Source organism: Streptomyces sp. NPDC058880, assembly GCF_042742535.1.
GTDB lineage: Bacteria > Actinomycetota > Actinomycetes > Streptomycetales > Streptomycetaceae > Streptomyces.
Genome location: NZ_JBHYMC010000009.1, coordinates 1 through 115343 on the forward strand (window position 1 = coordinate 1; position 115343 = coordinate 115343).

The window sequence follows — 115343 nt, forward strand, 5'->3', positions numbered from 1 at the left end:
CGTGCCGTCGCCACCAGGTACGACAAACTCGCCGTCCGCTACGAAGCGACCGTGCTGGTCGCAGCCATCAACGAATGGCTGTGACCAGCACTTTCGCAACAGGCCCTAGCCGCGATAGGTCTCCAGCAGCCTCAGCCAGATCTCGCTGACAGTCGGGAAGGCCGGTACCGCGTGCCACAGGCGCGCGATCGGGACCTCTCCTGCCACGGCGATGGTGGCGGCGTGCACCAGCTCGGCGGCGCCCGGACCGACGAAGGTAGCCCCCAGCAGGACCTCCCGGTCGAGGTCGACGACCATCCGGGCCCGGCCCCGGTAGCCGTCGGCGTACAGACCGGCCCCGGAGACCCTGCCCAGGTCGTAATCGACGGCGCGCACGCGGTGCCCCGCCTTCTCCGCCTCGGCCAGGGTCGGGCCCACCGCGGCGGCCTCCGGGTCGGTGAAGACGGCCTGCGGGAGGGCGTGCGTGTCGGCCGTGGGCGTGTGGGCGCCCCAGGGGGCGGTGTCCAGCGGGGTGCCCGCGGCGCGGGCGGCGATGGCGGCGCCCGCGATGCGGGCCTGGTACTTGCCCTGGTGGGTGAGGAGGGCCCGGTGATTGACGTCCCCTACGGCGTACAGCCAGTCGGATCCGGGCACCCGGCAGGTCTCGTCGACGCCGATCCAGCCGCCGGGCGTGAGTCCGACGGTGTCCAGCCCGATGTCCTCGGTGCGCGGCGCGCGACCCGTCGCCATCAGCACCTCGTCGCCCTCCACGACCTCGCCGCCCTCCAGCACCACCCTGACGGGCCCGGTGGAGCCGTCCCGTTCGACCGCGGCGACCGCCACGTCCGTACGGACCACCGCGCCGGCCTCGCGCAGGGCGTCGGCGACGAGCTCCCCCGCGAAGGGCTCCATCCGCGGCAGCAGCCGGGATCCGCGTACGAGGACCGTCACCTGCGATCCCAGGGCCTGCCAGGCGGTGGCCATCTCGGACGCCACCACGGAGCCGCCCACGATGACGAGCCGGCCGGGGACCTCCCGCGCCGAGGTCGCCTCCCGGCTGGTCCAGGGGCGGGCCTCGGCGATCCCCGGGAGATCGGGGACCACGGCCCGGGTGCCGGTGGCGATGACCACCGCCTGCCGGGCCGACAGCACCCGGTGCCCTCCGTCGGGGCCGGTGACGGCCACCTCGCGCACCCCGAGGAGGCGGCCGTGGCCGCGGTACACATCGGCACCGATGGAGTCGAGCCAGTCGATCTGACCCTGGTCCTTCCAGTCACCGGTCCAGTAGTCGCGGTGCGCGAAGACCGCCGCCGTGTCCAGAGGGCCCCCGACGGCCCCCGCCAGCCCCGGCACCCGGCGGGCGTCGGCCCGCGCCAGCGCCGGGCGCAGCAGGGCCTTGCTCGGGACGCAGGCCCAGTACGAGCACTCCCCGCCGACCAGCTCGCGCTCCACCAGGGCCGTGGTCAGCCCGGCGGCCCTGGTCCGGTCGACGATGTTCTCACCGGCCGGTCCCCCGCCGAGCACCACGACGTCGTACTCCAGGACTTCAGTCATGCGGACCAGTCTCACCGCTGACCGGTGGCCGCGTCACGCACTCATGCCTCCGGCGTGCCGGAGCCCTGCCCGCCGGAGTCCTGGGCGCCCGGCTGTGAGGCGGCGATCTTGGCGCGCACCTCGTCCATGTCGAGGGCGCGGGCCTGCCTGATGAGATCGGTCAGGGCCGCCTCGGGCAGCGCGCCGGGCTGCGCGAAGATCGCCACCTGATCCCGGACGATCATCAGGGTCGGGATGGAGGTGATCTGGAAGGCGCCCGCCAGCTCCTGCTGGGCCTCGGTGTCCACCTTGGCGAAGACCAGGTCGGGGTGGGCCTCCGACGCCCTCTCGTAGACCGGCGCGAACTGCAGGCACGGCCGGCACCAGCCCGCCCAGAAGTCGATCAGCACGAACGGGTTCGCGCTGACCGTCTGGTCGAAGTTCTCCTTGGTGAGCTCGACTGTAGCCACGGTGTCCAGACCTCCTGTTAGAGCCGTCTGCAGGTGGAACGAACGACCCGCCTCCGGCATTCCTCGAACCCGCCGGACGCCCTTAAAAGGGGTGCGGGGCGGGCGTGGCGCGGGCCGTGGTCCAGCGCAGTTCGGTGAAGGCGTCCAGATTGGCCTCGCCGCCGAAGCGTGCGCCGGTGCCGGAGGCGCCGACACCGCCGAACGGTGCGACCGCCTCGTCGCCCACCGTCTGGTCGTTGACGTGCGCGATGCCGGTCGGGATCCGCTCGGCCAGGTCGAGGCCCCGCCCCGCGTCGCGGGTCACGATCCCGAGGGAGAGTCCGTACGGTCCCGTCGAGGCCAGTTCCACCGCCTCGTCCTCCGTCGCGAAGGACCGTACGGGTGCGACCGGGCCGAAGACCTCCTCGGCGTAGGCGGGGGTGTCGTCGGCGACGCCCGCCAGCACGGTCGGCCGGTAGAAGAGCTCCCGGTGCGTACCGCCGGCGACGAGCTTGGCCCCCGCGGCGGTGCTGGCCTCCACGAGGGCGTGCACCCGGTCCAGCTGGGCGCGGTCGATCAGCGGGCCCAGGTGGACCTGCTCGCGGTACGGGTCCCCCACGGACAGTTCCTCGGCACGCGCGGCCAGCCGCTCGACGTACTCGTCGTGGAGCGAGGCGTGCACGAGGTGGCGGCCGGCCGTCATGCAGATCTGGCCCTGGTGGAAGAAGGAGCCCCAGGACGCCTGGGCGACGGCGGCCTCCACGTCGGCGTCACGGAGCACGACCAGGGCGGAGTTCCCGCCCAGCTCCAGGTGCGTGCGCTTGAGGTGACGTCCCGCCAGCTCGCCGACGGTGCGGCCGGCGGCCGTGGAACCGGTGAAGGACACCACCCGCACCAGTGGGTCGGCGACCACCGCGGCACCCGTCTCGGCGCCGCCGGGCAGGACGTGCAGCAGTCCGTCCGGCAGCCCCGCGGCGGTGAGGACGGCGGCCGGCGCGAGCCCGCCGCAGACGGCGGTGCGCCGGTCCGGCTTGAGCAGCACCGCGTTGCCGAGCGCCAGGGCCGGGGCGACGGAGCGGATCGCCAGGATCAGCGGGGCGTTGAACGGGGCCACGACCCCGACCACGCCGGCCGGGACCCGGCGGGTGAAGGACAGCCGGGGGGCCTCACTGGGCAGCACCTGCCCGGTCGGGCGCGAGGCCAGCGCCGCCGCTTCGTAGCACTCCTGGGCGGCGACGTGCAGCTCGAAGTCGGCCTTGCCGGGGATCGACCCGGACTCGCGCACCAGCCATTGCCGCAGCTCGTCGGCGTGGGCGGTGAAGAGGTCCCCGGCGCGGCGCAGCACGGCTGCCCGCTGCGGGTGGGAGGTGCGCGCCCAGTCGCGCTGCGCCGCCCCGGCTCGGGCGGCGGCTTCCGCCACGTCGGCGGGGGCGGCGAGGTCGAGGGTGGCGAGGGTGCGGCCGGTCGCGGGTTCGACGACCGGGGCGGCGCCTCCGGTCAGAGCGGGTCCGTCCTGCCAATGCGTCGGGTCGAGGAGCGGCATGGCGCGGGGCCTCCGGGTGGGGATGGGCGGGATGCCGGACGAGGGGGGGCGGCGGCATGCGTCATCGTGCCAGACCGGAGGCGCCAATTCTGTTCAGTTATTGGGCAGTTGAAGGTGAGGGCTGACCGGAATCGATCGACGCCCCGGTGGCCGGGGTCAGCGCTCCAGGACGAGCGCGATGCCCTGCCCGACGCCGATGCACAGGGCTGCCATGCCCGTGCCGGAGCCCGCCGCGGCCAACTGGTGTGCGACCGAGCCGGCCAGCCGGGCACCCGAGGCGCCCAGCGGGTGTCCGATCGCGATGGCGCCGCCGCGCGGGTTCACCACGGCCGGGTCCAGCTCCGGCCAGGCGGCCAGGCAGCCCAGCGCCTGCGCCGCGAAGGCCTCGTTGAGTTCGAGGACGGAGAGGTCGGGGAAGCCGCGCCCGGCCTTGCCGAGCGCGCGCTGCACGGCGTCCACCGGGCCGAGGCCGAACAGCTGGGGCTCGATCCCGGTGACGGCGGAGGCGCTGATCCGCGCGAGCGGCTCACGGCCGGTGGCGGCCAGGCCCGCCTCGTCGGTCAGCAGCAGCGCGGCCGCGCCGTCGTTGAGCGGGGAGGCGTTGCCGGCCGTGACCGTGCCCCGGCCGTCCGTCCGGAAGGCGGGCTTGAGCTTGGCCAGCGCCTCGGGCGTGGAGCCCTCGCGAATGCACTCGTCCCGTGCCAGGTCCACACCCTCGTAGGGCACGACCTCGCGGTCGTACAGGCCTGCGGCCCAGGCGGCCGCGGCCTTGCGGTGGCTCTCCAGCGCGAAAGCGTCCTGTGCCTCGCGGGTGACGGCGTACTTGTCCGCGATCAGTTCGGCGCCCTCACCGAGCGGGACGGTCCACTCGGCGGGCATCCGCGGGTTCGTCATCCGCCAGCCCAATGTGGTGGACCACATCTGCTGGTGCCCGGCGGGGAAGGCCCGTTCGGGCTTCTGGACCACCCAGGGCGCGCGGCTCATCGACTCGACACCGCCCGCGATGGCCACGGAGGCGTCGCCGAGCGCGATCGTACGGGCGGCCTGGATCACGGCCTCCAGGCCGGATCCGCAGAGCCGGTTGACGGTGACGCCGGGAACGGTGACGGGCAGGCCCGCCAGCAGGACCGCCATCCGGGCCACGTCGCGGTTGTCCTCGCCCGCCCCGTTGGCGTCCCCGAAGACGACGTCGTCGATCCGTGCCGGATCGAGGTCGGGCGTACGGTCCACCAGTGCGCGCACCACGTGGGCGGCCAGGTCGTCCGGGCGGACACCGGCGAGGGCGCCGCCGAACTTGCCGATCGGGGTGCGTACGGCGTCGACCACGTAGACGTCGCGGACGGTGCGGATGCTCATGGGGTCTCTCCTGGGCGGATCCGTACGGGCGCCGGCGCACCGGTGCCGGTGTGGGCACCGGGGCACGCCGCCGGTCACGCCCGGTGGGGCGCGCCGCCGCAGTCTCCGTCCGCAGGTCACCGCCTGTCAACGGCCACCCCGGTCACGCCCGCCCGGCCCGCGGCTCCACGGGGTCAGGTCGACTCGCGGTGGACGGCCTCGGCGGCCATCAGACCGTGCCGCTCCGTGACCTCGGACGGCTCGCGCACCGCGTGGTCGACGAGCGACGCCAGGTGGTCGCCGGTCGGCATCTCGATCCGCACCGTGCTCAGCCGGGGCCGCAGCAGCCTTCCGATGAGCAGGTCGTCGGCACCGATGACGGCCACCTCGTCGGGGACCCGCAGCCCCTCGTCCTGCAGGGCCCGCATCAGCAGCATCGCGTACTCGTCGTTGTACGCGAACGCCGCGTCCAGCCGCAGCCCCCGCCATCGGGCGGCAAGCTCCGCGGCGGACTCCTCCGAGTACGCCATCGGCACGACCTCGACCTCCGCGCCCGGCACGCCTCGGGCTCCGGCCAGGCGTGGCGCGGAGAACAGCTCCAACCCCTCCTCCCGCGGGACCACCACGCCGATCCGCCGGCGGCCCCGCTCGACCAGGTGCGCGGCGGCACGGGCGCCGACCTCCCGCTGGTCCATGACCAGCGCGTGCGCCCCGGGCACACCGGTCGGGCCCATCGTGATCACGGCGCGGGTTCCGGCCCGCTTGAGGGTGGCGACGTTGTGGGCGGAGAGCGTGATCTCACCGAGGGACATGACCGCCACCGGCCGCAGTTCCGCCCAGGCCCGGACGGCCTCGTCCCCGCTGAGCCCGAGGCTCCCGTACTGCACGACGGTGTAGTCGAGCCGGCGCAGCGCCCACTGCAGTTCGTTGAGGAAGGTGCTGTAGAGCGGGCCGACCGGCACGTTCGGGGTGGGCAGCAGCACGATCCTGGTGTGTCCGGCGCGCAGGCTGCGGGCGGCGGCGTGCGGGACGTACCCGAGCTCCTCGGCCGCCTCGCGGACCTTGCGGCGGGTGGGCTCGCTGATCCGTACGGCCTCGGCGTTGTTCAGCACGTACGAGACCGTCGCGCGCGAGACGCCCGCACGTCGGGCCACGTCGGCGCTGGTGGGAACGGGGGCCGGCAGGTCCGGCGACTTCGATGACTGAGACATTGCCGTGGCATCCTCCCAGAACGGACGGGCCCCGTTTCCACGGGATGGCCGGAAAGGCATGCCGCCCCCGTGCCCGCGCGAGCCGCCGACACGTGCCACCACCGCGTCGCGTCCCGAGCCGATGCCGCCCGCGTCGTCGCACCGGCGCCGGCGCGGATCACCAAGCGCCCCGGCTTCGGGGCGGGTTCGGCCGCATGCACCGACCGCACCGCCCGCCACGACGGCTTCGACGGGTTCGCGGCCCCTCCAGGGGGACCGGGGCCCAGCATGTCCGAGGCTCGTGCGACCATCGAGCCTGCCTTCCCGGGCGGCCGCCCGTCACCGCCCCGCCGTGGGCGTCCCACCTCAGAGCAAGGAGCTCCCCGCGCATGTCCATACCTCCGGGTCCCCCGCCGTCCCACGAGCCGTACCCGCAGCAGGGACCGTACGGACAGCCGGGACAGCCCGGACCGTACGGCGGCCCGCAGGGCTGGTATCCGCCGCAGGCACCCCAGAAGAACAACGCGCTGGCCATCGTCGCGTTCGTCATGTCCCTCGTGTGCGCCATCCCGCTGGTCCCCCTGATCCTCGGCATCGTCGCCCTCTCCCAGATCGGCAAGCGCGGTGAGAAGGGCAAGGGCTTCGCCGTGGCGGCGATCGTCATCCACGGCGCGACCATCGCGTTCTACGGGATCCTCCTGGTGCTCGGCATCTCCGGAGCGCTGGACGACGGCCCCTCGCCGAAGCGCGACACCAGCGGGCAGGTCACCGACGCGGGCTCCAGCAAGGTGAGCGACATCCGCAAGGGGGACTGCTTCAACACCGGCGGCGACTTGGCGGACTACCAGGACGAGGACGGCGGCCAGGCCTCCTTCTCGGTGCGGGTGCTGCCCTGCGACCAGCCGCACGAGGGCGAGGCGTACGCGGTCTTCAACCTCGACGACGGGGCGTACCCGGGTACGGAGAAGGTCACCGCGCTCGCCGAGGAGAAGTGCTCCGGCACGCTGCTGACGGACTACGTGGGCAAGAACCCCAAGCTCTCGGAGGAGCTGGAGATCTACTACTACTTCCCGCAGCCCGCCACCTGGGCCCTCGGTGACCGTGAGGTCACCTGCTTCCTGGGCGACACCAGCGGTGCGAGCACCGGATCGGCCCGCGCCACCGGCTCCTGACCTGCCGTCACCGACATCGGAGCCCTCCTTTCGCGCGAGGGGCCGCCACCTGGTGGCGGCCCCTCACCCTTCCGGACCTGACGGATGCCCAGACGTCCCGGCCTGCGCTCCCCAGCACATCAACGCCGCGGAACCGGATCGGCTTCGACCACGACGAGGTCGCCAACCCCGCTCGCGGCCATACCGGACGAAACCTCGCTTCGGGAAAGGTGCGCACCCGCTCTGACGGATGACGCGGCTCCCCCTCCCCGATACCGTCTCCCTACCGATCGGTAATGGGGGGAGTGGTTCACGATGTCGGAGTCCTCGGGTCCAGCCGCGGCGGCGGCGCCGGCCCAGTGCACGGAGAAGCCGGCGACGGCCGGCGGACTGGTCGAGACGGCCGCCGCGCTCGCGGAAGGACACCTCTCGGCACGGCAGTTGACCGAGCAGGTGCTGCGTCGGATCGCCGCGGCACAGCCCGAGCTCAACGCCTTCCGGACCGTGCGCGCCGAAGCCGCGCTCGCCGAAGCGGACGCGGCCGACCGCAGGCTCGCCGCCGGCGAACGGCTGCCGCTGCTGGGCGTGCCGATCGCGGTGAAGGACGACATGGACGTGGCCGGTGAGCCGACGGCGTTCGGCTGCGCCGGATCCTTCACCCCGAAGACCGCCGACAGCGAGGCGGTGCGCCGGCTGCGGGCGGCCGGGGCGGTCATCGTCGGCAAGACCCAGACGCCGGAGCTGGGCCAGTGGCCCTTCACCGAAGGCGGAGCCTTCGGTGCGACCCGCAATCCGTGGAACCGGTCCTACACGCCCGGTGGTTCCTCGGGCGGCTCGGCGGCCGCCGTGGCGGCGGGCCTGGTTCCGGCCGCGCTCGGTTCCGACGGGGCCGGGTCGGTGCGGATCCCGGCCGCCTGGACCCATCTGGTCGGGGTGAAACCGCAGCGCGGACGCATCTCCACCTGGCCGGAACCGGAGTCCTTCAACGGGCTCACGGTCAACGGCGTGCTGGCCCGCACGGTCGCGGACGCGGCACTGCTGCTGGACGCCGCGAGCGGACCGCATCCCGAGGACCTGCACCGCCCGGCGCGCATCTGCGCGGTCGAGGCGGCCCGGCGCCCCCCGCGCCGGCTGCGGATCGCCCTGTCCTTCGGCATGCCCTTCACCGCGACGCCCACGTCACTGGACCCGGAAGTGCGGTGCGCCGTGGAGCGGCTGGCCACCCGGCTGGAGTCGCTGGGCCACGAGGTGATCCCGGAGGACCCCCGCTACGGCCCGATCGGCCTGACCTTCGTACCCCGCGCGACCAGCGGCGTACGCGACTGGGCCGCGCGGATGCCGGACCCGGCGCTGCTGGATCCGCGTACGCACGGGGCCGTGCGGACGGGCCGACTGCTGGGCGGTCTGCCGCTGCGGGTCTCCCGCCGGGCGGAGGCCCTGCTGCGCAGGCGGGTCGGCGAGATCTTCGGGCGCTTCGACGTGGTCCTGACCCCGACGACGGCCACTCCCCCGCTGCGGATCGGCGCGCTGGCCGGGATGGGGGCCATGGCCACGGACCGGGCGATGATCGCCGCCTGCCCCTATGCCTGGGCGTGGAACGTCCTGGGCTGGCCCGGGGTGAACGTCCCGGCCGGGCTGACGGACGACGGGCTGCCGATGGGCGCGCAGTTCCTCGGCCCTGCGGACTCGGAACCGATGCTGCTGGGGCTGGCGGCGCAGCTGGAGGCGGCGGAGAACTGGGCGGCGCGGCGACCGGGCTGAGGCGGCACGCGGCGGGAACGGGCGGACACGGACGGGCCGGAATGCCGGGGGTGAGTCCCCGTGACACGCTGAAGGGGGGAATCCCGCCGGTTCCGACCCCGCCCGGCCGGCCCTGCCACCGGAGGAGTTCGCAATGGCCACTGACGCCGGCAGGCCGCAGACGGCCCGCACCCATCCGGACCCGTGGAACGCGGCCACGTCGGGCAGAACCGTCCTGGCGGCGGCCCTGATGATCTTCGGCGGGTTGATGGCGTTCTTCGAGGGGATCGCCGCACTCGCCAGCGACGACCTGTTCGTCGTGACCCGCCACTACGTGTTCGAGTTCAGCCTGACCGGCTGGGGCTGGGTGCACCTCATCCTGGGCATCGCCCTGATGGCGGCCGGCTGCGCCGTCCTCTTCAGCGGCGCCCTGTGGGCCCGCTATCTCGGCATCACGATCGCCGGCCTGGGCGCGTTCGCCAACTTCCTTTGGCTGCCGTACTACCCCTTGTGGGCTCTGGTCCTCATCGCGGTCAACATCCTCGTCGTCTGGGCGCTGTGCACCGGAGCGCAGCACGAGGCGAGCACGGCCTGACCTGCCCTGCCTGTCCCCGCCCGGACCGACGCGGGCCGGCAAGGCCCGGCGGCTCGGGGACGGCGGTGGCAGGAAGGCTGCGCATCGTCCAGGTGTGAGGTGTCAAGGTGGAGACGAGAACCCGAACGGACTCACGACTGGTGTGGTGGCTCACCGGCCTCACACCTCTGATCTTCGTGCTGACGCACTATCTCGCGGTCCTCCCCCATGAGTTCTCCCACTCGGTGACGGCCTGGACGCTGGGCATCAAGAACGAGCCGGGCAACATCGACTGGGGAGGGAGCAGCCTCTGGAACATCACGCTCCTCGCGCACATCGACGAGAACGTCGACTACAGCGCCGCGCTGGCCGCGGGAAAGAACACGCAGGTCGCGGTCGTGGCGTTCGCGGGCCTCGGCATCGGCAACCTGCTGCCCTACCTGCTCGTTCGCTTCGGGCTCGTGAAGCGAACCTGGCTGGCCCGACGCCCGGTCGTCCTGTACGTGCTGTTCTGGTACTTCTTCAGCAGCCTGGCGAACCTCTACGACTACGTTCCCATGCGGAACTTCGCACCCGACGGCGATGTGACGCACTTCGTCCTGGCGAGCGGAATGTCTCGGTGGTGGATCTTCGTCGTCGGCACGTGGGGCGTCATCTGGGCGATCACCGACCTCTACCGCGACATCCTGCCGTACACGCTGGGCACCTGCCGATTCGAGCCGGAGCGGATCGCCAGAGCCCTCGTCCTCGTCCTCACGGTCGGGCTCATGTTCGCCTACTTCGCCCTCCCTGCTCTGCTGGAGACGGAGCCGGTGACCCTCTTCATGGGACGGTTCTCGCTCGTGCTGATCCCCGTGATCCTCGTCGCGACGTGGCGGCGCAACGTGCTCAGCCCTCTGCCGTCCTCTGCGCTGCTGCCGACCGCCAACGACCGTCTCTCACCGGTCGAAGCCCGGCCCCGGAGCTGACATCGACACCGTTGTGTCAAGCCGGTGGTTCGCGGCGCAACCCCACGGTGAACCGGGCGCACGATCCCTCGGACGGCGCGCTTCTCGCCACAGCTGCGCACAGCGGTTCCGCCAGCGGCACGGGCGACGGATGCGGAGCGTGACCCCCCGCGGCTGTCCTTCACGCCGAGGAACCAGTAACCTCCCCGCAATGACGGCACTTTCACAGCACAGCAACGGCTACACGGAGCAACCGGGCCGCGACGGCGCCACCGCCACCACGGAGGCCGATCCGCGCGCCCTCGGGCCGGTACGGACCGAGTACGCCCCGGATCCCGACGGCGACCCCGACCCCGGCGAGATCGTGTGGACCTGGGTGCCCTTCGAGGAGAACGACGGCCGCGGCAAGGACCGGCCGGTGCTGGTCGTGGCCCGCGAGCCGGGCGGCCCGACGCTGTTCGCCGTACAGCTGTCCAGCAAGCGGCACGACCACGACCACGAGTGGGTGCCGATCGGGACGGGCCCGTGGGACAGCGCGGGTCGGGAGTCGTGGGTGGACGTCGACCGGGTGCTGCGGGTGCACGAGTCGGGGATGCGGCGGGAGGCCTGCGCGCTGGACCGGGGACGCTTCGGACTCGTGGTGAACCGGCTGCGCGAGCGCTACGGCTGGCAGTAGCCGCGGGAACGCACCGGGCCGGGACGGCGAACCGTCCCGGCTGCGCGGCACCCGCCGCCCGGCGGCCTTTCCGAACCGGCGGGCCCACGCCACGGCGGGGCCGGCGACCGCCTGGCGACCGCGGCCCGGCCGCAGCGGCTCAACGGCACAGCCGGGCCGGCGGGCTCCCGACCCGGCGGCACCCGCGGCGGCTCTGGCGGCCCGGCCGCCCGTTCCGGTGGACGCCGGGGCTCCCCGGCGTCAGGCAGCGAAGTCCGCGAAGGCCTGCTCGAAGGCTTCCCGGGTGTCCGGCTTGCGGTCCAGCACCGCGAACACCACCCGATCGAAGGTCCCCGCGAACCGGCCCGCCAGCAGCCCGCGGAAGGCCTCGGCCACCTCGGCCGGGTCATTGCGGAACACCCCGCACCCCCAGGCCCCCAGCACCAGCAGCCGGTACCCGTGCGACGCCGCCACCTCCAGGACGAGCTCCGCGCGCCGGGCCAGCGCCGCGGGGATCTCGGCGGCCCGCTCCGGCTCCTGCCGCAGGATCGTGCCCGCGTTCGGGGCGGGCGAGGTCAGGAAACCGGCCAGGAACGGCGACTCCATCAGTTCGCCCCGGTCGTCGCGGAAAACCGGCACCCCGGGCGAGTGGATCACCCGGTCGGTGTAGAAGGTGCTGACTTCCGCGCGGTGCACCTCGTAGTACTCCGCGGCCTCCAGCAGCGTCTCGTACAGGGCGGACGCACGGCACAGAGCCTCCTCCTGCGCCTTGGCCCCGCGGACGTAGCCGCCCCCGGGATTTCGGGCCGAGGCGAAGTTCAGGACCGCCACCGACGCCCCGGCCGACCCCGCCTCCGGGTCCCCAGGAGCACCCTCCGCGAGCCTACGGGCCGCGACCGTACTGCTCTCCCCCGTGACCTCGACGGCCGTCGCCAGGCCTCCACCCACCAGCCCTTCGCCTGGAATGACCTGGTTCGGTCCATATATCCTGGTTCCCGCCTTGGCGTCCGCCAGGGCGGCGGCGAGCGAAACCTGCCGCCCCGACCGCGTCCGGTAACCGCCGGACGCCAGGATTTCCGCGTTCTCCCGCGCGATCTCGCGCAATCTGCTGCTCACGCCGCCATCCTGTGCAAGCCCGTTCCCCGGCGGCAATGGGTTTTGTGCCCGGAGGAGGGGTAGACACGGGTGATGTCACGGCCGACGACAGGAGAAGAGGACCCGGTCATGCCCTTCGACCCACCCGTTCCCCCGCCCATGCCTGACACTCCCCCCTCGCCCGCGATCAGCGAGACGGAGGCGGAGCACCTGATCCACGGAATCTGCTTCAAGACCGGTCCCCCCCGCCTCATCGGCGCCGAACTCGAATGGCTGGTCCTGGACGCCGAGCGGCCGGGACTGCGCGTGACACCCGAACGGCTCCGAGCGGCTCACGCCGCGGCCCGCGCACTGGCCCTGAACTCGCGGGTGACCGTCGAACCCGGCGGCCAGCTGGAGCTCAGCTCGGCCCCCGCCACCTCCCTCACCGGCTGCGTCGGCCTCCTCCAGGACGACCTCACCGCCGTCCGGGCCGCCCTGCGGGAGCAGGGGCTCATCCTGCACGGCCTCGGTCGCGATCCCCGCCTCCCGTACCACCGGCTGCTGAACAGCCCGCGCTACGACGCGATGGAGGCCTACTTCGACCGCACCGGCCCGGCCGGCCGCACCATGATGTGCGCCTCCGCCTCCGTGCAGGTCTGCGTGGACGCCGGCCACGAGGAGCCCGGCGTGCTCGGCCACGGCCGGCGCTGGCGCCTCGCCCACCTGCTGGGCGCGGTCCTGGTGGCAGCGTTCGCCAACTCCCCCGCGCACGAAGGCCCGTATGCCGGATGGCGCTGCTCCCGGCAGGGGATCTGGAACGACCTGGACAGCCGGCGCACGCTCGCCCCGCCGCTGGAGGCGGATCCACGGGACGGCTGGGTGCGCCAGGCACTGGACACCGAGGTGATGTGCGTACGGTCGCAGGAGGGCGAGGCGTGGGGCGTCCCGCGCGGGACGACCTTCCGCGACTGGCTGCGCGCGGGCGACGGGAACCAGGCCCTGCGGGCCCCCACCGCCGAGGATCTCGACTACCACCTCACCACGCTGTTCCCGCCCGTGCGACCGCGCGGTCACATGGAGTTGCGCATGATCGACGCACAGCCCGGCGACGACGGCTGGCTGGTACCGGTGGCCGTCGTACACGCGCTGTTCGACGACCCGGAGGCCGCCGAGACCGCCTACCGGGTGACCAAGGCACTGGCCGACTCCTACGGCTCGCAGCCCGCGCCCCGCAACCCGCTGTGGCGGTCCGCCGCCCGCAACGGCCTGGCCGATCCCGAGCTGCGGGCGGCCGCCAAGACCTGCTTCCGCGCGGCCGCGGAGGCACTGCCCCGGCTCGGCGCGACCACGCACGTCCGGGACGCCGTCGGCGCCTTCAACGAACGCTTCGTGCGGCGCGGCCGATGTCCGGGTGACGAACCGCCGCAGCTGCGGCCCGAAGGGAAGGAGGACCTGAGGTGACCACCGAATCCCACCCCGGGCTGCGGGAACGGGCGGCCGCCTCACTGACGGCCGCGCGGGCCAGGACGGCGGCGCTCACTGACGCGGTGACCGACGCCGACCTGACCGCCCAGCACTCTCCCCTGATGTCGCCGCTGGTCTGGGACCTGGCGCACATCGGGAACCAGGAGGAGCTCTGGCTGCTCCGGCGGGTGGCCGGACGCGAGTCGATGCACCCGGAGATCGACCCCCTCTACGACGCTTTCGAGCATCCGCGCGCCGAGCGTCCGAAGCTGCCGCTGCTGGGGCCCGAGCAGGCCCGCCGGTACGCGGCCGAGGTGCGCGGCCGGGTCTTCGACCTGCTGGAGAGCACCCCGCTGGAGGGCAGTGCGCTGCTCGACGACGGCTTCGCCTTCGGGATGATCGCCCAGCACGAGCAGCAGCACGACGAGACCATGTTGATCACCCATCAACTCCGGCGGGGCGCACCCGTGCTGACCGCCCCTGAGCCGGACGCCCCCTACGCCCCTCCTGCCGCCGCCGAGGTCCTCATACCCGCGGGCCCCTTCACGATGGGCACGTCCGCCGAGCCCTGGGCGCTCGACAACGAACGGCCGGCACACGAGCGGGAGACCGCGGCGTTCTGGATGGACACGCTGCCGGTGACGAACGCGGCGTACCGCGCCTTCATCGCCGACGGGGGCTACCGCGAACCCCGCTGGTGGGAGGCGGCAGGCTGGGAGCAGGTCCGCCGGCACTCCATCGAGGCGCCGCTCTTCTGGTACCGGGAGGGCGGGCAGTGGCTGCGCCGCCGTTTCGGGGTGACCGAGCCCGTCCCTGATGAAGAACCGGTTCTGCACGTCAGCTGGTACGAGGCGGACGCCTACGCCCGCTGGGCGGGGCGCCGACTGCCCACCGAGACGGAATGGGAGAAGGCGGCCCGCTTCGATCCCGCGACCGGCCGCTCGGCCCGCTACCCGTGGGGCGACGGCGACCCGACCCCCGTGCACGCCAACCTGGGGCAGCGGCATCTGCGCCCGTCCCGTGCGGGCAGCTACCCGGCCGGGGCGTCCCCGCTCGGGGTGCGCCAGCTGATCGGCGACGTCTGGGAATGGACGGCGTCCGACTTCCTGCCCTATCCGGGCTTCCGCCCCTTCCCCTACCGGGAGTACTCGGAGGTGTTCTTCGGCCCGGAACACAAGGTGCTGCGGGGCGGTTCCTTCGCGGTGGACCCGGTGGCCTGCCGGGGCACCTTCCGCAACTGGGACCTGCCGGTGCGCCGGCAGATCTTCTCCGGATTCCGCACCGCGAGGGACGTCTGATGTGCCGTCATCTCGCCTATCTCGGTCCGGTGGTGGCGCTCGGGAGGCTGCTGAGCGAGCCCGAGCACTCACTGGTGCGCCAGTCCTGGGAGCCGCGCCGCCAGCAGCACGGCACGGTCAACGCCGACGGGTTCGGCATCGGCTGGTACGCCGAGGGCGACCCGGTACCCGCCCGCTACCGCCGCGCCGGGCCGATCTGGGGCGACCTGGCCCTCACCGACCTCGCCCGGGTGGTACGCAGCGGGGCCCTGCTGGCCGCCGTACGGGACGCCACCCTGGCCGGGGCCGACGGGGAGGCCGCGGCCGCCCCGTTCACGGACGGGCCGTGGCTCTTCAGCCACAACGGCGCGGTGCCCGGCTGGCCCACGTCGGCGGCCCCGGTCGCCGCGGCGCTGCCGCCCGAGGAACTGCTCCAGCTGGCGGCCCGTACGGATTCGGCGCTGGTCTGGGCCCTGGTACGGCGCCGGCTGCGGGCCGGGGACGACCTCGGCACGGCGCTCGCCGAGCCCGTGCGGGAGCTGTCCTCGGTCGCGCCCGGCTCCCGGCTGAACCTGCTGCTCACCGACGGCGCGGCGATCGCCGCGACGGCCTGGGGCGATTCGCTCTGGTATCTGGCCGATCCGGGGGCGGGGCGCACCGTGGTGGCGTCCGAGCCGTACGACGACGACTCCCGGTGGTGCGAAGTGCCCGACCGGACCCTGCTGACCGCCACCCGTTCGCGGGTCCGCCTGACCCCGCTCAAGGAGAACCGCACGTGAACAGCTTTCAGTTGACCCGGACCCTCGACGAGGACGCTGCGGAGACCGCACTGCGCGCGGACGTGCTGCAAGGGCTGACCCGTACGCCCAAGGTGCTGCCGCCCAAGTGGTTCTACGACGCGCGGGGCAGTGAGCTCTTCGAGGAGATCACCCGGCTGCCCGAGTACTACCCGACCCGTGCGGAGCGCGAGATCCTGCTGGAGCGGGCTCGGGAGATCGCCTCGGGGAGCGGCGCCCGTACCCTGGTCGAGCTGGGGTCCGGTTCCTCCGAGAAGACCCGGCACCTGATCGAGGCGATGCCCGCGCTGGAGATGTACGTACCGGTGGACGTGAGCGAGAGCGCCCTGCGGGGGGCGGCCACCGCACTGCTCGCCGACCATCCGGGGTTGCGGGTGCACGCCATGCTGGCCGATTTCACCCGTGCGCTGGAGCTGCCGGACTCCCCCGGCCCGCGGCTGGTGGTGTTCCTGGGCGGCACCATCGGAAACCTGCTGCCTCCGGAGCGGGCGGTGTTCCTGGCGTCCGTGCGGGCGATGCTGTCGCCCGGGGACGCGCTACTGATGGGCACGGACCTGGTCAAGGACGAGGCCGTGCTGGTGACGGCTTACGACGACGCCCGGGGGGTGACGGCCGAGTTCAACAAGAACGTGCTGGCGGTCATCAACCGGGAGTTGGACGCCGATTTCCACACCGCCGACTTCGAGCACGTGGCGGTGTGGAACAGGGAGCAGGAGTGGATCGAGATGCGGCTGCGGGCCCGGTCAGAGCTGACGGTGAAGGTCAGGGACCTGGATCTGGTGGTCGCCTTCGCGGAGGGTGAGGAGATCCTGACGGAGGTGTCGGCGAAGTTCCGTCAGGAGGGCGTGCGCAAGGAGCTGGCCGCGGCCGGACTGGAGCTGACCCAGTGGTGGACGGACGCGGCCGGCCGCTTCGCGCTGTCCCTGTCGGTCGCCGACGGGCCGGTGGGCCGGGCCTGATCGGGCGTGGCCGGCCGTGTCGCCTCCGGAGCACGGCCGGCCACGGCCCGCTGGGCCGCCGCAGCGAGGTCCCGCCGGTCCGTGTACCGGCCCGGCGGGATCCGCGGCAGCAGCGTGACCTCGGCCCGGATCCCGCGGGCGCGGGCGATCCGCCACAGCGAGGCGGTGAGCGGGTCGTCCCCGACGAAGGCGGGCGCGCCGGCCGGAGTGCCGTCGGCCTGGAGGTAGGCGAGATGCACGGGCTGTACGGGGACCCTCGCGTCCAATGCGGACTGGAAGGCGGCCCGGCGGAAGGGGCCCCGGGCGCGCCCGCACCAGGTGGAGCCCTCGGGGAAGACGGTGACGCGGTCGCCGGCGAGCAGCGCGCGGGTCATCGTGGTGACGGTGGCGGGCAGTGCGCGGATCCGGTCGCGCTCGATGAACAGGGTCCCGGCCCGGGCGGCGAGGCGGCCGAGAACGGGCCAGGCCCGGATGTCGCTCTTGGCCAGCATCCGGCTGGGCAGGACTGCGGCGACGAGCGGGATGTCGAGCCAGGAGATGTGGTTGGCGACGAGCAGGCGGCCGCCGCGCCGGCCCGCGCTGCCGTGCACGCTGATCCGTATGCCGAAGGCGCGCACCAGCGCGGCCGACCAGGCGCGTATCACCGCGTGCCGGGGGCCGGCCGGCAGCAGCCGGACCGGCGGGGCGCCCAGGATCCCCAGCAGGATCAGGGCCACGGCGCCGGTGAGCCGCAGCACCGCGTGCGGAAGGCTCGCGGTGCGCCCCTCGTGGCCGGCGCAGGCCTCGGGGGTGCAGGGCGAGGTGGGCAGCCAGACGCTCATGCGCCCGGGATGAGCGAACGGAAGTGCTTGAGGTAGCGCGGGTTGGTCCGGCGCAGGGAGAGCAGGACGTACAGGTCGGCGCATCCGAACCCGGCGTCGAAGGCGGGCTCGCCGCAGACCCAGGCGCCCAGGCGCAGGTAGCCGCGCAGCAGCGGTGGCAGTTCCATGCGGTCCGGGAAGGCGATGCCTTCGGGCTTCCACGGGACGTGCGGGGTGACCCGGTACTCCTCGGGTGCGGGGCTGCGGGTGAGGGCGCGCTCGCGGGTGGCCGCGGCGAGGACGCCGCCGTCGGCGAGCGGTATCGAGCAGCAGCCGGCGAGCCAGTTGTGTCCGGTGCGGTCCATGTAGTGGGCGAGACCGGCCCAGATGAGGGCGATGACGGCGCCGTTGCGGTGGTCGGGGTGCACGCAGGAGCGGCCGACCTCGACGAGGTCGGGGCGGATCGGCGCGAGCGCGGAGAGGTCGAACTCTCCCTCGGAATAGAGCCGGCCCGCGACGGCGGCGCGCTCGGGGGGCAGCAGCCGGTAGGTGCCGACGACCTGCTCGGCCTCCTCGTCGACGACGAGGAGGTGGTCGCAGTAGGCGTCGAAGGCGTCGGCGTCGAGGCCCGGCTCGGGGCCGTCGAGGCGGGCACCGAGCTCGCCTGCGAAGACCTGATGGCGCAGGCGCTGGGCGGCCCTCACCTCGTCCTCGTCGCGGGCCAGGCGAACGGTGTAGTGGGGGCCGGGGGCGGCGGCCTTGGCCGGGGCGGGCTCGGGGGCGAGGAGGGGGGAGGCGGGCGCCGTGGAGAGGGAAGGGGACAGGGGTGCGATGGTCATGGCGGCTCCTGAACCGGGCACGGAGGGCCAGGCCGGCCGGGGTGGCCTGGCTCCTCTACTTCTTCCGTGACCGGCTGGATTCGACGTGACCGCTCTGCGGCCCTCGGGTGTGCGAACGGCGAACTCGCCGGTACCACGCCCCGAGGGCGCCTGGATCAGCGGTCGGAGCTGAGGACGCGGCCGATCTCCGCGGAGGCCGTCCGGGCGGCCTGCCGGGGGTCCTGTCCGGTGAGCACGGCCGTCATGTAGGGCTTGATCGGGTTCTTCGCCTCGACCTCGGCCCAGCGGGCGGAGGTCGGGGTGGCTCTGCCCTGGGCGGCGCCGGGGGCCATGCTGGTGGCGCCCTCGTCGCCCTCGACCAGGTGCGCGAGGGTGGTCTTGTTCGGTACGTAGCTCATCGTGCGGGCCAGCGCGGTCTGCCACTTCTCGCTGACCAGGGCGGTGACCACCGCCACGGCCGCCTTCCGGTGCCCGGTCCGTTCCGGGATGATCAGGTCGGAACCGCCGGTGAAGACGGATCCGGCCCTGTCGGAGGTCTTGCCGGGGATCGGGAAGAAGCCGAGCTTGCCCTTGAGCTCGGGGTTGGCCGCCTCGATCTCGGCGGCCTGGCCGGGCGGGGCGATGATCTGCGCGACCTGGCCGCGGGCGAAGACCTGCGCCTGTGGGGGCGTCTCCTCGTCCGCGGCCTTCGGGCCGTCGCCGAGGGCCTGGAGCTGCTTGTAGAACTCCATGCCGGCCAGGGCCTTGTCGTCGTCGAGGGTGCCGACCCACTTGCCGCCCGTCTCGACGGCGAGCTCGCCGCCCTCGTCCCAGATGAAGCCGGCGAGGACGTACCAGTTCTGGCCCGCCAGGTAGATGCCCTGCTGGTCGCCCTTGTCGAGCTTCTGGGTGGCCTGGATCCACTCCTGGCGGTTCTTGGGCGGGGTTTTGATCCCGGCATTCGCGAAGAGGTCCTTGTGGTAGACGACCACACGGTTGGCGGCGTACCAGGGGACGCCGTACTGGGCGCCGTTGACGCTCCCCGGCTCGGCGAGGCCCTTGAGCCAGTCCTTGCTGCCCCACTCGCGCAGCCCTTCGAGGGTGAGTTCGGAGAGGCCGCCGGTCTCGATGTACTGCGCGACCTGGGTGTTGCCGACCTCGATCACGTCGGCGGGCTCCGTGCTCGTGCCATCCAGCACGGCGTTGACCTTGTCTCCGATGCCCGTCCACTCCTGGATCCTGACATCGAGGTCGAGGTCGGGGTGCTCCTGCTCGAAGGACGTGGTGAACGAGTCGATGAAGTCCGCCGAGGCACTGCCCTTCATCAGCCAGAGCGTCACCTTCTGCCGCCCTGCGGCCTGATCGGCCGACTGGCCGCAGCCCGTCAGGGCGGTCGCAGCCGCGAGGGCCGTGCACACGGCGAGGAAGCGCATCTTCAAGAGGGTCACCTTCTGGGGCTCGGTCTCAGATGGCTCGAAATTGGCATAGACCAATAGGCCGGTCAAGGGTCTTTCGCTCAGGATTGTTCACGCAAAGTTCGCGGAGCCGGACTTACTGGGGCACCGTAGAACCAGGCAAAAGCGACCCACTGTCGGGAGACCTCATGTCCAACCACACCTACCGGGTGACCGAGATCGTCGGCACCTCTCAAGAGGGCATCGATCAGGCCATTCGCAACGGGATCGCCCGTGCGGGCCGGACCGTACGGAACCTGGACTGGTTCGAGGTCGTCCAAATGCGCGGCCACATCGAGAACGGGGAGATCGCGCACTACCAGGTGGGACTGAAGGTCGGCTTCCGCCTCGAAGGCGACGACTGAGCCCCGTCCCCACGGGAGGCGCTGCCGGTCGGACCGGGCCGAGAGCCCCCGCATCGGCGGCCGGCCCGCGCAGCGAGCACGACCCGCGGCAGACCGCTCAGGTCCGGCCCTCGACCTGCTGGCCGGCGGTGAGCTCGGGCGCCTGTGCCGCCCAGTCGGCGACGACGACCCGGAAGCCGGCCGCCCGCGCGGCCCGGCAGACGAGTTCGTCGTCGTCGACGAGCATGCGCACCTCGCGGCCGCGCGCGATCCGTCCCAGCACCTCCAGCTTGGTCGTCCGGGCCGGCCGCCGGTCCTGGTTGCCGCGCATCCACAACCGCCCCTCGGGCAGGCCGTGCCGGGTGAGCCACTCCACCGTGTCCGCGCGGCACCGCTCGGGCCGCCCGGTCAGGTACACCACCTCGCAGTCGGCCGAGCTCCGCGCCGCCAGCGCGATCCCCCTCGCGAGCGGCGGATCGGCCGGGGCCGCACCGAAGAAGCCGGCCCAGTCCCTCGGGCGGCGCTCCAGGAAATGCTGCCGGTGGGCGGTGTCGGCCAGGGTGTTGTCGATGTCGAAGACGGCCAGCGGCGGCCGCGGAGTACTCTTCCCGCTCATCCGACCAGCCTAGTGCCGGGTCCTGCCGGCAGCAGAGCACCCGCCGGGCCGGCGCCGCCCCGGCGGGAATCCACCCGGCCCCCGGGCGTTGAGACCTATGTGATCCGAAAACTCTCGATACTCGACCGGTCGCGCACCCGCCAGGACCACCCGGCCCCGCAGGCCCTGCGCGACACCGTCGCGCTGGCCCGGGCAGCGGAGGGGCTCGGCTACCACCGCTTCTGGGTGTCGGAGCACCACAGCGTGCCCGGCGCCGCGGGCTCGGCACCGACCGTGCTGGCCGCCGCGGTCGCCGGGGCGACGGACCGGATCCGGGTCGGCACGGGCGGGGTCATGCTGCCCAACCACCAGCCCCTCGTGGTCGCGGAGCAGTTCGGCGTACTGGAATCGCTCTTCCCCGGCCGGATCGACATGGGGCTCGGCCGCTCGGTCGGCTTCACGAGCGGCATCCGGCGCGCCCTGGGCCGGGACACCGGGGACGCCGACCGCTTCGAGGAGCAGCTCTTCGAGCTCCTCGGCTGGTTCGAAGGCACCCAGCGGGCCTACCCCGGGGTGCACGCCCGCCCGGCGGAAGGGCTGCGGATACCCGCGTACGTACTGGCCACGGGTGAGGGTGCGGGGATCGCCGCCCGGGCGGGCCTGCCGCTGGTCGTGGGCGACCTGCGCGACCGCGAGCGGGTCGCCGGGATCGTGACGGCCTACCGGAAGGAGTTCCGGCCCTCCGCGCGGGCCGCGGAGCCGTACGTCGTGGTCTCGGGCGCGGTGGCCGTCGCGGCCACCACCGAGGAGGCCCGGCGCATCCTGCTCCCGGAGGCCTGGTCCACCGCGTACTCCCGCACCCGGGGCAGCTTCCCCGCACTCCGTCCGGCCGAGGAGATCGAGTCCTTGGAGATGAGCCCGAGGGAGCGGGACCTGTACGAGCGCGCCCTCGCCGGGCATATCCACGGGACGGAGGACCGGGTGGCGGCCGAGCTGTCCGAGATCGCAGAACTCACCGGGGCGGACGAGCTGCTGGTCACCACCTCGACGTACGACCGGACGGCCCTGCTGGACTCGTACACGCGCCTGGCCCGTATCGCGGGCCCCCCGGGGTGGGAATCGGGGAGCGCAGACAGCCGGACCAGCGGTGCGAGGAGCCTGTCGGGCGGAACGACACAGGGCCGGGGCGCAACCCGCTCGACTGTCTGAGGCATCCTCGACGGTGGGCGCGGCCACCCGGCCCCACTCCTGGCCTCCCCCACCCACAAGGGCCCGTAAACTGGGGCGAATGCACCAGTCCACCGAAGCCCGCACCGACCACGGCCACGACCCCTGCGTACGGGTGCGGGGGGCTCGGGAGCACAACCTGCGCGGCGTCGACGTGGACATCCCCCGCGACGCGCTGACCGTGTTCACCGGGGTGTCCGGATCCGGGAAGAGCTCGCTCGCCTTCGGCACCCTGTACGCCGAGGCCCAGCGCCGGTACTTCGAGTCCGTGGCTCCGTACGCCCGCCGCCTCATCCACCAGATCGGCGCCCCGAAGGTGGATTCCGTCACCGGGCTGCCGCCCGCGGTGTCGCTGGAGCAGCGCCGCTCCTCACCCGGCTCGCGCTCCTCGGTCGGTACGGTCACGCTGCTGTCCAACTCCCTGCGGATGCTGTTCTCCCGGGCCGGTACGTATCCGCCGGGTGCGCGGCGGCTGGACTCGGACGCGTTCTCGCCCAACACGGCCGTCGGAGCCTGCCCTTCCTGCCACGGGCTCGGCCGGATCCACCGCACCAGCGAGGAGCTGCTGGTCCCCGACCCCGGGCTGTCGATCCGCGAGGGTGCCATCGCCGCCTGGCCGGGCGCCTGGCAGGGCAAGAACCTCCGGGACATCCTGGAGACGCTCGGCCACGACGTGGACCGGCCGTGGCGGGAGCTGCCCGCGAAGGACCGCGAGTGGATCCTGTTCACCGAGGAGCAGCCGGTGGTGACCGTACACCCGGTGCGCGACGCGGACCGGATCCAACGGCCCTATCAGGGAACGTACATGAGCGCACGCCGGTACGTCCTGCGCACCTTCTCCGACAGCAGGAGCGCCACCCTGCGGGCCCGTGCCGAGACGTTCCTCGCCGACGCGCCGTGTCCGAAGTGCGAGGGGCTCCGACTGCGCCCGGAAGCCCTCGCCGTCACCTTCGCGGGGCGGACCATCGCCGAGCTCGCCGCGCTGGCGCTGACGGATCTGGACGCCCTGCTCGCCTCCGCGCCCGTGGGCGGGGAGGCGGCGCGCGTCCTCACCGACGACCTGCGTGCGCGGATCGGGCCCGTCATGGAACTCGGCCTCGGCTACCTGAGCCTGGACCGGACCGCGCCGACCCTGTCCGCGGGCGAGCTGCAGCGGCTGCGGCTGGCCACACAGCTGCGGTCGGGGCTGTTCGGCGTGGTGTACGTGCTGGACGAGCCGTCTGCCGGGCTGCATCCGGCCGACACCGAGGCCCTGCTCGGCGTACTGGACCGGTTGAAGCAGGCCGGGAACACCGTCTTCGTCGTCGAGCACCATCTGGACGTGGTGCGGCACGCGGACTGGCTGGTGGACGTGGGGCCGCTCGGCGGCGAGCGTGGCGGGCGGGTGCTGCACAGCGGGCCGCCCGCGGCCCTGGCCGGCGTGGCGGAGTCGGCGACGGCCCGGCACCTGTTCCCGGCGCAGGAGCCGGCGGAGCCCGTCCGGGAGCTGCGCAGGCCGACCGGGGAGGTGCTCCTGAGCGGGGTGGACCGGCACAACCTGCGCAATCTGGAGGTGGCCTTCCCGCTCGGGGTGTTCACCGCCGTGACCGGGGCGTCGGGTTCGGGGAAGTCCACGCTGGTGGGCCAGGCACTGGCCCGGGAGGTGGGCGGGCGGATCTCCGGGCCCGGCTTCCCCGTACGGCGGTTGGTGGAGGTGGACCAGAAGCCGATCGGCCGGACCCCCCGCTCCAACCTGGCCACGTACACCGGCCTGTTCGACGTAGTGCGGAGGCTCTTCACACAGGCCCCGGAGGCGAGGGCGCGCGGCTGGAGGGCGGGCCGGTTCTCCTTCAACGTGGCAGGCGGCCGGTGCGAGACGTGCCAGGGCGAGGGCTTCGTCTCGGTGGAACTGCTGTTCCTGCCGAGTACGTACGCCCCGTGCCCGGACTGCGGCGGGGCGCGGTACAACCCCGAGACACTGGAGGTCCGGTACGGGGGCCTGGACATCGCAGAGGTGCTGGCGCTGACGGTGGAGTCCGCCGCCCGGTTCTTCGCGGACGTCCCGGCGGCGGCGCGCAGTCTGCGGGCACTGGAGGAGATCGGGCTGGGCTACCTGCGGCTGGGGCAGCCGGCCACGGAGCTGTCGGGCGGCGAGGCGCAACGGATCAAGCTGGCGACGGAGCTCCAGCGACTGCGCCGGGACCACACGCTGTACCTGCTGGACGAGCCGACGACGGGGCTGCACCCGGCCGACGTGCGCGTGCTGCTGCGGCAGCTGCACGGACTGGTGGACGCCGGGCACTCGGTGGTGGTCGTGGAGCACGACATGGGCGTGGTGGCGGGCGCGGACTGGGTGATCGACCTGGGTCCGGGCGGCGGCGCGGACGGCGGCCGGATCATCGCCGCGGGCACGCCGGAGGAGGTGGCCGGTTCACCGGGCAGCCGGACGGCTCCGTACCTGGCCCGGGCCCTCGCGAACCGCACCGGAGCGGCCGGATAGGGGCGTGCGTGCTCCGGAGACGGCTGGGGCTCTTCATCGAACCGTACGGCTGGAGCGACTGGCTGGAGCCGCGGGGCGAGGGTCACGGTCGTGACCGTGGGCTCGGGTACGCGGACCGGCCCTGGACAGGCAGCAGTGTGCCCGACCAGCCGTTCGAGCTGCAGCACCACGCGGACGTACTCGTGGTCGGGCCGAACGGCGACCCGGTCCTCCCCTTGGATGCCGACGGGAACGAGCTGTACCGGTACCCGTGAAGCTCAGGCGTCACCGGACAGGAGCTGCTGGGGCAGTTCGCGGAAGCTCCACCGCCCCCCGCGGCGGGTGAACTGCCAGACCAGGTCGTAGCGGTCGGGCCAGGTCGCTGGAAGTCCGAGGACCTGGCCGGCGCCCAGGGCCCGCACCAGGCGGGGAATCCCGGCGTGCTCCCAGCAGACGAGTACGGGCATGGGTCCGGCCAGCGCGGCGTGCGCGAGGGCCGCTTCGGCGCCGACGGCGAACTCCGCCCGCACCGGCGTGCGCAGTGCGGTGGCCAGCGCGGACACGGTCTGCCGACACCGGGCGGGGGCTCCGCCCTTGCCGCCGGCGGCGAAGACCGCGGCGGGTCGGGGCAGCGAGGAGCCCCTGGACGGCGAGAAGAGCCGGGGCAGTTCCTCGGCCCGGCGCCAGCCCCGACCGGCCAGCGAGCCGGGGTCGTCCTCGCCGTCCTCGTCCCAGCCGGAGTCCCCGGCGTACGGCTTCTCCGCGTGCCGGATGACCATGATCACAGCGTCCTTGTGCGCGGTCTGCGGCCCAGGTGCCGGGCCGCGGGGCGCTTCCCCGTCGGAGCAGCCGGCCGCGGACAGCGGCGCAAGGGCGGCGGCCAGTACGGCTCTGCGGCGTGGTCCGGTCCTGGCGGCGGCTTCTGGCATGGAGCCACTGTGTCCCATGCCCAGGGCGCCGCCGGGGCACGGCACGGCAGCCGCCCGCCCGGTCAGCCGATCGGCGCAGGACCCCGGGCCGGCCGGGCTCCTGCGCCGTGGGGTGCGGCCGGACGGGTCAGCGGGGACCCTTGCGGACGGCCCGCAGCCACTCCTTGTTCATGGCGGCGATCGACGGGAGCGGGATGCCCTTCGGGCAGGCCGTGGCGCACTCGCCGGTGAGGGTGCACCCGCCGAAGCCCTCCTCGTCCATACGAGCCACCATGTCCAGGACGCGGGTCTCCCGCTCCGGCGAGCCCTGCGGGAGGACGTTGAGGTGGTTGACCTTGGCGGAGGTGAACAGCATCGCCGAGCCGTTGGGGCACGCCGCCACGCACGCGCCGCAGCCGATGCACTCGGCGTGCTCGAAGGCGAAGTCGGCGTCGGCCTTGGGCACTGCGGTGGCGTGGGCCTCGGGGGCCGAGCCGGTGGGAGCGGTGATGTAGCCGCCGGCTTGGATGATCCGGTCGAAGGCACCCCGGTCGACGACCAAGTCCTTGACCACGGGAAAGGCCGCGGCCCGCCAGGGCTCGACGTCGATGGTGTCGCCGTCGGCGAAGGACCGCATGTGGAGCTGGCAGGTGGTGGTGCGCTCCGGACCGTGGGCGTCGCCGTTGATGACGAGGCTGCAGGCACCGCAGATGCCCTCGCGGCAGTCGTGGTCGAAGGCGACCGGATCCTCACCGCGCAGGATGAGGTCCTCGTTGAGGGTGTCGAGCATCTCCAGGAAGGACATGTCCTCGGAGATCCCGTCGACCTCGTAGGAGGCCATGTGGCCGGGGGCGGCGGCGCCGCGCTGGCGCCAGACGCGCAGGGTGAGCTTCATGCGTAGCTCCGCTGGGTGGGGTGGACGTACTCGAAGACAAGGTCTTCCTTGTGCAGGACGGGGGCGGTGCCGGTGGCGGTGAACTCCCAGGCGGCGGCATAGCCGAAGGCCTCGTCCTGGCGGGCCGCCTCGCCGTCCGGGGTCTGGGACTCCTCGCGGAAGTGGCCTCCGCAGGATTCGGCGCGGTGGAGCGCGTCGAGGCACATCAGCTCGGCGAGTTCGAGGTAGTCGACGATGCGGTTGGCCTTCTCCAGCGACTGGTTGAACTCCTCTCCGCTCCCGGGGACCTTGATGCGGCGCCAGAACTCCTCCCGGATCTGCGGGATGCGCTCCAGCGCCTTGCGCAGGCCCTGTTCGCTACGGGCCATCCCGCAGTACTCCCACATCAGTTCACCGATCTCGCGGTGGAAGGAGTCGGGGGTGCGGTCCCCGTCGACGGCGAGGAGGTTCTCCAGCCGCTCGCGGGTCTCGCGTACGACGGCCACCGCCTCGGGGTGGGTGTCGTCGACGGCGTCGCGGTGCGGGTGACGGGCCAGGTAGTCGTTGATGGTGGAGGGGAGCACGAAATAGCCGTCGGCGAGGCCCTGCATCAGGGCGGAGGCACCGAGGCGGTTGGCGCCGTGGTCGGAGAAGTTCGCCTCGCCGACCGCGAACAGTCCGGGGACGGTGGTCTGAAGGTCGTAGTCGACCCACAGTCCGCCCATCGTGTAGTGCACGGCGGGGTAGATCCGCATGGGCACCTCATACGGGTTCTCCGCGGTGATCCGCTCGTACATCTCGAAGAGGTTGCCGTACTTCTCGGCGACCTTGTCACGGCCCATGCGGCGGATGGCGTCGGCGAAGTCGAGGTAGACGCCCTGCCCGCCGGGCCCGACGCCGCGGCCCTCGTCGCAGACGTTCTTGGCAGCCCGGGAGGCGATGTCACGGGGCACGAGGTTGCCGAACGAGGGGTAGATCCGCTCCAGGTAGTAGTCGCGCTCCGCCTCGGGGATGTCGGCGGCGGAGCGGGTGTCCCCCTTGGCCCTGGGAACCCAGATGCGGCCGTCGTTGCGCAGGGACTCGCTCATGAGGGTGAGCTTGGACTGGTGGTCGCCGGTGCGCGGGATGCAGGTGGGGTGGATCTGGGTGAAGCAGGGGTTGGCGAAGTAGGCGCCGCGCCGGTGCGCCCGCCAGACGGCGGTCGCGTTGGAGTTCATGGCGTTGGTGGAGAGGTAGAAGACGTTGCCGTAGCCACCGCTCGCCAGCACCACGGCGTCGGCGTAGTGCGTGGAGATCTCGCCGGTGATCAGGTCGCGGGCGACGATGCCGCGGGCCACTCCGTCGACGACGATCAGGTCGAGCATCTCGGTGCGGGCGTGCAGGTCGACGTTGCCGGCGGCGATCTGCCGGGAAAGTGCCTGGTAGGCGCCGAGAAGGAGCTGCTGTCCGGTCTGGCCGCGGGCGTAGAAGGTGCGGGAGACCTGGACGCCGCCGAAGGACCGGGTGTCCAGGAGGCCGCCGTACTCGCGGGCGAAGGGGACGCCCTGGGCCACGCACTGGTCGATGATCTCGACGGAGATCTGGGCGAGGCGGTGCACGTTGGACTCACGGGCGCGGAAGTCGCCGCCCTTGACGGTGTCGTAGAAGAGGCGGTGCACCGAGTCGCCGTCGTTGCGGTAATTCTTGGCGGCGTTGATGCCGCCCTGCGCGGCAATGGAGTGGGCCCGGCGCGGGGAGTCGGAGAAGCAGAACTGGACGACGCGGTAACCCTGTTCGGCGAGGGTCGCGCCGGCCGATCCGCCGGCCAGGCCGGTGCCGACGACGATCACGGTGTGCTTGCGGCGGTTGGCGGGGTTGACGAGCTTGGCCTCGAAGCGTCGCCGGTCCCAGCGGTCCGCGATGGGGCCCCCGGGGGCCTTGGTGTCGGCGATGGGCTCGCCGGTGGTGTGGTGCGCGTAGCTGCTCACGGTCAGTTCACCATTCCGGTCATGACGGCGACGGGGACGGACACGAAGCCCGCGAAGAGGACGAAGGCCAAGGTGTTCGCGAGGGTCCTCAGCATCCGCTCGCGCCGGGCCCGGCCGGCACCGAGGGTCTGGGCCGCGCTCCAGAAGCCGTGCCGGATGTGCAGGCCGAGCGCGGCCATGGCCACGATGTAGATGGTGTTCCCGTACCAGGTGGAGAAGGTGGCGAGGACGTTCTCGTACGGGTGGCCGGCCCAGGCGCGCTCGTTGACGGTGAGTGTGGTGAGGTCCAGCAGGTGCCAGACGATGAACAGGCCGAGGATGACGCCGCCCCAGCGCATGGTGCGGGTGGCGTAGCTCGCGCGGCGGCGCTTGTGGACGTACGCGACGGGGCGGGCCCTGATGTCGAGCCGGCTGAGCTGGTAGGCGGAGACGGCGTGCGCGACGACTGCGGCGAGGAGCACCACGCGGACGATCCACAGGGCCCACTCGTAGTGGAGGAAGGGCGAGCCGAGGGTGCGCAGCCAGTGGGCGTAGCCGTTGAACTCGTCCGCCCCGAAAAAGATCTTGAGGTTGCCGAGCATGTGCACGGCGAGGTACCCGAGCATGATGAGCCCGGAGACCGCCATGACGGTCTTCTTTCCGATGGTGGAGCCCCAGAACGAGGGGGCGCTCGTCCGGGTGCGCGGTGCCAGAGCCATGCCCTCGACGGTAAGGAGGCAGCCCCGGAAGGTCCAAGACATGATGTCGGTCATCTTGATAGACAGGCCCTATGCAGTTTCAGCAGCTCCTCTACTTCGTCGCCGTCGCGGAGACCCGGCATTTCACCCGGGCCGCGGAGCGGGTGCACGTGGCCCAGCCATCGCTCTCCCAGCAGATCAAGGCGCTGGAGCGGGAGCTGGGGGCCGAGCTCTTCAGCCGCGCCCGGGGCAACATCGCGCTGACGGACGCGGGTGAGACCCTGCTGCCGCTGGCGCGGCGGATCCTGGCGGACGCGGACACGGCGCGGCTGGAGGTGCAGGAACTGGCGCAGCTGCGACGGGGGCGGATCCGGCTGGGGGCCACCCCGAGCGTGTGCACGGGTTTGCTGCCGGGTGTGCTGCGGGCCTTCCACACCGCGCATCCGGGGATCGAGCTGCTGATCGAGGAGAGCGGTTCGCTCGACCTGGTACGGGAGCTGGCGCGCGGGGCTCTGGACCTGGCGCTGATCGCGCTGCCGCTACCACCCTCCGCACCGGCCCTGACGACCGTGGAGCTGCTGACGGAGGACCTGGTAGTGGTGTCTTCGACGAAGCTTCCGGCGCCCGGCGGGGGCAGGGAGCTGACCATCGCCGCGTTGCGCGACGAGCCGATGGTGATGTTCCGGCACGGCTATGACCTGCGCGAGCTCACCGTGGCGGCCTGCAGGGCGGAGGGCTTCGAGCCCACCTTCACCGTGGAGGGCGGCGAGATGGACGCGGTGTTGGGCCTCGCACGGGCGGGTCTGGGCGTGGCGGTGGTCCCGGCGATGGTGGTGGCCAACGCGGGCCCGGGCCTGCGGACCACGCCGCTGGCCGGTTCGCCGCTGCGCCGGACCATCGCACTGGCCCACCGCACCGATGTGGATCCGCCGCGCGCGGCACGCGAGCTGCAGCGCATGCTGATGGCGTGACCCTGGCGCAGACCCCGCGGCCGGGGCGGGCGGAGGCCTCGCCCGGATGTTTGCGCGCGGATCGCCTCAGGCGGGGACGTGCGGGGCGGCGGGCAGGAGCCGGTCGAGGCCGTCCGCGAGCATGCCGAAGGCGAGGTCGGCGTCGGCCACGGCGGCCGGGTGGGCCTCGTCGGCGCTCTGCCCGGCATCGAGCCGCTGCCAGTTCTCCCGCCCCAGCTCGTGGCGGACCGCCACGAGGTGGACGGCCGCCAGCCTGGCCGCGAGCGGCGGGGCCGACTCCGACTCCAGGGCGGCGGCGAGCAGCTCGACCTCACGGTCGGCATAGTGGGCCAGGCGGGATTCCAGGCTGGCCGTGGAGTAGAGGAGCCGCTGGAACGCGAGGACCTCCGGATGGTCGCAGAGCCCGGTGATCGGGTCCCGCTCGGCGAGGGCCGTCAGGAAGTGGTCGTGTACGGCACGGACCGGCGACCGGCCCGCCGGCCGGTCGCGGACGATACGCGCCGCCTCGTCCTGGTGGTCGGCGAACCGGTCGAGGAGCAGGTCCTCCTTGGTGGGGAAGTAGCGGAAGAGGGTGGGTTTGGACACCTCGGCAGCCGCGGCGACATCGGCCACCGACACGGTGTCGAAGCCCCGCTCCAGGAAGAGTTCCAGCGCCGTGGCCGCCAGCTGGCGGCGCGTACGGAGCTTCTTGCTCTCGCGCAGACCCGTCGTGTTCTCCATGCGCACACCCTAACACACACATGAGACCGGGTAAGTTTTTTAACCGGGTTGCATTTTCTGTCGGGAGCGGCTTTCCTTGAAACACCGACGAGGAGAGGACTTCCGATGAACCGCACCTGTGCGACCGCGGCAACCGACGTACTGATCGCCGGCTCGGGCCCCACCGGGCTGACACTCGCTTGTGACCTCGCCCTGCGCGGCCGCTCCGTCCGCGTCATCGAACGGCGCACGGAACCGCACCGCGAATCCCGGGGCAAGGGGCTCCGGTCCGGCAGCCTCGCGATCTTCCGGGAGCTGGGCCTGGCCGAGCCCCTGATCAGCACCGGCATCGCGGGGGTGGTCCTGCGCAAGTACTTCGACGGCGAGCACATCAACGACACCCCCACCCCGTCGGACGCCGGCATACTGATCGGCCAGTGGCAGATCGAGGAGGCGCTGCGCGACCGGCTCGCCGGACTGGGCGTGCGCGTGGAGTACGGGGCCGAGCTCGTCGGCATCACCCAGGACGAGGAAGGGGTGCGCGCCGAACTGGCCGACGGAAGCGTGGTCGCGGCCCGCTATCTCGCCGGGTGCGACGGCGGCCGCAGCACCACGCGCAAGCTGCTCGGCATCCCCTTCGAGGGGACCGGGCAGAAGGAGCCGGCCATGGTCATAGGCGACGTCAGGGCGCCGGGGATCGACCGGGACGTCTGGCACCAGTGGTTCACCTCGGAAGGCGGCGGGATGCTGCTCTGCCCGATGCCGGGGACGGATTCCTTCCAGCTCCAGGCGTCGCCCGAGCGGGACGAGCACGGCGAACCGCTGCCGCCCTCCTTGGAGAGCTTCCAGAGGATCTTCGACCGGTGCGCACGGGTACCGGGCATCCGGCTCCAGGACCCCACCTGGCTCTCCTCCTGGCGGGTCAACGTCCGCATGGCCACCCGGATCCGGGAGGGCCGGGTCCTGCTCGCCGGTGACGCCGCCCACGTGCACCCGATAGCGGGCGGGCTGGGCATGAACACCGGCATCGAGGACGCGGCCGCGCTCGGCCGGGCCCTGTCCGCCGCTCTCGCCGGGCCCGACACGGAGACGGCGCTCGACGCGTACGAGGCGGAGCGGCTCTCGGTGGCCGCGGGGGTCTTGGCCGACACGGCCGAGCGATACCAGAGGGTCGTCGAAGCCGTCCGGACCCCTGGCAGCGGGACGGAGGCCGGACTGGACTGAGCGGACGCCGCACATCGGAGCCGGACGCCGCAGCAACCTCCCTGCCCGGGCCGCCGCGGGCCCGGGCAGAGGTCAGGAGGGCGTGGGCACCGCGTCCGAGAGGGACAGGGCGTGGATGCGGTCGGGGGCGCCGGGGCGGGCGTAGTACCAGCCCTGGGCGGTGTCGCAGCCGAGCGCCCGCAGCTGAGCAGCCTGTGCACCGGTTTCCACACCCTCGACGGTGACGGCGAGTTCGAGGCTGTGGGCCAGGGCGACGATCCCTTCCACGATCTTGACGTCGACCGGGTCGGCGGGCTGCTGCTGCATCCCCCGAGTGAAGGAGCGGTCGAGCTTGAGCACGCTGACCGGCAGGCGGCGCAGATTGGCCAGGTTGGAGTACCCGGTGCCGAAGTCGTCGAGGGCGATGTCCACGCCGAGTTCGGCCAGGCGGCGCAGCGGCTCCAGCAGTTCGTCGTCCGCGCCTATCAGGGCCGATTCGGTAACCTCCAGGCACAACGCGCCCGGGGCGAGGCCGGAATTCTCCAGCACCGCGACGGTGTCGGCGACCAGGCCCGGGTGGTGGAGCTGTGTCGGCGACAGGTTGACGTTGATCCGCAGGGCGGAGCCCCCGTGCTGCCGCTGCCATGTGCGGGCCTGGCGGACCGCCTCCTCAAGGACCCACCGGCCGAGGGGCACGATCAGCCCGGTCCGTTCGGCGAGCGGGATGAAGCGGTCGGGGCCGAGCACCCCGTACTGCGGGTGGGACCATCGCACCAGGGCCTCGGCACCGTGCACCGAGCCGTCCCGCAGGTGGACCAGCGGCTGGTACTCGATGAAGAACTCGCCGCGCTCCAGAGCCGCCGGAAGCGCGTTGGTCAGTCCATGCCGGGTGATCGCGCGGGCGTCGGCCTCGGCGTCGGCGAACTCGAAGCGATTTCCGCCGGCGGCCTTGGCCCGGTACATGGTGATGTCGGCGCTGCGCAGCACCTCGGCGGGGGTACGCTCCCCGGCCCGGCCCTCAACGATGCCGATGCTGCCCCGGACCGTGAGCTCCCGGCCCTCCAGGCGGATCGGCGCCGAAAGGGCCGTGAGGATGCGGACGGCGAGGTCGGTGACCTCCTGCTCGGTGTCCGGGCCCGTGGTCAGCGCGACGAACTCGTCGCCGCCGAGCCGGGCGACGACCTCGCCGGGGCCGGTGGCGCAGCTCTGCAGCCGGTCGGCGACCTCCACCAGAAGCCGGTCGCCGGCTGAGTGCCCGAGGCTGTCGTTGACGGCCTTGAAGCCGTCGAGGTCGAGGTAGCACAGACCGTAGCGGTCGCCGCCGGAACTGCTGAGGGCCTTCTCCAGACGCTCGAAGAACAGCGTCCGGTTCGGCAGTCCGGTGAGGGCGTCGTGGGTGGCCTCGTAGCGCAGGCGCAGGTTCAGCAGCCGGCGCTCGGTGGTGTCCTCCATCAGCGCCAGCTGGTACTGCGGCTTTCCGTCGGCGTCGCGCAGGAGTGACACCGTGAGGTTGGTCCAGAGCACGGTCCCGTCGTGGCGGTAGTACGGCTTCTCCACCCGGTAGCTCTCGCGCTCGCCGCGCACCAGCTCGCCGTACATGCGCCAGACGTGGGGGGTGTCGTCGGGGTGGCCCCACTCGCTGACGTTGCGGCTGCGGACGTGCCCCTCCAGACCTCCGAACATCTGCAGGAGGGTGTCATTGACCTCCAGGACGTTCCCGTCGAGATCGGCGATGCCGATGCCGACGGCGGCGCCCTCGAAGACCGCGCGGAAGCGTTCCTCGCTCGCGTGCAGGGCCTGCTGGGCATCGGTGCGGGCGGTCAGCGCGGAGCGCGCGATGGCCTCCTGTTCGCTCAGGGTGCGCTCGCGCAGCGCCCTGGCGTAGCCGGCGGCCATGGCGTGCTGGAGCCGGGCGCAGCGCGCGTGGTATTCGGCGGTGGCTTCCACCCCGGAGCTTTCGAGTCCGTCCGGGCCGCAGTAGAGGACCAGGTAGGACTCGATCACGCCGAGGGTGCCGGCCAGGGCCTCGGGGTCGGTGCAGTGCACGGCGACGAGTTCCGCCCCCACCCGTTGGGCGACGGCGGCGTCGAAGGGCCTGGCGTGCAGGGCCTCGGTGAGGGTCCGGGTGAGCGGCACGAGGTGCCGTTCGAACTCGGGCCGGGTCAGCGAGGTCGCGGTGACCGGGAAGATCGCCCGCCCCCAGATCGTCGCGAACCGTGCGATTCGGTCCTCGATGCCGCCGTCCGGCGCCGCGGGGTGCGCGGCCGGTACGGGAGCGGCCGCGGGCGCCGCAACGGTGCTCGACGCACCCGCCGTCTGTGCCGGTAGTCTCACGCCTTGCGTCCCACGCCTGCATAGCCCGAGAAGGCGTAGGGGTCCTCCGGGGTCTCGCCGTCCTCCCCGCCCTCGGCCTGGTCCGGGCGCCAGTCGGGCATGGACACCAGGCCGGGCTCCACCATCTCGAATCCGTCGAAGAAGCGGCCGATCTGCTCCCCGGTGCGCATGACGAGGGGGTTGCGGATGTCCCGGTAGACGCCGACGGCGCCGCCCGCGACCTCCTCCGTGAGCGGGATGCCCTCGTAGGAGGCGTGCGTGAGGATCAGCAGACTGCCGGGGGCCAGCGCCTCGCGCAGTTCGGCCACGGCCTCGTACGGATGGTCCGCGTCCTCGAGGAAGTGCAGGACGGCCACGAGCAGCAGGGCGACCGGGCGGTCGAAGTCGAGGAGCCGCCCGGCCTCGGGGGCGGCCAGGATCTCCTTCGGCCTGCGCAGGTCCGCAGCGACGACGCCGGTGTCCTCGTCGTCCATGAGGACGGCCTGACTGTGCGCCACGGCCACCGGATCGTGGTCCACGTAGACCACGCGGGCCCGGGAGCTGGCACCCTGGGCGATCTCGTGGACGTTGCCGAAGGTGGGGATGCCGGAGCCGATGTCGAGGAACTGCGTGACGCCCTCGGCGACGGCGTGCCGGACGGCACGGCGCATGAACGCCCGGTTGGCCTGCATGATCTTGGGCAGGCCCGGCATGAATTCCATGGCACGTCGGGCCGCCTGGCGGTCGACCTCGAAATTGTGGGACCCGCCAAGGTAGTAATCGTAGATGCGGGACACGCTCGGCACCGATATGTCGATGCCTGGCGGGGCCCAGGCGGGGCGCTCCATCGGGATCTCCAAGCGTTGTTCCTGCGGCGGTCCGTGCGGGGTCGGACTCCTGTCCGAGCCGAATGTACTGATCATTGACCAACAGGGCGAGCAAAAGCGGAAATTGGCGATCCGTTCTTCGTCACACACCAAAGTCGCCCAGCGGCGCCCCGGCGCAAATGACCGGTACCGACAAATCCCTTTTGGGAATTGACCGGATGATGATCTTACTCGTCTGCAACCGCTCCACGGCTGGCTCAAACCTTTCCGATGCGCACTCCACACGTTCAGGCGAACGGAGGCCGAGCCCCGCGTGCGCGGGGGCGCGCGGGCCCATGCTCCCCGGGTGAACAGAGCCTGTGCCAGGCGCCTGCTGGCGGTCCCGGTCCTGTTGTGGGCGGCCCTGGCCGCCACCCCGGCCGTGGCTGATAGCAGCGCCTACCCGACGACCGGCCACGGCGACGGCCAGCATGCCGCCGCAGTGCTCGCGGTGGCCTTCGGCGACGGCCGTGGGCGGCGGCCGGGTGGTGGACATCACGGTGAGGAGCACCGCTCCGACCACGCAAGACACCGTGGTGACGGGCGGGGCGGCGGGCATCATGGCCGCCCCCACTGCCCGCCCCCGCCCCCGTGTCCGCCGAAGCCGCCGAAGCCGCCGCCGAAACCCACGCCGCCACCCGAGCCGGAGCCCACCGTGCCACCGCCGAAACCCGCGCCGAATCCGGTGCCGCCCCCGCCTCCGCCGCCACCCCCGAAACCCGCACCGTCAGCGCCGCCGAAGGCCGCGGCCGGGCCCGCGCCCAAGCCCGCCCTGCCGGCACCGGCCCGGCCGAAGCCGCCGCCCGCACCCCCCGCCGCGAAGCCGCCCCCGCCGCCGCCACCGGCCCCCGCGGTGGCCGCCCCCGCCCCGAAACCGGTGGTCCGCCCGGTGTACCGCGCGGCGACCCGCAAACCGGCCGAGCACCACATCTCGCCCGTCACCTTCACCCTGATGACCGCGGCTCCCGCGGTGCTCGCGATCGTCGCGCTGCGCCCCCGGTGATCCGCCCGACGTCGAACGATCTGGAGTCCACTTGTCGGAATGGCTCGTCCTGTCCCTCGCGATGGCCGCGGCCTGTGCCGTGGTGCTGTCCATCGCCTTCCTCAACCACCGCAGGATCGGCGAGGACGACAATCCGAACGAGACCCCGGACGTCATCGAGTACATGACGATGATGATCGGGGTGATCTACGCGATCGTGCTGGGGCTGGCGATCGCGGGCGTGTGGGAGGGCCGCGGAGCCGCCCAGGAACACGTACGCCAAGAAGCGCAGGCCCTGCACGAGATCAGCGTCCGCTCCCAGGTCTACCCGGCCGAGGTGCGGGCGAAGATCCGGTCCGGCGTGGACGCCTACGTCACCTACGTGGTCGACACCGAGTGGCAGGCGATGGTCGACAAGGGCGAACTCACCGACCGCGGCGGGGAACTGCTGGAGCGCATCCGCCGGGACGTCACCGACTACGAGCCGCAAACCGACCACGAGGGGCAGGCCTACCAGCCGCTCGTCGACCAGGTGGCGGTGGCCGACGACGCCCGCAACGCACGCGGCGCGAGCGCCGGGGCCACCATGCCGGGCGTGGTCTGGTTCGGGCTGATCATCGGAGCGCTGGTCACAGTGGGCCTGATCTTCACCCTGCAGATCAGGCGGTCCTTCCGGGAGATGCTGCTGGCCGGGCTGTTCAGCGCGCTGATCGCGTTCCTGCTGTTCCTGATCTGGGACTTCGACGCGCCGTTCGGCCGCGGCATCTCGGCCACCGCCGAGCCGTTCCTCACGCAGTTCTCCCACCTCGGCCTCGGCGGCTGACTGCGCCCGGCAAACCGGGGACGGACCTCCCGTCCCCGGTTCGGCCTACGACCATGCCCCATTCGCCCGTTCCTGATCGCGGGCCCCGGCACCCGCACCTAGCGTGGCGGACATCGAGGCGCACGACCCCCCACGTGCGGAAACCGTTCCGCGGCTGCTCCTCGGGGATCCGGAGAATCAACCATGGGTGCGATACGTACCTCCGCCACCGCCCTGCTGAGCGCCGGCGCCACGTTCGCCGTACTCACGCTCGGAACCCTCGGCGCGCCCGCCGCGTCCACGGCCGAGAGCCCGCCCGGGGCCCAGGCCGGAGCACAGGCCGAGAAGCATGTCGGGGCACGGGGCGGCACCCCGGCCCAGCCACGGGCCGGAGCCCGGGCCCCACAGGTCACTTCGTTCGGTTTCACCCTCACCCCCTCGACCGTCGCCCCCGGCGGCCAGGTGGTGCTCGCGGTCAGCGGCTGCAACGCCGCCTACTCCACGGCCTCCTCCGGTGTGTTCGACACCGTGAGCATCGCGCGCGGCCAGAGCGTACGGGCCACCGTGGACCGGGACGCCCGCCTCGGGGCCGTCTACTCCGTCTCCTTCACCTGCAACGGCGAGACGGGCTCGGCCGACCTGACGATCGCCGGCGGCACGAGCAGGCCCACCACCAGTTCCACGAGGACCGCCACGGCGACGGCGCCCGCGGCGAACACCGTCACGACCCCGCTCGCCACCACCTCCGCCCGCGGTGTCCGCGGCGGCCTGGGCGGCAGCGCGGCCGGAATGGATCCGGTGGAACTCGGTGTGGGTGCGGCCCTCTTCCTCGCCGCCGCGGGCGGCACCGCGTACGCCCTGCGCCGCAGGGCGTCCCACCGCGGTCACTGAGCACCAGGTCGCCCCCTCCACCGCCGGTCGCCCCGGGCCCTCGGGGAGGGCTCGGGGCGACCGGCGGGAGCCGATGGTGCCTGACCGGGGGGGGCCGGATCGGTCAGCTCCGTCCCCGGAGCGGACGGCGGCGGCGCATCACGTGGGCGCCCGCTCCCAGGGCGGAGACCCCGACCAGGCCCGCTCCGATGGCCGTCTCGGCGGTGGACGGGCCGATGGAGCCGCCGATGCCGCCCTGGGAGGGGTTGCCCTGGAGGATCCGGAAGCGGGCCGTGGCGACCAGGTTGCTGTCGTTGCACTTGACCGACAGCGTGTGAGTGCCCGGCGAGGCGTGGTTGAAGACCCGCACGGTGGCGAAGCCGATCGACCCGGCGGACAGGTTCGCGGGCGGAAAGTTCCCGTGCGAGGCGACGGTACCGCCGTGACCGCAGCCCGCCGCGCTCACCTGCATCGTGGATCCCTGGTGCACGGCGTACGGGTTCACCGAGATGTTGCTGGGGCCGTTCCCGCCCCCGTTTCCGCCCCGACCCCCGGGGTCCTGGTTCGCGGAGGCGAGCGGGGCACTGACGCCGAGGACGGCACAAGCTGCCGCCGTCACGGTAAGAGCGCGCAAGACACGCATGGTGGAACCTCCAGCGGGAAGCGCCCCGGAGCGTCGGCCCCGGATGATCGACGAGAACGCCTCCCACGTCGAACCCTCGGGTCGTCCCGCAACCTCCGCACTTCCGGCTTTGGGCCGCCCGGTTGAGCGACACGCCGGAGCGCGGACGGTCTGGCTGACGGATCCGCAGGTCACGACCCGTCAGTCATTTATGTGACGATTACCTGGATGGGCGCATCCCTTCCGGCGCCCTCCCACCGCCCCCGCGGCCGCGGCCACCCGTTCGCCGCTCCCCCCTCGCCGACCCGCCGCCCCGGCCTTAGCGTGCGGGGAACAGGGCGTACCGGGGTGGGACAGGAACGCGGGTCGGGACCCCCGCGTCGGGAAGGGAGAACGATGGGCGAGGACGAGGCAGGGCAGTCACGAAGGCGCTCACCGTGGGGCGTCATCGCCCTGGTCATGCTCACCGGCCTCGCCATGGTGCGGAACGGCGTGAACATGGACGGCGGACCGCCCCAGCCCACCGCGGCCTCGGCCGTCGCGGTGACGGCCGACCAGTTGCCGGCGAATCCGCCGAAGCCGCCACCGGACATGGAGTTGCTGGAGCACTCCTCGGTGCAGCGCATCCGCATTCCCACGATCAGCGTGGACGCGCCGGTGATGACGGTCGGGCTGGACGCGGAGGGCTGGATCGACGCACCGCCGCCGCAGGACCGCAACCTCGCCGGCTGGTACCTCAACGGCATCTCGCCGGGGCAGCGGGGCTCGGCGGTGATCGTGGGCCACGTGGACAACGCGCAGGGTCCGGCGGTCTTCTACGGGCTGGGCTCGGTCAAGCCGGGCAACCACATCGAGGTGGAGCGCTACGACGGGCGCACGGCCGTCTTCGAGGTGTACGGGGTGGAGGTGTTCTCCAAGGACGCCTTCCCCGGGGCTCGCGTGTACGGGGACACCGGGCACGCGGAACTCCGCGTGATCACCTGCGGCGGCGGTTACTCCAAGGCCCGCGGGTACGACGGAAACGTGGTCGTCTTCGCACGGATGGTGGAGTCCCGCTGAGGCGGGGCCGGGGCCGCGCGGCCCCGGCCCCGCGTCAGTGCAGCGCCGCCACGGCGGACAGGGTGGGCAGTGTCATCCGGTACCCCCGGGCGAGCAGTTGGGGCAGGTAGGAGTCGATGGCCCGAACGCTCTGCGACCGGTTGCCGCCCGCGTCGTGCGACAGCACGATCGCCCGGGGCCCCGCGCCGCGCAGGATCCGGGAGACGATCGTCGTGACACCCGGCTCCTCCCAGTCCAGGCTGTCCACGGTCCAGGCGAGCGGCTCCATCCCCAGCTCGGCCCCGATCTCGAAGGCGGCCCGGTTCCACGCTCCGTAGGGCGCCCGGAACCACTGCGGCGCTTCGCCGACGACCTGCTGCACGATCTCGCTGGTGCGGCCGATCTCTGCGGCGAGGGCGGGCCGGCTCAGCTTGGGGATGTGCGGGTGGGTCCAGGTGTGGTTGCCGATGACGTGTCCCTCGGCGGACATGCGGCGCAGCAGGTCCCGGTTCTCCGTCGCCATCTCCCCGCAGACGAAGAACATCGCGCGCATGTCGTAGCGGCGGAGGGTGTCGAGGATGGCCGGGGTGTAGCGGGGGTCCGGTCCGTCGTCGAAGGTGAGCACCATGGAGCTGTCGGTGCCCGCGCCGGCCGGGAGTTCCAGGATGGGCCGGGTCCGCACGGCCGGCTTCACGGCCGCGGGCCGGGCGGGGGCGTCCGCCGTCATGGGGCGCAGCCGGTAGGCCTTCTCGGGCAGCGCCCCGGGGAGTCCGCCGGGGCCCGCCGCGAGGTTCGGACCGGGTCCGGCGGCGGGCCCCGGTGCGCCGCCCGCGCCCGGTGCACCGGGCACCGTGGGTGCACCACCCTCGGTGCCGTTGCCCGTGGTGATCAGTCCGGCGGCCGCGACTCCGAGGAAGACGGCGGTGCGCAGGAGCACACGCCGCCCTACTGTCGGCTCGTCTTTTTTCATTATTACTACGTATCAACGGCATCCCCGCAGACGTTGAGAGGCGCGGACGCTCCCCGTTGCGCTCACCCGTGCGGACCAGCCGTGCGGCGCGTCAGCCGTGCGACCGTCAGCCGTGCGACCGTCAGCCGCGGCGCACCAGGGGGAAGGGGAGGGTCTCGCGGATCGTCAGGCCCGTGAGGAACATGACGAGTCGGTCCACGCCGACGCCGAGGCCGCCCGTGGGCGGCATCGCGTATTCGAGCGCGTCCAGGAAGTCGTTGTCGAGTTCCATGGCTTCCGGGTCGCCGCCGGCCGCGAGCAGGGACTGGGCGGTGAGCCTGCGCCGCTGCTCGACGGGGTCGGTCAGCTCCGAGTACGCGGTGCCGAGCTCGGTGCCGAAGGCGACGAGGTCCCAGCGCTCGGCGAGCCGGGGGTCCCGGCGGTGCTGGCGGGTGAGGGGGGAGACGTCGGTCGGGAAGTCCTTGTAGAAGGTCGGCAGTCCCGTCCTCTCCTCCACCAGCCGCTCGTACATTTCGAGGACCACGTCGCCGCGGGTGTCCTCCGGCCCGTGCGGCACCTCGGCCCGGTCGCAGAGCCTGCGCAGGACGTTCTCCTCGGTGTCGGCGTCGACCTCCTCGCCGAGGGCCTCGCTGATCGCCCCGTACACCGTCCTGACCGGCCAGGGGCCGGAGATGTCGTGGACGACGAGCTTTCCGTCGGGCCCTGCCCTGTGGGCGACGGGCGAGCCGAAGGCGGCGGTGGCGGCCCCCTGGATCAGTTCCCGCGCGAGGTCGAGCATGACGTCGTAGTCGGCGAAGGCCTGGTAGGCCTCCAGCATCGTGAACTCGGGGTTGTGCTTGTAGGAGACGCCCTCGTTGCGGAAGGTGCGGCCCATTTCGAAGACCTTCTCCATACCGCCGACGCAGAGCCGTTTGAGGTACAGCTCGGGCGCGATGCGCAGGTACAGGTCGAGGTCGTAGGCGTTGATGTGGGTGCGGAAGGGCCGGGCGTTGGCGCCGCCGTGGATCTGCTGGAGCATGGGGGTCTCGACCTCCAGATAGCCGCGGTCGAGCAGCCCCTGGCGCAGGGCCTGGACCGCGCTGGAGCGAGCCCGTACGACGTCGCGCGCCTCGGGGCTGGCGACGAGGTCGAGGTAGCGGCGCCGGACCCGCGCCTCGGGGTCGGCGAGACCCTTGCGTTTGTCCGGCAGGGGGCGCAGGCACTTGCCGGTCAGCTGCCAGGACCGGACCACGAGGGAGAGTTCGCCGGTCCTGCTGGCGCCGGGTTCGCCGGTCACCAGGACGTGGTCGCCGAAGTCGACCCGGGCGGTGAAGGAGTCGAGCACCTCGGCGCCGCTCTCGTCGCGGGTGAGCATCAGCTGTACGTCTCCCGACCAGTCGCGCAGGACGGCGAAGGCCACGCCGCCGAGGTCGCGTACGACCATCACGCGTCCGGCGAGAGTGGCCTGCTCGGCGGTGCGGCTGCCGGGCGGGTGGCTCGGGTGGGACGCCTTGAGCTGGGCGACGGTGTGGGTGCGCGGCCGGATCCCCACCGGGTAGGGGTCGGTGCCGGAGGCCCGGATGCGGTCCAGTTTGGCATGGCGGACGCGCACCTGTTCGGGCAGTCGCTCCACGGGCACCCCGGGGAGCTCCTCCCCCACCGCGTCCAGGCCGAGGGAGTCGATCGGGGGCAGTCCTTCCGTCGTGGCGGGGGCGGTGACGCCCTTGGGGTGGCCGTTGCCCCACAGGGTGCGCAGGCTGGGTACGGAGACGAACCCTTCGGCGATGCCGGAGGCGAGGCTGACCCGGGCGAGCGAGCCGGCGTCCTGGTAGCAGAGGAACCGCGGGTACCACTCGGGGCCGTATTTGACGTTCGAGCGGTACAGGGCCTCCAGCTGCCACCAGCGGGAGAAGAAGAGCAGCAGTTTGCGCCAGACCTTCAGGACCGGCCCGGCGCCGATGCGGCCGCCCTCCTCGAAGGCGGAGCGGAAGACGGCGAAGTTGAGGGAGATGCGGCGTACGCCGAGGGCGGGGGCGGCGGCGCACAGTTGGGCGACCATGAACTCCATGACCCCGTTGGGCGCGGTCCGGTCGCGGCGCATCAGGTCGAGGGAGATGCCGTCCCTGCCCCAGGGGACGAAGGAGAGCAGGGCGATCAACTCGCCGCCGGCGTCGAAGGCCTCGACCAGCAGGCAGTCCCCGTCGTCCGGATCACCGAGCCGGTCCAGGGCCATGGAGAAGCCCCGTTCGGTCTCGGTGTCCCGCCAGCGGTCCGCCCGGTCGACGATGGTCCGCATCTCGTCCTCGGAGAGGGCCGAGTGCCGGCGGATGACGGTGGTCGCGCCGGCCCGCTCGACGCGGTTGACGGCCTGGCGGGTCACGCGCATGTCGCGGCCGTCGAGGTCGAAGCGGGCGACGTGCAGGATGGCTTCGTCGCCCAGTTGGAGGGCGCTCAGCCCGGAGCGGGCGAAGGCGGTGGCGCCGTCCTCGGAGGCGCCCATCACGGCGGGCTGCCAGCCGTAGCGGCCTGCGACGGCCAGCCAGGCGTCGATGGCGGCGGACCAGGCTGCCGGGTCGCCCACCGGGTCGCCGCTGGCGAGGCAGACGCCCGCTTCGACGCGGTAGGTGACGCCGGCCCGTCCGTTGGGGGCGAAGACGACTGCCTTGTCGCGCCGGGTGGCGAAGTAGCCGAGCGAGTCGGACCGCCCGTAGGCGCCGAGGAGGGCCCGGATCCTGGGCTCCTCGTCACCGTGCAGGGCGGCGGTCAGCCGCTGGGAGCGGAACAGCGTCGCGGCGGCGTTGAGCAGGGCGGCGGCGCCGAACAGGCCGAGGAGGAAGTACAGCGGCCTGGGCGGGCGGCCGTCGAACTGCCGGGCCGAGAAGAGGCCGCCGAAGACCTGCTTGGCGGCCCAGTCCAGCCACTGGCCGGGGGGTAGGGTGCCGGGGAAGAGGGCGACGAGCGCCCAGCCCAGGAGGACGGCGGCGAGCATGCCGAGGCCGAGCACGATCAGGGCGTGCCACAGTGCCCCGGGCCGGGACGCGGCGTAGAACTCCTTGCGGGCGGCAACCAGTACGGCCATGGCGGCAACGGCCAGGGCCAGCGAGGAGAGGCCGATCCCGTAGTCGCCGACGGCGATGTCCAGCAGGTCGTCGACGGTGAGCAGGGCCAGATAGGTGATGACCATCCACCAGGCGACCTTCTTGCGGGTGCCGAGGGCGGCCGCGAAGAGGAAGAGGAAGACGGCGTAGGCGAGGTTGGCGCTGACCGGTACGACGATCAGGTCGAGGAAGCGCACGACGTGGTGCAGGAGGCGCCGCAGTGTCGGGGAGAGCGAGAGCAGTGCGCACAGCAGGCCGATGGTCCCGAAGAACGCGCCGAACGCGTCGGGAACCCGGTTCAGGAAGCGGTTGCGGGTTCCGTGCGTCTCCTGCGCGGTGGCACTCATGGTTCGCACTGTAGGGAGGGGGTCGCCGGTGCGCGCGCCGAGCGGGTGGGGGTGTCCGGCACGTCAGCGCCTATCCTCACGAGGGTGACGGAGCACGTGAACACGGGATTCGAACGCGGTACCGACGGTCCGAAGGTGATCCTGGCCGGGGTGGACGGTTCGGAGTCCTCACTGCGGGCGGCGGCCTACGCCGCCGGGCTGGCCCGTCGGCAGAACGCACTGCTGGCGCTGGTGTACGTCCAGCCGGTGGTACCGGCCGGGGCGGCGCTCGGTGCGCCCGTGGCCGACACCACCGGGGAGATCGCGGAGGGCCTGGTGGCCGAGATCCGTGCGTCGGCGGAGCGACTCAAGGGCGTCTACGAGGTCCGGTGGGAGTTCCACACCTTTCGCGGCGACCCCTACGCCGGCCTGGTGAGCGCGGCACAGGAGCTGATGGCGGACGCGGTGGTGGTCGGCGCCTCGGAGCAGGCGGGCCACCGCATCGTCGGCTCGGTGGCGGTCCGCCTGGTCAAGGCGGGCCGCTGGCCGGTGACCGTGGTCCCCTGACCGCTCCGCCCCGTCCCGCCCCGTCCGGGTCGCTTCCGCGTCCGGTCCGGGCCGGGCGGGGTGGGCCCGAGGGCGCGCCGGATCCAGCCCGGGGCCCCGGGGCGCCGAGCGCCTACGAGGCGGCCACCAGGCCGTCCTTGGCGGCGCCGCGGCTGAGGACGGCCTCGGTGATCTCGTCCCGCGCGGCCTCGTAGTCCTCCCGGCCGGGGTTCTTCGCGAGGGCGTCGGGCAGGTGGACGACGCGTCCGGTGGACAGGTCCATCATCTGCGGCACGAATGCGGCCTTGGTGACCTGCCAGCGCTGCCCGGCCGCGGCCGGAGGGGCGAAGGTGAAGCGTGCGATCGAGCCGTAGTTGCCGCGCATGTCCCGGGCGCCCGTGTAGTTGAACATCTCGCCCGCCACCTGGTCGCCCATGCCGTAGACGATCCAGGTGCCGTTCACCTTCTCGTAGGGCTGCGGAATGTGCGCGTGGGTGCCGAGGATCAGGTCGATGTCGGGCCGGCCGGCGGTCTGCGAGCCGGTCAGCGCCCTGCCGAGCGAGAGCTGGGTCTCATCCGGTTCGGTCTGCCACTCCGTGCCCCAGTGGAGGCTCACCAGCACCACGTCCGCGCCCGCCTTCCGGGCGGCCCGGGCATCCGCGACGATCCTGTCCGGCTTCATCAGGTTGACTGCCCACGGCTGGCCGTCGGGCAACGGATAGCCGTTGGTGTCGTAGGTGTAGGCGAGGTGCGCCACGGTGGCCGAGCCCGCCGTGTAGGTGGTCACCGCCGCCGCCTCGGCCGCCGTACGGGCGGATCCGGCGTGCCCCAGGCCGACCTTGTCGAAGCGGTCGAGCGTGCGACGCAGCCCGGCGGCGCCGTCGTCGAGGGTGTGGTTCGAGGCGGTGGAGCACCCGTCGTAGCCGGCGTCCTTGAGTCCGTCGGCCACCTGCGGCGGTGACATGAAGGCCGGATATCCGGAGAAGGGACCGCCCTCCTCCCCGTAGATCGTCTCCATGTGGCAGAGGGCCAGGTCGGCTGCCGAGACCACGGCCTTGACGCCGGAGAACATGGGCCTGAAGTCGTAGCCGTCGCCCTCCCCGTCGTCGGCCGCCCGCCGGATGACCGAGGTGTGCGGCAGCACGTCACCGCTCGCGACCAGTGTGAAGCCCTTGGCGGCGGGCGCTCCCGCGGCGCTGGAGGGAGCCGGAGGACCGGAGTCGCCGAGGCGGGCCGGTGCGGTGTCCCCGGCGGCCGAACAGCCCGCTGCCGCAGCGGTCAGCAGGAGGGCGGACAGGAGGACGGCCGCCCTCGGCCCGCGGGTGCGCGTGGTCATCAGTCGAACTCCCATTGATACGACTATCTGACAAGTCATCATCTGCAATCCATAGAACAACGCGCGGCAAGTCAAGAAACGGAGCCGTGGCGGACCCGGGCGCCCACTCCGACGGCGTACACGCGCCCCCCTGCCGTTCGCCGCGCCGTTCGACCGTTCACCGCCCGGCACAGCCGCCCGTCGGACCACCCGGGTGCTTGGGCGCAACGCCGGGGCCTGACGGTTCCGGGTCGGCTCTGCGCAGGTCAGGGTGGACGGGGCGCCGCCCCCATGGCCCCCCACGCACCCCGGAAGGAGCCACTCGTGCCGCTCTCCCCCACCCTCCCGCGTACGGATCCCGAAGCACTGGCCGAACTCCAGCGCGACCACGGGCGGGCGTTGTTCGGATTCCTGGTCGGCCTCACCGCCGGCGACGCCCAACGGGCGGAGGACCTCGTGCAGGAGACCCTCGTACGGGTCTGGCAGCACCCGGAGGCCCTGGCCAGCGGGCACGACTCCATGCGGCCCTGGCTGTTCACGGTGGCCCGGCGGCTCGCGATCGACGCCCGGCGGGCCCGGCTGTCGCGCCCCCTGGAGGTGGACCCCGAAGGGCTGGAACAGGCGCCCGCACCCGAGGACGCGGTGGCCGGATCGGTCACGGCGATCGACGTGCGGCGGGCGGTGGGATCCCTGGGGCCGGAGCACCGCGAGGTGCTGCTCCAGGTCTACTTCCGGGACCGGTCGGTCGCGGAGGCGGCCGCCGAACTGGGTATCCCGGCGGGGACCGTCAAATCCCGCACCTACTACGCCCTGCGCGCCCTCAGGAAGGGCCTCCAGGGGTACGGCTACGGACTCGGCGCCTGAGCAACGGATCCCAGAACGCCGCGAAGGGATGAGGACCGGACAAAAAGCGCTTCGAATTCGACATAAGACCGTCCAAGTTGAGTAAACATCCCCCGCTCCGTGAGCCCCTCGGTGAAGGCTCGGTGCTGACGACGGGACGCTCGACGCGCGGGAGAAGGTGGGACGGTGCAGCCCGAGGGTACGAACGGCACCAGTGACGGCGGGCTCGCGGTGCCCATGGCCTGGCTCTATGCCGAGTACATCGCCGACGAACTGCTGCGCACGGGCCGGCTGATCCCGGCCGGAACGCTGGAGTTCCGGGCCGGACGGGACACACTGGCCCTGACCATCTACCTCGCCGACGCGGCCGGCGAACTCTCCGGGATCCGCGTGGTCTCGCAGCTCGACGAGTGGCTGTCACTGACGGCGTACGGACACCCCTGGCGCGACTGGGTGCACACCCGCTTCCTCGACCTGGGAGAGGCGGCCCGGGAGCGCGGCCGCGGCGAGGACCCCGATCTGGAACTGGCCCGGGCAGCCTGGCGCTGGCTGGACGGCACCGAACTGTTCGCGACCAACCTCGACCCGGGGCGCCACGACCACGCCGACACCCCGCCGGGTCTGGACGAGAACGCGCGCGTGTGGACCCCGGCCTGGCAGCTCGGGCTGCCCCTCGGCCACCTGGCGATGCACCTGTTCTGACCGGTGGCGACCGCTACGACGGCCGGTCGGCCGGATCCATCACCAGGCCCGTGAAATCGGCCTCGTTACGCTCCGCCCGGCGGACGTACCATCGGGCGATCAGCCACATCACCGGGTACACGAGCAGGCCCAGCACCAGCCAGACCATCGGCCCCGACCTGGCCCTGGGCAGCACGAACACCAGCGGCAGCGACCCGACCAGCGCCGCCAGCGCGGCCAGCGCCCCCAGGCCCGCGCGCAACTGGCTGCGCATCAGGGCCCTGACGTAGGTGGCGCCGAGGGTGGTCTGCTCGGAGATCTCCGAACGGGCCGGGGCGTGGGCGGGCGCCCGCCGGCGGGCGCCGCGGGGCATCCCGGTGACGACCTCGCGCCGGGGCGCCGTCTGTTGCTCCTCCGCGGCCATGGTGCCGGAGTCTACGCAGCGCACCGCTATTTGAGGAGCCGTGAGAGCCGCCGGTCGGCCAGCGGTTTCCCACCCGTCTGGCACGTGGCGCAGTACTCCAGGGAGGAATCGGCGAAGGACACCGAGCGGATCGTGTCCCCGCACACCGGGCAGGTTTCGCCCGCCCGGCCGTGGACCCGCAGGCCGCTCCTCTTCTCGGCCTTGAGCTTCCCGGCGGCGACCCCGTGCGCCCGGCCGACCGCCTCGCGCAAGGTGCCCCGGACCGCGGCATGCAGCTGCGTGACCTGCGCCTCGTCGAAGGAGGAGGCGAGCTTGAAGGGCGAGACCCGGGCGGCGTGCAGGATCTCGTCGCTGTAGGCGTTGCCGATCCCGGCGATCACGCTCTGGTCCCGCAGGACGCCCTTGATCTGCCGCCGCTCCCCCGCAAGGAGCGCGGCGAAGGCGTCCCGGTCGAAGTCCTCGGCGAGCGGATCGGGGCCGAGACGGGCAATGCCGGGCACCTCCTGCGGGTCGCGGACCACGTACACCGCGAGCCGCTTCTGTGTCCCGGCCTCGGTGAGGTCGAAGCCGCCCCCGCCCGCGAGTACGACGCGCAGGGCCAGCGGCCCCTTGCCGGGCCGCGGTGGCTGCGCCGGCAGGGTGTCCTGCCAGCGCAGCCAGCCGGCCCGGGCCAGGTGCGTGACCAGGTGGAGCGCACCGATCCGCACGGCGAGGAACTTCCCGTGCCGGGCGACGGCGGCGGCCTCCTGCCCTTCGAGGGCGGTCAAGGGCGGATCGTACGTCTTGAGCACGCTGACCGCGAGCGGGAGGACGCGCTCCACCACCCGCCCGGTGAGGTGCTCGTCGAGGTACGCGCGCAGGGCCTCGACCTCGGGCAGCTCCGGCATGGTCCCAGCCTGCCGCCGCCTCGGGCGGAGCGCGAGCCGGCACGGGGCCGGGCGGGCCGCCGTCCGGGACCGCTCCCGGCCCGCTCAGCCCATGACGAACTCGCACCACACGCACTTGCCGCTGCCGCGCGGCTCCACGCCCCATACGTCCGCCATCCGGTCCACCAGCATCAGGCCGCGGCCCGAGACCCCGGAGTCGCCGGCCTCACGTCGGCGCGGGAGGGCGCTGGAGCGGTCGGCGACCTCCACGCGGAGCCTGCGTTCGTGGCCCGCCAGGATGCGCAGGGTGACGATGGCGGGACCATCCGTGTGCATGAGGGCGTTCACGATCAGCTCGTCCGCGACCAGCTCGATCTCGTCGGCCCGCTCCCGTGCGCCCCAGGCGCGCACCGCGGCCCCGATCATGTGGCGGGCGGCCACCAGGGCCTCCGGATCGCCCGGTGCCACGTGCTGCTGCAGACGGCCTCCGCCGGGCGGAGCCGGGGCGGGCCGGCGGCGCAGCAGGAGGAGGGCCATGTCGTCGTCGCCTCCGCGCTCGGTGGCGATCTCGCACAGCCGGTCGGCGAGGAGTTGCAGGTCGGCAGGGCCGCTGCGGATGTGGGAGGTCAGCGCGTGGATCCCGTCGTCGAGGTCGGCGCCAGGGTGTTCGACGAGGCCGTCGGTGCACAGCAGGAGCGTTTCTCCGGGATCCAGTTCCACGGTGGTCACCGGGTATTCGAGGCGTCCGAAGTCCGCGGAGAGGCCGAGCGGCAGGCCGCCGCCCACCGGGAGCCGGTGGCAGTCCCCGTCGCGGGTGCGCAGCAGCGGGTCGATGTGGCCCGCCCGGACCAGCTGGAGCACCCCGGTGGAGAGGTCGGCCTCCACGTACGTGCACGTCGCGAAGCGCTCGGTGTCCAGCTCGTGCAGGAAGACCGATGCCCTGGCCATGACCGTGCCGGGCGAGTGCCCCTCGGCGGCGTATGCGCGCAGGACGATCCGCAGCTGGCCCATGACGGCGGCCGCGTGCGTGTCGTGGCCCTGGACGTCGCCGATGACGGCGCCGACCCGGCCACCGGGCAACGGGATGACGTCGTACCAGTCGCCGCCGATGTCCTGGCCCATCCGGGCGGAGCGGTAGCGTACGGCGATCTCGCCGCCGGGCACCACGGGGATCCGCCGGGGCAGCATGGCCTGCTGGAGCCCCTCGGCCAGGTCGTGCTCCTGTTCCAGCAGCATGGCCCGCTGGAGGCTCTGCGCGATGCTGCTGCCGAGGGCGACGAGCAGGTTGCGCTCCTCCTGGGTGAAGCCGTCCTTGTCCTGGTAGAGCAGTCCGATGGCACCGATCGGGCGTGCCTGGGCGATCAGCGGCAGGTAGGCGGCCGCGGAGATCCGCATGTACGAGATCTTCGCCCAGAGCGCCGGGTAGTCCTGGGCGAACTCCTCCGCCGAGTCGAGGAAGCGCGGCTGCAGGGAGCGGACCACCTCGCTCATCGGGTACTGCTCGTCGATGCGGGTGTAGCGGGTGCCGGGGACGAAGCTGCCCTCCGGCCCCTCGGCGACGAGGTGGATCCGGCCGGCTTCGACGAGGCCCATGACCATGCCCATGGAGCCCAGCCGTTCCAAGCCGTGCGCGTCGCCGAGCGCGTCGATGACGTCCTGCACCGTCCGGGCGTGCGCGAGGGCGGCGGTGGTGCTCTCCACCACCGATGTCTGCCGGCGCCGCTCCTCGTCGAGACCGAGCCGTTCCGCCGAGTGGCTGAGCTCCTCGGTCGCGTCCCGGACGATGCCGATGATCCGGTGGGGCCGCCCGTCCGCGGTACGCATGACACGGCCCTGGGTGTGCGTCCACCGCAGCCGACCGTCCCGGCAGCGGATGCGGAAGTAGGCGCCGTAGCTGTCCTCCTCGCTCTTGAGCGCGGAGGACACCATGGCGTCGAGCCGTGCCGACTCGGCCGGCGGGAAGCGCGCGGACAGCGACTCGGGCCGGCCGTCGTACTCGTCCGGGGCCGTGTCGAAGACGTCGAGGGCGGCTTCGTCCATGTGCATGAGACCGGTGAGAAGGTCCCAGTCGAAACTTCCCATGCGGTTGAGCGAGAGCGACCGGTCCGGGTGTGCGGGCCAGTCGTCCGGCAGCGATACGGTGGTCGGCACCGGTCCACCATGACACACCGGCCGGTCAGGCGCTCTCCAGCGAGAGGCCCTCGTCGGACGGCGCCGGCCGGAGGTCGGGGTCGACGTAAGGATCCGTGGAGGGATCCGTGGAGGGGTCCGGGTAGGGCTCGGCGTAGGGATCCGCGGAGGGGTCCGCGTAGGGAACCGCGAACGGGTCCTGGGGATCGTCGGGGTACGCCGGGAACGCGGGATCGGCGGGGTCCTGCGTCAGCGGGTCGGACGGGACGTCCGACGGCGGCCGCTTCTGGGGCTGCTGCGGCTGCCGCGGCCGGGTGGAGGGGTTCAGCGGTACGGCGGGGTCTTGCTGCGCGCCGATGTCCGGTGAGCTCTGCGGGTCCGACGGGCAGCCCGCCGTTGCTGATCCCGGGGCGCTCGGGCAGGGCGCCGGGGACGTGGCGGCGGGGCCGTTGGGGATGCCGTCGGCCGGATCGTACGGGGGCAGGGCCTGCGGGGTGCGGTCCTGGGCGCCGCCGTCGCCCCGCTTGCGCTCGATCCAGGTGTTGTTCGCGATGTTGACGATCACCAGGTTGTTGATCACGTGGGTGGTGGGTTCGATGACGATGACCTGGTTGGGCTGGTAGCCGTTCCACGGATCGCCCTTGTGCACCGGGCTCCCCTTGGCCGCACGGGGGGCGCCGAGCGGGTTGCCGCAGCCGCACCGGACGCGGGGCATGCCGTGCTCGTCGACGAGCACGGCGGTGCCGGCCTGGAGGACGGCCTGGTAGGCGGCGGCCCGGCCGTCGCGGAATCCGTGGTTGGTGACACGGGTGTCGGCGCGCAGGACGACGGGGGTGAGGCCGCGCAGGAAGTCGGGGATCTTGGCCTCCTGGATTCCGGACGTCTCGGCGAAGGCGCGGGCCTTGGCGCTGTCCGCGGTGAGGTAGCCGATCTGCTGTTCCACGTCGCAGCTGCCGAGGCGCTGGGTGCCGCCGTAGAGGCCCGGGGTCGCCGCGCTGACCGTGCGGATTCCCTGGCCGGTGGGATTGGGCAGCGGGGGCTGGACCGGGGCCGACTCCGCGGTGGCCGACGATGCGGTGAAGGGGTCCGGGCCTGCGCTGGCCACCGGCTGGAGGTGTACCTCCGCACTCTCGGGTCCCGCCGCGCTGGTCGGCTCGTCGTGCCCGCCGCAGGCCACGGCGAACAGGCAGAGCAGGGCGAAGAGGGCCGCGCCGGCCGGTGCCTGACGACGCGACGCCTGACGCAGTGTCGGAAGTGACGGTCCGTTCACAATTTTCTCCCTTTCGCCCCGATTGCTCCCTCTTGTCTGCCGCATCCACGCGACGGCCGCAACCGGAGCACCACTTGAACGCGTTCAAGGATGTTCGCGAGACCGTCCGGCGGGTTGAACGCGCTCACGCCGTGAGCCCGCCGGGACCGCCGGGACCGGCGGCGGCCGCACGGACTGGCCGATGCCCGCGAGCCGGCCGGATACTGGAGGCGATGGACTGGTTCACGGCGCCCGGGTACTGGCTCGCCCGGCTGGTCTTCCAGCGGGCCCTGGCCGGCGTCTACCTCGTCGCCTTCGTCGGGGCCGCGCTGCAGTTCAGAGCCCTGATCGGGGCGCACGGCATGCTGCCCGTGCCGCGCTACGTACGGTACGTGCCCTTCCGGCGCGCCCCGAGCCTGTTCCAACTGCGCTACTCGGACCGGCTCTTCGCCGGCTGCGCCTGGACCGGGGCCGCGCTGGCCGCGGCCCTGGCCGCCGGAGCGGGGGACGAGGTCCCACTGGCGCTCGCCATGGCCCTGTGGGCCGCACTGTGGCTGCTCTACCTCTCCATCGTCAACGTCGGCCAGACCTGGTACTCCTTCGGCTGGGAGTCACTGCTGCTGGAGGTCGGTTTCCTCGCCGTGTTCCTCGGCAACGCCCGGGCCGGTCCGCCGGTGCTGGTGCTGTGGCTGCTGCGCTGGGTGCTCTTCCGCGTGGAATTCGGGGCCGGCCTGATCAAGATGCGCGGGGACCCCTGCTGGCGCAGGCTCACCTGCCTGTACTTCCATCACGAGACACAGCCGATGGCAGGGCCGCTGAGCTGGTTCTTCCACCACCTGCCCCGGCCTCTGCACCGGATGGAGTGCGCGGCCAACCACGTGACGCAGCTGATCGTCCCGGTACTGCTGTTCACCCCGCAGCCGGTGGCCTCGTACGCCGCGGCGGCCGTGGTCGCAACACAGCTGTGGCTCGTGCTGTCGGGCAACTTCGCCTGGCTGAACTGGCTGACGATCACCCTGGCCGTATCGGCCGTGGACTTCACCCGCCTCGCCGGGTCGCCCCCGGCCGCCGCCGCGCAGCCACCTCCCCCGTGGTTCGCCGCCCTGGTCTGCGCCGTGACCGCCCTGGTCCTGGTCCTCAGCCGCCACCCGGTGCTCAACATGGTCTCGCGCCGCCAGGTGATGAACCGCTCCTTCGACGCCCTGCACCTCGTCAACACCTACGGGGCCTTCGGCTCGGTCGGCCGGGTCCGCATGGAGGTGGCGGTGGAGGGCACCGCGGACCCGGTACCACGCGAGGACGGCGCCTGGAAGGAGTACGGGTTCAAGGGGAAGCCCGGCGAGCCGGGCAGGCTGCCGCGCCAGTTCGCCCCGTACCACCTGCGCCTGGACTGGCTGATGTGGTTCGCGGCAATCTCCCCCGGCTACGCGCGGGACTGGTTCGGGCCGTTCGTGGAGCGGCTCCTGGCAGGCGACCGGGACACCCTGCGACTACTGCGCCACAACCCGTTCCCGGACGCCCCGCCGGTGCACGTGCGCGCCCTGCTCTACCGCTACCGCTTCACGACCTGGCGCGAGCTGCGCGAGACCGGCGACTGGTGGCATCGCACGCTGGTGCGCGAGTACCTGCCGCCGACCCGGCTCACCCGGGCCCGGCACCCCGGGCCCGGGACCGGGTAGCACGGTCCCCCGCGGCCCCCGTCCCGCGCCGGTACGCAGGCCGGTGCGTACGGGACGCCTCTCAGGACAAGGCAGCGCCCCCGGTGCGGTTGGACACGTGGGGGCGCTTGGCACCGCTTCGCGGCGCGACCGCGGAGCTTCGCGGACTAGTCGATGCCGGGCAGGATGTGGGCTTCCGCCAGGTCGTCCTCGTACCCGGCCAGCCGGATCGGGGCGGAGCGCGCCCAGACCTCCAGGCTTCCGAGTTCGTCGGACCGCGTCGTGGCGCGCGATCCGGTCCGCTCCAGCAACTTCGGTTCGGGCTGCGTCTTCTCAGTCACCGCGCACTCCTCTGTGTCGCGTAACCCGGCAGGCTGACCGCGGGCCGGGCAGGGGATCAAGGGTTCCGGACGCGGTGGCGCCTTAGTGGAGCGCGGCCCGGATGGGGGCCGTCTTGATGCCCCAGGGTACACATATGAGCGGACCTCCGCTCGATAGGAAGGCAAAATCCGCTGCGCCCTCTCAGTTTCGTCCCGAGTTCAGCAAGTCGTCGGCCGGCGGGTGCGTCACGGGTGGTGTGCTCGGACCCGGATGCGCAGGGCGCGACGGAGGAGGTCGGCGGTGTCGGGGTCCGAAGCGGCGGGGGCCGAAGTGCCGTACGTCACAAGCGTGGTTGAGCTGATGGAGCTGCTCCGCGGCAGCCCCGACGAGCACGCCCTGCGGACCGCGGCGCTGCTCCGCCGCTCTCATCCCTCCGACAAGGAACTGCAGCTCGCGGGCTTGCTGCAGGACATCGGCCGGATGCTCCGTCCGGGTGACGGAGCGCGACACGTCGTACTCGCAGCGCAGGCGCTGCGCCCCCTGCTCGGCGATCGGGTGGCCCGGCTCGTGCAGCTCCACGCGTCGGCCGCGCCGGGCGGCGGCGAGGGCGACCGGCCGGGCGGTGACGCGGACGCGGTGGCGGCGCTGCGCCAGGCGCGTGAGACGGCGGCGGCGCCCGGCCCGGACGCGGGCGTGCTGGAGGACTGGCGCCCGCTGCTGGAGTTGGTGGCGGCCGGGTCCTGCCGGGCGGCCGGGAACGCGACCGGCCCCCTCGGTCCACCGAGGGGGCCGGTCACCGGCAGGCGGTAGGGCGGGGCCGCAGGGCTTACCAGTTCGCCGGGGCGTAGTCCTTGAGGAAGACGCCGAACAGGTCCTCGCCGGCCTCGCCGCGCACGATCGGGTCGTAGACCCGGGCCGCACCGTCGACCAGGTCGAGCGGGGCGTGGAAGCCCTCCTCGGCGAGGCGCAGCTTGTCGAAGTGCGGACGCTCGTCGGTGATCCACCCGGTGTCGACCGAGGTCATCAGGATCCGGTCGGCCTGGAACATCTCCTGGCCGCTGGTCCGCGTCACCATGTTCATCGCGGCCTTGGCCGCATTGGTGTTCGGGTGGCCCGCCCCCTTGTAACCGCGGCTGAAGACGCCCTCCATCGCCGACACGTTGACGACGTAAGCGCGCCCGCTGGACGACTTCCGGGCGGCGTCGGCCATGGCCGGCCGAAGGGCGCTGATCAGGATGAACGGCGACGTGTAGTTGCACAGCTGGGTCTCGAGCAGCTCCACCGGGGAGATCTGGTCGATGGTCTGCACCCAGGTGTTGCTCTCGACGACATCGGGCAGCAGCCCGCCCGCGTCGATCGCGGTGCCGGCGAGGTGCCGTTCGAGACTGGCGTTGCCCGCGACCAGGGCGAGGTCGGCGACCTTCTGCGCCTCCAGGCCGCTCACCCCGACGGGCAGCGCCGCCAGGCCGTCGACCGCGCCGGAGTTGAAGGCTCCGATCACGTGGTGCGCGGGGAGTTCGCCGGCCGGCAGCGGTGCGCTCTCCCCCTCGACCAGTGCCGCGTAGGCGGTGGGCAGCCGGCGCACGGTCTGCGTCGCGTTGTTGATCAGGATGTCGAGCGGACCGGCCGCCGCGACCTGGTCGGCGAGGGCCACGGCCTGGGCCGGGTCGCGCAGGTCGATGCCGACGACCTCCAGGCGGTGCATCCAGTCCGCCGAGTCCTCCATCGCCTTGAAACGGCGGATGGCGTCCTTGGGGAAGCGCGTGGTGATCGTGGTGTGGGCGCCGTCGCGCAGCAGCCGCAGGGCGATGTACATGCCGATCTTGGCGCGGCCGCCGGTGAGCAGCGCGCGCTTGCCGTCGAGGTCGGCGCGGGCCTCCCGCTTGGCGCGGTTCTCACCGGCGCACTTCGGGCACAGCTGGTGGTAGAAGTAGTCGACCTCGACGTATCGCGTCTTGCAGACGTAGCAGGAGCGGGGGCGCTGGAGTATCCCGGCGATCCGGCCGGCCTCCGTGACCGAGGTGGGCAGGATGCCCTCGGTCTCGTCGTCGATGCGCTCGGCGGAGCCGGTCGCGGTCGCCTCGGTGACCGCCTTGTCGTTGGCGGTCTTGGCGGCGCGGCGCTCCTGGCGGCGGCGCTGTTTGACCGTGCGGTAGACGCCGGCCGTGGCGCGGCGCACGGCGATGGCGTCCGGGTGGTCGACGTCGATCGTGTCGAGTTCGGCGAGCACGTCGAGGCAGAGCGCCAGCCGCTCGGGGTCGATGCCCGGTCCGTAGGCCTGTGCCTGGTCCTGGCTGTCTTCGGTCACCGTCATGGCCGCTGCCGTTCCTTGGTCACTCGTCCGCATCCGCCTGCTGCGGAGGTCCTCAAAAGAGGAACTGTACGGATCGCACACGCCCCGAGCCAAACCCGTCGGCAGGGACCTCACGGACCGCGAACGGGCCGTCACCGTACGGGTCCACGGGGTGGCCGTGGGGCGGCTCAGGGGTGGCGCTGCGCTGGTGGACGAGCCACGCTGCGTACTCCCGTACTACGGCGGGAGTACGACTCGTGACCACCTGTGGACGGAGGAATAGCGCAGATGGGTCGGGCATTGTGGACCTTATGAGTGCACTGGCGCTGTCGGTCCTGCTCTGCCTCGTGTCCGCGGTGGCGTACGCAGGCGGTGCGATCGTCCAGGAGAGGGTCGCGGCGAGTACCCCGGACCGGCGGTACGCGCCGCTGCGCCGGGGCGGTTGGTGGGTGGCCGTCGCGCTGAACGGCCTCGGTGCGCTGCTGCACGTGGTGGCGCTCGCCTACGGACCGTTGAGCCTGGTTCAGCCGCTGGGAGCGCTGACCATCGTGTTCGCGCTGCCGATGGCCGCCGTCTTCGTCCGGCGCCGGGCGGGGGCCGCGGCGTGGCGCGGCGCGGTGCTGGCCACCGTCGGACTCGCCGGCCTGCTGGCACTGACCGGCGGGAACGGCCGGGACCGGCAGTTCCTGGCGGGGGGCGAGCGGAGTCTGCTGCTGCTGGCGACCGGGGCCGCAGTGGCGGCGCTGTTCCTCGCGGCGCACCGGATGCACCGGGTGGTGCTGCACAGCGTGCTGCTGGCCGCGGCGGCCGGTACCTCCTACGGCATGGCCTCGGTGTTCACCAAGTCGGTCGCCGAGAACGTCGGGGCGGGTGCACCGGCCGGCCTGTGGCCGGATCTGGCGGCCGTCGCGGTGCTGGCCTCGGGCGGGCTGCTGCTGTCCCAGGCCGCCTACCGGGGCGCAGGACTGACCGCGCCGCTGGCCACGGTGACGGTGGTCAATCCGGTGGTCGCGGCGACCGTCGGGATCACGCTCTTCGGCGAAGGCTTCCGGCACGGGGCCGCGGGTACGGCGGCGGCGCTCGCCAGCGCCGCGCTGGCGGCGGCCGGCCTGGTCCTGCTCACGGCCGTGCCGCCGCACCGGCGCGGGTCAGATGCGGACGCCGTGGCCCCGCAGGTACTTCAGGGGGTCGATGTCGGAGCCGTAGCCGGGTCCCGTGCGGATCTCGAAGTGCAGGTGCGGGCCGGTGCTGTTGCCGGTCGAGCCGGAGCGGCCGATCCGCTGGCCCCCGGAGACCTGCTGGCCGGACTTCACACCGAGCGCCGAGAGGTGGGCGTACTGGGAGTACCGCCCGTCGGTGTGCCGGATGACGACCTGGTAGCCGTAGGCACCGGCCCAGCCGGCGGAGACGACCTGGCCGGGCCCGACGGACTTGACGGTGGTGCCGGTGGCCACGGGGAAGTCGACGCCCGTGTGGTAGCCGCTGGACCAGGAGGATCCCGCGACGCGGTAAGCGGTGCCGAGGGCGGCGTCGACGGGCGCGGAGAACCCGGCCGAGGGCGGCTTCTGCTGCGTTGACGCGGGCCGGGCGTCGGGCTTCTCGGCCGGCTTCTCGGCCGGCTTCGGGGCCTCCTTCACAGCCGGCTTCTCTGCGGCCGGCTCCGCTGGCTTGACCGGCTCGGCGGTCCGCGGGGGCTTCTCCGGATTCTGCGCGGGCGGGGCCTGCGGGGCGGTGGTGACCCGCATGGTGAGGCGCTGGCCGGGGAAGATCAGGTTCGGGTCGTCGCCCACGACGGCCCGGTTGGTCTCGTAGAGGGCCTGCCAGCCGCCCTCGACGCGTTGCTCGGTGGCTATCGCGGAGAGCGAGTCGCCCGGCGCGACGACGTACGGGTTGGGCAGCACCTTCGTGCCGGTCGGGCGCGGCGCGGCAGCCTGTACCGGAGCCGCCTTCACCTCCTGGGTGCGGGGCTGTGAGCCGGTCTCGGGCTGCGCGGGCACCTGCGCGGCGAGGACCGGTGACGGCCCGCCGCGAGTGAGGCCGGCGCCCTTGCCGCAGTGGGGCCAGGCCTGGGGCCCCTGTCCCTTGAGGACCTTCTCGGCGACCGCGATCTGCTGTTCCTTGGTGGCGAGGTCGGCGCGCGGGGCGTGGGCGGTGCCGCCGAAGGCCCGCCAGGTGCTCTGGCTGAACTGGAGTCCGCCGTAGTAGCCGTTGCCGGTGTTGGTGCGCCAGTTGTTGGCCGACTCGCAGGCGGCGACCTCGTTCCAGGTGTCCACCGAGGCCGCTTGCGCCGCCGAGGCCCCCATCAGCGGGAGCGCGATCCCGGCGCCTCCCGCGGTCACGGCCAGCGAGGCCCGGTTGATACTGCTCGGCCGATACCGGCGGTGCCGGCCCCGTACGCCCATGGGAGCCCCCATCGAAGACATCAGGAATCGCACAACGTAACGTCGGGATCATTGCATGACAAGGGAGCAACGGGGCGCTGTTCAGCGGAACTTGACAATGACACGGCCGGCGTCGGCCTGGCCCGCCCCTCGGCGGGGTAGCGTCGGGCACAGCCCGCACACCGAAGCACGCAGGAGCGCACAGATGAGCACCAGCACGGCCCGGATCGGCGTCACCGGCCTCGCAGTCATGGGCAGCAACCTCGCCCGCAACTTCGCCCGCAACGGCTTCACCGTGGCCGTCCACAACCGCACCACCGCCAAGACCACGGCACTGGTGGAGCAGTTCGGCCACGAGGGCGCGTTCGTGGCCGCCGAGTCGGCCAAGGAGTTCGTCGATGCGCTGGAGCGCCCCCGGCGCATCGTCATCATGGTGAAGGCCGGGGAACCCACCGATGCCGTGATCCGCGAGTTCGCCCCGCTCCTGGAGGAGGGCGACGTCATCATCGACGGCGGGAACGCACACTTCGAGGACACCCGGCGCCGCGAACGGGAGCTGCGCGAGCAGGGCATCCACTTCGTGGGCGTGGGCATCTCGGGCGGCGAGGAGGGGGCCCTACTCGGCCCGAGCATCATGCCGGGCGGCTCGAAGGAGTCGTACGCGTCGCTCGGCCCGCTGCTGGAGAAGATCGCGGCGAAGGCCGCCGACGGTACGCCGTGCACCTCCCACGTGGGCCCCGACGGCGCCGGACACTTCGTCAAGATGGTCCACAACGGCATCGAGTACGCGGACATGCAGCTCATCGCCGAGGCCTACCACCTGCTGCGCGAGATCGCCGGCTACTCCCCCGCGGAGATCGCGGAAACCTTCCGGGGCTGGAACCGCGGTCGCCTGGACTCGTACCTGATCGAGATCACGGCGGACGTGCTCGCCCATACGGACGCCGCGACCGGGAAGCCGTTCGTCGACGTCGTCGCCGACGCCGCCGAGCAGAAGGGCACGGGACGCTGGACCGTACAGACCGCCCTGGACCTGGGGGTCCCGGTGTCGGGCATTGCCGAGGCCGTGTTCGCACGCGCCGTCTCGGGCCACGGCGACCTGCGCACGGCCGCTCGCGGCCTCGCGGGCCCGGCGCCCGCCGCCCTGTCGCCGGAGGCGGCGGACGCGTTCGCCGCCCAGGTGGAGGAGGCCCTGTACGCGTCGAAGATCGTCTCGTACACGCAGGGGTTCCACCAGATCCGGGCCGGGAGCGAGGAGTACGACTGGAAGGTGGACCTCGGCGCGGTGGCCTCCCTGTGGCGCGGCGGATGCATCATCCGGGCGGCCTTCCTGGACCGGATCCGCGCCGCCTACGACGCCCGGCCCGATCTGCCCAGCCTGCTGGCGGACGAGCGCTTCGCCGGGGAGATCGGGGCGGCGCAGGAGGGCTGGCGGTCGGTGATCACCGCGGCGGTGGGTGCGGGCATCCCGGTGCCGGCCTTCGCCGCCTCACTGGCGTACTACGACGCGCTGCGCGCGGAGCGGCTCCCGGCGGCCCTCACCCAGGGCCAGCGGGACTTCTTCGGAGCGCACACCTACCGGCGCACCGACCGCGAGGGTTCCTTCCACACCCTCTGGAGCGGCGACCGCTCCGAGGTCCGCACGGGCTGACGCCGCCGGGGCCTCCGGAGGGCCGGTGGGGCCGGGCAGGGCGTGCCGCGGAGCGGACGGGTGAGCCGCCGCGGACGTCACCGGCCGAGGACGCGCGGCGGCAAGGGTCGGGCCCGCGGGCCCGACCCGACCGGCCAGCCCGCAGACAGGGTGCGCGGCCACCGAAGGGTGCGCGGCCATCGGCCTTCCCCGAGACCTGGAGGGAGCCTGCCCGAGCAGTGCCCGCGACGGCCGAAGGCGGATCACACCGTCCACGAATTGCAGAAGTTTGCAATTTCATAGATGCTGTGACAACTGTGCCCACCGGGAGACCCGGGCACAGCGCCAGGCGTTCGCCCCTCCCGGGGTCGTGAGAAGGGTGCGAGACCGTGCCGATTCCGCTGTACCAGGCCAAGGCCGAATTCTTCAGGATGCTCGGGCACCCGGTGCGGATAAGGATCCTGGAGCTGCTGCAGGCAGGTCCGATGCCGGTACGGGACCTGCTGGCCGCGATCGAGGTCGAGCCGTCCGCCCTGTCGCAGCAGCTCGCGGTCCTGCGCCGGTCCGGGATCGTCACCTCGACGCGCAACGGCGCGACGGTCGTCTACGAGCTGGCGGGCGGGGACGTCGCGCAGCTGATGCTGGCGGCACGGCGGATCCTGACCGAGGTCCTGACCGGGCAGAGCGAACTGCTGGAGGAACTGCGTGAGTCCGGGGTCGCGGCCCCGTGACCGCGCGTTCCTTCCTGACGTCCGCAGTCGGGCGGATCCGCTCGGTGCTGCCGGTCCGGGCGGACTTCGCGGCGATGGCCCGCAGTCCCCGCCAGGACCTGCTGGCCGGGCTGACCGTGGCGATCGTGGCCCTCCCCCTCGCACTCGGGTTCGGGGTCTCCTCCGGGCTAGGCGCGGAGGCGGGGCTGGCCACCGCCGTGGTCGCGGGCGCGCTCGCCGCTCTGCTGGGCGGGTCGAACCTCCAGGTGTCCGGTCCCACCGGTGCGATGACCGTGGTTCTGGTGCCGATCGTCGCCCGGTACGGGCCCGCCGGTGTGCTGACCGTCGGCCTGATGGCCGGCGTGCTCCTGATCGGGCTCGCCCTGCTGCGGGCCGGGCAGTACATGCGGTACGTACCCGCACCGGTGGTGGAGGGGTTCACCCTCGGGATCGCCTGCGTGATCGGCCTGCAGCAGATACCCCACGCACTCGGCGTCGACAAGCCCGAGGGTGAAAAGGTCGTGCTCGTGGCGGTACGGGCGTTCGCGGACTGGGTGGCCTCCCCGAACTGGACCGCGATCAGCCTCTCGGCCGGGGTCGCGGCCGCGATGCTGGCGGGCGCCCGGTGGAAGCCGGCGATCCCGTTCTCGATCCTCGCGGTGATCGCAGCCACCGTGATCACACAGGTCTTCCACCGTGACGCGGCGGCCCCCATCGGGGACCTGCCCTCCGGCCTGCCCACCCCCTCCCTCGCCTTCCTCGACGCCTCTGCCTTCGGCTCGCTGCTCGCCCCGGCGGTCGCCGTGGCAGCACTCGCCGCGCTGGAGTCCCTGCTGTCTGCCACCGTCGCGGACGGGATGACGGTGGGGCAGCAGCACGACCCGGACAAGGAACTCTTCGGACAGGGCATCGCCAACCTGGCCGCCCCGCTGTTCGGCGGTGTTCCCGCGACCGCGGCCATCGCGCGCACGGCTGTCAACGTCCGCGCCGGCGCTTCTTCCCGCCTCGCCGCACTCACCCATGCCGCCGTACTCGCCGTGATCGTGTTCGCCGCGGCGCCCCTCGTCGCGAAGATCCCCCTGGCCGCACTGGCCGGCGTGCTGCTGGCGACCGCGATCCGCATGGTGGAGGTCGGCTCCCTGCGCGCGATGGCGAAGGCCACCCGCTCCGACGCCGTCGTCCTCGTCCTCACCGCCACAGCCACGCTGATCCTCGATCTCGTCTACGCGGTGATCATCGGTCTGGTCGTCGCCGGAGCCCTGGCCCTGAAGGCGGTGGCGGAGCAAGCCCGGTTGGAACAGGTCGACTTCCGCCCGGACCTGCCCGGCGAACACAGCGACGAGGAACACGCACTGCTGGCCGAGCACATCGTCGCCTACCGCATCGACGGCCCCCTCTTCTTCGCCGGCGCCCACCGCTTCCTCCTCGAACTCTCCGAGGTCGCCGACGTGAAGGTGGTCATCCTGCGCATGTCGAGGGTGACCACTCTGGACGCCACCGGCGCACTCGTCCTGAAGGACGCGGTGCAGAAGCTGCACCGGCGCGGCATCACCGTCCTGACCTCCGGCATCCGGCCCGCCCAGCGCCGGGCCCTCGACGCCGTCGGCGCCCTGGACCTGCTGCGCCTGGAGGGTCGCGAGTACGCCACCACTCCCGAGGCGATCGCCGGCGCCCGCAAGCACCTGGAGCAGGCGGGCCTGCTTCCGCTCCACCACCGACCGCACCGTTTCCGGAAGGCCGCACGATGACCCTCCCCGCCGAACTGCGCATGATCGAGGTCTCCGGCACCGAGGCCCTGTGGCTTCTCGAAGGATCCGCCCAGGGCCGGCTCGTCTACGTGCAGCGGGATCTGGCCGTCGTCCGCCCCGCCGCACACGTGATGGAGTACGGGCGCCTCGTCGTCCGCACCCCTGTGCAAGCCGCGGCCGTTCCCGGCCGGGCCCTGCTGACCTACCAGGTCGACGAGATCCGCACCGCGGCCGGCACCGGCTGGACAGTGACCGCGCACGGCCCCGCCGACGTCATCTCGGACCCGGACGAGGCCGCCCACTACCGGCGCACCCTGCCCGGCTGGACCCACGGCCCGCACGACACCCTGCTGCGCCTGCACCCGCAGCAGATCTCCGGATTCCGCCTCGCCCGCACGGTCCCGGGGGCAGGCCGGTGAGCGTCCGAGCCGAGACGCTGCCCTACCGGCACGTACTGGTCGTACCGGCCATGGGCTCGGCGGTGCGCATCGCCCGCGAGACCACCGAACTCGTCCTCGTGGAGTGCGGAGTGGGGCTCCGGCATCCGAGCGTGGGTCCGGCCCTGCTGATCCTGGCCGAGCTGGTCACCAACGCCGTCCGCCACGCCGCCGTGCTGTCCCCGACGGTCACGGTCACCTACGCGCACGGCCCGGGGGCGTTCGCGTTCGCCGTCCACGACCGCCACCCCTACCAGCCGGCACTGTTCGGGGCGCTCGCCACCGCCCCGGGCAGCGGCCTGGCCATGGTGGCCGAAATGACCATGGAGCTCGCCGGCACCGCCGTCGTCCAGCCCGACGCGGACGGACGCGGCAAGGCCATCCGGATCACCCTCCCCCTGTGAAGCAGAGGACATGACGATGACGATCGAATGGCACTACACCACCCGCCAGGACCTGGGCGTGCTGTCCCTGACCGGGTACCTCGGCGCGGACGCCACCGACCGGTTCACCGGCGCCGTCGGCTGGGCGCTCGCCCGGGGCACCGGCCCCGTCATCCTCGACCTGACCGGGCTTCTGGGCTGGTCCGCCGGCGGGCAGATCGCCGTCGCCCAGGCCGCCCGCCGGCTCGCCGAGAGCGGGCGCCCCCTGGAGCTCGCGGCCATCCCCGCGGACGGCTCCCTCGTCCCCGACGCCGCCTGCCCGCCCGTCCCCGTCCACTGCGACCTCGCCGCCGCCCTGGCCGCCCACGGGGCGCAGGAAACGGTCAAGCGGTGGAGCACCGATGGCTGGCACGCCCCGCCGTCCCCCGGGGAACCCTCCCTCGCATGAGACCAGCCGTACCCCCCCCTCTCGCCAGGACTCACCAGGAGAGGACGGGGACACCGGAACCACGTGCGACGTCAGGCGCGGCATCCTGGCCGCCGGCAACCGCCTCGCCTCCGCCCTGAGGGGTACATCGGACGGAGCCTGAAGGAAGTGGGGCCCGGTCCGCAGGACCGGGTTCCCCACCAGGCCCGACCGGCGGCGGGGTCCATGCCGGTGGACCGCACGTCACCAGGGGCACCCACCGGGTCCCGAGTTGCAGGGATCTGCAATCGTGGAGGTCACAGGTGTGAGGAGGGCGAACGGATGCCCCACGAAGGAGCGGTCCCGGGTGGATGAGATGGGTAGTCACGGCAAGGCCACGCAGGCGAGTACGCCGCTGTACCAGCTGAAGTCCGAGTTCTTCAAGACGCTCGGGCACCCGGTCCGCATCCGCGTGCTGGAGCTTCTGTCCGTACGTGAGCACGCGGTCGCGGAGATGCTGCCGGAGGTCGGGGTGGAGGCCGCGAGCCTCTCGCAGCAGCTGGCCGTCCTGCGCAAGGCCAACCTGGTGGTCACCCGCCGGGAAGGGTCGAACGTCCACTACTCGCTCGCCGACTCCCGGATCGCCGAACTCCTGGGGGTCGCCCGCAGCATCCTCTCCGGCGTCCTGGAAGGCCAGGCCGAGCTCCTGGCGGACCTGCGCGCCAGCCGGACCGGCCCGTAGGCGATACGTCACGGTGACGCCTCGGGCTGGGCCCGCGCCGCGTGCGGCGGCCGCCCTGCCGTCTGTGCGGGTTCACCGCGTCCGTCACCCCGGAAGCCCGTCCGCGGTTCCCCGCCCTGCCCGGACAGGACGCCCGAATCGGAGCCCTCCGGATCATACGTCAGCTCCAGGGGCCGGGCTGGGGAACCGGCGCGGGGCCCGGGGGCGGGGGTACCGGGTCCGGCTCGGGGACGGGACCGGGTACGGGCGGCACCGGGCGCGGGATCGGCTCGGGGTCCGGGAACGGGCTGGGCGCCGGTGTCGGGTCGGGCTCGGGGGCCGGCGGCTGCGTGTCTTCGAGTTTTCGCACCATGTACGGCACTTTCCCGCGATTGCGCCCCGTACGCCCCTATCCTGCGGCCGAGCGGGCGAGCGCGGCGGCGAGGCCCGGCCCGGGGCTGGCCAGCACGGGGATCCCGGTCGTGGCCAGCTCGGCCGCCCCGGCCATCGACGCCTGGGCCAGGACGATCACGTCCGCGCCGGTGACGGCGTCGGCGGCCTCCGCCACCTGGGCGAAGTAGCGGGCCGTGTCACCCGCCTCGAAGCTCGCCCAGGCGCCGGCGACCAGGTGCGTGCGCACGGACACGGGTCGCCCCGCAGCCTCCTCGGCGAGCAGCTCAACGGTCGGGGCGAAGGTCGACGCCAGGGCTGCGAGGACCGCGATCCGCGGGCCGGTGCGCACGGCAGCGGCCGCCATTGGCCGGTCCACCCGCAGCACCGCGGAACCCAGAGCCGGAACCAGCGCCTCGGCGGTCGCCCCGATGGTGGAGCAGGTGACCAGCACGGGGCCCGGCCCGGCTGCGGCGAGCAACTCCAGCAGGGCCGGAGCCACGGACCAGGGCCCGTGCGCGCGGGCCCGGTCCAGCAGCTCCGGCACCACCAGGTGCCGCAGGACCGCCCCGGGGTGGTGCCGGTCGCGCAGCGCTTCGAAGACGGGGACGTGCACGGGCGAGGTGTGCAGCAAGGTCAGGTCACAGCCGGTCACAGCGGGCCGGAATCGACGACCGGATGCACCGCACCGAGGCGTGGGGCGGTTCGGCGAGCACGAAGGAGGCGATGTACCCGACCGCCGTCCCGTCCTCGACGGCAAGCCGCCGCCCGGCCTTGCGCTTGTTCCGGAACCCGAGCGGTGAGCTCATGCTCCGCGGCACGCAATTCCCCGGCTCCTTGTGGGGCTCACCGGACGGCCACGGCCTGGGGGCTGCGCTCCTGGTCCGTTCCCGGTACCGGCGCGGAGGGGTCGGCGCCCAGTTCGACGATCCGGTTGTCTGCGTCGACGTGCACGACGCGTGGCTTCAGCACCCGGGCCTCGGCGTCCTCGACCTGCGCGTAGCTGATGAGGATGACGAGGTCCCCGGGGTGCACGAGGTGCGCGGCGGCGCCGTTGATCCCGATCACCCCGGATCCGCGCTCACCCTCGATGACGTAGGTCTCCAGCCTCGCCCCGTTGGTGATGTCCACGATGTGGACGAGCTCCCCGGGGAGCAGGTCGGCGGCGTCCAGCAGGTCGGCGTCCACGGTCACGGACCCGACGTAGTGCAGGTCGGCCTGGGTGACGGTGGCCCGGTGAATCTTGGACTTGAACATGGTGCGCAGCATGTTGGTCTCCTGTAAGACGGCTCCCTGCCTGCTTTCTGCAGGTCAAGGGCGTTCTGCACTCTACACCGGCAGGCATCGGATCGGAGATCTAAAGGAAAATCCACTGCCTCGGACGAGAAGGCTCCTGGCCTGCACTTCCGTAGGCACCGGGCTGTTGCGACGCTGCCGACCAGCGTCGCATCGGACAGCCGCTTTGGACTGTGGGGGGCCGATGCTGACTTTCCTGACGGCACGTCACGCAGATCGGGAGGGCTCAGGCCGACTCGCTTCCCCAAGGAGCACCTCAGGCTTGCCTACCGTGATCAAGCAACCGGTCACCGCGAGCCAGGTCGCACCCTCTGCGTCCGGGGGCCGACTGCCGTACTGCCATGACGCAGTTCCACCGGCCCTTCGCTCGGCCGCAGACGGTACCGGCTGAGTTGTCCGGGCCCCGAACTGGACCCGGCTGTTGGGATTCGAAACGAGCGAGGAGACGCCCCGCGCACAGGCGACACGCGCCCGCAACCGCAGCACGAAGAAGAGACCGAAGGTGAACTCCTCCTCCCCACCTACCTCCCAGCCGCCCTCGTACGACGTTCCGGGTTCCTGATCCACGGCGGATCAATAGCGGCCGCTCACGCTCCCGTTCCGCCGTAGCGGCCGCACGAGGCGCCCTCCCCCTGGACGTAGCGGGAGCACGATCGACGGAACGACGCCGCGCCACACGGCACCGGCCCGCGCGGTGACATCGCGTACGCGGCGAGCCGCTGGTACCGAGCACCGCACCCTCCGCCTCGCCCCGCAACGGCTCCTCTTCCTCTTCGGCGAAATGGACCGCACCGAAGGACGCATCGAGGACGCTGTCCGGCGTTATGGAAGGTCCGCCGACATCGCAGCCGGACTCGGTGGTCGAGGAGCAGGCTCACGCGCTGCTCGGCGTGCGGTAGCCGGACCGACGCCGGGGATGGCGTCCATCCGCTCCACCAGCCCCGGCCCCGGCCGGGTGCTGTCACCGCCGCCATCGGGACCGTCGGGGACGGGCAGGTTCTCGATCGCGCTGGTGATCCGGGCGGACAGCTTGTCGATCTGGGGTGTCCGACCCGTCACGCTGACGCCGGGCCCGGACAGCGGTGCTGTCTCGTAACGACTGCCGGGCGGGAAACACGGGGGGAGCCCGGCACGCGCCGGGCTCCCCCAGGTGGATGCGGTGTGGCCCTGGGCGTCACTCAATGTAGTGGGGTGGGCATTGAGGTCCTCGGCTACGTCGATTTCGCGCCGCATTCGGGCTGCCGGAATGTCTCGGTGCGACCGTCAGAGCTTGAGCGCGACTTGGATTCCGATGGCTTTGTGCGTCGCAGCGAAGGTGGCGGCCTGACCTCCCTCCTTCATCCCTACCCGGTCCATGGCGTAGTCCGTGCGCACACCTCGGGCAGCTGCTTGCACAGCGGAACACTCACCTGGCGGCGCAGGGAGCTCTCCGGCCCGGCTATCGGAGACGGTCGACCCGGGTTGCCGATGACCGGCGGCCCCGGTAGCGGGCGGCCGCGGAGAGGAAGGCGTCATTCTCCTCCGGCAGACCGACGGTGACGCGGACGCCGTCGCCGGGGAAGGCCCGGACGAGCACGCCGCGGCGGGCGCAGAAGTCGGCGAAATCGCCGGCCTCCTCCCCCAGCGGCAGCCATACGAAGTTGGCCTGCGAAGGGGTCACCGAGTGGCCGTCGCGGGTCAACAGGGACTGCAGACGCTGCCGTTCGCGGACGATCGCCGCGGAGCGCGAGCGCACCTCCTCGGGGCGGTCGAGTGCGGCGAGGGCAGCGGCCTGGGCGAGCCTGCTGACCGCGAAGGGGACGGCCACCTTGTGGACGGCGGACACCACGGCAGGCGCGGCCACGCAGTAGCCGATGCGCACGCCGGCAAGCCCGTACGCCTTCGAGAAGGTGCGCAGCACGGCCACGTTCGGGCGGTGCCGGGCCAGCGCGATGCCGTCGGGCACGTCGGGATCGTCGACGAACTCCCGGTACGCCTCGTCGAGTACGACCAGGACCCGGTCGGGGAGGCGGTCGAGGAAGTCGCCCAGTGCGCGGCCCCGGACCGCGGTCCCGGTGGGGTTGTTGGGGTTACAGACGAAGACGACGCGGGTGTCGCGGGTGACGGCGGCGAGCATCGCATCCAGGTCGTGCCTGTGTCCGGCGTCCAGGGGGACGGTGCGGGCTCGTAGTCCGGCGACCCTGGCGAAGACCGGATAGGCGTCGAAGGACCGCCAGGCGCACAGGACTTCGTCGCCCGGGCCGCAGAACGCCTGGATGAGATCGCGGCAGAGGCTCACCGACCCGCAGCCGACGGCGATCCCCTCCTCGGGGACGGCCAGGTCGTCGGCCAGGCGGCCGACCAGGGTGTCGGAGAACCACTGCGGGTAGCGGTGGCCTTCGACGGCGGCGCGGGTGATGGCCTCGATGACGGCGGGCGGGGGCGGCAGCGGCCCCTCGTTGGAGTTGAGCACGATGGCGTCGGGCGCCGTGCCGGGAATGTTGTAGTCGGGCACGGCGGCCAGGTCGGCTCTGATGGCAACACCCATGGGGCTCCTCGGAGTATGCGGGCGCAGTCAGTTCGGGGCGAGTCGGAACACGTCGTCGGCCAGCAGCCGGATGCGGCGTTGGTCGGCGAGGAGCTCCTCCTGGCTGTCGCCGGTCAGGAAGACGCGCAGCGGGCTGGACAGCAGGTCGACGGTGGGGCGCATCCGGTCGCCCGGGGCCAGCCGGGGCACGGCCAGGTGCACCGTTTCCAGGGCACGGATGCGGGCCAGGGCGTGCTCGTCGACGGCCTCGACGAGCCCGCCGCGGGTGGTCCGCACGTGGACGACCATCCCCGCCCGGTGCTTGCGGTACAGGGTGTCGCCGGGGTGTTCGCGCCGGTACTCCTCGGGGCGTACGCAGGCGAGTGCGAGCAGGTCGGCCTGGTTCCCGTCGAGGCAGGAGTCGTGGTGGCCCGGGTCCATGATGCCGTCGAGCCTCGCGCCCACCTCGACGAGTACCGGCCCGGCGGCGGTCATCATGATCTCCGCGTGGGCGGCGCCGAACCGGATGTCCAGAGCGTCGAGGACGGTGTCCAGATAGGTGACGAGGGGTTCGACCTGTGGCGCGTCGGGGTCGATCAGAACGTCGCGGTCGTAGACCGGCCGGGTGCCGACGAGGGTCTTGTCGTAGCGCCAGACGCCGCAGACATGCCGTGCGCCGCCGGGACCTCGGACGACGTCCACGATGTATTCGGTGCCGTCCAGGAAGGACTGGGCGAGCAACTCGTCGTTGTGCCGGCCGAAGATGTCCCGACTTCCGAGGATCTCGGCGGCGGCGGCGCGGACCTCGTCCGGGCCCCGGCAGACGGAGACCTTGTCGGTGGAGGCCGAGCTGAGCGGTTTGACGACGACCGGGTATCCGGTGGTCCGCGCCCAAGCGAGCACTTCCGCCGCATCGTCGGTCTTCAGCTGGTCGGCGCAGCGGATGTCGGCGGCGCGCAGTGCCTCGATCATGCGGTACTTGTCGCGGCGCAGCGCGGAGGTGGCCGACGGGTTGCCGGGCAGGCCCAGCAGTTCGGCCGTCCGGTCGGCCGGCGGGACACCGGTCTCCTGGCCGGGGAGCACCCCGCAGGGGTGGTAGGAGGCCAGCTCCTTCACCGTACGGGCGGGGTCGGCCCCGTCCTGGACCACGTTGGCCAGGTACGGGCGCAGGTCCGGCGGGGGTACGCAGTCCAGGAACTCGGGGGTGCTCTGGAGGTGTACGACGTCCGCGCCGAGCTTGCGGAAGGCGGCGGGCAGGTACTTGCCGACCGAGTAGCCGTCGACGATCACGCCGACGGGCGTTGTGCCACGCCGGTCGTGCGGAACGGCGTACGGGTGTGCGTGGTGGCCGGGGTGGTCGGGGGCGGTGGGCATCGCGGGTCCTCTCTTCGTGGGCGGGCGGGGGCCGTCGGCCGGGTGCCGGGGCCCGCTCACGCGGCGGCGACGCTGACGCGGTGGACGGTCCGGGAGACGCCGGGCGGCAGGTCGGTGGCGACGTGGTAGGTGGTGGCTGTCTTCCACAGCAGCAGGTCGTGCGGGGTCCAGCGGTGGGTGTAGCTCCGGTTGGGGTCGGCCAGGAGAGTGTCGACGAGGTCGAAGAACGCCTCGTTCTCGTTGGCGTCGAGGCCGACGACCCGGTCCATGTAGGCGCGGGCGGCGTACAGGAAGCGGCGGCCCGTGTGCGGGTCGCGGCGGACGACGGAGTGTTCGACGGCCGGGTACTGGCGGGCGATGAGGGCCCGTACCTCGGCGATGGACAGGCCCACGTGCTCGGGGGCGATGCGCTGCTGTTTGGTGAGGGTGTGCAGCCCGACGCGGTCCTCCAGGAAGGTGCGCCACTGCTCGGGCAGCCGGTCGTAGACGTCGGCGGCGCTCGCGAAGACGGTGTGGCCGTGGTCCTCGGGCACGTGGACGCCGTACAGCACGGTGTAGGCGGAGGGGTCGGCGTCGAAGGAGGAGTCCTGGTGCCAGAAGTGGCCGACCCGCTCGATCCCGACCGGCAGGCCGTCCTTGCGCTCGTTGGAGGAGACGAGGATCTCGGCGAACTCGGGGTGGCGCCAGTCGGCGAGGAGGAAGGGGACGGGGCGGCCGATGCGGGCGGCGAGGCCGATCTGCTGCCGGGGGGTGAGTTCGATGCCGCGGACGACGACGAGGTCGCGCCGGTGCAGGGAGTCGACGACGTCGGCGAAGACCTCCGGGCGGGTGAGTTCGGCGTGGGTGAGTCCGCTGTACTCGACGCCGATGAAGGGGGTCAGGTCACGCTTGAGCACGGTTCCTCCTTGTGCCAGGTGTACGGGTTGGTGCGGGCCGCGAGCAGCAGCAGGCAGGCGGCGCAGACCGCCGCTCCGGCGGCCGCCCACGGGGCGCCCGGGTGGCCGGGGGCCGAGATGTGCAGGGCGAGTTGCGGGGCCGCGATGAAGGCCAGGTTGACGCCGCCGGAGTACAGGCCCATGTTGCGGTCGGCGGCCGGGCCGGAGAGCCGGCTGACGTAGGCGAGCAGGCCGGGGAAGACGACGATCTCCCCCGCCGTCCACACGAGGGTGGCGAGCACCAGCTCCGGCCCGCTGTCGGCAAGGGCCATGAGCAGGAACCCGGTGCCCCCGAGCGCGTAGCCGCTCAGCAGCGTCGCCAGGTGTCCGACGCGTGCCATGCGGATGTTGAGCGGGACCTCGAACAGGACGATCCCGACGGCGTTGACGGTGAAGACGACGCCGGCCCAGTAGCCGGGCAGGCCGAGGCCGACGATGACGTAGGCGCCGACGAAGACCGAGGGCAGCGCGTAGGCCAGCTGGATGGGCAGCGAGAGGCCGAACACGCTCCAGAACCGGGTGCGTTCGGCCGTCGTCTGCCGGACCGGGCCGCGCGGGCGGGTCCCGTGGCCCGGTCCGCCGACGGCGGTGTCCGGTCCGGCGGCGGGCCGGCGTTCGCCGCAGCGGTGCAGGAACGCCGCAGCCGCGAGGACGCACAGGGCGTTGGCCCAGAACACGGCGTGCGGGTCGAGGGCGTAGAGCAGGGCCCCGAGGAGCGGGCCGGCCGACAGTCCGAGGTTGATGGCGAGCCGGTAGCAGGAGAAAGCGGCCTTGCGCTGCTCGGGCGGTGACCCGGCGATCGTGGCAGCGTAGGCCGCCGGGGTGACGATCTCGTACGCGAACCCCCAGATCATCACCACCGTGATGAGCGCGGGCAGGCCGTTCAGCAGCGGCACCACCGTGACCGCGGCGGCGCCCAGCAGGAAGCCGCCCCGCATCAGGGCGTACGGGTGCAGCCTCGCGAGGAGCCGTCCGGCGGCCAGGTCCGCGGCGAGGGCGCCGACCCCGAAGGTGGTGACGGCCAGGCCCGCCTCGGCCGCGTCCAGACCTCCGCGGCCCAGCAGGTACGGGGTGAGGAAGGGGTAGGCCATGGTGCCGGTGCGGAAGATCAGGGTGGTGAGGAACAGGGTCCGCAGGGGCGGGGCGAGCCCGGCCACCGTCCGCAGGGTCTCAGCCGGCACGGCGGGTCCCGGCCGGCCTCCGGGCGAACACGGCGGCGGGGTTGAACAGGCCTGCCGGGTCGAGGGCGTCCTTGAGGTCGCGGTGCACGCGCAGGGCGACCGGGCCCAGTTCGCGTTCCAGCCAGTCCTGCTTGAGCTTGCCGACTCCGTGCTCGCCGGTGATAGTGCCGCCGAGGGACAGGGCGAGGGCCAGAATCGCGTCGAACGCCGTCCGGGCGCGGGCGTACTGCTCGGCGTCGTCGCCGTCGTAGAGGACCGTGGGGTGCATATTGCCGTCGCCCGCGTGGCCGACGACCGCGACGGTCAGCCCCGCGTCGGCGCCGATCCGCGTACAGCCCTCGATCAGATCGGCGATGAGGGTGCGGGGCACGGCCACGTCCTCGGTCATGCAGGCGCCCCGGGCTTCGAGGGCGGCGAGGCTCACCCGGCGGGCACGCAGCAGCAGGGCGCCCTCCGCCGCGTCCTGCGTGGCGTGCGTGTACACCGCGCCGGCTTGCCGGAACATGCGTTCCATCTGGTTGAGTTCGGCTTCGCGGGTGCCTTCCGGCGCGTCGGACTGGCAGAGCAGCAGGGCTTGGTCGCCTTCGCCAGCGAGCTCGGTGCCGAGGTAGGCAGACGAGGCCCGCAGGGAGGTCGCGTCCATGATCTCCATGAGGGAGGGCACGAGGCCGGCCCGGACGATCCGGCTGACGCTGGCTCCCGCCCGGGCCACCGAGTCGAAGGCCGCGATGACGGTGCCGGGCGCGGAGGGCAGCGGGCGCAGGGCGAGAGTGGCCCGCGTGATGACCCCGAGGGTGCCCTCGCTGCCGACGAGGAGGCGGGTGAGGTCGTAGCCCGCGACGCCCTTGACGGTGCGGCGGCCGGTGCGCAGGAGGGAGCCGTCGGCGAGGACCGCGTCCAGGCCGAGGACGTAGTCGCCGGTGACCCCGTACTTGCCGCAGCACAGGCCGCCCGCGTTGGTGGCCAGGTTCCCGCCGAGGGTGCACGTATCGAGGCTGGAGGGGTCGGGCGGGTAGTACAGGCCGTGGGCGGCGGCGGCCGTCTTCAGGTCCTGGTTGACGACGCCGGGTTCGACTACGGCGATCCGGTTGTCCGGGTCGAGTTCGAGAATCCGGTTCATCCGCGTGGTGGCCAGGACGACGCAGCCGTCGACGGCGTTGGCTGCGCCGGTCAGGCCCGTTCCGGCGCCCCGGGGAACGATCGGGACGCCGGCCGCCGCGCAGGCCCGTACGCATGCTTGCACCTGCTCGGCCGAGGCGGGCAGGACTACCGCGAGCGGCCGGCCGTACGGGGCGAGCGGCATCATGTCGTGGGCATATCCGGTGGTGACGTCCGGGTCGGTGACCAGGGCGCCCTCGCCGTCGAGGGCGGCGCGGAGGGCGTCCAGCAGGGAGGCGGTCATGCCGGCCGCCCGCCGGGGGTGGTGACGAGGATCGCCCGGGCGGGGCACAGGTCGGCAGCCTCCAGGACGGCGTCGGCGAGGTGCGCGGCCGGTTCCGGGTCCAGCAGCAGGACGATGCCGTCGGTCTCGTCCTGGTCGAAGACCGTGGCGGCGGACAGGACGCAGTGGCCGGCGCCGACACAGCGCTCGGGATCGAGGGTGACCTTCACGGGGTCGGCTCCTTCGGTACGGGGGACGGGCGGCGGGGTCACCAGGTCACGGGCAGGGCGTGCAGCCCGTACACGGCCATGTCGGACTTGAAGCGGATCTCCTCCACGGGTACGGACGTGCGCAGCGTCGGGATCCGGCGGGCCACGGCCGCGTAGGCCTCCTGGAGTTCCACCCGGGCCAGCGACTGGCCCATGCACTGGTGGGGCCCGTACCCGAACGCGAGGTGGCCGTGCGCGCGGGAGGCGGGGTCGAACCGCTCGCCGGCGGGGAAGCGTGCGGGGTCCCGGTTGGCGACGTTGATGGCGGCGACGGCGCCCTCCCCGGCCCGTACGAGCCGGTCGCCGACCTCCACGTCCTCGACAGCGATCCGGCGGATGCCGCGCTGGACCACGGTGAGGTGGCGCAGCATCTCCTCGACGGTGTCGGCGAGCAGCTCGGGGTCGTCGTCGTCCGTGCCGAGGGCGGCGAAGTGGTCGGGGTGGCGCAGCAGTGTCAGCACCCCGAGGGAGATCATGTTGGCGGTGGTGTCGTGGCCGGCGGTGAGCAACAGGAGTGCCATCGCGGCGAGTTGGCGCCCGGTCATGGTCCCGTCGGGCAGGTGACGGGCGGCCATGCGGCCGATGAAGCCGTCGCGCGGTTCCCGTTCGGCGGCGGCGACGAGCTCCTCCAGGTAGTCCTGGAGGGCCTGCCGGGCGGCGGCGGCGCTCTCGGTGGTACCGGCGACGACGTTCATGGTGTGGGTCAGACCGCGGAAGAGTTCGCGGTCTTCGAAGGGCACCCCGAGGAATTCGCAGATGACGGTGAGCGCGACGGGCAGGGCCAGGTCGGCCACCAGGTCGGCCTCTGTGCCGCGGAGCATCCGGTCCAGGCAGTCGTCGATGACGGCGCGGACGGCGGGGCGCCACTGCTCGGCCCGTTTGACGGTGAACTCGCCGAGTGCCAGGCGCCGTAGGGCGTCGTGGCGCGGGTTGTCCATGACGAGCAGGGTCGGCTCGACGGCGGTCTCGGCAAGGGCGACGGCGCTGGACAGTGGGTAGCCGGGGCGGCTCTTGTCGGCGCTGAACCGGGGGTCGGACAGCACGGTACGGGCGTCGTCGAAACCCGTGAACAGCCAGGGGCGGACCCCGTTCCACAGCGTCACGCGGGGCACGGTGCCCGCCTCCCGGATGGCGGTGGCCTCCCGGGGCGGGGTGAACGGGCACTGCCGGTCCATGGGGTAGTGCGGGTCGGTCGTCGGGTCGGCCATCGGGTCGGTCGTCGCGTCGGCCATCGGGTCAGTCATCGCGGGTGCTCCGGTCGAGGTTCTGCCACCAGCGGCCGACGAGGGCGTCGTCCAGGGCGGGCGGGGAGATTCCGTGGGCCCGCAGGGCGGCGAGGGTGGCGTCGTTGCGGTAGTCGGGGAGGCGGGCGTCCGGGTGGTCGCACAGGTCCCGGAAGTACTCGCGGTAGGCGAGGGCGGGCAGCGCGGTGCCGCGGGCCTCGGCGTCGGCCAGGCGGCCGAGCCAGGTATCCAGCGGAACCGCCGGGGTGGTCCGGCCCGTGCGGCGGTCGTGTACGGCGATCAGCTCGGCCAGCGGCGTCCGCCGGGGGTGGTGCAGGTGGTGGACGGTGCCCGGGGCGCCGTCGGCGAGGGCCAGCGCGACCAGGGCCCGGGCCATGGTGTCCACGGGCAGTGCGTCGGTGGCGAGCCTGGGGTCGTCGGGGTGGCAGCCGAGGGTGGTGGAGGTGACGAGGAGCCGGCTGAGGAAGTCGTCCTCGCTGATGGCGCCCGTCGTACTGCCTCCGGCCCGGCCGAGCCGGTAGATCCGGGCGTCGGCGCCGCGTTCGAGGGCCTGTGCGACGAGGTGCTCCGCGGCCCACTTGGCGGCGGCGTAGCCGCGGCCGCGCGGGTGCCGTTCGCCGGCGGTCGGGGTGACCTCGGTGATGGTGCGCGGGCGTGTGCCGGCGTCGGGGCCGTCCCGGAACACTCCGAGGGTGGAGACGTGGTGGAGGCGGGCCCGGCCCTGTGCGCAGATCCGCAGGAGTTCGGCGGTGCCGCCGACATTGGGGGCGGCCAGGTGGTGGAAGCCGGACACGTGGTGAACCTCGGCGCCCAGGTGGAGGAGGGTCTTCGCCCGCAGGACCTGCTCCCGGTGGGTGGCGTCGAGACCCAGGCCGGGCCGGGACAGGTCCCCGGGTACGGGCACGATCCGCGGGTCCGAGGCGTCACCGCGCAGCCCGTGGCGGCGCAGGGCGGCGGCCAGACGCCTGCGGGCGGCGTCCGTGTCGGCGGCGCGGACCAGGCACAGGACCGGGCCCGTGGTGCGGTCCAGTAACTCGGCCAGGACGTGGGAGCCCACGTACCCGGTGGCCCCGGTGAGCAGCACGGCGTCGTGCGGGTCGAAGGAGCCGGGCCGGTCGGGGAAGACGAGGGCGGGGTCGAGCCGCGCGTCGTCCGGCCCGACCGGCAGGGTCGCCGGACCGCTCAGCGGACCGCTCAGCGGGCCGGTCAGCGAGTCCGTACCGGGGGTCTTCGACGGGGCCGCCGCCGGGTCGGGCCCTCGCAGCAGGCGGGCGACCGCGCGTACGGTCGGCTCGGCTAGGAAGTCGGCGACGGCGATCCGGACGCCGAACTCCCGCTCGATGCAGCCCAGGAGCCGGATGACCCGCAGGGAGTGGCCGCCGAGTGCGAAGAAGTCCTCGCCGGGGGAGCCGGCCGGCCCGCCGAGGACGTCCTCCCACAGGGCGAGCAGCCGCCGCTCGGTGCCGTCCGCCGGGCCCTCGGCCGGGAGCGGCCGCTGCCGATGGGCGGCCAGCCGGGTGGCGAGCGCCGACCGGTCGGCCTTGCCGTGGCTGCCCGTCGGGATGGCGGGGACGGGTACGGCCAGCCGGGGCACCATGTGGCCCGGGAGCAGCCGGGCCAGGTGGGCGCGCGCGTCCTGCGGCGCGGCGGTGCCGACGTAGCCGACGGCGAGTTCGGCGTCGGTGCCGGTGCCGGTGCCGAGGAGGACGGCGACGGCCTCCCTGACGCCGGGGTGTTCCGCGAGCGCGGCCTCGATCTCGCCGAGTTCGATGCGGAAGCCGCGCAGCTTGATCTGGTGGTCGAGCCGGCCGAGGTAGTCGACGGCTCCGTCGGGCAGTCGGCGCACGCGGTCCCCGGTGCGGTAGCAGCGTCCGGCGCCGGCGAGTGCGGGATGGGCGGTGAACAGCTCGCCCGTCCGCTCCGGGTCGCCCAGGTAGCCGTCGCCGAGTCCGGCGCCAGAGAGCCACAGTTCGCCGGGAACGCCGGTGGCCGCGAGCCGTCCGTGGCGGTCCACGACGTGGGCCGCGGTGCCGGACAGGGCGGTGCCCACGGGCACCCTGGCCCGGGCCTCCGCGGGGTCGGCCCGGTGCGTGGTGGCCAGGATCGCCGCCTCGGTCGGGCCGTATCCGTTGATGACAACCCGATCCCGGGCGAAGTGCCGCGTGTCGTGGACGTCCGCGGGCTCGCCCGCGACGAGCAGCACGCGCACACCGGCCAGGTCGGGACGGTCCAGGGCGCGCAGCAGGGAGGGCACGGTCACCATCACGGTGACTCCGGCGGTGCGCAGGGTTCGGGTGAGGGCCGGGCTGTCGGCGCGGGTGGCGTCGTCCGCGTACACCAGGGTGGCGCCGGAGACGAGCGGCATGAACTGCTCGAAGGCGGCCACGTCGAAGCCGGGCGAGGTGAGTTGGAGCCAGACGTCGTCCGCGGTGAAGGGGTGCCGGGCGAGGCAGGCGAGGAGGGTGTTGGCGACGGCGCGGTGGGAGACGGCGACGCCGCGGGGGCGCCCGGTGCTGCCTGAGGTGTAGATGACGTAGGCCGGGGCGGCGGGATCGCCGGGGTCCGCGGCGGGCTCGGCCGCCTCGCCGGGGGCGGTGAGGGCCTCGATGTCCAGGACGGGCGGTCCTTCGGATGCCTCCGTGCCGGGCCCGAACAGGGTGTCGGCGGTGTCCTTGGCGCAGACCAGCGCGCCGGCATCGGCGTCGGCGATGCAGTGGCGCAGCCGCTGCGCCGGGTACGCCGGGTCGAGCGGCACGTAGGCGGCTCCGGTCTTGAGCACGCCGAGGAGGGTCGCGGCGAGGAACGGGGAACGCTCCAGGCACACGGCGACGCGGTCGCCGGGGCGGATCCCGCGGGTGGCGAGGCGGGCGGCCACGGAGTCGGCGAGCCGGTCGAGTTCGGCGTAGGTGAGGCTGGTGCCGGCGTCGGCGACCGCGGTCTTGTGCGGGCGGGCCGCGACCTGCCGGGCGACGAGGGCGGGGAGGGTGGTGTGCACCCGCCGGGGGGCCGGTTCCGGGGCGCGGCTGAGCCGCTCGTACTCCCCCGGTTCGTACAGGGTGACGTTCCGCAGGGGCGGGTCACCGTCCGCGAGGCGGTCGAGTACGGCGGCGAGCTGGCCGGCCAGCCGCGCTGCGGTGGCACGGTCGTAGAGGTCGGTGCTGAACTCGACCTCGACGTCGAGGCCGTCGCCCTCCTCCTGGAAGGTGAAGGCCAGCTCGAAGGTGGCGGTGTCGCGATCGTCGGCGTCCCAGGGCTCGGTCCGCGCACCTGGCAGTTCCAGCGGACGCGGCCGGCGCTGGCGGTAGTTGACGACGGCCTGGAAGGGGACGGCCGCCCGTGCGGTGGTGGCCGGCGCGAGTTCCCGGCCCACGGTCTGGAAGGGGACGTCCTGGTGGTGCAGGGCCTGGGTGCAGGCGGTGCGGACATGGGCGAGCAGGGTGTCGGCCGTGGCGTCCGCGTCCGCCTCGACACGGACGGGCAGCAGGTTGACGAAGCAGCCGACGAGGTCCTGTGCCCCGGCCCGGCTGCGTCCGGCTGCGAGGGCGCCCAGGGTGAGGGTGTCGCGTTCGCTGTGGGCGGCCAGGACCGTGTATACGCCGGCCAGGCAGAACATGTACGGGCTGACGCCGTGCCGGCGGGCGGCCTCGGCGTGGCGGGCGCGCTGCCCGGAGCCGATCCGCAGCCGTACCCGGTCGCCGGATCCGCTGAGGACGGCGGGGCGGGGGCGGTCGGTGACCAGGTCGAGCCCGGCGGCTCCCCCGTCTAGCGCACTGCGCCAGAACCGGGTCGCGGCGGTGAGGCGTTCGGGCCGGGGTTCGAGGGCGTCGCGCAGGTACTCGGGGTAGGCCGGGCTCAGGGGCGGCAGGTCCGCGGCCGGGTCCGCGTACAGGGCGGACAGTTCGGAGGTGAAGAGGTCCAGGGACCAGTCGTCGGCGATGGCGTGGTGGACGGCGAAGTGGATCAGGGTGCACCGGGCGTCGAGGGTGAGCACCAGAGTGCGCAGCAGCCGGGTGCCTTCGGCGTCCGGCCCGGCCGCGCGGTGCTCGGCGGCCAGGGTGCGGGCCCGGTCCCGGCGCTCTCCGGCCGGAAGGCCGGTGAGGTCCGTATGGCGCAGCGCGGCGCCCGGGTCGGCAGTCAGGCTCTGCCACCAGCCGTCTGCGTCGCGCCGTACGACGGTCCGCAGGGCGGCCTGGCGCCGGCCCAGCAGGGTCAGGGCGTTCCGCAGCCGGGGCAGGTCGAGCGGGCCGTCGACGGCGTAGCTGCGTCCGATGACGTACCGGTCGGTGGATCCGGTGGCCTCCTGCTCGAACCAGATCCCCTCCTGGGCGGGCGACAGCGGCAGCCGGCCGGAGTCCGCGTCGGGGGCGGGCTCCGGCGATACGGCGGCGGTGGCGGTGGCGGAGGCCACGCGGGCCGCCAGGGCCCGGACGGTCGAGGTGGTGAACAGGTCGGCGATCGTCAGGGCCACGCCCTGGTCGCGTTCCAGCCGGGCCAGGATCGCCATCGCGGACAGGGAGTCGCCGCCGGCGGCGAAGAAGTCTGTGTCCGGGCCGACGACTCGGCCGAGGACGGCCTCCCAGTGCCCGGAAACGGCGCGCAGGACGTCGGCCTCCGCACCAGCGCCTGCCGGGGCCCGGCCGGCCGGTCCGGGGACCGCCGCGGCCGCGCGGTGGGCGAGGGCGGCGAGCAGACGGCGGTCGGCCTTGCCGTTGGCAGTGGTCGGCAACTCCGGCAACACGGAGACGACGGCCGGAACCGCCGGTTCGGGCAGGATCCGGGCGACGTGGGCGGTCAGCACGGCGGCCTGGACACCGAGGCCGGGCCGGGCATCGGTGTCGGCCTCGACGCCAAGGGCGGCCGGGGCATCCCGGTCGGCCGGGTCGCCGAAGGTGGCCCGGGAATCCAGATCCGGGACGCTCAGGTCGGGCCGGGCGTCCGGATCGGCCGGGGCCTCGGGGACTGCCGGGGAGGCCGGGGCCTCCGGCGCAGGGGCTGCCCCCGGTGTCAGGGTGACGTAGGCGGCCAGTCGGCGGGTGGCCGTGGGGCCGTACGGGACCACGGCGGCCTCGCGGACCGCGGGGTGGGCCAGCAGCGCGCGTTCCACCTCGGCCGGTTCGACGCGGTGGCCGCGAATCTTGACCTGATCGTCGAAGCGCCCCAGGAAGGCCAGTTCGCCGCCGGGGAGGCGGCGGACCCGGTCGCCCGTCAGGTAGGCGGTGCGTTCGGGCCGTCCGGGCTCGGGGACGAACCGCTCGGCGGTCTGCTCCGGCCTGCCGCGGTAGCCCCGGGCGACGCCCGGGCCGCCGATGCAGAGTTCACCCTCCTCGCCCGGCGCGGCGGGGGTGCGGTCGGGGCGCAGCACGTGGGCGGTGGCCCCGGCGAAGGGGCGGCCGATCGGCACGTCCCGCCAGCCGCTGTCCCAGTCGTCCGGGGTGTCGAAGGTCTGCCAGCAGGCGTAGACCGTGGTCTCGGTGGGCCCGTAGCCGTTGACGATCCGGCAGCCGGGCAGCTCGCGCAGCGCGGTCCGCACCGCGTCCGCGTCGGCCCGGTCACCGCCCGAGATGCACAGGCGCAGCCCGCGCAGGTCGGCCGCGATGTGCTCCATCGCCAGCCGGAACAGCGGGGCGGCCAGCCGCAGGACGGTCACCCCGTGGCGGGCGCACTCCCGGCCGATGTCGTGCACGCCGGGCCGGTCGGACCGCGGCAGCACGAGCCGGGCGCCGTTCAGCAGGGCGCCCCAGATCTCGAAGACGGAGGGGTCCACGTGGAGCGGGGCGAGCTGGAGGACGGTGTCGGCGGCCGTCAGTCCGGCCTCGGGGGCGTGCGCCAGCGCGAGGACGGAACGGTGCGCGACCTGGACGCCCTTGGGGGCGCCGGTGCTGCCGGAGGTGTGGATGACGTAGGCCGGAGAGTCCGGCCCCGCAGCGGCCTCCGGGACGGCGGCGTGCGCCGCGCCGAGGGCCGGATCCGATGCGTTCTCGTTGACCGGCAGGATCGTTACTTCGGCGGGCAGGAAGGCACGCAGCCTCGGGACGTCCCGGTCGGCGGCGAAGACGGTGCGCAGGTGGTTGTCGAGGACGAGGGAGCGGATCCGGTCGTCCGGCGCGTCGGGGTCCAGGGGCAGGTAGGCGCCCCCGGCCAGGACCGACCCCAGCAGGGCGGCGATCGTACCGGGCGAGCGGTGGGCGCAGATCCCGACGGGCTCGCCGGGGGCGGTGCGGCCCGCGAGGAGCCGGGCGGCCGCCTCGGCCCTGGCGGCGAGTTCGCCGTAGCCGATCCGGAGGTCGCCGCGGACCAGCGCCGTGCGGTGGGGGTGGGCCCGGGCCACGGCGGTGAAGGCCGCGCCGAGGGTGGTGGCGGTTTCAGTGGTGGTGTTCACGGAGCCGGGGTCACCTCCTGCGGGGCGCGTTCGAGGGCCTCGACGACGCTGGCGGTGTCGAAAAGGTCGAGGTAGCGGGAGATCAGTCCATCGCGGACGGTGAACACGTTCATCCACTGGGCCTCGTAGCGCGCCTCGTTGGCCAGGACCAGGGTGCGGCTCACGCCCAGCACCACGATCCGGTCCCCGGCGTCGAGGTAGTCGTAGGCCTCGCACTCCTGGACCCGGATCAGCTCGCGGACGATGGCGAAGAACTCGCGGAAGCCCTCGACGCCGCGGTAGACGCCGGCCCACGGCAGCGAGGCGGGGCCGTGGTAGACCCATTCGAAGTCGGGGGCGAGCAGCAGCTCGATGTCGGCGAGGCGGCCCTCGTCGAACAACCGGAAGAAGGTGCGGATCACTTCCACGTTCTGTGTGCTCATGCGTTGTTCCTCGAATAGGCGGGGGTGCGGGTGCGCGGCGTACGCCGCTTCGGCCGGCCGGACAGGCGCTGGCCCAGCCGGAACAGGGCGGCGTGGGCGAGGAGCCGGACCGGGCCGGTGCGGGAGAGCCGGCGGGCGCTGCGCATGACCTGGCGGATCTCCCGCTCGGTGGCGGTCAGCGGCAGCAGGAACACGTCGTAGACGACGAAGGCGCGGGCACGGTTGATCCACCAGAGGATGAGGGCGTACGTCATCCACTCGCCTTCGGGGTCGACGAAGCGGCCGAGGACTCCGGGTACGCGTGGTTCGAACCGGCCGAGCATGCCCTCGGCGAAGCGGCGGCCGACCACTCCGCGCGGCCCGTCGTCCATGGCCGCGAGCCCGGCGCGCACCAGGTCCGACAGGGCCCCGACGCGTTCGGGCAGGCCCAGGGCGTCGACCTGGCCGATGGCCTGGAGGGCGAAGTGGGCGCCCAAACCGTGGGCGTGGTGGGTGCGCAGTTCCTCGACCAGCAGCGGGTTGGTCCTGTGCGCGGCCTCATGGACCTCGTCGGATACGAGGGCGGCGCCGGTGGGGAAACAGCCGTAACTCAGTGCCTTGGACAGGCTCATGAGGTCGATGTCGGGGAGCCGGCCGTGGTGGGCGAAGCGAGTGCCGCAACGGTAGTAGGACGTCAGGACCTCGTCGACGCCGACGAGGTAGCCGTGCTGGGCCCGGCCCTCGGTGACGGTGTCGAGGAGGGGGCCGGGGATCGCGGTGTAAGCGTCGGAACTGCCGTGGACCAGTTCGATCCACACGAGTCCGATGTCGCCCCCGGCCGCCTCCTCGCGGAACTCGTCGACGGCGTGCGGGGTGAAGGGGTCGATGTAGCGGATGTCGTCGTAGAGGGGGCCGAAGGGCGCGCGGGTGCGGTCGGCGGCGGTGGCCAGCAGGGAGACGAGGGTCTTGCCGCCGTAGTTGTGCTTGAAGACGACGATGCGCCGCTGCCGGGGGCGGGCGAGGCGGGCCAGGGTGATGGCGCTCTCCACCGCGGACGCGCCGCTGACGGCGGGGAAGGTGTGGGGCAGGCCGGTTTCCCGGGCCAGGACCTCTTCGAGCTCGCGGACGTGGCCCCGGGCCGGGTCGTGGCCCCGTACGACGTCGGTCAGGGCATCGGCGGGGTTGTGGCCGGCCACGCCGAGCCCGGCTCCGCAGAGCCCGTCGACCAGGTCCAGTTCGCGGCCCGAGTCGAGGCGGACGGTGAGCCGGGAGCCCTTGGCGCGGACGACGTTCAGCGCGCCGTGCAGCTTGCGCTGCATGCGCGCCGCCATCGGGTTCACGTGGCGGGCGTACAGGTCGAGGGTGGCCTGCCGGTCTGCGGCGGCCGCCGCGAGGACGCGGTGCACCGGGGCGGCGGCGTCCCAGCGGGGCAGCAGCCGGGCGATGACGGCGCGCATGGCGACGGTGTTGCCGCCGTAGGTGTTGGAATGCAGGAATCCGGTCTGCGGGGTGGTCCACGGCTCGAACGTGTCGTGAGTGCCGGTGAAGGCGCCGAACGGGACCTCGTGCCCGGTGAGGGATTCGCCGAGGACGACGAGGTCGGGGCGGAGCGCGGTGACGGCGGGGTCCGCCGGGCTGTCCGGGGCGATGTCGCTGAGGTCGACGACGATGCGGGCTCCGGTGGCGCGCGCGGTGCGGGCCAGTTCGGCGACGGCGGCCCGGGCGCTGTCGTCGAGGAGTTCGGGGGCGCGTACGACGAGCCCGCACACCGGGGTGCCGGTGCCCTGCAGGGCGGAGCGCAGGCCGTCCACGGTGGTGTGGGTGAGGAGGCCGGGGGCGAGGGCGAGGTCGGGGCCTTCGGCGAGGGGGTCGGCGCGGCGGGCGAGGGTGCCGTCGGGGTCGAGGACGAGGACCCGGCCTCGGTGGACGGCGGCGGTCGCGGCGGCGCGGTGGCGCAGCAGTTTGACGGCGCCGTGCAGGGCCTCGTAGCGGGAGTTGGCGAAGAAACTGCGGTAGCGGGTGCCGGCCGGGCGGTCGCCCAGTTCCCGGACGAACTCGCTGAGGAGGTGGCCGGCCTGCGCGGATTCGGCGGTCACGAACCAGGACGGCATGGCGAAGACGGGCTGTTCCTGCGCGATGAGGTCGGCCAGGATGCCGAGGGTCTGCGGGCCGGCCGGGCGCAGGTGCGACACGGGGCCGGGTGGGGCCTGGGGGTTCGGGTTCATGACGCCATCTCGCTCGTGGGAGGGATCCCGGCGGCGGGTGTCCGCGGGACCCGGTGTTCTTGGCAGAACCGGTTGCGGGGTCGGCCACGGCGCGCGGCCGGCGGTACCGAGGCCGGGCGAAGGCCGATCAGCGGGCCGGCACCGGGCAGGGCCGGGCGGCGGGGGCGCGCTGTCAGGTGCACTTGCCCGCCGCCCCGGACCCCAGGAGACCGCGACACACACGGCGCCGGACTCCACACCGTCGGCAGAACTGCCGCCGGCCAGGACCGGGCGACGGGGAGCGCGCTGTCAGGTACGCTCCCCCGCCGCCCGGGGTATCAAGAGGCCGTGACGCGCTTCGCGTCGGCCTCTTCGCCGGCCCAGATGAGGGCGACGGGGGTCGTGGACGGCTCCGCGGGGGTGGCGAGCCAGCCCGTGAGTGCGCCGTCCTGGGTGACGAGGACCGCGGCGGAGCCGGCGGGCAGCTCCAGCGTCCAACCACTGCCGGTGACCCGGTCGTCCGCGTCGGTGGGGTTGAACGCGCCGATGACGCGGACGCCGCCGGGGCCGGAGCGGCTCAGGACGCGGGCCCGGCCGTGCGCCGTGGTCCAGCGCGGCCCGGCCGGGGCCGGGAGCGTGGCGGCGAACGCGGCGACGAACGCGGCGACCGCGCCCCCGGCGGGCTGGTCGGCCGGGAGCCTCAGTTCGCCGGGGAGGTCGCCCTCGGGGTGCCCGGCCCGCAGCACGGCGACGGGGACGGGGGTGCCGTCGGCGGCGGGCGCGGGCTGCTCGTCAAGCCAGCCGAGACCGATCAGCCGCCCGGAGTCGGCCAGTTGACGATGCACGGCGTCGGCGAGCTCTGCGAGGACCGTGCCGCCGGTGCGCTGCCAGGCCCCGGTCTGGGGCAGGGCCCGGTCTACGAGGACCACCGCGTCGCGGTCCAGGACGCTGCCGGTCAGCAGGTCACCGTGGCGTTCGAGGAACGCGGCCAGCAGCCGCAGGCCCTCGGCGTTGGCCTGGTGGGAGCCGGCCTCGGCGAGCGGCGCACCCGGGGTGTACGGCGGTGCGTGCAGGCCGGGATCGACACCTTCGGCGCGCAGTCCGTCGGGGTCCATGTCGACCAGGGGGCCCCAGTTCTCCGTGGCGCAGGCGGTGTAGACGCTGATGGTGGTGGAGCCCAGCAGGAGGGCCAGCAGGGCGTTGAAGACGGGGGTCGCCGGCCGGGCGAAGGACTCGTCGGTCCAGGTGAACCCCCAGTTCGCCTCGACCACGTCGGTGCCGCCGAGGAGGATCCCGGCCAGGTGGGAGCCGAAGGCGGCGGTCTCCCGCGCCGGATTGCCGATCCATTCGGTGTGGCCGACGAAGTACCCGGAGCCCTGGATGGCGCGCTGCCGGGCTGCCCAGGCGTCGAAGGCGGCGCGCGGTGCGGTGACCCCGGTGAGGGGGACGTTGGCCAGCCGGGCCGGGCCTTCGGGGAAGAGCGCGGAGATCCGGTCCCACAGGCCGACGATGCCGTGCCCCGACCACCGGGACCACAGCTGCCGCGTGGCGCTGGTCCACCGGGTGACGTCCTCGGAGGCGAGGGCGGCCTCGTCGGTCAGGCCGCGGCCGGTGAGCCAGTGGGCGAAGGCGCGGCGGGCGGCCGGCGAGGCGTCCTGGGCGTCCACGGGGAGGTGGGCGTCTCCGCAGGTGCCTTCGTTGCCGAGTTGGAGGGCGACGACGGGGCCGTCGGGGGCGGTGGCCCCGGCGACGACCTCGTCGGCGACGGCCTTCAGCCAGGTCTCCGTCTCGGCCTGGACGGCCGGGTCGAGGAGGCTGGGCAGCGGCTTGCCCTGGGAGGTGAGGACGGTGCCGTCGAGCCCCTGATAGGGGGTGTGTCCGGGGCCGCAGAGCCGGTCGGGCAGCCCCCCGAGCTGGACCTCGGCGTGGATGAAGGGGCCGGGCTTGAGGAGGACGCCCAGTCCGGCGGCCGCGGCGAGCTCCAGCAGTCCGACGACATCGCGCTGAGGGTCGGTCTTCCCGGTGAAGTCGAAGGAGGGACCCCCCTCGCCGAGGGGCCCGCCGGTCTCGTGGAAGCGCCAGGGGAGGTAGCAGGACACGACGTCAACGCCCAGGGCGCGCAGTTCGCGCAGGTTGGCGGCCCAGTTGGCGGGGTCGGCCCGGTAGTAGGGGTACTCGCCGACGACGACGGGCCGGCGGGTGCCGGGGACGAGCGCCTCGGCGAGTGCGGCGCGCGGCGTGGGGCTCATGCGTCCGCCCCTTCGTGCGGAGGTACGAGGACGACCTTCAGGGCGGTGTACTCGGCGCCGGGGACGGCGGCGAGGGCCTTGAACGCCTCTTCGTGGTCGGCGAGGGCGAAGCGGTGGGTGACCACGCGCTCCAGCGGCAGCTGCCGGGCCAGCTCGACGGCCTTGGGGAAGATCATGCTGTTGTAGTCGCCGGCGCCGATGATCTGCAGGCCGCGCTGGAGCAGGGTGAGCGGCCGGACGGTGGCGGAGGCGTTGCTGTTGAAGCCCATGACGACGACGCGGCCGCGAACGGCGGCGTAGCCGATGCTCTGCTCCAGGAGGTTGCCCACGGAGTCGACGACGAGGTCGCCTCGCTCGGTGAGGGCGGGGTCGTCGGGGGTGTGGACGGTGACGCGGCCTCCGAACTCGGGGGCGTCGAAGATCTCCTGGCCGAGCCGGCCGCGTACGGGGTCGGGCTCCACGAGGAGGACGGTGGCACCGTACCGCTGGGCGGCCATGGCGGTGACGACGCCCATGGGGCCGCCACCGACGACGACGGCGGTCTCGCCCGCCGCCAGGCGGCCGGCCTCGATGTTGTTGAGTGCGCAGGCGAGCGGTTCGACGACGACGGCGCGGTCGAAGTCCATGTCCTCGGGGATGGCGTGGAAGAAAAGCTCGGGGAGGCGGATGAACTCGGCGAAGGAGCCGTCGTAGTCCAGGCCGACCTCGGTGCCGGCCTTGCGGCCGCAGAAGTTCCAGTGGCCTTCGAGGCAGGTGGGGCAGTTGCCGCAGTACAGGGTGGGGTTGACGATGACCCGGTCGCCGACGGCGAAGCGGGTGACGCCCGGGCCGGTGGAGTCGACGACGCCGACGGCCTCGTGGCCCATGACGACACCGGTCTCGGCCGGGAACTTGCCTACGAGGACGCTGCGGTCGGTACCGCAGATGCCGCTCTGGGTGACGCGGATGACGATGTCGTCCGCGGCCAGGGGTTCCGGCTTGGGGTGGTCGACGAGGGCGAGCGTGCGGTCTGCGGTCAGCGTCAGCGCCTTCATGATTCCTCCGTCACGGGCGCGGCGGCGGCGCGGCCCAGGTCCCAGCGGATGGTGTCGAGCAGTTGCTTGTGGAGCTCGGGGGTGGCGGCGGCGATGCAGGACTTCTGGTTCATCGGGCCGAGGTCCACCAGCGAGGTGGAGCCGAGGTCGTCGCCGTAGGCGTCCGTGATGACGACGCCGGCCTGCCGGGCGAGGTAGACGACGGCGGCGATGTCGTAGGGGAAGAGGTGCAGGATCGAGCCGCGGCCGACGCGCAGGAACGCCTCTTCGGTGTCCGGGTGGTCACGCAGGACGCGGTTGCCGATGTCGACGTAGGCGTCGAGCTGCCCGGTGATGATGCGGGAGATGGAAAAGGTGCTGCTGTTGAAGACGAAGATGCCGCCGGTGTTGGCCGAACTGTCCACGAGGTGGCCGTACGCCTGGGTCATCAGGTCCATCGGGTGGCCGTTGAACTCGATCGACCAGAACATGTGGGTCGGGTCGGTGTTCCGGCTCAGCCGCGGGACCGGGGTGGTGAATCCGCCGCTGTCGAGGCCGTCGGTGTCGTCGCCGTACAGCCACGCGCCGCTCTTGATCTCGACCAGGCAGGCGGCGTCGACGTCGGCGAGGGCGGGCTTGCCGTCCCCGTAGGGGGCGGCCGCGATGGACACCATGCCCATTTCGAGACCGGCCGAGGTGGGACGGGTGCCGTCGATGGGGTCGACGACCAGGAGGACCTGGGGGTCGGGGGCGAGCTCGACGTAGGAGCCGTCCTCAGTGTAGAGCGCCGCGGGTACGTGGGCGTGTTCGCGCAGGTAGTCGAGTACGGCTTTCTCCGCCACCTCGTCGACGTCGAACTGGGCGTCGCCGCCGGGCGAGTCGCCGTGCACGCTGCGTTCGCGGCCGGTGGCCTCGTAAGCGAGGAGTTCGGCGCGGACGTGCTGCCCGAGGGAGACGAGCAGCCGCTTCATCGGGTTGTCGGCGGTCATCGGGCCAGCTCCGAGAGGAAGAGGTTCTCCAGCTTGTCGCAGATCTCCTCGGCCTGGTCCATGGTGAGGATCAGCGGCGGGCGGATCTTGAGGACGTTGCCGTAGCCGTACCGCGAGGTGCGCAGGATCAGGCCGTGGTCCATGGCCTGGGCGGCCAGGTGGTTGGTGAGCTTCACGGCGGGCCTGCCGTCGGCTTCGGCGATCTCGAAGCCGATCATCAGTCCGACGCCGCGGACGTCCACGATCTGCGGGTAGCGGCGCTTCATGTCGTGGAGGCGTTCCATGATGTAACCACCCGTGCGGGTGACGTTCGCCAGGAATTCGGGCTGCCGCACGATGTCGAGGGTGGCGTTGGCCGCCGCGGCGGCCAGCAGGTTGGCGCCGTAGGTGAACGAGTGGTGGTTCGCGGGGAGGCCGGCGAGCCGCTCGTTGGTGATGATGGCGGCGACCTGCGCGCCCGATCCGCCGAGGCCCTTGGCCGTGGTGATGGCATCGGGTTCGACGTCGAAGTACTGGGCCGCGAACATGTGGCCGGTACGACCGATGCCCGTCTGGATCTCGTCGAATATGAGGGCGATGTTCTGCTCGTCGCAGAAGGCGCGCAGTTTCTGCATGTAGCCGTCCGGCGGGACGATGTTGCCGCCGTTTCCGGATATCGGCTCGATGAGGACGGCGGCGACCCGGCCGGAGCTGGCGTATTCGACGAAGTCGTCGAGCCGGTCCACGCACATCATCCCGCAAGAGCCCTCCTTCTGCCCGTAGAAGCAGCGGAAGCAGTACGGGTCGGGGACCTGGAGGGTGCCGGGAAAGAGGTTGGGGAACGGCTCGCGGCGGAACGCGTTGCCCGACATCGACGTCATCATCATCGTCTGCCCCACGTGACTGCGGAACAGCGTGATGACCTCGGACTTGCCGGTGGCCATCTGGGCCATCTTGATGGCGCCCTCGTTGGCGGCCGAGCCGCCCGAGACCTTGGGGTGCACCTTCGTCAGGTTGTCCGGGGAAACCTCCGCTAACCGCTGGACCAGGCCGTTGACCGGTTCACTCTGGTAGGAGGAGGTGATGTGGACCACCTTGTCGAGCTGGTCCTTCATCGCGGCGACGACGGCCGGGTGGGAGTATCCCAGGCTCAGGTTGAACGTGGCCGACGCGCAGTCGAGGTAGCTCTTCCCGTCCTCGTCGTAGAGGTAGACACCCTCACCCCGCGCCATCTTGTAGTCGCTGACGGGGTAATAGATGTGCTCGGTGACATCCTTGGTTTCCATCGGTCCCTCTCACACGGGTCGTTCGAGAACGTTGAGGTATGGACGGCGGAATGCAACTCGCGTCCAAGTGAAAAGAATTGGGCTACGGCTTGCTGCCGGTGGGGGGCGGCCTGGATATTTCACCCGATGCAGACAGGGGATCTCACGGCGGCGCCTTCTCTTTCATAAGATCACATCCCAACTCGCCCTGACAAGCGACCTTTTGGAGATGTGGATCTCTTTTACGATCCGGATTCTCCAATTCCCTATCCGGGAAATGCGAGAGCGCCGGCGGAGCCGGTCAGAGAATGGGACACCGCCGTCGCCGCACGGGCGGCGGGCAGCCCCGCGGGCCCCAGCGCGGCCACGGCCCGCAGCGTGCGCCGGGACGCCTCGTCCCGGGTCAGGCCGGGCCAGCACAGGTCGTGCAGTCCGGACGCCGCGATCAGGGCGCCCGCGGCCACCGCGTGCGGTGCGGAGCGGTCGGGGTCCTCCACCGACCGCCGCACCCGTCTCAGCGCTTCGGGGGGCCGGATGCCTGCTCGCCCGCCGGGCGACTGCCCGCCGCCCGGGTACCTCCCCGGGCGGGGGGCGGCGAGCGCCGCGGGACCCAGGCGTTCCACCCAGTCGGACGGCGCCCGGTCCCGGGCGGAGGCCTCGATATGCGTCAGGAACGCGTCCAGCACCGGGTCGCCGTTTCGGCCCCGCCCTGTCAGCCGGACCCGGTCGCCGGACAGGTCCAGCCAGCCGGCCAGCGCGCCCTGGAGGAGCATCGCGCCGGCGAGGCCCCTGCCCGTCTCGGTCTCGCGGCGCGGTGGCGGGAAGCTGCCGTGCGCGGCGGCGCACAGGGCGTAGAACTGCGCCGGCGTCGTCACGTCAACGCCGCCTCCAGCGCGTCCAGCACCCCTTCGGGCGAGATGAACACATGGCCGTGGAGGCCCAGTTTGCGTGCGGCGTGCACGTTCTCGGCCCGGTCGTCGACGAACAGGATCTCCTCCGGAGGCAGTCCGAGCTCGCGCACGCACCACTCGTAGGCGGCGGGCTCGGGCTTGGCGCTGCCGATCCGGCAGGACAGTCCGCGGACCGCGAACCGCTCCAGCCACGGCTGGGTGGCCTCGTACCGGACGGCCAGGTCCTCGGGGATGTTGGAGAGGAGGCCGAGCACGAACCCTCTGTCGTCGAGGTCGCCGAGGAGGTCCACGGCTCGCTGGTCGACCTCGCTCCAGCTGACGAGGTCAGCGGCGGTCAGCTCCTCGGTCAGCCGCCGGTCGAGCGGGATGCCCAGGTCCGCGAAGACCGCCTGCCAGTAGCCGGGCCCGGTGACCTCGCCGCGGTCATAGGGGGGCCGCTGCGACCAGTACGCCGCCCAGAAGCGGTCGGGGTCGCCACCAGCCGTGCGTTCCAGAGCGGTCATGGACTCGGGCGACTGGACACGCGCGATGACACCGAACATGTCGAAGAGGACGGCTTTCATCCTTCGGTTCCTCACGTTGCGTTGTACGGGTTTCAGAGTGTGGTGACGTATTCCGCACGTCCGGGGTCCCGTGGGCGGGACACGCCGCCGGGGTCGGGGGCGTTGCGGCGCAGCCACAGGCTCAGCACGCCGCAGACGACGGCGAGCAGGAACAGCAGCAGCGGCACCGTCTTGACGTCCATCGCGTCGATCACGGCACCCAGCACCGGCGGGAAGGCCACGCCGCCGATCATCGAGGCGGCGATCACATAGGCGCCGGCGGCGGCCACGCCGGGCACGGCGCGGTTCAGCCAGGGCAGGCAGGTCGGGAAGATCGGCGCGATCATCAGGCCAACGCCGAGGTAGGCGTACGGGGCGAAGGCCGGGACGGTCGCCAGGAGCAGGAAGCCGGCCATGCCGGCGCAGCAGACAGTGAGGATCGACGGCGCGGACCAGCGCAGGCTGATCGGCGCGGCGACGAACCGGCCGATGGTCATGGCGGCCCAGTAGGCGGAGGTCGCGGTCGCGGCGGTGGCGGCGCCGTATCCGACGGCTTCGAGGTGGGTGGGCTCCCAGCCTCCGACGCCGGTCTCGATGGCGACGTGCAGGACGTAGATCCCGATGAACACCGCGATGATCGGAAGCACCCGCGCGCCGCCCGCTGTGGCGCCTTCCGCCGGGGCCGGGGCGGGCTCCCGGAGGGCCACCCCGCCGAGGGTGACGAGGATCAGCAGGCTGACCACGCCGGTGCCGACGAAGATCTCCGGGTAGCTGTCCGCCCCGAGCCAGCCGATCAGGGCGGGGCCGGCGATGGCGCCGATGCCGAAGTGCCCGTTCAGCAGGTTGAGCATGGCGGTGCTGCGGTGGCCGAACCCGACGGCGAAGAGCTGGTTGAGTCCGTAGTCGATGCCGCCGAAGCCCAGGCCGATGACGAACGTGCCGGCGAGGGCGAGGGTCCAGCTCGGGGAGAAGGCGAAGACGGCCGCGCCTACGGCCATGAGTACGTAGGAGCCGCCGAGCAGCACCCGGTTGTTCAGGCGGCCCCGCAGGAGGTGATAGATCAGCACTCCGAGGAGGGCGCCGACGAAGTGCGCGCTGAGGCTGAGCCCGGCCACGGCCGGACTGATGCCGAATTCGTCCCGCAGTGCGGGGATCGCCGGACCGTAGAGCGCCTGGAGGGCGCCGATCACCACGAATGCCATGCACGATGCGACGATCGCGACGGCGCTGAGGAGGGGCTTCCCCCCTTCCGGCAGATCGGCCTCAGTGGTGGCAGTCATGGCTCTCCTCATCGGTCATGGCCGAATGAACGCGATCAACGTTCACAACAGCATGAAGTTCACACCGTTCCTCTCACGTTACACATCTGCAATGTTCGTTGCAACAGTTTAGGTGTGCGAACGCGCATCAGAAGCCCCGCCGCAGCATCTGTGCTAAAAGCAGACACATGAACGTGATGGAGAGGCACAAGTTCGTCGTGGGACTGCTGATGCAGCAGAACCGCGCGACGGTGGCCGAGCTGGCCCAGGCCACCGGGGCGTCCGAGATGACCATCCGCCGGGACCTGGAGGTACTCGAGTCCCGGGGGGCCCTGCGCCGGGTGCGCGGCGGCGCCGTGAGCAGCCTGCCCGGCGGCGTCGAGCCCCCGTACGCGATCCGGGCCATGTCCGGATCGCAGGCGAAGGAGCGCCTCGCGCACGCCGTGGTCGCACTGCTCGCCGACGGCGAGACCGTCGCACTGGACACGGGCACGACGGCCGTCGCCATTGCAAAGTCCATGGCGGACCGCCAGTTCACCGTCGCACCCCTCTCACTGCACGCGGCCTTCACCCTGTCCGCGTTCCCGGGCATCCAACTGGTGATGCCCGGCGGGCAGGTGCGCCCCGAGGAGCTGTCCTTCTACGGCCACACACCCGTGCAGACCTTCAAGGACCTGTGCTTCGACACGTTCATCCTGGGGTGCTGCGGCGTCGACCCCGTTCAGGGAGCGACCGCCTACAACCTCGACGACGTGCAGGTGAAGCGTGCGGCGGTCGCCTCGGCGCAGCGCGTGATCCTGGTCGCGACCGCCGACAAGATCGGCCGTGCGGCGCTGGGCCGCATCTGTTCCATGAAGGAGATCGCCCTCGTCGTCACGGACGCCCCCGCGGACTCCCCCGCGGTCGAAGTACTGCGTGACCAGGGAGTCGAGGTGGTCCACCCGGCGGAGGACTGAGCCCGGCAGTCGACCCGGCGGCTCCGACGGGCGGGGCCGGCCGGTCATCTCGGAATTATCTGAACGCACCCCTCCTGCTACACGGCGCGCAGCCGGGATCGGCGCGTCCCGCTCAGCATCGGGGGCGGGGCAGCCCCCCGCCAATGGGGGACGACTGTCGTCTTGGCGACTGTCGGAAAGACGACAGCAAGAACTTGCCGCAAGTTTCAGGCAGCCTTGCGCACGTTCCGGCCATACCCGAGCGGTCCTCGAGTCCAGCCCATCTCCGCATGCCGCTCACCGAGATGCCCGGTGTTTCAAGGATCTTGAGCCACTCTCCGGCCGGTATCCGCACACCCGAAGCGTGGCCGATACACGTTCCCGGGGCGGCGGGCCGGGGCGGAGTCTCCTAGCATCGCGATTGCGACGGATGCGAACGAGAGGGCAGCCACATGACACGAGCCGCGTTGACACGCCCGCAGGACCGTGACCGACCCCGGGAGCTCACACCCGAAGAGATAGACCTCTACCGGGAGTTCGCGGAACACGGCCCCCTCCAGTCGGACCAGGTGCTCACCCGGTCCCGCAGTCTCGACGTCCTCGTCTCCAGCGGCCTCGTCCAGCAGGTCGGCCCCGACTGCTTCGCGGCAACCAACCCCACCGACGTATCGGCGCAGTTGCTCAAACGGTGGGAGGAGCGCGTACAGGGAGCCCAGCTCGACCTGCTGCGTATGCGGGGGCAGCTCGCGGAACTGGCCATCGTGCACGCCTCACGCCAACGGACTCTGGCGGGACCGCCGCTGGAGCGCATCGAGTCATCGGAGGAGCTCCAGCGCATGATCGACAGCCAGTCCGCCGCATGCACGCAGGAGGTGCTCTGCGCGCAGCCGGGCGGCCCCCTGCCTGCGGCCGGGCTGCGCCACGCCCGGGACCGGGACCTGCTCTCCCGGGGCGTCCGCGTGCGCACGCTGTACCAGCACTCGGCCCGCTTCGACCCGCCGACCGTGCGGTACGAAGAGGAGCTAGCGGCTCTCGGTGCCGAAGCCAGAACGGTCTCCGGCGGCCTGGCCGGCTGCCTGGTCTTCGACCGGTCCCTGCTCGCACTCCCCCTCCAGGAACCGACGGGCGGGGCGCTGCTCGTTCGCAGCCCGGAACTGGTCGCCTTCGTCGCCGAGATGTTCAACGTGCTGTGGGCGACGGGCGAGCACATCGGCAAACCGCGCGAGAAGGCTTTCATCCAGGATGTCGCCGACCAGGCAAAACGCTCCATACTGCGGCACCTGATGGGGGGCGACGACGACCGCGTCACGGCCCGCGCCCTCGGCATCTCGGTGCGCACCTGTCAGCGTCACGTCTCCGCCATCATGCGCCAGTTGGGTGCGACGAGCCGCTTCCAGCTCGGCTACCTCGCCCACCGGCATGGGCTGCTCGAACCCGACGGCCCGGAGACCGCCCACACGGATGTCCCGACATCGATGTCAACCCCCGCACCGGCACCCGCACTGGCACCGGCTGCCGCTGCCGAGCCCCCGGGGTGCTCCACGGACTGAGGCGTCCCCCGGAGTGCGGACACAGGGGCTCATGCCGCGATTGAGAGTTTAGCCGCTCGCAGATGCTGCTGTTCGAACTCCACCGGCGAGAGGCAGTCGAGTGCGCCGTGGCGCCTGCGGGTGTTGTAGTAGGTGAGCCACTGGAAGATCTCCAGCCTCGCCTGACGCATCGTCGAAAACGGCCTCTTGTGCATCGTCTCCCTCGTGAGTCCCTGCCAGAACGACTCGGCGAGGGCGTTGTCATAGCTCGAGCCGACCCGGCCCATGCTCCTGCGAATCCCGAAACCGTCGCAGACCTGCGCGAACGCGGCGGCGGTGGTCTGCGAACCCCTGTCCGCGTGGAAGACCACCCTGTCCACGTGGCAGCCGCGGGTCGTCACCGCCATCGTCAGGGCGTCGATGACCAGCTCGGCACGCATATGCGAGGCCATCGAGTAGCCGAGCACCCGGCGTGAGCAGACGTCCAGGACGCAGGCCAGATACAGCCACCACCCGCCGACCCGCACATATGTGATGTCGCCGCACCACTTCTCGTCCAGGCGCCCGGCGGAGAAGTCACGGCGGACGAGGTCCGGGGCGGGCGGGGCGAGCCGGTCCGGGACCGTGGTGCGCTTGCGCCGACGCAGGTGACGGCCCTCGATCCGGTTCAGGCGCATCAGCCGCTCGACGCGCTTGCGGTTGACGGCATGCCCGAATCCCCGCAGCTCGGCATGGACACGGCGCACCCCGTACGTTCCCTTGTGCATGGTGTGGACCTCGCGGATCTCCGCGACCAGGGCGTCGTCAGCGGCCTGTCGCTCCGCTCGGGCCTTCGCACCGTCGATCCACCGGTAGTAACCCGACCACGAGACCTGAAGAACCCGGCATATCCGCTGAACGCCGAAGACCTCGGCGTGGGCGGAGACGAAGTCCCAGCGGTGGGTCTTCACTTCATCTCCTTCGCGAAATAGGCCGCCGCCCGCCGCAGAATCTCCCGCTCGAGTTCCCACTCCTACTCCGCCTTGCGCAGCCGGCCGTTCTCCGCCCGCAGCCGGGCCAGCTCCTCATCCCGGCTCTCTCCAGCCGGCTCGCCATGGCCGTGACGGCGACCCGACTGTTCGTCGGCCTGACGCACCCGGCTCCGCAGCGTCTCACCAGTCACCCCGACATCCGCCGCCACCGCCGCATACGTACGCTTCCCACCCCCCGCGCGATACAGCGGGACCACATCGTTCCTGAACTCCGCCGGATACGGAGACTTCCGTCCCACCAGGACACCCTTCCTCAGATCTGCAAGATCCATTGTCAGAGTGTCCACACCGCCGGGGGCACCTCACTGGTCGGCAACCCCCGCCACCACGACAACATCGCGCGCAAACTCGCCCGGGCGCAGCGCCAGATGGCCCGCCGCCACGTCAAGGGCGCCCGGCAGCAGTCCAAGGGGTTCCAGGACGCCCGGGACCGGGTGGCCAGGCTCCAGGCGCAGCTCGCCGCCCGCCGCGTCACCGGCCTGCACCTGATCTCCAAGCGGCTCGTCCAGCAGTACAGCGAGATCGCGCTGGAGACCCTCAACACCAAGGGCATGACCCGCTCCGCGAAAGGCACCCTGGACCGGCCCAGCCGCAACGTGCGAGCGTCGCGACGACGTGGATGGGCGCCGGCCAAGTGGTGGGTCGCGTGGCGTACCGCGATCCACCGACAGGCTTGTTCACCACCATGCCAAGCGATCAACCGCCGCTCCGCAGTCATACGGCCAATGGCCTGTGGCCCACTCCCCGAGGCCGGTGATCGCTGGCCAGAACTCTTCCGCACCTATAGACCGATTTAGCGATCAAGGTACGGTTTCCCTTTTGGGGCTGATCAGCGGGAGGGGACACAGTTCATGGGACTAGTTGCGGAGATTGCGGCGTACCGGGAGGAGAGGGGGGATCCTGGGCGCCTGGTGGGTGAGTTTCGAAGGGCCCTGCTCCTGCTCCCGCGCACGGACGGCAGCACCGGTTCCGGTGTCCAGGGTGGGCTGATGTCTGCGCTGTCGGGTGGTGTCCGATGGCTGTACGCGTTCACGGACGAGGACTCCCTTGCACGGTTCGTACGGGCGCGTGGTGAGGGGGATCGGGAGTGGCCGTATCTGGTGATGCTCGGCGGCCGGCTGGTGGATGCGGTCGTGCCGCAGTCGGATCGTCCGATGGGGGTCGCGGTCAACGTGGCGGACGGAGACGGGGCGATGCTGTTCCCGCCGGTCTCCGGGATCGTCCCGGCTCCGTTCGCCGTGGACCTGGGGCAGGACACCCACAGTGACCGCGGAGTGAGGGTCTGATGGCGGGCGACGGTGACCTCGAGGTCTCGCCGCAGGCGGTCGCGGCGATCCAGACCGGCCTGCGGGCGGCGATATCGGAGTTGCGTGAATCCGGGGACGCGGCAGGTGCCTCGCAGGGCGCGGGCTTCGAGAACCTGTCGATGACGGGGATGGAGACCGGGCACGCAGGGCTGGCAGCGGACTTCGAGGACTTCTGCGAGCGCTGGGAGTGGGGGGTGCGCGCCCTGGTGCAGGACGCGTCGACGCTCGCGGCGAACCTGGGGATCGCGGCAGGGACACTGTGGGAGGAGGACCAATACATCCAGGGCTCCTTCAAGGTCGCCGTGAACGCCGCATACGGCAACCCATATGCCGGCGAGGACGAGATCGAGCAGAAGAAGTGGGGCGACATCTTCCGCGCGGACGTCTTCAAGCCGGACTACAGCGATGAGTCGTTCGACAAGAGCGACAAGGACATGGAGCAGACCTGGTCGGACACCAAGGACACGGTGACCTCGAACGGCAGGATCGGCTCGTTGAAGGACCTGCTGGACCAGTCCCGCGGGCACGATGGGGGGAACGGATAGATGGGCTGGCGGGATTTCGTTCCGGACTCGGCGGAAGACTGGATCGAGGATCGTGCCGAGGACGTCGGTGACTTCGTCGAATGGGGCGGTGACAAGGCTGCCGAATTCGCCGACGACATTGGCGCACACGATGCGGGCAACTGGGTCCGCGACAAGAGCCGCTCCGCCGCGAACCAGCTCGGCGCGGATGTCGCCGAACTCGAACTCGGCCAGACCGAGGACCCGAAGCGGCTGGTCTACGGCAGTGCTGCCAAGATCCGGGAGCAGGTCGCCCACCTGACCGACTTCAAGGCGGCTTTTGAATCTGTCGGCAACGGCCTGAAGAACCTCACCGAGCCCGACGGGCTCAAGGGAGCGGCAGCCACCGCGTTCCGGGAGTCCGTCGCGAAGGAGCCGCCACGCTGGTTCAAGGCGGCTGACGCTTTCGGCAAGGCCGCCAGCTCCATGAACCGGTTCGCAGAGACTGTCGAGTGGGCCCAGGGCAAGGCCAAAGAGGCGCTGGAGGACTACAAAGCGGCGTTGAAGGCCTCCCAGGACGCGTTCGACACGCACGAGAAGCTCCGCACGACCTACAACGACGCTGTGAGGGCGAAGTCGGAGCACCTGCCGCCGCGGCCGTCGGAGACGTACCCCGACCCCGGGAAGGAGATGGCCAAGGCAGCGCAGGAGAAACTCAACAGCGCCCGCAGACAGCGCAATGAGCAGGCCGAGACCGCCGCGGCGGCCGTCCGTACGGCGCGGGATGCCGCCCCGCCCAAGCCGTCGTACAGCAAGCAGCTCGGCGACGGCCTCGACTACCTCGACCTGGCCTCCACGCACCTGGTCGGCGGTGTGCTCAAGGGCACTGCTGGCATGGCCAACTTCGGCCGCAGCCTGAACCCGTTCGACCCGTACAACCTGACCCACCCGGCCGAGTACCGCACCAACTTGAACTCGACCGCGGCCGGCCTCGTCGTCATGGCCAACGACCCGTGGGGTGCCGGCAAGCAAATGCTCGACGAGTTCATGAAGGACCCTTTCGAGGGACTCGGCAAGCTCATACCCGAAGTCATCGGCTCCAAGGGCACCGGCGCCGCCAAGAAGCTCACCACCACCGCCAAGCACCTCGACGACGCAGCCTCTGCCACGCGGGCACGCAGACTCGCAGAGGACGGACCGGAGGGGGCCCATAGCACTGCGGACGGCGACCGCACCGTGGGCGGCGACCCGGTGGACCTCGCCACCGGTCGTATGTTCCTGCCACAGACCGATGTCGAGCTGCCCGGCATCCTGCCCCTCGTCTTCACCCGCCGCACGGAATCCGGTTGCATGGTCGGCCGCTTCTTGGGGGCTGCGTGGACGTCCACCGTCGACGAGCGCCTGGAGATCGATGCGACTGGTGTCGTGCACATCACTGCCGAAGGCCTGCTGATCACCTACCCGCATCCGGCTCCGGGCCTGCCCACACAGCCGGAGCACCGAAGGGCGCGCACTCTTCTGGCCCGTGATGCCGTCGGCGACTACACGGTCACCGACTCCGACAACGGGGTGGTTCGTCGCTTCACCTCGCCGTCCGGCAGCAAACCCGGAGACGACGGTCAAGCCTGGCTGACCGAAGTCACCGACCGCAACGGCCACACCATCGCCATCGACCGTGCAGAGGACGGTCTGCCGTCGGCACTGGTGCACTCGGCCGGGCACCACTTGAAGCTGACGGCATCCAACGGCTTGATCACCGCCGTGTCCCTGGCCGGCGCAGGCGAAGCCGATGCCGACTTGCTCCTAATCAACTACGGCTATGAGGAGGGCAACCTCGCCACGGTCACCAAGCCTTCGGGCGCCACCACCACCTTCGTCTACGACGACCGCCGCCGCGTCATCGCCTGGATCGATTCCAACGGCAGCCGCTATGACTACGTCTACGACGACCGCGACCGTGTGGTGGCGGAGGGCGGGGAAGCCGGACACGTCCGCCTCACTCTGGCCTACACCGACCCTGACCCTGCAACGGGCCACCACACCACCACGCTGACCACACCCGACGGACACGCAACACGCCACGTATTCGGCCCCGGCTGCAAGCTCTTGGCCGTGACCGACCCGCTCGGCCACAGCACCCGCTACGCATACGATCCTCGCGGCAACCTGCTGTCCCGCACCGACCCCCTGGGCCACACGACAACCTTTTCGTACGACGAGGACGGTCGGCTCGTCCGTGCCGTGCGCCCTGACGGGAACGAGCTACGCACCGTCCGCGGCATCTTCGGGCTGCCCGTAGAGGTCGTCTCGTCGGACGGCGCGCGCACGCTTCTGCAGTACGACGAACGTGGCAACCTCACAGCAGTCACCGACCCGGCCGGCGCCATCACTCGCTACACGTATGACCACGCCGGCCGCCTCGCGTCAGTCACAGACGCCGAAGGAGCGACGAGCAGCGTCGTGTGCGACGCGGCTGGACTGTCTCTGAGGGTGACCGCTCCGACCGGAGCCGTGACTCTGACGGAACGGGATGTCCTCGGCCGTCCCGTCCGCCTCACCGATCCGGAGGGCGGCGTCACCCGCCTGGAGTGGCACACCGACGGGCAACTCGCCCGGCGTACCGGCCCGGACGGGGCCACGGAGTCGTGGACGTACGACGGCGAGGGCAACCTGCTGACCCGCTCCGACTCGGCGGGCGGGGTCACCCGCTTCGAGTACACCCACTTCGACCTACCGGTCGCCCGCACCGGGCCCGACGGCGCACGCTACGAATTCGAGCATGATGCCGCCCTGCGCCTGACGCGTGTCACGGATCCCCGGGGGCGGGGGTGGACCTACACGTACGACGCCGCTGACAACATCATCGCCGAAACCGACTTCGACGGCCGTACGCTCACCTACCGGATGGACGCCGCAGGCCGGTTGGCGGCCCGCGCGGACGTGCTCGGCGGGACGATCGCTTTCGAACGCGACCAGCTCGGCCAGGTCGTCCGCAAATGCGTCGACGGCCGGGCGACGACCTACGCCTACGACAGGGCCGGACGCCTGCTGGAGGCAGTCGGACCGGACGCGGAGCTTCGCTACCAGTACGACCGTCGCGGACTCACCAAGACCGAGCTGGTCGACGGCCGCCCCATGAGCTACGCCTACGACGTCCTGGGCCGCCGTACAAGCCGAGTCACACCTACGGGCCATGCGACCTCCTACTCCTACGGTGCGGACGGGCAAGTCCAATCGCTCATCACCGGAGGCCGGCGCGTAGGTTTTTCCCACGACAACGCCGGGCGCGAATTGGAGCGTGTCTTCGGCGACACGGTCACCATGACGTCCGCGTGGGACGCAGTCGGCAGGCTCTCGGCACAGCACGTCACCGCCGGAGAGCGCTCCGTCAACCGGCGCGCCTACGCCTACCGTGCCGACGGACGCCTCCTCTCCGTCACGGACGGAATGTCCGGCACACGTACCTTCGACCTCGACCGTGCGGGCCGGGTCACCGCCGTGCACGCCCAGGATTGGACGGAGCGGTACGCGTACGACGACACCGGCAATCAGACGTGGGCGTCTTGGCCGACAGGCCATCCCGGTGGGGAGGCTACTGGGCCGCGCACCTACACCGGCACGGCTCTCGACCGTGCCGGGGACGTCCGCTTCGAGCACGACGCGCTCGGCCGGGTCACCCTCCGCCAGAAGCCTCGGCTCTCCCGTAAGCCGGACACCTGGCGCTACACGTGGGACGCGGAGGACCGCCTCACGGCGGTGACCACCCCGGACGGCGCCCGCTGGAGGTACCGCTACGACCCCCTCGGCCGGCGCACCGCGAAACAGCTTCTGGCTGCCGATGGCGAGAGCGTGGCCGAGGAGATCCGGTTCACCTGGGACGGCCTCACCCTGTGCGAGCAAGCCAGCCACCGGCCGGACCAGCCTCACACGGTCACCCTCACCTGGGACCATCTGGGCGACACTCCCCTGTCCCAGACCGAGCGCATCCTCACGGCGGACGACCGCCAGGAGGAGATCGACCGCCGCTTCTTTGCCATCGCCACGGATCTCGTCGGCACGCCCACCGAACTCATCGACGAAGCGGGCGACATCGCATGGCGCAGCCGGGCCACTTTGTGGGGCACCACCGCTTGGGCCCGCGACAGCGGCGCGTACACCCCCCTGCGCTTCCCTGGTCAGTACTACGACCCCGAGACCGGCGTCCACTACAACGTTTTCCGCCACTACGACCCGGAAACTGCTCGCTATCTCACACTCGACCCGCTGGGACTGGGTCCTGCCCCCAACCCCGCCACGTATGTGGAAAATCCTCACTCCTGGACCGATCCCCTGGGGCTTGCCCCGTGTCCGCGGGGTGCTTGGGAGGAGAAGGCCGACTTCTCCTCCCAGAAGGTCATGAGTAAAAAGTTCCACGCTCATGCGGGGGATTTCCTGGACAACCCCGGAAATCTGAACAAGGCAAATCTGCAGCGGTTCGAACAGGCCATGCGTGAACATATGACAGCCGACGGAACAAAGATTTACCGATTCGACTACAGAGGCCAGGGGCAAGCCGTCGGATTCATCGATACGGCATCCCAGAAGATGGTCATGCTGCACGCCGATGGTACATTCTGGTCTGCCTGGAAGCTGGGCGATAAACAGTTCCAGGGAATCATCGACAAAGGGTTTCTGTGGTGACTGGTTCAGAGTACAAGGCTTCCGATCCGCGGGGCGTCCTCGGCTCGGACGGGGCTTTCGCCCCGAGTTGGCTGCGGGACAAGTCCGTGGCACCGCTGCCTGCAGGTGTCCGCCTCGATGCGGCGCTGGCTCGTCGGATCGCGGCGGGGTGCCGCGCGGTCGGTGCAGCAAACATGCTTGCCTCTCAGCTCGCGGGCAGCCTCAGGGAAACGGCAGGTGCGGAGTTCCGGCCGACCGCCCCCGCACCCGGATTGGAGGTCCCCCCTCCGTTCTTGCTCAGCACACCCGATCTGCAGGGAGCCGTTCTGTTCCCCGAACCGGGCTACGCGTTGATCGCGGGAACCGCGCCGTTCATGGCAGCCGCAGTCGGCGAAGGCGCCGATACGGCACGCGCACGCTTCGGCCGGTATGCGCGCACCCTCGCGGACCGCCACCCCCACCTGCCGGCAGTGGCCGCCGCATATGCGCCTGAGCACAGGACAGCGTCCCGCACGGACGACATCGACCCGTCGAGTGCTGCGGCGCGACATGTGACGCTACTGGACGCCCTCACCGCCGGAACGTGCAGCGCACGCGACTTCGCAGACGGCTGGTGGGAAGCTCGACGCGCTTCCCTTGCGAACGGCGAACGCATCCAAGGGCCTCTCAGCGATCTCTTCGACCGGGTATTCATGATCCTTGAGGACTACGCTTACGACCCTGAATTCGCCGAGCCCGGAGATCTCGACGATGCCGAGGTCGAGGCAGGTGTGCGCGCGGCCTGGGAGGGCTTCCGGCACGAGCAAGCCGACCGGCTCTGAGCGAGCCGCGACGAGAGCGAGGTCACGGGGAGACGGGGCCGCGATCCGCCCGTCGCGCGGACCCGGCCTCGGACCAGGGCCGGGGAAGCACGCGGCAGCCAGCGCCAGGAGGTCACCGAGCGCGGCGACATCGCCGGCGCCCGCCTCCGCTCCGGCGCAGGCCCATGGCGGCGGGAACCTCCGCCCCCGGTCGTCGAACCGGCGAGGACGGCGGGGTGGCTGCGGACCACCACATACACACCTCCTCCGTCGGCCGGCGCGCAGCGCTTTCGACGGAGGAGTCCAGGAGGAGCGCAGGCCCCGCGAGCACCATGCGGCCGAGGTCGTCGACGCCGAGGGAGAACGGGAACGAACGGCGCATCCAGCGTCCGGACCGCCTCCCGCCCCGCCGGCACCGCAGCCGGGACGTCGAGCACGCTGCGCAGCTCGGCCCACCACTGCTCAGGCCCGGGCCCGTGAAAGGACGCCCCAGTACCTCCGGGCAGGCCCCGGGAATGCCCTGGCTGATCCCCCAGGCCTTGAGCTCAGCCATATGTGCCTGAAAGACTCGAACCCTCTCAGGCTAACCCGACAAAGCGGGACGTCTCACTCAAGGCTGACAGAGAGGGCAGCACGCCCCCGGCCTGCGACACCATCGCGCGGCCGCCGCCCTCGATGCGGACACGCGGGTACGACCCGATACGCTTCTTCACCTGGAGAGTGCTTCTTTCCGTGCAGCCAACAGGACCCTTAGACAAGTCCCATCGTTGCAGTTCAGTAGCACTCTCCGCTTATTTGATCAAGCCTCGGACACCCCACCTCGCGAAAGCGCGAGGCTAAAGAGACGAGGGCTGTCGCCGCCGTCGTCCGGTGGATGACTGCACCCGTGTCGCTGGCGAGGACGGCCGGGCGCGGCCTCACCGACGTCGGGTTCCACGCGACAGCGGGCCGTTACGACGCACCGGGACGGCCCTGCGCCAGCAACATGCGCGACTGCCGACTGGCGTGCCCCGCGAACAACTCAAAGGGCTGATGCTGACCATTTGCTGACCATTTGCTGACCATTTGCTGACCAGAGCCCGGCTACCACGCCATTGACCTGCGGAAACGTCCAGATGTCAGATGTGGGACTTGAACATGGTGCGCAGCATGCGGAAACTCCCGGTTCGTCTGCTCCCTGCCTGCTTCCTGCAGGTCAAGGGCGTCCCGGCAGCCTACAACCATGCGCATCTTCGGTCAGCTGTTCCCGGGTCTTTCAGGACTCCTACCGACCTCCCGCCGATTCTTCTGACGCATCACCAGACAGCGCAGGCACCGCCCAGAACTGCGCTGTTCGCGATCACGAGCCGGAAGCCGACCCTGGTGGTCTCCAGGGAGCCGGAGACGGCGGGCCGCCCGGTCGGGGCGTGGAGTGGGCGGAACGCGCCTGCGGGAAGCCACCCCCGCATGGGACCGGACAGCGATGGGGTCGTCCTTCTCTGCGAGCGATACGAGCGGTCCAACCGCTTGGCCGACGTGGTCGCGGTCCGCCGGGACCTGCTGCCGGGGAACGTAATCGGTGTGATCACCGCACGCTGCAACGGTATGCCGAAGCGCCCGGACCGGGTGCATGGGTGAGTCGGTGAGCGAAACCTCGTCGCCCTGCTCAGCACGGTACACACCGGAACACACATCTACCCCTCCGACAGGGTCACGTCCGTCATGGGAAGGGACCTCTACCTCGTCGACCCGGTCGTGACAGCGCCGGCCAGGCGGCCGATCGGACCGTCGCCCGCAGCACCGCACTCGGCCGGGATCAGGACAGGGATCGCGGCCGAACGGCGGGGACGGAGGGCCAGGTGGCCCTCTGCGGCGGCGCCCGTCCCGCCGATGCTGGGGAGGAGAAGAGGCCGGCGGCCCGGAAACGGACCGGCCGGGCCCGTCGAACCGCAGGGAGGCAGCCCCCATGACCCGCGCTATCACCGTCGGAGTGGACGGATCGGAGGAAAGTCTGGCTGCGGCCGACTGGGCTGCACGCGAGGCCGGGCTCCGCCAGGTTCCGCTGCGCATCGTGCACGCCTGGCTGTGGCACCCGCTGGACGTACCCGTCGTCCAGGACGAGGCGGCCCAGGCCGAGTCCGCCAACGCCGTGCTGCGTCAGGCCGAGGCGCACGTGGCCGGACGGCACCCGGAACTGACCGTCACGGCCGAGGTGGTGCACGACACCGCGGTCGCCGCACTGGTCCGTGAGGCGGAACGGTCCGACATGCTGGTGCTCGGGTCGCGCGGGCACGGCGCTCTGCTGGGCTTCCTTCTGGGCTCGTACGGACAGCAGGTGATCGCCTCCGCGAACCGGCCGGTGGTGTCCGTCCGGACCGGGGACGGCACGGTGCTTCCCCCGGAGGGCGGCGAGGTCGTCGTGGGCCAGCAGGGGACACCTGAGGACAGCGACGCGGTGCTCGCATTCGCCTTCGAGGCTGCGGCCGCGCGCGGCGCCGCCGTTCGAGCGGTACGGGCCTGGAGCCTGCCGCCCGTCTACGCCTACGGGCCGGGCCAGATGCGCGTGGTCGACGAGGCCGGAGGGCTGGAGCCGTTCGAGCAGAAGGCGCTGGCGCGGTCACTCGCTCCCTGGCGCGCACGGTACCCGGACGTGCCGGTCGTCGAGCACGTCGAGATCGGCAGCGGTGGGCAGGTGCTGCTGTCGGCAGCCTCGAACGCGCAGTTGCTCGTGGTCGGTCGCCGGGCACGCCGCACGCCCGTCGGTACGCGTATCGGGTCGGTCGCTCACGCGGCGCTGCACCACGCCCGCTGCCCCGTCGCCGTCGTGCCGCACGCCTGATGTCCCCGCCCCACCGCCGCGGGCAAGGCGACCGGGGCCCGCTCGCCGCCGCGCTCCGCCCCACGCCGCGCCGCCGGGACGCCACGCGGTGTGGGGTCGGGGCCCGTCGACTCACCCGTGCGTGGCCTACAGGCCGAACGGCCCGGTCCGGCCGTCCGGAAGTCCCGGGCTCGCGGATGGTGCGGGTACCAGTGGCCCTGTGGTCGGGCCCCGGACGGCTCTGTCCCGGAGTGGCCGCCGGCCGACAGGCTGGGAGCAATCGAGGAGGAGTTCTCATGAGCGGTCTCAGGGCCAGCCGGACAGCCGACGTCAAGGTCCGCAACCGAGGGCAGGTGCCCGATGGCGCGGACGTCTACGCCGAGGAGAAGGTCCTCGCGGTGATCGGCCACGTACGCGAACCGGTGCTGGCCGCGCGGGTGAAGCTCACGCAAGCCGCCAACGCGTCGGTGATCCGTCCGGCCACGGCTCAGGCCGTGGTGGACGTCAACGGCCGGCCCGTACGGGCCCACGTGACCGCGAGCACCATGTTCGAAGCGGTCGACCTCTTGCAGAAGCGCCTGGCCGCCAGGCTGGCCCGGCCACGGCGGGCCGTGGTCGGGGCCGGCCTTCACGGCAGCGACCTGCACACGCGGGCAGGGTGGGCCGGCCCCGACCACGGCCCGCGCCCGCACCGTCATCACCTTCCCGCCGAGGAGCGCCGCATCGTGCGGCACAAGTCCTTCAGCCTGGACCGCCAGACGCCCGAGGACGCCGTGATCGACCTGGAAGCCATGGACCACGACTTCTGGCTTTTCACGGACCTGGCCTCCGGGCGCGACAGCGTCGTCTACCGCGACGCCCTCACCGGGCGGCACCGCATGGCTTCGCTCGCACCCCTGGGCCAGGAACGGGAGGTCGACGGCCTGCTCGGGGTGAGCACGGTTCCCGTGCCGACCAGCAGTGTGGCCGAGGCCGTCTCACGGTTGCACCTCACCGGGCTGCCCTTCGTCTTCTTCAAGGACACGGCCACCGGCCGCGGCGTCGTGCTCTACCACCGCTACGACGGCCACTACGGGCTGATCACGCCGTCGCGGTGACACGTTCCGGGCTGCGCCGCCGGCACGGGCCCGGTCCGTGCCGTGCTCCTCCGGCCGGTCCCCGGCCCGCTCCCGCCACCCATCCGAAGTCCCTTCCCCCGGAGCAACCATGTTACGTACCGTCATCGCCGCCGTGGACGGCTCGGCCGCATCGCTGGCCGCCGCGGAGTGGGCCGCCCGCGAGGCGCGGATGCGCCGTCTGCCCCTGCACGTCGTGCACGTTCTGCAGGACTGGTCACAGCAGTTCGCGCACGCTCCCTACGCCGGAGTGAACACGCTGCCCGATGGAGGATCGACCGCCGGGCAGCAGTGGGCCCGGCGGCTCCCCCACGACGCGTCCGACCGGTTGCGGGAGCGACACCCCGGTCTGGAGATCACCGTCGAGCAGGTGAACGGCCGCCGCCCTGCAGCGGTGTTGCTCTCGGCCGCCGAGAAGGCGGAGGTTCTGGTCATGGGTTCACGAGGGCTGGGGAGCCTGGCCGGCTTCCTGGCCGGATCGGTGTCCTTCCCCGTCATCGCGCGCGCCGAGCGCCCGGTCGTCGTCGTACGGGCCGGGGAGCGGGCCGAGGACGAACTGCGGCCCTGGAACGACAACGAAGAGGAGCACGAGGGGCGGTATCGCGACGTGGTGCTCGGCCTCGACCTCTCCAGGCCGTGCGACGAGCTGCTCGCCTACGCCTTCGAAGCCGCCGCTGCCCGAACGGCCGCTCTGCGGGTTGTGCACGGCTGGAGCGTTCCGGTGGTCGAGGGGTACGACCCCGGGGCGGCCGACCCGGGCCACGGTGTCGCGCTGGGACTCCGTGAGGCGGGCGTGCTCACCGACGTCCTGCGGTCGTGGCGGGGCATGTTCCCCCAGGTCGAGGTCAAGGAGCAGTGCATGGTGGGCCGACCCGCGGGCCATCTTGTGGAAGCGTCGGAGGACGCCTCGCTGCTGGTCGTCGGACGGCGCATACGCCGGGCGGCGGTCGGAGCGCACATCGGCCCGGTCACGCACGCGGTGCTGCACCACGCCAGGACGCCCGTGGCGGTCGTCCCTCACCTCTGAGCGTCGCGGGCCGCACCGTGACGCGGGGCCTCGGCGGTCCGCCTCGTTCACCGGCACCAGGAGTCGCAGGGCGAACCGGCGCTGATGCGTCGGCGCGTGGTACGGCGGCCACGGGCAGCGGTGCGGCACGCCGCGCGCGACGGCGCGCGGGGGCATCGCTTCCCCGCGGAGGGGCGGCCGGGATGGGCGTGCGGAGCGGGTGTCCGCGATCTGAGTGCGGACACCCGCCCGGCCAGGGGAGCGGCACGGGCGGGGTCGCCGGTGTCCCGGCCTACAGTTGCCCGTTTTCCCGCAGGACCCTGCGGGCCTGGGCGAAGAGCATCCCCACATTCACGGTCTTGCGGCAGACGACCACGGCGACCACTTCGTCGGCGCTGTCGATCCGCATGAAGAGGTGGGTCAGGTTGTCGCTGTTGACCAGAATCTCCTGGAAGTAGTGGCGGTCGCTCACGATCCCGCGACGCTCCTTGAAGATCCCTTCGATCATCACCACATTGCGGCCCTGGAACATGTCCAGGGTCGCCGCCGCCAGCATGTCGAGGACTTCCGCCGGATGGGAGTCGACGGTCTCCACGGACAGCAGCATGCCGGTCGACATGTCGATGACTCCCGCAGCCACACAGTCGGGAACCTCCGCGCGCATCCTCTTGACCAGGCTCGTGACCTGCTCGGACATGCTCTGGCGTCCTTGGGCCCCTGCGCCGCTCATCGTGCTCCTTCGTTGTCTGTGTCGTTGTTCCAGCACACCGGTCAGCGGTCCTCGGCCTGCGTGTCCGCAGAGGTGAGAAGTGCGGCCAGGCGCTGTAGGGAGGCCTGGGTCTCGGCATGGAGGCGCGCGATGTCCAGGCCGGCGTCGCCGAGCACCCCGATCAGGGCCATGTCTCCGACGGCCTGGGCGACGAGGTAGCCGTCGGTGTACCTCGACACGGTGTGGTGGAGCAGCCCCTTGCTCGTCATGGCCCCGGCCCTGCGGGCGATACTGAGGGTCGCCGCGGTGAGCGCGGCCAGGCACTCCGGGTCCGCGACGTCGTCGGTCTCGGCCGTGATCAGCAGACCGTCGGCGGAGGCCACCACGACGTCGGTGACGCCGACGACCCGGTCCCGCAGCTCCCGCATCTCGGTGACGAGCTGCGCATTCCTGGTTGTCACGATTCTCCTGTTGTGCTTGGCGTGGTACGTGTCAGAGGGCTCAACGGTTCCCGGCCGGGGGCTCGGCCAGGAGCGTCGGCGGGGGCCGCCAGCACTCGGCCGCAGGCCTCAGTGGCAGCACCTCGTTGATGCCGCTCGCACCGGGACGGCGTTGCGGCAGCTGCTTCTGCGCCGTCCGGCTGCCGATGGGATCGGGATCCGGGACCGGTAGTGCGGGGCTCTGCACCCCGCCCGGTACCACCGTCTCCATCAGGCCTTCGCCCATCAGACGCGAGACCTCGACGGTGACGGCGTACAGGCTCCGGCCGAGCAGGAAAGCGATGTCCCGGACGGTGCGGCGGCCGTTCGCCCGCAGCAGGATCTCCCTGCGCTCACCTGCGGCCGTGTCGGCGAGCCGTGCCGAGCCGGCAAGAGTCCGGGCAAGCCGGCTGCGGAACGGGGAGAGGCGCTGCGCAAGAGCGCCGAGGACCCGGATCCGCCTTCCCGCCTCTTCCACCAGCCATTCCGGCTCGATGCCGTCCGGGGCGGCCAGGCGGCAGGCATCGGCATCCTGCTCGAAGGTGAAGCCGTCGATCCGGCCCATCCCCAAGGCCAGCGCTCCGTCCAGCGCGGCCATCACACACATCAGTTGCAGTTCCGCACTGCCGACCAGGTCCTGGGCGATCAGCAAAGCCCCGACCCGGCCGTCCGCGGCACACGACCGGGTGGCCGACACCCAGTCGGCCTCGGTCACCCGGCCCGATCGCAGGAGCAGCGTCTCGACTCCCGGGGCCCCGGGTGAAGCCACTTCGACGAGGGAACCACACCGGATGTGGAAGGATCCTCCGGGTTCCCCCGACACCACCAGCGCCCCGGAGAGCCGGCGCTGCGACACCTCGGTGAGTGCCCTGGCCAGGTCGAGCCCCGTCGCTCTTGATGGTTTCCGGCGTGGTGCCGGTACATCAATGTCTGACATGTTCCTGCAATCAGCCGCTCTCCGTGGACGCCGCGACTGGGAACCACCTGCGCCAGCCCGGTGATCGCACTGTATCCAGACGGGCCGATCATCCGATGAAAAGTCTCAGCACTGATCGCTTTATGACGTCAACCGACCATTTGTGCATCGTTCATGACGCTCCCCGCCCCACTGATCCTGGCAGCGGCCCCCCGCGTCTGCTCACCTGTTGGCCTGCTCGCCTGCTCGCCTGCTCGCCTGCGGTCATGGCAATGCCCGACGCCGTCCGGGGGCGCCGGGCAGGAGGCAACGCCCGATGTGCGCGTCCGGCGGGCAGCCCGGACCGACACCGGAGTGAACAGTGCACCCCGGCGCCGCCCGCCTCGTGGACGACAGGCCGGGCGGCGCCGGACGCCCGGACGTTTCGCTCGCCGTTGTCCCCTACCGGCTGGTCGCCCGGCCCGCGGGCCCCGGCGGACGGATGGTCACGCGGGGGTGGGGTGGAGGGTCGCCTCTCCCGTGACCCTGATGCCGGTGCGCTCACCGGGGGACGCGGGTGCGGGACCCGGAACGCGGACGTCGATGGGTGCCTCCACCCCGTCCAGGGTGACGGTGACCATCGCGTCGTGGCCGTAGTACCGGACGTCCGTCACCGTGCCGCGGGCCTCCGCCGACGTGGTGTCGGTCAGCTGGATCTGTTCGGGCCGGAGCAGCACCGTGCCCTCACGTACGCCTCCGGGCGGGTCGGCCAGCCGGACGCGGCCGAGCGCGGTGGTCGCCGTGCCCCTGTCCACGGTGCCCGCGACGAGTACCGCGTCACCGACGAAGGCCGCCACCCAAGGGTCCGCGGGGCGGCGGTAGATCTCGTGCGGCGTGTCGCACTGGGCCACCTTCCCCTTCCGTACGACGGCGACGAGGTCGGCCGCGGACAGGGCCTCCTGCTGATCGTGCGTGACCAGTACCGCGGTGGCTCCGGTCGCTTGCAGGGCGGCCCGCACGTCGGCGCGTACGCCGGACCGCAGGGCGCTGTCGAGGGCGTTGAACGGCTCGTCGAGCAGTACCAGTTGAGGCTGCGGGGCCAGGGCGCGGGCGAGGGCGATGCGCTGTTGCTGGCCGCCGGAGAGCTCGTGCGGCATGCGGTCGCCGAAGCCGGCGAGTCCGACCAGCTCCAGCATCTCCTCGACGCGCAGGCGCCGCGCACCCCGGTCCAGGCCGGCCAGGCCGGCCAGGCCGAAGGCGACGTTGCGCGCCACGCTGAGGTGCGGGAACAGGGCGCCTTCCTGCGGGACGATCCCGATGCGGCGGCGTTCGGGCGGAAGGTGCGTTCCCGGGCCGCTGAGGGTGCGGTCGCCGATGGTGACGGTGCCCGCGTCGGCGCGCAGGAAGCCGGCGATGATGCGCAGCAGGGTGGTCTTGCCGCAGCCGGAGGGCCCGAGTACGGCGACGAGGGCTCCGGCGGGGACGGTGAGATCGAGTCCGTCGAGAACGGTGGCGTTCGGTCCGTACGCCTTGGCCAGCCCCGTGATCTGGAGATCGGTCATGTGCGCTGCCTTCCGAGGAGGTAGGACGGTACGGCGGCCAGCAGGATCAGCGCCGCGGCGTAGGGGGCCGCGGCGGCGAAGGATCCGGTGCCGGTCTCCGTCCAGAGGCGGGTGGCCAGGGTGTCCATGCCAGTGGGGCGCAGCAGGAGGGTGGCGGGGAGCTCCTTCATGCAGACCACGAAGGTCAGCGCCGCTCCCGCGAGCACTCCGGGCGCTGCCAGCGGCACCGTCACCTCGCGCAGCACCTTCAAGGGGGAGCGCCCCAGCGAGCGGGCGACGTCCTCCAGCACCGGCGGGGACTGCAGCACGGCCGCACGCGTGCCGGCGACCGCGACCGGCAGGAAGAGCACCGCGTACGCGCAGACCAGCAGCGGCAGTTCCTGGTAGAGCGGTTCCGCGTACCGGACCGCGAAGAAGACGAGGGACAGCGCGACGGTGATCCCGGGCAGGGCGTGCCCGGAATACGCGGACTGCTCCAGCAGGGAGGCCGTCCGGCCGCGGTACCGGGCCGCGATCACGCCGACCGGCAGGGCGAGGAGGGTGGTGAGCGCGGCTCCGGCGGCGGCGACGCCGAGGGTCGTGCCGGCGGTGTCGAGGAGTCCGGCCGGATCCCAGGTGGCGGAGTCGCCGACGGCGAGCCAGTACCCGAGCGTGGCCAGCGGGGTGAGGACGGCGATGGCCGTGACGGCCGTGCACCAGAGCAGCGCGGGGCCACGCCAGCGGCCGAGCGGTGCGGGGACCGCGAGGCGCGCGGTGCCGGTTCCGGTCCTGGCATGGCCCGCACGGCCGCGGGTGCGGGCCTCGGCGGCCACGAGCAGGATGGTCATGACCACCAGGACGACGCTGAGCGCGGCGGCCGGGGTGCGATCGAAGCTGGCCCGGTAGGAGGTGTAGATGCCGCGCGTGAAGGTGTCGTAGCGCATCAGCGAGACGGCGCCGAAGTCGGAGAACACGTACAGCGCGACCAGGACGGATCCCCCGGCGGCCGCCGGGCGCAGCTGCGGCAGGGTGACGCGCAGGAAGGTCCGCAGCGGTCCGTGGCCGAGCGAGCGGGAGACCTCCTCCTGTGCCGGATCGGTGCCGCGCAGCGCGGCCGTGACCGGGAGGTAGACGTACGGAAAGCTCACCAGGGTCAGGGCGAGCGCGGCCCCGGCGAAGCCCGCGACGTCGGGGAAGACGGAGAGCCAGGCGAACGCGGCGACGTAGCTGGGCACGGCCAGCGGCAGGGTCACCAGCACCGACCAGGCCCGGGCGCCGGGCAGCGCGGTCCGTACGGTGAGCCAGGCCAGCGAGACACCGAGCAGCAGCGCTGCGGTCACCACCACTGCGGCCAGCCCCAGACTGCGGCCGAGGAGTTGAGCGGTGCGCTCGTTGGCGATGACGTCCCAGGCGAAGACGGGACCGCGCTCCAGGGAGCGGACGGCGAGGTAGCCGAGGGGCAGCAGCGCGAACACGGCGGCGACGGCGGCGGGAACGAGCAGGGCGGCGGGCGGGCGGCTCCCGGCACGCGGCCGCCCGGCCGGCGGGGTGACGCCGGTCGGGCGGGCGGCCGGATCCGTCCGCGAGACGGGATCCGTCGAGTGCATGACGCTCAGACCATCCCGGCGTCCTGCAGCATCTTCAGGGTCTCCTGAAGAGATTCGAGCCTGCCGAGGTCGATCCGGGGGGCTTCGAGGGAGGTCAGCGGCGGCAGGTCCTCGACGGTGCTGGTGACGCCGGAGGCGAGGGGGTACTCCTTGGTGTCCTCGGCGAAGTATTTCTGCGCCTTCTCCGAGAGGAGGAAGTCGACGGCCTTCTGGGCCGCCGGCACCTGGTCGCTGCCCTTGATGACGCCGACTCCGGCCGCGTTGACCAGCGAGCCCGGATCGCCGCCGGGCAGGAAGTGGATCTTCGCGCCGACCTTGCCCTCGCCCTTCTCGGCGACCCGCGCGTACCAGTAGTAGTGGTTGATCAGGCCGAGGGAGACCTCGCCCCTGCCCACGGCGTCCAGCACCTTGAGGTTGTTCTCGTACACCTTCGGCTGGTTGGCCTTGAGTCCCTTGAGCCAGGCCCGGGTGGCGTCGTCGCCTTCGAGGACGCGCATGCCGGTGACGAACGCCTGGAAGGAGGCGTTCGTCGGGACGTAGCCGACCCTGCCCTTCCACTCCGGCTTGACCAGGTCGTGCACGCTGTCCGGCACCTTCGCGACCTGGCCGGGGTGGTACGCGAGGACCCGGACCCGGCCGGAGGTGCCCACCCAGTCACCCGCGCCGCCGCGGAACGCCTGGTCGACCTTGTCGAGCGAGGCCTGGGGCAGTTCCTCCAGCAGCCCCTTGGTGGAGAGGGCCCCGAGCGCGCCGGCGTCCTGCGAGAAGAACAGGCCGGCCTTGGTCTTGCCGCCCTCCTCCTGGATCTGGGCGGCCAGCTCCGCGCTCTCGCCGTAGCGGACGGCGACCGTGGTGCCGACGGCCTTCTCCAGGTCGTCCAGGAGCGGCTTGATCAGCTTCTCGTTGCGGCCCGAGTAGATCACGAGCCCGGCGTCGTCCTCGTCGACGCCGCAGCCGGCGACAGCGGGGAGGAGGAGCGCTGCCGCGAAGAGCGCGGTCAAGCGTCGGGCCAAGGGGCGTCGCATGGAAAGCCTTCCTGCATGTGCAGCGGAGATGAATCCCGAACACCACATAGCTAAGGTAAAGCTAACCTAAAGGTCAAGAGTGACGCACACAACGTCCGGCGGCTCCGAGGCCTCGCCGGGACGGCGGCGGAGCCGACCCTACCGCTTGTTTTCCCAAGGATCTTCATCGGGCCCCCACCGACGACCCGTGACACCTCTGTGACTATCCACCGAGGTAAGCCTTTCCTAAGATGCGCACGTGACAGCCCCCTCCGACCTGCTCCCCGACACCCGGACCGTCCCGTTCGCACTCGGCCTCGCCGCGCACGGCGACCGCACGGCGGTCATCACCGCCGACGGCCCGACGACGTACCGCGAACTCGCCGCGCGGGTGGACGAGACCGTGCACCGCCTCGGACGGGAACGCCGCCTGGTCCTGCTCGTCGGCGCGAACACGCTCGACGCCCTCGTCGTCCACCTCGCGGCCCTCGCTTCCGGTCACCCCGTCCTGCTCGCGCCCGGCGGCCACCCCGAGGCCCTGCAGTCACTGATCGACGCGTACGACCCGGACGTCGTGGCCCGTCCCGATGGCGGGAAGTGGGTGCTCGACGAACGGCGCACGGTCTCGGCCCACACCCTGCACCCGGACCTCGCCCTGCTGCTGAGTACCTCCGGCTCCACCGGATCGCCCAAGCTCGTCCGGCTGTCGCACGAGAACCTCCAGTCCAATGCGGAGTCGATCGCCGAGTACCTGGGAATCCGGGACACCGACCGCGCGGCCACGACCCTGCCGATGCACTACTGCTACGGGCTTTCTGTCATCCACAGCCATCTGCTGCGGGGTGCCGGGCTGATCCTCACCGGCCTGTCCGTCGCGGACAGCTGCTTCTGGGAGCTGTTCCGCAGCTGCCACGGGACGACGTTCGCAGGCGTGCCGTACACCTTCGACCTCTTGGACCGGGTCGGCTTCGACACGATGGAGCTCCCCCACCTGCGCTACGTGACCCAGGCCGGCGGACGGCTGGCACCCGAACGGGTCGAGCATTACGCGGCTCTCGGCCACGCTGCCGGCTGGGAGTTGTTCGTGATGTACGGCCAGACGGAGGCGACCGCCCGCATGGCCTACCTGCCGCCGCACCTGACCCGGACCCATCCCGGGGCCGCGGGGATACCGATCCCCGGCGGCTCCTTCCGTCTCCGCACCGTCCCCGACCGGCCCGGTGCGGACACCGGCGAACTGGTCTACACGGGCCCCAATGTGATGCTCGGCTACGCGCACTCACCGGAGGACCTCGCCCTGGGCAGGACCGTGGACGAGCTCGCCACCGGCGACATAGCCCGGCTCTCCCCCGACGGACTCTACGAAATCGTGGGCCGCCGCAGCCG

At 72.3% G+C, this 115343-nt stretch carries 96 protein-coding genes and 2 pseudogenes (1 of these 98 running past the window's edge); 43 read left to right on the plus strand and 55 right to left on the minus strand.

From position 1 onward, the window contains the following. Window positions 1–105: 105 nt before the first annotated feature. The 5 genes from ACFW2G_RS07590 to ACFW2G_RS07610 form a co-directional block, all read right to left on the minus strand. Window positions 106–1533 (minus strand): dihydrolipoyl dehydrogenase family protein, encoded by a 1428-nt coding sequence (locus ACFW2G_RS07590; RefSeq protein ID WP_384584931.1) that lies wholly within the window; start codon window positions 1531–1533, stop codon window positions 106–108. Between the two features lie 41 nt (window positions 1534–1574). After that, the gene (locus tag ACFW2G_RS07595) at window positions 1575–1982 is read right to left on the minus strand and encodes a co-chaperone YbbN (RefSeq protein ID WP_037916575.1); all 408 of its coding nucleotides are present in this window, start codon (window positions 1980–1982) and stop codon (window positions 1575–1577) included. Window positions 1983–2064: 82 nt separating this feature from the next. Then, window positions 2065–3504, minus strand: a complete 1440-nt coding sequence (locus tag ACFW2G_RS07600) for an aldehyde dehydrogenase family protein (RefSeq protein ID WP_037916571.1) — start codon at window positions 3502–3504, stop codon at window positions 2065–2067. Window positions 3505–3660: 156 nt separating this feature from the next. After that, window positions 3661–4860, minus strand: coding sequence for a thiolase family protein (locus ACFW2G_RS07605; RefSeq protein ID WP_037916568.1), 1200 nt, complete (start codon window positions 4858–4860; stop codon window positions 3661–3663). A 173-nt stretch (window positions 4861–5033) separates the two neighbouring features. Further along, window positions 5034–6050: a LacI family DNA-binding transcriptional regulator gene (locus tag ACFW2G_RS07610; RefSeq protein WP_384584927.1), complete on the minus strand. Its 1017-nt coding sequence runs from the start codon at window positions 6048–6050 to the stop codon at window positions 5034–5036. A gap of 368 nt (window positions 6051–6418) precedes the next feature. Between ACFW2G_RS07610 and ACFW2G_RS07615 the strand changes: the two genes are divergently transcribed. The 5 genes from ACFW2G_RS07615 (at window position 6419) to ACFW2G_RS07635 (ending at window position 11117) form a co-directional block, all read left to right on the plus strand. Continuing rightward, window positions 6419–7201, plus strand: a complete 783-nt coding sequence (locus tag ACFW2G_RS07615; RefSeq protein WP_037916564.1) for a DUF4190 domain-containing protein — start codon at window positions 6419–6421, stop codon at window positions 7199–7201. A 294-nt stretch (window positions 7202–7495) separates the two neighbouring features. Next, complete coding sequence (locus ACFW2G_RS07620; protein WP_384445128.1) at window positions 7496–8941, plus strand: amidase; 1446 nt, start codon at window positions 7496–7498, stop codon at window positions 8939–8941. A 133-nt stretch (window positions 8942–9074) separates the two neighbouring features. Then, complete coding sequence (locus tag ACFW2G_RS07625; RefSeq protein WP_384584924.1) at window positions 9075–9515, plus strand: hypothetical protein; 441 nt, start codon at window positions 9075–9077, stop codon at window positions 9513–9515. A gap of 107 nt (window positions 9516–9622) precedes the next feature. Further along, entirely contained in the window at window positions 9623–10462 is an 840-nt protein-coding gene (locus ACFW2G_RS07630) for a hypothetical protein (RefSeq protein ID WP_384445130.1), read from the plus strand. A 190-nt stretch (window positions 10463–10652) separates the two neighbouring features. After that, the gene (locus ACFW2G_RS07635; protein WP_037916560.1) at window positions 10653–11117 is read left to right on the plus strand and encodes a type II toxin-antitoxin system PemK/MazF family toxin; all 465 of its coding nucleotides are present in this window, start codon (window positions 10653–10655) and stop codon (window positions 11115–11117) included. Between the two features lie 240 nt (window positions 11118–11357). Here ACFW2G_RS07635 and ACFW2G_RS07640 read toward each other — a convergent pair whose 3' ends face one another. Continuing rightward, window positions 11358–12212: a TIGR02452 family protein gene (locus tag ACFW2G_RS07640; RefSeq protein ID WP_384584921.1), complete on the minus strand. Its 855-nt coding sequence runs from the start codon at window positions 12210–12212 to the stop codon at window positions 11358–11360. Between the two features lie 138 nt (window positions 12213–12350). Here ACFW2G_RS07640 and egtA point away from each other — a divergent pair, with 138 nt between their 5' ends. Genes egtA through egtD form a run of 4 tightly spaced genes read left to right on the plus strand, consistent with a single transcriptional unit; the run spans window position 12351 to window position 16670 of the window. Continuing rightward, window positions 12351–13634, plus strand: coding sequence for an ergothioneine biosynthesis glutamate--cysteine ligase EgtA (gene egtA / locus ACFW2G_RS07645; protein WP_384584918.1), 1284 nt, complete (start codon window positions 12351–12353; stop codon window positions 13632–13634). Beyond that, window positions 13631–14935, plus strand: coding sequence for an ergothioneine biosynthesis protein EgtB (egtB, locus tag ACFW2G_RS07650; protein WP_037916555.1), 1305 nt, complete (start codon window positions 13631–13633; stop codon window positions 14933–14935). The genes egtA and egtB overlap by 4 nt, the downstream gene beginning before the upstream one ends. Continuing rightward, window positions 14935–15693 (plus strand): ergothioneine biosynthesis protein EgtC, encoded by a 759-nt coding sequence (egtC, locus tag ACFW2G_RS07655; protein WP_384584915.1) that lies wholly within the window; start codon window positions 14935–14937, stop codon window positions 15691–15693. Before egtB ends, egtC begins: the two co-directional genes overlap by 1 nt. Further along, window positions 15690–16670 carry an L-histidine N(alpha)-methyltransferase gene (gene egtD / locus ACFW2G_RS07660; protein WP_037916550.1) on the plus strand — a complete coding sequence of 327 codons (981 nt, stop codon included), beginning with the start codon at window positions 15690–15692 and terminating at the stop codon, window positions 16668–16670. Before egtC ends, egtD begins: the two co-directional genes overlap by 4 nt. 293 nt (window positions 16671–16963) lie before the next feature. Here egtD and ACFW2G_RS07665 read toward each other — a convergent pair. The 3 genes and pseudogenes from ACFW2G_RS07665 to ACFW2G_RS07675 form a co-directional block, all read right to left on the minus strand. Then, window positions 16964–17575 (minus strand): annotated as a pseudogene (locus ACFW2G_RS07665) (lysophospholipid acyltransferase family protein); the annotation flags it as partial. After that, complete coding sequence (locus ACFW2G_RS07670) at window positions 17488–18309, minus strand: GNAT family N-acetyltransferase (RefSeq protein ID WP_037916548.1); 822 nt, start codon at window positions 18307–18309, stop codon at window positions 17488–17490. The pseudogene ACFW2G_RS07665 and the gene ACFW2G_RS07670, both read right to left, overlap by 88 nt. A 155-nt stretch (window positions 18310–18464) precedes the next feature. Then, window positions 18465–19727 carry an extracellular solute-binding protein gene (locus ACFW2G_RS07675; RefSeq protein WP_384445141.1) on the minus strand — a complete coding sequence of 421 codons (1263 nt, stop codon included), beginning with the start codon at window positions 19725–19727 and terminating at the stop codon, window positions 18465–18467. A 164-nt stretch (window positions 19728–19891) separates the two neighbouring features. Here ACFW2G_RS07675 and ACFW2G_RS07680 point away from each other — a divergent pair, with 164 nt between their 5' ends. Next, window positions 19892–20107, plus strand: coding sequence for a dodecin (locus ACFW2G_RS07680; RefSeq protein ID WP_037916543.1), 216 nt, complete (start codon window positions 19892–19894; stop codon window positions 20105–20107). A gap of 97 nt (window positions 20108–20204) precedes the next feature. Here the strand turns inward: ACFW2G_RS07680 and ACFW2G_RS07685 are convergent, their stop codons facing one another. Continuing rightward, window positions 20205–20702, minus strand: a complete 498-nt coding sequence (locus tag ACFW2G_RS07685; protein WP_037916541.1) for a nucleotidase — start codon at window positions 20700–20702, stop codon at window positions 20205–20207. 99 nt (window positions 20703–20801) lie between these two features. Here ACFW2G_RS07685 and ACFW2G_RS07690 point away from each other — a divergent pair, with 99 nt between their 5' ends. The 3 genes from ACFW2G_RS07690 (at window position 20802) to ACFW2G_RS07700 (ending at window position 24641) form a co-directional block, all read left to right on the plus strand. After that, window positions 20802–21890 (plus strand): LLM class flavin-dependent oxidoreductase, encoded by a 1089-nt coding sequence (locus ACFW2G_RS07690; protein ID WP_384584910.1) that lies wholly within the window; start codon window positions 20802–20804, stop codon window positions 21888–21890. 79 nt (window positions 21891–21969) lie between these two features. Then, window positions 21970–24387, plus strand: coding sequence for an ABC transporter (locus ACFW2G_RS07695; protein ID WP_384445146.1), 2418 nt, complete (start codon window positions 21970–21972; stop codon window positions 24385–24387). 8 nt (window positions 24388–24395) lie between these two features. Continuing rightward, a complete protein-coding gene (locus ACFW2G_RS07700) occupies window positions 24396–24641 on the plus strand; it encodes a hypothetical protein (protein WP_384445148.1) in 246 nt (81 codons plus the stop codon). Between the two features lie 3 nt (window positions 24642–24644). Here the strand turns inward: ACFW2G_RS07700 and ACFW2G_RS07705 are convergent, their stop codons facing one another. The 4 genes from ACFW2G_RS07705 to ACFW2G_RS07720 form a co-directional block, all read right to left on the minus strand. Continuing rightward, on the minus strand, window positions 24645–25295 hold the full coding sequence (locus ACFW2G_RS07705) for a hypothetical protein (protein ID WP_384584907.1): 651 nt from the start codon (window positions 25293–25295) through the stop codon (window positions 24645–24647). A gap of 127 nt (window positions 25296–25422) precedes the next feature. Beyond that, entirely contained in the window at window positions 25423–26169 is a 747-nt protein-coding gene (locus ACFW2G_RS07710) for a succinate dehydrogenase/fumarate reductase iron-sulfur subunit (RefSeq protein ID WP_037916539.1), read from the minus strand. Then, window positions 26166–28115: a fumarate reductase/succinate dehydrogenase flavoprotein subunit gene (locus tag ACFW2G_RS07715; RefSeq protein ID WP_037916538.1), complete on the minus strand. Its 1950-nt coding sequence runs from the start codon at window positions 28113–28115 to the stop codon at window positions 26166–26168. Before ACFW2G_RS07715 ends, ACFW2G_RS07710 begins: the two co-directional genes overlap by 4 nt. Window positions 28116–28117: 2 nt before the next feature. After that, entirely contained in the window at window positions 28118–28813 is a 696-nt protein-coding gene (locus ACFW2G_RS07720; RefSeq protein WP_384445153.1) for a succinate dehydrogenase, read from the minus strand. Between the two features lie 71 nt (window positions 28814–28884). Here ACFW2G_RS07720 and ACFW2G_RS07725 point away from each other — a divergent pair, with 71 nt between their 5' ends. Then, window positions 28885–29763, plus strand: a complete 879-nt coding sequence (locus ACFW2G_RS07725) for a LysR family transcriptional regulator (RefSeq protein WP_384445155.1) — start codon at window positions 28885–28887, stop codon at window positions 29761–29763. Between the two features lie 66 nt (window positions 29764–29829). On the opposite strand, the gene ACFW2G_RS07730 is transcribed toward ACFW2G_RS07725, so the two are convergent. After that, complete coding sequence (locus tag ACFW2G_RS07730) at window positions 29830–30483, minus strand: TetR/AcrR family transcriptional regulator (protein WP_037916532.1); 654 nt, start codon at window positions 30481–30483, stop codon at window positions 29830–29832. A gap of 105 nt (window positions 30484–30588) precedes the next feature. Here ACFW2G_RS07730 and ACFW2G_RS07735 point away from each other — a divergent pair, with 105 nt between their 5' ends. Next, window positions 30589–31686 carry an FAD-dependent monooxygenase gene (locus ACFW2G_RS07735; protein ID WP_384584904.1) on the plus strand — a complete coding sequence of 366 codons (1098 nt, stop codon included), beginning with the start codon at window positions 30589–30591 and terminating at the stop codon, window positions 31684–31686. A gap of 72 nt (window positions 31687–31758) precedes the next feature. Here the strand turns inward: ACFW2G_RS07735 and ACFW2G_RS07740 are convergent, their stop codons facing one another. Both ACFW2G_RS07740 and ACFW2G_RS07745 read right to left on the minus strand, forming a co-directional pair. Beyond that, window positions 31759–33900 carry a putative bifunctional diguanylate cyclase/phosphodiesterase gene (locus ACFW2G_RS07740; RefSeq protein WP_384445361.1) on the minus strand — a complete coding sequence of 714 codons (2142 nt, stop codon included), beginning with the start codon at window positions 33898–33900 and terminating at the stop codon, window positions 31759–31761. 95 nt (window positions 33901–33995) lie between these two features. Then, window positions 33996–34826 carry an SAM-dependent methyltransferase gene (locus ACFW2G_RS07745; protein WP_037918130.1) on the minus strand — a complete coding sequence of 277 codons (831 nt, stop codon included), beginning with the start codon at window positions 34824–34826 and terminating at the stop codon, window positions 33996–33998. Between the two features lie 871 nt (window positions 34827–35697). Here ACFW2G_RS07745 and ACFW2G_RS07750 point away from each other — a divergent pair. The 3 genes from ACFW2G_RS07750 to ACFW2G_RS07760 all read left to right on the plus strand — a co-directional run bounded on the left by ACFW2G_RS07750 (window position 35698) and on the right by ACFW2G_RS07760 (window position 37519). Further along, on the plus strand, window positions 35698–35847 hold the full coding sequence (locus ACFW2G_RS07750; protein ID WP_157840166.1) for a hypothetical protein: 150 nt from the start codon (window positions 35698–35700) through the stop codon (window positions 35845–35847). Between the two features lie 31 nt (window positions 35848–35878). Next, window positions 35879–36649 carry a hypothetical protein gene (locus tag ACFW2G_RS07755; protein ID WP_384584901.1) on the plus strand — a complete coding sequence of 257 codons (771 nt, stop codon included), beginning with the start codon at window positions 35879–35881 and terminating at the stop codon, window positions 36647–36649. Window positions 36650–36832: 183 nt separating this feature from the next. Then, the gene (locus ACFW2G_RS07760) at window positions 36833–37519 is read left to right on the plus strand and encodes a hypothetical protein (RefSeq protein ID WP_384445162.1); all 687 of its coding nucleotides are present in this window, start codon (window positions 36833–36835) and stop codon (window positions 37517–37519) included. A gap of 103 nt (window positions 37520–37622) precedes the next feature. Here ACFW2G_RS07760 and ACFW2G_RS07765 read toward each other — a convergent pair whose 3' ends face one another. Next, window positions 37623–38141, minus strand: coding sequence for a hypothetical protein (locus ACFW2G_RS07765; RefSeq protein ID WP_384445164.1), 519 nt, complete (start codon window positions 38139–38141; stop codon window positions 37623–37625). A 375-nt stretch (window positions 38142–38516) separates the two neighbouring features. Between ACFW2G_RS07765 and ACFW2G_RS07770 the strand changes: the two genes are divergently transcribed. Continuing rightward, the gene (locus ACFW2G_RS07770) at window positions 38517–39179 is read left to right on the plus strand and encodes a class F sortase (protein WP_037916520.1); all 663 of its coding nucleotides are present in this window, start codon (window positions 38517–38519) and stop codon (window positions 39177–39179) included. 34 nt (window positions 39180–39213) lie between these two features. Here the strand turns inward: ACFW2G_RS07770 and ACFW2G_RS07775 are convergent, their stop codons facing one another. Together ACFW2G_RS07775 and lysX are read right to left on the minus strand one after the other, a co-directional pair. Then, window positions 39214–40128, minus strand: a complete 915-nt coding sequence (locus tag ACFW2G_RS07775; RefSeq protein WP_384445166.1) for a polysaccharide deacetylase family protein — start codon at window positions 40126–40128, stop codon at window positions 39214–39216. Window positions 40129–40249: 121 nt separating this feature from the next. After that, window positions 40250–43552, minus strand: coding sequence for a bifunctional lysylphosphatidylglycerol synthetase/lysine--tRNA ligase LysX (gene lysX / locus ACFW2G_RS07780; protein WP_384582388.1), 3303 nt, complete (start codon window positions 43550–43552; stop codon window positions 40250–40252). An 84-nt stretch (window positions 43553–43636) separates the two neighbouring features. Between lysX and ACFW2G_RS07785 the strand changes: the two genes are divergently transcribed. Then, window positions 43637–44098 carry a universal stress protein gene (locus ACFW2G_RS07785; protein ID WP_037916511.1) on the plus strand — a complete coding sequence of 154 codons (462 nt, stop codon included), beginning with the start codon at window positions 43637–43639 and terminating at the stop codon, window positions 44096–44098. Window positions 44099–44210: 112 nt separating this feature from the next. On the opposite strand, the gene ACFW2G_RS07790 is transcribed toward ACFW2G_RS07785, so the two are convergent. Next, window positions 44211–45413, minus strand: coding sequence for a CapA family protein (locus tag ACFW2G_RS07790; RefSeq protein WP_384582390.1), 1203 nt, complete (start codon window positions 45411–45413; stop codon window positions 44211–44213). Between the two features lie 270 nt (window positions 45414–45683). Between ACFW2G_RS07790 and ACFW2G_RS07795 the strand changes: the two genes are divergently transcribed. Continuing rightward, entirely contained in the window at window positions 45684–46256 is a 573-nt protein-coding gene (locus ACFW2G_RS07795; RefSeq protein WP_364851565.1) for a sigma-70 family RNA polymerase sigma factor, read from the plus strand. 216 nt (window positions 46257–46472) lie between these two features. Further along, window positions 46473–46937: a hypothetical protein gene (locus tag ACFW2G_RS07800; protein WP_052030222.1), complete on the plus strand. Its 465-nt coding sequence runs from the start codon at window positions 46473–46475 to the stop codon at window positions 46935–46937. A 13-nt stretch (window positions 46938–46950) separates the two neighbouring features. Here the strand turns inward: ACFW2G_RS07800 and ACFW2G_RS07805 are convergent, their stop codons facing one another. The 4 genes from ACFW2G_RS07805 to ACFW2G_RS07820 form a co-directional block, all read right to left on the minus strand. Beyond that, complete coding sequence (locus ACFW2G_RS07805; RefSeq protein WP_037916501.1) at window positions 46951–47340, minus strand: membrane protein; 390 nt, start codon at window positions 47338–47340, stop codon at window positions 46951–46953. A gap of 26 nt (window positions 47341–47366) precedes the next feature. Continuing rightward, window positions 47367–48227 carry an Fpg/Nei family DNA glycosylase gene (locus tag ACFW2G_RS07810; protein WP_384582393.1) on the minus strand — a complete coding sequence of 287 codons (861 nt, stop codon included), beginning with the start codon at window positions 48225–48227 and terminating at the stop codon, window positions 47367–47369. Between the two features lie 84 nt (window positions 48228–48311). Further along, a complete protein-coding gene (locus tag ACFW2G_RS07815) occupies window positions 48312–50375 on the minus strand; it encodes a SpoIIE family protein phosphatase (protein WP_384445176.1) in 2064 nt (687 codons plus the stop codon). Window positions 50376–50382: 7 nt separating this feature from the next. Next, the gene (locus tag ACFW2G_RS07820) at window positions 50383–51606 is read right to left on the minus strand and encodes a DUF6777 domain-containing protein (RefSeq protein WP_384582395.1); all 1224 of its coding nucleotides are present in this window, start codon (window positions 51604–51606) and stop codon (window positions 50383–50385) included. Window positions 51607–51818: 212 nt separating this feature from the next. Here ACFW2G_RS07820 and ACFW2G_RS07825 point away from each other — a divergent pair, with 212 nt between their 5' ends. Beyond that, complete coding sequence (locus tag ACFW2G_RS07825; protein WP_384582397.1) at window positions 51819–53264, plus strand: lipase maturation factor family protein; 1446 nt, start codon at window positions 51819–51821, stop codon at window positions 53262–53264. A gap of 146 nt (window positions 53265–53410) precedes the next feature. Here the strand turns inward: ACFW2G_RS07825 and ACFW2G_RS07830 are convergent, their stop codons facing one another. Then, the gene (locus ACFW2G_RS07830) at window positions 53411–53584 is read right to left on the minus strand and encodes a hypothetical protein (RefSeq protein WP_157840165.1); all 174 of its coding nucleotides are present in this window, start codon (window positions 53582–53584) and stop codon (window positions 53411–53413) included. A 340-nt stretch (window positions 53585–53924) separates the two neighbouring features. Here ACFW2G_RS07830 and ACFW2G_RS07835 point away from each other — a divergent pair, with 340 nt between their 5' ends. Next, window positions 53925–54374 (plus strand): hypothetical protein, encoded by a 450-nt coding sequence (locus tag ACFW2G_RS07835; RefSeq protein ID WP_384445363.1) that lies wholly within the window; start codon window positions 53925–53927, stop codon window positions 54372–54374. Window positions 54375–54390: 16 nt separating this feature from the next. On the opposite strand, the gene ACFW2G_RS07840 is transcribed toward ACFW2G_RS07835, so the two are convergent. Further along, window positions 54391–55878 (minus strand): SDR family NAD(P)-dependent oxidoreductase, encoded by a 1488-nt coding sequence (locus ACFW2G_RS07840; RefSeq protein ID WP_384445182.1) that lies wholly within the window; start codon window positions 55876–55878, stop codon window positions 54391–54393. Window positions 55879–56168: 290 nt separating this feature from the next. Here ACFW2G_RS07840 and ACFW2G_RS07845 point away from each other — a divergent pair. Beyond that, window positions 56169–56903: pseudogene (locus tag ACFW2G_RS07845) on the plus strand (DMT family transporter); the annotation flags it as partial. Between the two features lie 102 nt (window positions 56904–57005). On the opposite strand, the gene ACFW2G_RS07850 reads toward ACFW2G_RS07845, so the two are convergent. Beyond that, window positions 57006–58259 carry a transglycosylase family protein gene (locus ACFW2G_RS07850; protein WP_384582460.1) on the minus strand — a complete coding sequence of 418 codons (1254 nt, stop codon included), beginning with the start codon at window positions 58257–58259 and terminating at the stop codon, window positions 57006–57008. Between the two features lie 184 nt (window positions 58260–58443). Between ACFW2G_RS07850 and gndA the strand changes: the two genes are divergently transcribed. The 7 genes from gndA to ACFW2G_RS07885 all read left to right on the plus strand — a co-directional run bounded on the left by gndA (window position 58444) and on the right by ACFW2G_RS07885 (window position 64294). Then, window positions 58444–59889: an NADP-dependent phosphogluconate dehydrogenase gene (gndA, locus tag ACFW2G_RS07855; protein WP_384445184.1), complete on the plus strand. Its 1446-nt coding sequence runs from the start codon at window positions 58444–58446 to the stop codon at window positions 59887–59889. Window positions 59890–60257: 368 nt separating this feature from the next. Continuing rightward, on the plus strand, window positions 60258–60599 hold the full coding sequence (locus ACFW2G_RS07860; protein ID WP_384445186.1) for an ArsR/SmtB family transcription factor: 342 nt from the start codon (window positions 60258–60260) through the stop codon (window positions 60597–60599). Next, window positions 60596–62326: a SulP family inorganic anion transporter gene (locus ACFW2G_RS07865; protein ID WP_384582399.1), complete on the plus strand. Its 1731-nt coding sequence runs from the start codon at window positions 60596–60598 to the stop codon at window positions 62324–62326. Before ACFW2G_RS07860 ends, ACFW2G_RS07865 begins: the two co-directional genes overlap by 4 nt. Continuing rightward, window positions 62323–62745 (plus strand): pyridoxamine 5'-phosphate oxidase family protein, encoded by a 423-nt coding sequence (locus ACFW2G_RS07870; RefSeq protein ID WP_384445191.1) that lies wholly within the window; start codon window positions 62323–62325, stop codon window positions 62743–62745. The genes ACFW2G_RS07865 and ACFW2G_RS07870 overlap by 4 nt, the downstream gene beginning before the upstream one ends. Then, a complete protein-coding gene (locus ACFW2G_RS07875; protein WP_037916482.1) occupies window positions 62742–63167 on the plus strand; it encodes an ATP-binding protein in 426 nt (141 codons plus the stop codon). Before ACFW2G_RS07870 ends, ACFW2G_RS07875 begins: the two co-directional genes overlap by 4 nt. Window positions 63168–63183: 16 nt before the next feature. Next, a complete protein-coding gene (locus tag ACFW2G_RS07880; RefSeq protein ID WP_037916480.1) occupies window positions 63184–63594 on the plus strand; it encodes an STAS domain-containing protein in 411 nt (136 codons plus the stop codon). A 334-nt stretch (window positions 63595–63928) separates the two neighbouring features. Further along, window positions 63929–64294, plus strand: a complete 366-nt coding sequence (locus tag ACFW2G_RS07885; RefSeq protein ID WP_037918119.1) for a helix-turn-helix transcriptional regulator — start codon at window positions 63929–63931, stop codon at window positions 64292–64294. A gap of 388 nt (window positions 64295–64682) precedes the next feature. Here ACFW2G_RS07885 and ACFW2G_RS07890 read toward each other — a convergent pair whose 3' ends face one another. The 20 genes from ACFW2G_RS07890 to ACFW2G_RS07985 all read right to left on the minus strand — a co-directional run bounded on the left by ACFW2G_RS07890 (window position 64683) and on the right by ACFW2G_RS07985 (window position 92061). Continuing rightward, complete coding sequence (locus ACFW2G_RS07890) at window positions 64683–65318, minus strand: aspartate/glutamate racemase family protein (RefSeq protein ID WP_384680877.1); 636 nt, start codon at window positions 65316–65318, stop codon at window positions 64683–64685. Then, window positions 65305–65484 (minus strand): hypothetical protein, encoded by a 180-nt coding sequence (locus ACFW2G_RS07895; protein ID WP_384445195.1) that lies wholly within the window; start codon window positions 65482–65484, stop codon window positions 65305–65307. The genes ACFW2G_RS07890 and ACFW2G_RS07895 overlap by 14 nt, the downstream gene beginning before the upstream one ends. Before the next feature lie 25 nt (window positions 65485–65509). After that, window positions 65510–65932 (minus strand): aspartate 1-decarboxylase, encoded by a 423-nt coding sequence (gene panD / locus ACFW2G_RS07900; protein ID WP_037916477.1) that lies wholly within the window; start codon window positions 65930–65932, stop codon window positions 65510–65512. Window positions 65933–67397: 1465 nt separating this feature from the next. Beyond that, window positions 67398–68486: a histidinol-phosphate transaminase gene (gene hisC, locus ACFW2G_RS07905; RefSeq protein ID WP_384582403.1), complete on the minus strand. Its 1089-nt coding sequence runs from the start codon at window positions 68484–68486 to the stop codon at window positions 67398–67400. Between the two features lie 27 nt (window positions 68487–68513). Beyond that, entirely contained in the window at window positions 68514–69839 is a 1326-nt protein-coding gene (locus ACFW2G_RS07910) for an ATP-grasp domain-containing protein (RefSeq protein ID WP_384582405.1), read from the minus strand. Between the two features lie 56 nt (window positions 69840–69895). Then, window positions 69896–70735, minus strand: a complete 840-nt coding sequence (locus ACFW2G_RS07915; RefSeq protein WP_384582407.1) for a TauD/TfdA dioxygenase family protein — start codon at window positions 70733–70735, stop codon at window positions 69896–69898. Next, window positions 70717–71955: an MFS transporter gene (locus tag ACFW2G_RS07920; protein WP_384582409.1), complete on the minus strand. Its 1239-nt coding sequence runs from the start codon at window positions 71953–71955 to the stop codon at window positions 70717–70719. The genes ACFW2G_RS07915 and ACFW2G_RS07920 overlap by 19 nt, the downstream gene beginning before the upstream one ends. Next, window positions 71945–73357 (minus strand): FAD-binding oxidoreductase, encoded by a 1413-nt coding sequence (locus ACFW2G_RS07925; RefSeq protein WP_384445205.1) that lies wholly within the window; start codon window positions 73355–73357, stop codon window positions 71945–71947. The genes ACFW2G_RS07920 and ACFW2G_RS07925 overlap by 11 nt, the downstream gene beginning before the upstream one ends. Continuing rightward, the gene (locus ACFW2G_RS07930; RefSeq protein WP_037916470.1) at window positions 73354–73566 is read right to left on the minus strand and encodes a ferredoxin; all 213 of its coding nucleotides are present in this window, start codon (window positions 73564–73566) and stop codon (window positions 73354–73356) included. Before ACFW2G_RS07930 ends, ACFW2G_RS07925 begins: the two co-directional genes overlap by 4 nt. A gap of 38 nt (window positions 73567–73604) precedes the next feature. Further along, complete coding sequence (locus ACFW2G_RS07935; RefSeq protein ID WP_078555863.1) at window positions 73605–74849, minus strand: cytochrome P450; 1245 nt, start codon at window positions 74847–74849, stop codon at window positions 73605–73607. Then, window positions 74842–81228, minus strand: coding sequence for an amino acid adenylation domain-containing protein (locus tag ACFW2G_RS07940; RefSeq protein ID WP_384582411.1), 6387 nt, complete (start codon window positions 81226–81228; stop codon window positions 74842–74844). The genes ACFW2G_RS07935 and ACFW2G_RS07940 overlap by 8 nt, the downstream gene beginning before the upstream one ends. After that, a complete protein-coding gene (locus ACFW2G_RS07945; protein WP_037916465.1) occupies window positions 81225–81650 on the minus strand; it encodes a nuclear transport factor 2 family protein in 426 nt (141 codons plus the stop codon). The genes ACFW2G_RS07940 and ACFW2G_RS07945 overlap by 4 nt, the downstream gene beginning before the upstream one ends. Next, the gene (locus tag ACFW2G_RS07950) at window positions 81647–83854 is read right to left on the minus strand and encodes an aminotransferase class III-fold pyridoxal phosphate-dependent enzyme (protein ID WP_384582413.1); all 2208 of its coding nucleotides are present in this window, start codon (window positions 83852–83854) and stop codon (window positions 81647–81649) included. Before ACFW2G_RS07950 ends, ACFW2G_RS07945 begins: the two co-directional genes overlap by 4 nt. 317 nt (window positions 83855–84171) lie before the next feature. After that, on the minus strand, window positions 84172–86082 hold the full coding sequence (locus ACFW2G_RS07955; RefSeq protein ID WP_384582415.1) for a beta-galactosidase: 1911 nt from the start codon (window positions 86080–86082) through the stop codon (window positions 84172–84174). Further along, window positions 86079–87116 (minus strand): zinc-binding dehydrogenase, encoded by a 1038-nt coding sequence (locus ACFW2G_RS07960; RefSeq protein WP_384445214.1) that lies wholly within the window; start codon window positions 87114–87116, stop codon window positions 86079–86081. Before ACFW2G_RS07960 ends, ACFW2G_RS07955 begins: the two co-directional genes overlap by 4 nt. Then, window positions 87113–88084, minus strand: coding sequence for an inositol monophosphatase family protein (locus tag ACFW2G_RS07965; RefSeq protein WP_384582417.1), 972 nt, complete (start codon window positions 88082–88084; stop codon window positions 87113–87115). Before ACFW2G_RS07965 ends, ACFW2G_RS07960 begins: the two co-directional genes overlap by 4 nt. Next, on the minus strand, window positions 88081–89349 hold the full coding sequence (locus ACFW2G_RS07970) for an aspartate aminotransferase family protein (protein ID WP_037916454.1): 1269 nt from the start codon (window positions 89347–89349) through the stop codon (window positions 88081–88083). The genes ACFW2G_RS07965 and ACFW2G_RS07970 overlap by 4 nt, the downstream gene beginning before the upstream one ends. A 245-nt stretch (window positions 89350–89594) precedes the next feature. After that, window positions 89595–90203 carry a GPP34 family phosphoprotein gene (locus ACFW2G_RS07975; RefSeq protein ID WP_384582419.1) on the minus strand — a complete coding sequence of 203 codons (609 nt, stop codon included), beginning with the start codon at window positions 90201–90203 and terminating at the stop codon, window positions 89595–89597. Continuing rightward, window positions 90200–90802 (minus strand): HAD family hydrolase, encoded by a 603-nt coding sequence (locus tag ACFW2G_RS07980; RefSeq protein WP_384582421.1) that lies wholly within the window; start codon window positions 90800–90802, stop codon window positions 90200–90202. Before ACFW2G_RS07980 ends, ACFW2G_RS07975 begins: the two co-directional genes overlap by 4 nt. Before the next feature lie 32 nt (window positions 90803–90834). Beyond that, entirely contained in the window at window positions 90835–92061 is a 1227-nt protein-coding gene (locus tag ACFW2G_RS07985) for an MFS transporter (RefSeq protein WP_384582423.1), read from the minus strand. Between the two features lie 167 nt (window positions 92062–92228). Here ACFW2G_RS07985 and ACFW2G_RS07990 point away from each other — a divergent pair, with 167 nt between their 5' ends. Together ACFW2G_RS07990 and ACFW2G_RS07995 are read left to right on the plus strand one after the other, a co-directional pair. After that, window positions 92229–92996 carry a DeoR/GlpR family DNA-binding transcription regulator gene (locus ACFW2G_RS07990; protein WP_384582425.1) on the plus strand — a complete coding sequence of 256 codons (768 nt, stop codon included), beginning with the start codon at window positions 92229–92231 and terminating at the stop codon, window positions 92994–92996. 446 nt (window positions 92997–93442) lie between these two features. Then, on the plus strand, window positions 93443–94525 hold the full coding sequence (locus tag ACFW2G_RS07995) for a LuxR C-terminal-related transcriptional regulator (protein WP_384582427.1): 1083 nt from the start codon (window positions 93443–93445) through the stop codon (window positions 94523–94525). A gap of 29 nt (window positions 94526–94554) precedes the next feature. Here the strand turns inward: ACFW2G_RS07995 and ACFW2G_RS08000 are convergent. Beyond that, window positions 94555–95723 (minus strand): IS3 family transposase gene (locus tag ACFW2G_RS08000; protein WP_384582462.1). Its coding sequence is split into 2 segments (ribosomal slippage): window positions 94555–95519 and window positions 95519–95723, totalling 1170 coding nucleotides; the frame shifts between segments, so codons are not numbered across the junction. Between ACFW2G_RS08000 and ACFW2G_RS08005 the strand changes: the two genes are divergently transcribed. The 8 genes from ACFW2G_RS08005 to ACFW2G_RS08040 all read left to right on the plus strand — a co-directional run bounded on the left by ACFW2G_RS08005 (window position 95604) and on the right by ACFW2G_RS08040 (window position 107743). Next, the gene (locus ACFW2G_RS08005) at window positions 95604–96332 is read left to right on the plus strand and encodes a transposase (protein ID WP_384582429.1); all 729 of its coding nucleotides are present in this window, start codon (window positions 95604–95606) and stop codon (window positions 96330–96332) included. The genes ACFW2G_RS08000 and ACFW2G_RS08005 overlap by 120 nt on opposite strands. A 114-nt stretch (window positions 96333–96446) precedes the next feature. Further along, window positions 96447–96821 (plus strand): hypothetical protein, encoded by a 375-nt coding sequence (locus ACFW2G_RS08010; protein ID WP_370466455.1) that lies wholly within the window; start codon window positions 96447–96449, stop codon window positions 96819–96821. Further along, on the plus strand, window positions 96821–97387 hold the full coding sequence (locus ACFW2G_RS08015) for a hypothetical protein (protein ID WP_037916434.1): 567 nt from the start codon (window positions 96821–96823) through the stop codon (window positions 97385–97387). Before ACFW2G_RS08010 ends, ACFW2G_RS08015 begins: the two co-directional genes overlap by 1 nt. Next, window positions 97388–102025: a putative T7SS-secreted protein gene (locus ACFW2G_RS08020; protein ID WP_037916432.1), complete on the plus strand. Its 4638-nt coding sequence runs from the start codon at window positions 97388–97390 to the stop codon at window positions 102023–102025. Window positions 102026–102297: 272 nt separating this feature from the next. Further along, a complete protein-coding gene (locus ACFW2G_RS08025) occupies window positions 102298–102825 on the plus strand; it encodes a hypothetical protein (RefSeq protein WP_384445231.1) in 528 nt (175 codons plus the stop codon). Window positions 102826–104749: 1924 nt separating this feature from the next. Next, window positions 104750–105622 carry a universal stress protein gene (locus ACFW2G_RS08030; RefSeq protein WP_037916430.1) on the plus strand — a complete coding sequence of 291 codons (873 nt, stop codon included), beginning with the start codon at window positions 104750–104752 and terminating at the stop codon, window positions 105620–105622. 275 nt (window positions 105623–105897) lie between these two features. Continuing rightward, window positions 105898–106698, plus strand: coding sequence for a sigma 54 modulation/S30EA ribosomal C-terminal domain-containing protein (locus tag ACFW2G_RS08035; protein WP_384582432.1), 801 nt, complete (start codon window positions 105898–105900; stop codon window positions 106696–106698). Window positions 106699–106807: 109 nt separating this feature from the next. Next, window positions 106808–107743 carry a universal stress protein gene (locus ACFW2G_RS08040; protein WP_384445237.1) on the plus strand — a complete coding sequence of 312 codons (936 nt, stop codon included), beginning with the start codon at window positions 106808–106810 and terminating at the stop codon, window positions 107741–107743. A gap of 271 nt (window positions 107744–108014) precedes the next feature. Here the strand turns inward: ACFW2G_RS08040 and ACFW2G_RS08045 are convergent, their stop codons facing one another. The 6 genes from ACFW2G_RS08045 to ACFW2G_RS08070 form a co-directional block, all read right to left on the minus strand. Further along, complete coding sequence (locus ACFW2G_RS08045) at window positions 108015–108419, minus strand: hypothetical protein (protein ID WP_037916423.1); 405 nt, start codon at window positions 108417–108419, stop codon at window positions 108015–108017. 74 nt (window positions 108420–108493) lie between these two features. Next, window positions 108494–108892: a roadblock/LC7 domain-containing protein gene (locus ACFW2G_RS08050; RefSeq protein WP_384445239.1), complete on the minus strand. Its 399-nt coding sequence runs from the start codon at window positions 108890–108892 to the stop codon at window positions 108494–108496. Window positions 108893–108932: 40 nt separating this feature from the next. After that, complete coding sequence (locus ACFW2G_RS08055; protein WP_157840161.1) at window positions 108933–109679, minus strand: hypothetical protein; 747 nt, start codon at window positions 109677–109679, stop codon at window positions 108933–108935. 632 nt (window positions 109680–110311) lie between these two features. Continuing rightward, window positions 110312–111367 carry an ABC transporter ATP-binding protein gene (locus ACFW2G_RS08060; protein WP_384445242.1) on the minus strand — a complete coding sequence of 352 codons (1056 nt, stop codon included), beginning with the start codon at window positions 111365–111367 and terminating at the stop codon, window positions 110312–110314. Continuing rightward, a complete protein-coding gene (locus ACFW2G_RS08065; RefSeq protein ID WP_384582434.1) occupies window positions 111364–112953 on the minus strand; it encodes an ABC transporter permease in 1590 nt (529 codons plus the stop codon). The genes ACFW2G_RS08060 and ACFW2G_RS08065 overlap by 4 nt, the downstream gene beginning before the upstream one ends. A gap of 5 nt (window positions 112954–112958) precedes the next feature. Then, window positions 112959–113978: an iron ABC transporter substrate-binding protein gene (locus ACFW2G_RS08070; RefSeq protein ID WP_384445246.1), complete on the minus strand. Its 1020-nt coding sequence runs from the start codon at window positions 113976–113978 to the stop codon at window positions 112959–112961. A gap of 238 nt (window positions 113979–114216) precedes the next feature. On the opposite strand from ACFW2G_RS08070, the gene ACFW2G_RS08075 reads away from it, so the two are divergent. Then, window positions 114217–115343, plus strand: partial view of an AMP-binding protein gene (locus tag ACFW2G_RS08075; protein WP_384582436.1) — the 5' portion only. It continues 1495 nt past the right edge of the window; 1127 of the gene's 2622 nt are visible here — the first part of the coding sequence; it begins with the start codon at window positions 114217–114219; its stop codon lies beyond the right edge, outside the window.

Coding starts and splice junctions, on each gene's coding strand:
- ACFW2G_RS08015 (WP_037916434.1), top strand. CDS start 96,821: ATGGCGGGCGACGGTGACCTCGAGGTCTCGCCGCAGGCGGTCGCGGCG.
- ACFW2G_RS07590 (WP_384584931.1), bottom strand. CDS start 1,533: ATGACTGAAGTCCTGGAGTACGACGTCGTGGTGCTCGGCGGGGGACCG.
- panD (WP_037916477.1), bottom strand. CDS start 65,932: ATGCTGCGCACCATGTTCAAGTCCAAGATTCACCGGGCCACCGTCACC.
- ACFW2G_RS07880 (WP_037916480.1), top strand. CDS start 63,184: ATGACGATCGAATGGCACTACACCACCCGCCAGGACCTGGGCGTGCTG.
- ACFW2G_RS07945 (WP_037916465.1), bottom strand. CDS start 81,650: ATGAGCACACAGAACGTGGAAGTGATCCGCACCTTCTTCCGGTTGTTC.
- ACFW2G_RS07850 (WP_384582460.1), bottom strand. CDS start 58,259: ATGGGCGTACGGGGCCGGCACCGCCGGTATCGGCCGAGCAGTATCAAC.
- ACFW2G_RS07810 (WP_384582393.1), bottom strand. CDS start 48,227: ATGCCGGAGCTGCCCGAGGTCGAGGCCCTGCGCGCGTACCTCGACGAG.
- gndA (WP_384445184.1), top strand. CDS start 58,444: ATGAGCACCAGCACGGCCCGGATCGGCGTCACCGGCCTCGCAGTCATG.
- ACFW2G_RS07790 (WP_384582390.1), bottom strand. CDS start 45,413: ATGACCACGCGCACCCGCGGGCCGAGGGCGGCCGTCCTCCTGTCCGCC.
- ACFW2G_RS07620 (WP_384445128.1), top strand. CDS start 7,496: ATGTCGGAGTCCTCGGGTCCAGCCGCGGCGGCGGCGCCGGCCCAGTGC.
- ACFW2G_RS07870 (WP_384445191.1), top strand. CDS start 62,323: ATGACCCTCCCCGCCGAACTGCGCATGATCGAGGTCTCCGGCACCGAG.
- ACFW2G_RS07615 (WP_037916564.1), top strand. CDS start 6,419: ATGTCCATACCTCCGGGTCCCCCGCCGTCCCACGAGCCGTACCCGCAG.
- ACFW2G_RS07680 (WP_037916543.1), top strand. CDS start 19,892: ATGTCCAACCACACCTACCGGGTGACCGAGATCGTCGGCACCTCTCAA.
- ACFW2G_RS07670 (WP_037916548.1), bottom strand. CDS start 18,309: ATGACCATCGCACCCCTGTCCCCTTCCCTCTCCACGGCGCCCGCCTCC.
- ACFW2G_RS07910 (WP_384582405.1), bottom strand. CDS start 69,839: ATGCCCACCGCCCCCGACCACCCCGGCCACCACGCACACCCGTACGCC.
- ACFW2G_RS07980 (WP_384582421.1), bottom strand. CDS start 90,802: ATGAAAGCCGTCCTCTTCGACATGTTCGGTGTCATCGCGCGTGTCCAG.
- ACFW2G_RS07800 (WP_052030222.1), top strand. CDS start 46,473: ATGGCCTGGCTCTATGCCGAGTACATCGCCGACGAACTGCTGCGCACG.
- ACFW2G_RS07695 (WP_384445146.1), top strand. CDS start 21,970: ATGCACCAGTCCACCGAAGCCCGCACCGACCACGGCCACGACCCCTGC.
- ACFW2G_RS08020 (WP_037916432.1), top strand. CDS start 97,388: ATGGGCTGGCGGGATTTCGTTCCGGACTCGGCGGAAGACTGGATCGAG.
- ACFW2G_RS07935 (WP_078555863.1), bottom strand. CDS start 74,849: ATGACTGACCCGATGGCCGACGCGACGACCGACCCGATGGCCGACCCG.
- ACFW2G_RS07685 (WP_037916541.1), bottom strand. CDS start 20,702: ATGAGCGGGAAGAGTACTCCGCGGCCGCCGCTGGCCGTCTTCGACATC.
- ACFW2G_RS07720 (WP_384445153.1), bottom strand. CDS start 28,813: ATGGCTCTGGCACCGCGCACCCGGACGAGCGCCCCCTCGTTCTGGGGC.
- ACFW2G_RS07805 (WP_037916501.1), bottom strand. CDS start 47,340: ATGGCCGCGGAGGAGCAACAGACGGCGCCCCGGCGCGAGGTCGTCACC.
- ACFW2G_RS07710 (WP_037916539.1), bottom strand. CDS start 26,169: ATGAAGCTCACCCTGCGCGTCTGGCGCCAGCGCGGCGCCGCCGCCCCC.
- ACFW2G_RS08070 (WP_384445246.1), bottom strand. CDS start 113,978: ATGCGACGCCCCTTGGCCCGACGCTTGACCGCGCTCTTCGCGGCAGCG.
- ACFW2G_RS07970 (WP_037916454.1), bottom strand. CDS start 89,349: ATGGAAACCAAGGATGTCACCGAGCACATCTATTACCCCGTCAGCGAC.
- ACFW2G_RS08065 (WP_384582434.1), bottom strand. CDS start 112,953: ATGCACTCGACGGATCCCGTCTCGCGGACGGATCCGGCCGCCCGCCCG.
- ACFW2G_RS07770 (WP_037916520.1), top strand. CDS start 38,517: ATGGGCGAGGACGAGGCAGGGCAGTCACGAAGGCGCTCACCGTGGGGC.
- ACFW2G_RS07735 (WP_384584904.1), top strand. CDS start 30,589: ATGAACCGCACCTGTGCGACCGCGGCAACCGACGTACTGATCGCCGGC.
- ACFW2G_RS07950 (WP_384582413.1), bottom strand. CDS start 83,854: ATGAACCCGAACCCCCAGGCCCCACCCGGCCCCGTGTCGCACCTGCGC.
- hisC (WP_384582403.1), bottom strand. CDS start 68,486: ATGGGTGTTGCCATCAGAGCCGACCTGGCCGCCGTGCCCGACTACAAC.
- ACFW2G_RS07730 (WP_037916532.1), bottom strand. CDS start 30,483: ATGGAGAACACGACGGGTCTGCGCGAGAGCAAGAAGCTCCGTACGCGC.
- lysX (WP_384582388.1), bottom strand. CDS start 43,552: ATGAGTGCCACCGCGCAGGAGACGCACGGAACCCGCAACCGCTTCCTG.
- ACFW2G_RS08030 (WP_037916430.1), top strand. CDS start 104,750: ATGACCCGCGCTATCACCGTCGGAGTGGACGGATCGGAGGAAAGTCTG.
- ACFW2G_RS07760 (WP_384445162.1), top strand. CDS start 36,833: ATGGGTGCGATACGTACCTCCGCCACCGCCCTGCTGAGCGCCGGCGCC.
- ACFW2G_RS07745 (WP_037918130.1), bottom strand. CDS start 34,826: ATGGAGCGCCCCGCCTGGGCCCCGCCAGGCATCGACATATCGGTGCCG.
- egtC (WP_384584915.1), top strand. CDS start 14,935: ATGTGCCGTCATCTCGCCTATCTCGGTCCGGTGGTGGCGCTCGGGAGG.
- ACFW2G_RS07985 (WP_384582423.1), bottom strand. CDS start 92,061: ATGACTGCCACCACTGAGGCCGATCTGCCGGAAGGGGGGAAGCCCCTC.
- ACFW2G_RS07835 (WP_384445363.1), top strand. CDS start 53,925: ATGGAGCTGCTCCGCGGCAGCCCCGACGAGCACGCCCTGCGGACCGCG.
- ACFW2G_RS08035 (WP_384582432.1), top strand. CDS start 105,898: ATGAGCGGTCTCAGGGCCAGCCGGACAGCCGACGTCAAGGTCCGCAAC.
- ACFW2G_RS07955 (WP_384582415.1), bottom strand. CDS start 86,082: ATGAGCCCCACGCCGCGCGCCGCACTCGCCGAGGCGCTCGTCCCCGGC.
- ACFW2G_RS07605 (WP_037916568.1), bottom strand. CDS start 4,860: ATGAGCATCCGCACCGTCCGCGACGTCTACGTGGTCGACGCCGTACGC.
- ACFW2G_RS07990 (WP_384582425.1), top strand. CDS start 92,229: ATGAACGTGATGGAGAGGCACAAGTTCGTCGTGGGACTGCTGATGCAG.
- ACFW2G_RS08040 (WP_384445237.1), top strand. CDS start 106,808: ATGTTACGTACCGTCATCGCCGCCGTGGACGGCTCGGCCGCATCGCTG.
- ACFW2G_RS07705 (WP_384584907.1), bottom strand. CDS start 25,295: ATGCCAGAAGCCGCCGCCAGGACCGGACCACGCCGCAGAGCCGTACTG.
- ACFW2G_RS07610 (WP_384584927.1), bottom strand. CDS start 6,050: ATGTCTCAGTCATCGAAGTCGCCGGACCTGCCGGCCCCCGTTCCCACC.
- ACFW2G_RS07840 (WP_384445182.1), bottom strand. CDS start 55,878: ATGACGGTGACCGAAGACAGCCAGGACCAGGCACAGGCCTACGGACCG.
- ACFW2G_RS07825 (WP_384582397.1), top strand. CDS start 51,819: ATGGACTGGTTCACGGCGCCCGGGTACTGGCTCGCCCGGCTGGTCTTC.
- ACFW2G_RS07725 (WP_384445155.1), top strand. CDS start 28,885: ATGCAGTTTCAGCAGCTCCTCTACTTCGTCGCCGTCGCGGAGACCCGG.
- ACFW2G_RS07765 (WP_384445164.1), bottom strand. CDS start 38,141: ATGCGTGTCTTGCGCGCTCTTACCGTGACGGCGGCAGCTTGTGCCGTC.
- ACFW2G_RS07600 (WP_037916571.1), bottom strand. CDS start 3,504: ATGCCGCTCCTCGACCCGACGCATTGGCAGGACGGACCCGCTCTGACC.
- ACFW2G_RS07635 (WP_037916560.1), top strand. CDS start 10,653: ATGACGGCACTTTCACAGCACAGCAACGGCTACACGGAGCAACCGGGC.
- egtA (WP_384584918.1), top strand. CDS start 12,351: ATGCCTGACACTCCCCCCTCGCCCGCGATCAGCGAGACGGAGGCGGAG.
- ACFW2G_RS07960 (WP_384445214.1), bottom strand. CDS start 87,116: ATGAAGGCGCTGACGCTGACCGCAGACCGCACGCTCGCCCTCGTCGAC.
- ACFW2G_RS07795 (WP_364851565.1), top strand. CDS start 45,684: ATGGCCCCCCACGCACCCCGGAAGGAGCCACTCGTGCCGCTCTCCCCC.
- ACFW2G_RS08060 (WP_384445242.1), bottom strand. CDS start 111,367: ATGACCGATCTCCAGATCACGGGGCTGGCCAAGGCGTACGGACCGAAC.
- ACFW2G_RS08045 (WP_037916423.1), bottom strand. CDS start 108,419: ATGTCCGAGCAGGTCACGAGCCTGGTCAAGAGGATGCGCGCGGAGGTT.
- ACFW2G_RS07965 (WP_384582417.1), bottom strand. CDS start 88,084: ATGACCGCCGACAACCCGATGAAGCGGCTGCTCGTCTCCCTCGGGCAG.
- ACFW2G_RS07925 (WP_384445205.1), bottom strand. CDS start 73,357: ATGACCGCCTCCCTGCTGGACGCCCTCCGCGCCGCCCTCGACGGCGAG.
- ACFW2G_RS07775 (WP_384445166.1), bottom strand. CDS start 40,128: ATGAAAAAAGACGAGCCGACAGTAGGGCGGCGTGTGCTCCTGCGCACC.
- ACFW2G_RS07885 (WP_037918119.1), top strand. CDS start 63,929: ATGGGTAGTCACGGCAAGGCCACGCAGGCGAGTACGCCGCTGTACCAG.
- ACFW2G_RS07625 (WP_384584924.1), top strand. CDS start 9,075: ATGGCCACTGACGCCGGCAGGCCGCAGACGGCCCGCACCCATCCGGAC.